Origin of the sequence: Acuticoccus sp. I52.16.1 (genome assembly GCF_022865125.1) — a bacterium.
In the GTDB taxonomy this organism is placed as follows: Bacteria; Pseudomonadota; Alphaproteobacteria; order Rhizobiales; family Amorphaceae; genus Acuticoccus.
In genome coordinates this window covers 4,559,778-4,675,120 of the sequence record NZ_CP094828.1, presented here as the reverse complement: position 1 = coordinate 4,675,120, position 115,343 = coordinate 4,559,778, and the positions used below count along the sequence as shown (strand labels likewise).

General features: G+C 70.2%; 94 protein-coding genes and 1 tRNA gene (2 of these 95 cut by a window edge). 34 read left to right on the top strand and 61 right to left on the bottom strand.

Annotation, left to right across the window (positions count from 1 at the left end; genetic code table 11):
- Positions 1 to 583: the beginning of a hypothetical protein gene (locus MRB58_RS21030; protein ID WP_244779035.1), read on the bottom strand. It extends 716 nt beyond the left edge of the window; the window shows 583 of its 1,299 coding nt (coding positions 1–583); the start codon lies at positions 581 to 583; its stop codon lies beyond the left edge, outside the window.
- Between the two features lie 113 nt (positions 584 to 696).
- On the opposite strand from MRB58_RS21030, the gene MRB58_RS21025 reads away from it, so the two are divergent.
- The gene (locus tag MRB58_RS21025; RefSeq protein ID WP_244779034.1) at positions 697 to 1,263 is read left to right on the top strand and encodes a dTDP-4-dehydrorhamnose 3,5-epimerase family protein; all 567 of its coding nucleotides are present in this window, start codon (positions 697 to 699) and stop codon (positions 1,261 to 1,263) included.
- Here the strand turns inward: MRB58_RS21025 and MRB58_RS21020 are convergent.
- The 4 genes from MRB58_RS21020 to MRB58_RS21005 form a co-directional block, all read right to left on the bottom strand.
- Positions 1,260 to 2,026 (bottom strand): IS5 family transposase gene (locus tag MRB58_RS21020; protein WP_244779033.1). Its coding sequence is split into 2 segments (ribosomal slippage): positions 1,260 to 1,717 and positions 1,717 to 2,026, totalling 768 coding nucleotides; the frame shifts between segments, so codons are not numbered across the junction. The two genes, MRB58_RS21025 and MRB58_RS21020, sit on opposite strands and share 4 nt — an antisense overlap.
- A gap of 75 nt (positions 2,027 to 2,101) precedes the next feature.
- Complete coding sequence (locus MRB58_RS21015) at positions 2,102 to 3,187, bottom strand: glycosyltransferase family A protein (RefSeq protein WP_244779032.1); 1,086 nt, start codon at positions 3,185 to 3,187, stop codon at positions 2,102 to 2,104.
- A 5-nt stretch (positions 3,188 to 3,192) separates the two neighbouring features.
- Positions 3,193 to 3,954 (bottom strand): ABC transporter permease, encoded by a 762-nt coding sequence (locus MRB58_RS21010; RefSeq protein WP_244779031.1) that lies wholly within the window; start codon positions 3,952 to 3,954, stop codon positions 3,193 to 3,195.
- Positions 3,951 to 4,901 carry an ABC transporter ATP-binding protein gene (locus MRB58_RS21005; RefSeq protein WP_244779030.1) on the bottom strand — a complete coding sequence of 317 codons (951 nt, stop codon included), beginning with the start codon at positions 4,899 to 4,901 and terminating at the stop codon, positions 3,951 to 3,953. Before MRB58_RS21005 ends, MRB58_RS21010 begins: the two co-directional genes overlap by 4 nt.
- 219 nt (positions 4,902 to 5,120) lie before the next feature.
- Between MRB58_RS21005 and msrA the strand changes: the two genes are divergently transcribed.
- Positions 5,121 to 5,741: a peptide-methionine (S)-S-oxide reductase MsrA gene (gene msrA / locus MRB58_RS21000; protein WP_244779029.1), complete on the top strand. Its 621-nt coding sequence runs from the start codon at positions 5,121 to 5,123 to the stop codon at positions 5,739 to 5,741.
- Between the two features lie 92 nt (positions 5,742 to 5,833).
- Positions 5,834 to 6,313 (top strand): SRPBCC family protein, encoded by a 480-nt coding sequence (locus MRB58_RS20995; protein WP_244779028.1) that lies wholly within the window; start codon positions 5,834 to 5,836, stop codon positions 6,311 to 6,313.
- Positions 6,314 to 6,377: 64 nt separating this feature from the next.
- On the opposite strand, the gene gatA is transcribed toward MRB58_RS20995, so the two are convergent.
- Both gatA and gatC read right to left on the bottom strand, forming a co-directional pair.
- Positions 6,378 to 7,835, bottom strand: coding sequence for an Asp-tRNA(Asn)/Glu-tRNA(Gln) amidotransferase subunit GatA (gatA, locus tag MRB58_RS20990; protein ID WP_244779027.1), 1,458 nt, complete (start codon positions 7,833 to 7,835; stop codon positions 6,378 to 6,380).
- Positions 7,832 to 8,119: an Asp-tRNA(Asn)/Glu-tRNA(Gln) amidotransferase subunit GatC gene (gatC, locus tag MRB58_RS20985; protein WP_244779026.1), complete on the bottom strand. Its 288-nt coding sequence runs from the start codon at positions 8,117 to 8,119 to the stop codon at positions 7,832 to 7,834. The genes gatA and gatC overlap by 4 nt, the downstream gene beginning before the upstream one ends.
- Before the next feature lie 210 nt (positions 8,120 to 8,329).
- Between gatC and MRB58_RS20980 the strand changes: the two genes are divergently transcribed.
- Entirely contained in the window at positions 8,330 to 8,863 is a 534-nt protein-coding gene (locus MRB58_RS20980; RefSeq protein ID WP_244779025.1) for a cupin domain-containing protein, read from the top strand.
- A gap of 3 nt (positions 8,864 to 8,866) precedes the next feature.
- Here MRB58_RS20980 and MRB58_RS20975 read toward each other — a convergent pair whose 3' ends face one another.
- The 7 genes from MRB58_RS20975 to MRB58_RS20945 form a co-directional block, all read right to left on the bottom strand.
- On the bottom strand, positions 8,867 to 10,060 hold the full coding sequence (locus MRB58_RS20975; protein ID WP_244779024.1) for an ABC transporter permease: 1,194 nt from the start codon (positions 10,058 to 10,060) through the stop codon (positions 8,867 to 8,869).
- Positions 10,057 to 11,082, bottom strand: coding sequence for an ABC transporter permease (locus tag MRB58_RS20970; protein WP_244779023.1), 1,026 nt, complete (start codon positions 11,080 to 11,082; stop codon positions 10,057 to 10,059). The genes MRB58_RS20975 and MRB58_RS20970 overlap by 4 nt, the downstream gene beginning before the upstream one ends.
- 38 nt (positions 11,083 to 11,120) lie before the next feature.
- Entirely contained in the window at positions 11,121 to 13,010 is a 1,890-nt protein-coding gene (locus MRB58_RS20965; RefSeq protein ID WP_244779022.1) for an ABC transporter substrate-binding protein, read from the bottom strand.
- Positions 13,007 to 14,866, bottom strand: a complete 1,860-nt coding sequence (locus MRB58_RS20960) for an ABC transporter ATP-binding protein (protein ID WP_244779021.1) — start codon at positions 14,864 to 14,866, stop codon at positions 13,007 to 13,009. The genes MRB58_RS20965 and MRB58_RS20960 overlap by 4 nt, the downstream gene beginning before the upstream one ends.
- A gap of 297 nt (positions 14,867 to 15,163) precedes the next feature.
- The gene (locus MRB58_RS20955) at positions 15,164 to 15,763 is read right to left on the bottom strand and encodes a GNAT family N-acetyltransferase (protein ID WP_244779020.1); all 600 of its coding nucleotides are present in this window, start codon (positions 15,761 to 15,763) and stop codon (positions 15,164 to 15,166) included.
- 179 nt (positions 15,764 to 15,942) lie between these two features.
- On the bottom strand, positions 15,943 to 17,580 hold the full coding sequence (locus tag MRB58_RS20950) for a CAP domain-containing protein (protein ID WP_244779019.1): 1,638 nt from the start codon (positions 17,578 to 17,580) through the stop codon (positions 15,943 to 15,945).
- A 181-nt stretch (positions 17,581 to 17,761) separates the two neighbouring features.
- Positions 17,762 to 18,976, bottom strand: a complete 1,215-nt coding sequence (locus tag MRB58_RS20945; RefSeq protein WP_244779018.1) for a lytic murein transglycosylase — start codon at positions 18,974 to 18,976, stop codon at positions 17,762 to 17,764.
- A gap of 152 nt (positions 18,977 to 19,128) precedes the next feature.
- Here MRB58_RS20945 and MRB58_RS20940 point away from each other — a divergent pair, with 152 nt between their 5' ends.
- Positions 19,129 to 20,127, top strand: coding sequence for an SIS domain-containing protein (locus MRB58_RS20940; RefSeq protein ID WP_244779017.1), 999 nt, complete (start codon positions 19,129 to 19,131; stop codon positions 20,125 to 20,127).
- A 323-nt stretch (positions 20,128 to 20,450) separates the two neighbouring features.
- Here MRB58_RS20940 and MRB58_RS20935 read toward each other — a convergent pair whose 3' ends face one another.
- A complete protein-coding gene (locus MRB58_RS20935; RefSeq protein ID WP_244779016.1) occupies positions 20,451 to 21,668 on the bottom strand; it encodes an acyl-CoA dehydrogenase in 1,218 nt (405 codons plus the stop codon).
- A gap of 190 nt (positions 21,669 to 21,858) precedes the next feature.
- Here MRB58_RS20935 and pepN point away from each other — a divergent pair, with 190 nt between their 5' ends.
- Entirely contained in the window at positions 21,859 to 24,429 is a 2,571-nt protein-coding gene (gene pepN, locus MRB58_RS20930) for an aminopeptidase N (protein WP_244779015.1), read from the top strand.
- Positions 24,430 to 24,754: 325 nt separating this feature from the next.
- The gene (locus MRB58_RS20925) at positions 24,755 to 27,193 is read left to right on the top strand and encodes a PAS domain-containing sensor histidine kinase (RefSeq protein ID WP_244779014.1); all 2,439 of its coding nucleotides are present in this window, start codon (positions 24,755 to 24,757) and stop codon (positions 27,191 to 27,193) included.
- Positions 27,194 to 27,301: 108 nt separating this feature from the next.
- Here MRB58_RS20925 and MRB58_RS20920 read toward each other — a convergent pair whose 3' ends face one another.
- The 11 genes from MRB58_RS20920 to MRB58_RS24900 form a co-directional block, all read right to left on the bottom strand.
- Positions 27,302 to 28,066 (bottom strand): HpcH/HpaI aldolase/citrate lyase family protein, encoded by a 765-nt coding sequence (locus MRB58_RS20920; RefSeq protein ID WP_244779013.1) that lies wholly within the window; start codon positions 28,064 to 28,066, stop codon positions 27,302 to 27,304.
- Positions 28,067 to 28,186: 120 nt separating this feature from the next.
- Positions 28,187 to 30,988 carry a bifunctional [glutamine synthetase] adenylyltransferase/[glutamine synthetase]-adenylyl-L-tyrosine phosphorylase gene (locus MRB58_RS20915; protein ID WP_244779012.1) on the bottom strand — a complete coding sequence of 934 codons (2,802 nt, stop codon included), beginning with the start codon at positions 30,986 to 30,988 and terminating at the stop codon, positions 28,187 to 28,189.
- Positions 30,978 to 32,444, bottom strand: coding sequence for a HAMP domain-containing sensor histidine kinase (locus MRB58_RS20910; RefSeq protein WP_244779011.1), 1,467 nt, complete (start codon positions 32,442 to 32,444; stop codon positions 30,978 to 30,980). The genes MRB58_RS20915 and MRB58_RS20910 overlap by 11 nt, the downstream gene beginning before the upstream one ends.
- A 97-nt stretch (positions 32,445 to 32,541) precedes the next feature.
- Positions 32,542 to 33,222 (bottom strand): response regulator transcription factor, encoded by a 681-nt coding sequence (locus MRB58_RS20905; RefSeq protein ID WP_244779010.1) that lies wholly within the window; start codon positions 33,220 to 33,222, stop codon positions 32,542 to 32,544.
- Positions 33,223 to 33,598: 376 nt separating this feature from the next.
- Positions 33,599 to 35,143, bottom strand: a complete 1,545-nt coding sequence (locus MRB58_RS20900; RefSeq protein ID WP_244779009.1) for a Do family serine endopeptidase — start codon at positions 35,141 to 35,143, stop codon at positions 33,599 to 33,601.
- A 222-nt stretch (positions 35,144 to 35,365) separates the two neighbouring features.
- Positions 35,366 to 36,583, bottom strand: coding sequence for an alpha/beta fold hydrolase (locus MRB58_RS20895; RefSeq protein WP_244779008.1), 1,218 nt, complete (start codon positions 36,581 to 36,583; stop codon positions 35,366 to 35,368).
- Between the two features lie 61 nt (positions 36,584 to 36,644).
- Positions 36,645 to 37,136 carry a cytochrome c-type biogenesis protein gene (locus tag MRB58_RS20890; protein ID WP_244779007.1) on the bottom strand — a complete coding sequence of 164 codons (492 nt, stop codon included), beginning with the start codon at positions 37,134 to 37,136 and terminating at the stop codon, positions 36,645 to 36,647.
- The gene (locus tag MRB58_RS20885) at positions 37,133 to 39,121 is read right to left on the bottom strand and encodes a heme lyase CcmF/NrfE family subunit (RefSeq protein WP_244779006.1); all 1,989 of its coding nucleotides are present in this window, start codon (positions 39,119 to 39,121) and stop codon (positions 37,133 to 37,135) included. The genes MRB58_RS20890 and MRB58_RS20885 overlap by 4 nt, the downstream gene beginning before the upstream one ends.
- Positions 39,122 to 39,128: 7 nt before the next feature.
- Positions 39,129 to 39,647 carry a cytochrome c maturation protein CcmE gene (gene ccmE, locus MRB58_RS20880; RefSeq protein ID WP_244779005.1) on the bottom strand — a complete coding sequence of 173 codons (519 nt, stop codon included), beginning with the start codon at positions 39,645 to 39,647 and terminating at the stop codon, positions 39,129 to 39,131.
- Positions 39,648 to 39,845: 198 nt separating this feature from the next.
- A complete protein-coding gene (ccmI, locus tag MRB58_RS20875; protein ID WP_244779004.1) occupies positions 39,846 to 41,009 on the bottom strand; it encodes a c-type cytochrome biogenesis protein CcmI in 1,164 nt (387 codons plus the stop codon).
- Between the two features lie 107 nt (positions 41,010 to 41,116).
- Positions 41,117 to 44,581 (bottom strand): DUF2497 domain-containing protein, encoded by a 3,465-nt coding sequence (locus tag MRB58_RS24900; protein WP_305853211.1) that lies wholly within the window; start codon positions 44,579 to 44,581, stop codon positions 41,117 to 41,119.
- Positions 44,582 to 44,734: 153 nt separating this feature from the next.
- Between MRB58_RS24900 and MRB58_RS20860 the strand changes: the two genes are divergently transcribed.
- The 11 genes from MRB58_RS20860 to MRB58_RS20810 all read left to right on the top strand — a co-directional run bounded on the left by MRB58_RS20860 (position 44,735) and on the right by MRB58_RS20810 (position 55,318).
- On the top strand, positions 44,735 to 45,610 hold the full coding sequence (locus MRB58_RS20860) for a LysR family transcriptional regulator (RefSeq protein ID WP_244779003.1): 876 nt from the start codon (positions 44,735 to 44,737) through the stop codon (positions 45,608 to 45,610).
- A gap of 73 nt (positions 45,611 to 45,683) precedes the next feature.
- Positions 45,684 to 46,547 carry a putative hydro-lyase gene (locus MRB58_RS20855; RefSeq protein ID WP_244779002.1) on the top strand — a complete coding sequence of 288 codons (864 nt, stop codon included), beginning with the start codon at positions 45,684 to 45,686 and terminating at the stop codon, positions 46,545 to 46,547.
- Between the two features lie 25 nt (positions 46,548 to 46,572).
- The gene (locus MRB58_RS20850) at positions 46,573 to 47,631 is read left to right on the top strand and encodes a TRAP transporter substrate-binding protein (protein WP_244779001.1); all 1,059 of its coding nucleotides are present in this window, start codon (positions 46,573 to 46,575) and stop codon (positions 47,629 to 47,631) included.
- 1 nt (position 47,632) lies between these two features.
- Positions 47,633 to 48,229, top strand: a complete 597-nt coding sequence (locus MRB58_RS20845) for a TRAP transporter small permease subunit (RefSeq protein ID WP_244779000.1) — start codon at positions 47,633 to 47,635, stop codon at positions 48,227 to 48,229.
- Complete coding sequence (locus MRB58_RS20840; RefSeq protein ID WP_244778999.1) at positions 48,226 to 49,500, top strand: TRAP transporter large permease; 1,275 nt, start codon at positions 48,226 to 48,228, stop codon at positions 49,498 to 49,500. The genes MRB58_RS20845 and MRB58_RS20840 overlap by 4 nt, the downstream gene beginning before the upstream one ends.
- Positions 49,501 to 49,710: 210 nt before the next feature.
- A complete protein-coding gene (locus tag MRB58_RS20835; protein ID WP_244778998.1) occupies positions 49,711 to 50,685 on the top strand; it encodes an NAD(P)-dependent oxidoreductase in 975 nt (324 codons plus the stop codon).
- Positions 50,686 to 50,787: 102 nt separating this feature from the next.
- Positions 50,788 to 51,801 carry a TRAP transporter substrate-binding protein gene (locus tag MRB58_RS20830; protein WP_244778997.1) on the top strand — a complete coding sequence of 338 codons (1,014 nt, stop codon included), beginning with the start codon at positions 50,788 to 50,790 and terminating at the stop codon, positions 51,799 to 51,801.
- 1 nt (position 51,802) lies between these two features.
- The gene (locus tag MRB58_RS20825; protein WP_244778996.1) at positions 51,803 to 52,312 is read left to right on the top strand and encodes a TRAP transporter small permease; all 510 of its coding nucleotides are present in this window, start codon (positions 51,803 to 51,805) and stop codon (positions 52,310 to 52,312) included.
- Positions 52,309 to 53,625 carry a TRAP transporter large permease gene (locus MRB58_RS20820; RefSeq protein ID WP_244778995.1) on the top strand — a complete coding sequence of 439 codons (1,317 nt, stop codon included), beginning with the start codon at positions 52,309 to 52,311 and terminating at the stop codon, positions 53,623 to 53,625. The genes MRB58_RS20825 and MRB58_RS20820 overlap by 4 nt, the downstream gene beginning before the upstream one ends.
- Complete coding sequence (locus MRB58_RS20815; RefSeq protein WP_371747210.1) at positions 53,622 to 55,052, top strand: NAD(P)-binding domain-containing protein; 1,431 nt, start codon at positions 53,622 to 53,624, stop codon at positions 55,050 to 55,052. The genes MRB58_RS20820 and MRB58_RS20815 overlap by 4 nt, the downstream gene beginning before the upstream one ends.
- A gap of 173 nt (positions 55,053 to 55,225) precedes the next feature.
- Positions 55,226 to 55,318 (top strand) — tRNA-Ser (locus tag MRB58_RS20810).
- Between the two features lie 109 nt (positions 55,319 to 55,427).
- On the opposite strand, the gene MRB58_RS20805 is transcribed toward MRB58_RS20810, so the two are convergent.
- The 5 genes from MRB58_RS20805 to MRB58_RS20785 all read right to left on the bottom strand — a co-directional run bounded on the left by MRB58_RS20805 (position 55,428) and on the right by MRB58_RS20785 (position 60,234).
- Entirely contained in the window at positions 55,428 to 56,072 is a 645-nt protein-coding gene (locus MRB58_RS20805; RefSeq protein WP_244778993.1) for a GAF domain-containing protein, read from the bottom strand.
- Between the two features lie 64 nt (positions 56,073 to 56,136).
- The gene (locus tag MRB58_RS20800) at positions 56,137 to 57,441 is read right to left on the bottom strand and encodes a TRAP transporter large permease (protein WP_244778992.1); all 1,305 of its coding nucleotides are present in this window, start codon (positions 57,439 to 57,441) and stop codon (positions 56,137 to 56,139) included.
- A gap of 10 nt (positions 57,442 to 57,451) precedes the next feature.
- The gene (locus MRB58_RS20795) at positions 57,452 to 57,991 is read right to left on the bottom strand and encodes a TRAP transporter small permease (protein ID WP_244778991.1); all 540 of its coding nucleotides are present in this window, start codon (positions 57,989 to 57,991) and stop codon (positions 57,452 to 57,454) included.
- Between the two features lie 86 nt (positions 57,992 to 58,077).
- Entirely contained in the window at positions 58,078 to 59,058 is a 981-nt protein-coding gene (locus tag MRB58_RS20790; protein ID WP_244778990.1) for a TRAP transporter substrate-binding protein, read from the bottom strand.
- Between the two features lie 465 nt (positions 59,059 to 59,523).
- A complete protein-coding gene (locus tag MRB58_RS20785) occupies positions 59,524 to 60,234 on the bottom strand; it encodes a gamma-glutamylcyclotransferase (protein ID WP_244778989.1) in 711 nt (236 codons plus the stop codon).
- Between the two features lie 343 nt (positions 60,235 to 60,577).
- Here MRB58_RS20785 and MRB58_RS20780 point away from each other — a divergent pair, with 343 nt between their 5' ends.
- Together MRB58_RS20780 and MRB58_RS20775 are read left to right on the top strand one after the other, a co-directional pair.
- A complete protein-coding gene (locus MRB58_RS20780; protein ID WP_244778988.1) occupies positions 60,578 to 61,918 on the top strand; it encodes a hypothetical protein in 1,341 nt (446 codons plus the stop codon).
- Positions 61,919 to 62,317: 399 nt separating this feature from the next.
- Positions 62,318 to 64,741, top strand: a complete 2,424-nt coding sequence (locus MRB58_RS20775; RefSeq protein WP_244778987.1) for a cellulase family glycosylhydrolase — start codon at positions 62,318 to 62,320, stop codon at positions 64,739 to 64,741.
- Between the two features lie 121 nt (positions 64,742 to 64,862).
- Here the strand turns inward: MRB58_RS20775 and MRB58_RS20770 are convergent, their stop codons facing one another.
- The 23 genes from MRB58_RS20770 to MRB58_RS20660 form a co-directional block, all read right to left on the bottom strand.
- Entirely contained in the window at positions 64,863 to 66,110 is a 1,248-nt protein-coding gene (locus tag MRB58_RS20770; protein ID WP_256461688.1) for an MFS transporter, read from the bottom strand.
- Positions 66,107 to 67,447, bottom strand: coding sequence for an FAD-dependent oxidoreductase (locus MRB58_RS20765; protein WP_244778986.1), 1,341 nt, complete (start codon positions 67,445 to 67,447; stop codon positions 66,107 to 66,109). Before MRB58_RS20765 ends, MRB58_RS20770 begins: the two co-directional genes overlap by 4 nt.
- A gap of 48 nt (positions 67,448 to 67,495) precedes the next feature.
- Entirely contained in the window at positions 67,496 to 67,816 is a 321-nt protein-coding gene (locus MRB58_RS20760) for a helix-turn-helix transcriptional regulator (protein WP_244782066.1), read from the bottom strand.
- Between the two features lie 65 nt (positions 67,817 to 67,881).
- Positions 67,882 to 69,372: an FAD-dependent oxidoreductase gene (locus MRB58_RS20755; RefSeq protein ID WP_244778985.1), complete on the bottom strand. Its 1,491-nt coding sequence runs from the start codon at positions 69,370 to 69,372 to the stop codon at positions 67,882 to 67,884.
- A 143-nt stretch (positions 69,373 to 69,515) separates the two neighbouring features.
- Entirely contained in the window at positions 69,516 to 71,327 is a 1,812-nt protein-coding gene (locus tag MRB58_RS20750; RefSeq protein ID WP_244778984.1) for an alpha/beta hydrolase, read from the bottom strand.
- Between the two features lie 390 nt (positions 71,328 to 71,717).
- Entirely contained in the window at positions 71,718 to 72,407 is a 690-nt protein-coding gene (gene gph / locus MRB58_RS20745) for a phosphoglycolate phosphatase (protein ID WP_244778983.1), read from the bottom strand.
- A complete protein-coding gene (rpe, locus tag MRB58_RS20740; protein WP_244778982.1) occupies positions 72,397 to 73,098 on the bottom strand; it encodes a ribulose-phosphate 3-epimerase in 702 nt (233 codons plus the stop codon). The genes gph and rpe overlap by 11 nt, the downstream gene beginning before the upstream one ends.
- 164 nt (positions 73,099 to 73,262) lie before the next feature.
- Positions 73,263 to 74,051 carry an alpha/beta fold hydrolase gene (locus MRB58_RS20735; RefSeq protein ID WP_244778981.1) on the bottom strand — a complete coding sequence of 263 codons (789 nt, stop codon included), beginning with the start codon at positions 74,049 to 74,051 and terminating at the stop codon, positions 73,263 to 73,265.
- Positions 74,052 to 74,065: 14 nt separating this feature from the next.
- Positions 74,066 to 74,812, bottom strand: coding sequence for an isochorismatase family cysteine hydrolase (locus MRB58_RS20730; protein ID WP_244778980.1), 747 nt, complete (start codon positions 74,810 to 74,812; stop codon positions 74,066 to 74,068).
- 2 nt (positions 74,813 to 74,814) lie between these two features.
- Positions 74,815 to 75,636, bottom strand: coding sequence for an ABC transporter permease (locus MRB58_RS20725; protein WP_244778979.1), 822 nt, complete (start codon positions 75,634 to 75,636; stop codon positions 74,815 to 74,817).
- A gap of 25 nt (positions 75,637 to 75,661) precedes the next feature.
- Entirely contained in the window at positions 75,662 to 76,462 is an 801-nt protein-coding gene (locus tag MRB58_RS20720; RefSeq protein WP_244778978.1) for an ABC transporter ATP-binding protein, read from the bottom strand.
- Complete coding sequence (locus tag MRB58_RS20715) at positions 76,459 to 77,580, bottom strand: ABC transporter substrate-binding protein (protein WP_244778977.1); 1,122 nt, start codon at positions 77,578 to 77,580, stop codon at positions 76,459 to 76,461. Before MRB58_RS20715 ends, MRB58_RS20720 begins: the two co-directional genes overlap by 4 nt.
- Positions 77,581 to 77,734: 154 nt before the next feature.
- Positions 77,735 to 78,022, bottom strand: coding sequence for a DUF1467 family protein (locus MRB58_RS20710; protein ID WP_244778976.1), 288 nt, complete (start codon positions 78,020 to 78,022; stop codon positions 77,735 to 77,737).
- Positions 78,022 to 78,420: a methylmalonyl-CoA epimerase gene (gene mce / locus MRB58_RS20705; protein ID WP_244778975.1), complete on the bottom strand. Its 399-nt coding sequence runs from the start codon at positions 78,418 to 78,420 to the stop codon at positions 78,022 to 78,024. The genes MRB58_RS20710 and mce overlap by 1 nt, the downstream gene beginning before the upstream one ends.
- A gap of 93 nt (positions 78,421 to 78,513) precedes the next feature.
- A complete protein-coding gene (locus tag MRB58_RS20700) occupies positions 78,514 to 80,193 on the bottom strand; it encodes a ribonuclease J (RefSeq protein WP_244778974.1) in 1,680 nt (559 codons plus the stop codon).
- A complete protein-coding gene (locus MRB58_RS20695) occupies positions 80,190 to 80,876 on the bottom strand; it encodes a biotin--[acetyl-CoA-carboxylase] ligase (RefSeq protein WP_256461748.1) in 687 nt (228 codons plus the stop codon). Before MRB58_RS20695 ends, MRB58_RS20700 begins: the two co-directional genes overlap by 4 nt.
- 50 nt (positions 80,877 to 80,926) lie before the next feature.
- Positions 80,927 to 82,369 carry an NADH-quinone oxidoreductase subunit NuoN gene (gene nuoN, locus MRB58_RS20690; protein WP_244778972.1) on the bottom strand — a complete coding sequence of 481 codons (1,443 nt, stop codon included), beginning with the start codon at positions 82,367 to 82,369 and terminating at the stop codon, positions 80,927 to 80,929.
- Positions 82,366 to 84,087, bottom strand: a complete 1,722-nt coding sequence (locus MRB58_RS20685) for an NADH-quinone oxidoreductase subunit M (protein ID WP_244778971.1) — start codon at positions 84,085 to 84,087, stop codon at positions 82,366 to 82,368. The genes nuoN and MRB58_RS20685 overlap by 4 nt, the downstream gene beginning before the upstream one ends.
- 37 nt (positions 84,088 to 84,124) lie before the next feature.
- Positions 84,125 to 86,062 carry an NADH-quinone oxidoreductase subunit L gene (nuoL, locus tag MRB58_RS20680; RefSeq protein WP_244778970.1) on the bottom strand — a complete coding sequence of 646 codons (1,938 nt, stop codon included), beginning with the start codon at positions 86,060 to 86,062 and terminating at the stop codon, positions 84,125 to 84,127.
- Positions 86,063 to 86,066: 4 nt separating this feature from the next.
- Positions 86,067 to 86,372, bottom strand: a complete 306-nt coding sequence (gene nuoK / locus MRB58_RS20675; protein WP_244778969.1) for an NADH-quinone oxidoreductase subunit NuoK — start codon at positions 86,370 to 86,372, stop codon at positions 86,067 to 86,069.
- Positions 86,369 to 86,989, bottom strand: coding sequence for an NADH-quinone oxidoreductase subunit J (locus MRB58_RS20670; protein WP_244778968.1), 621 nt, complete (start codon positions 86,987 to 86,989; stop codon positions 86,369 to 86,371). Before MRB58_RS20670 ends, nuoK begins: the two co-directional genes overlap by 4 nt.
- A 133-nt stretch (positions 86,990 to 87,122) precedes the next feature.
- On the bottom strand, positions 87,123 to 88,244 hold the full coding sequence (locus MRB58_RS20665) for a S1C family serine protease (protein WP_244778967.1): 1,122 nt from the start codon (positions 88,242 to 88,244) through the stop codon (positions 87,123 to 87,125).
- 133 nt (positions 88,245 to 88,377) lie between these two features.
- Positions 88,378 to 89,112, bottom strand: coding sequence for an ion transporter (locus MRB58_RS20660; RefSeq protein WP_244778966.1), 735 nt, complete (start codon positions 89,110 to 89,112; stop codon positions 88,378 to 88,380).
- A gap of 492 nt (positions 89,113 to 89,604) precedes the next feature.
- Between MRB58_RS20660 and MRB58_RS20655 the strand changes: the two genes are divergently transcribed.
- Entirely contained in the window at positions 89,605 to 90,618 is a 1,014-nt protein-coding gene (locus MRB58_RS20655; protein ID WP_244778965.1) for a Tim44 domain-containing protein, read from the top strand.
- Positions 90,619 to 90,912: 294 nt separating this feature from the next.
- On the top strand, positions 90,913 to 91,116 hold the full coding sequence (locus tag MRB58_RS20650; RefSeq protein WP_244778964.1) for a hypothetical protein: 204 nt from the start codon (positions 90,913 to 90,915) through the stop codon (positions 91,114 to 91,116).
- Between the two features lie 124 nt (positions 91,117 to 91,240).
- On the opposite strand, the gene MRB58_RS20645 is transcribed toward MRB58_RS20650, so the two are convergent.
- Together MRB58_RS20645 and purB are read right to left on the bottom strand one after the other, a co-directional pair.
- Positions 91,241 to 91,549 carry a hypothetical protein gene (locus MRB58_RS20645; protein WP_244778963.1) on the bottom strand — a complete coding sequence of 103 codons (309 nt, stop codon included), beginning with the start codon at positions 91,547 to 91,549 and terminating at the stop codon, positions 91,241 to 91,243.
- 98 nt (positions 91,550 to 91,647) lie between these two features.
- The gene (gene purB / locus MRB58_RS20640; RefSeq protein WP_244778962.1) at positions 91,648 to 92,952 is read right to left on the bottom strand and encodes an adenylosuccinate lyase; all 1,305 of its coding nucleotides are present in this window, start codon (positions 92,950 to 92,952) and stop codon (positions 91,648 to 91,650) included.
- 472 nt (positions 92,953 to 93,424) lie between these two features.
- Here purB and MRB58_RS20635 point away from each other — a divergent pair, with 472 nt between their 5' ends.
- The 6 genes from MRB58_RS20635 (at position 93,425) to MRB58_RS20610 (ending at position 101,469) form a co-directional block, all read left to right on the top strand.
- On the top strand, positions 93,425 to 93,775 hold the full coding sequence (locus MRB58_RS20635) for a helix-turn-helix domain-containing protein (protein WP_244778961.1): 351 nt from the start codon (positions 93,425 to 93,427) through the stop codon (positions 93,773 to 93,775).
- Positions 93,776 to 93,932: 157 nt separating this feature from the next.
- On the top strand, positions 93,933 to 95,078 hold the full coding sequence (locus MRB58_RS20630; protein WP_244778960.1) for an acyltransferase: 1,146 nt from the start codon (positions 93,933 to 93,935) through the stop codon (positions 95,076 to 95,078).
- 197 nt (positions 95,079 to 95,275) lie between these two features.
- Positions 95,276 to 96,025 carry a hypothetical protein gene (locus MRB58_RS20625; RefSeq protein ID WP_244778959.1) on the top strand — a complete coding sequence of 250 codons (750 nt, stop codon included), beginning with the start codon at positions 95,276 to 95,278 and terminating at the stop codon, positions 96,023 to 96,025.
- On the top strand, positions 96,022 to 97,002 hold the full coding sequence (locus MRB58_RS20620) for an ELM1/GtrOC1 family putative glycosyltransferase (protein ID WP_244782065.1): 981 nt from the start codon (positions 96,022 to 96,024) through the stop codon (positions 97,000 to 97,002). The genes MRB58_RS20625 and MRB58_RS20620 overlap by 4 nt, the downstream gene beginning before the upstream one ends.
- Before the next feature lie 187 nt (positions 97,003 to 97,189).
- Positions 97,190 to 98,374: an efflux RND transporter periplasmic adaptor subunit gene (locus MRB58_RS20615; RefSeq protein WP_244778958.1), complete on the top strand. Its 1,185-nt coding sequence runs from the start codon at positions 97,190 to 97,192 to the stop codon at positions 98,372 to 98,374.
- Positions 98,374 to 101,469, top strand: coding sequence for an efflux RND transporter permease subunit (locus MRB58_RS20610; RefSeq protein WP_244778957.1), 3,096 nt, complete (start codon positions 98,374 to 98,376; stop codon positions 101,467 to 101,469). Before MRB58_RS20615 ends, MRB58_RS20610 begins: the two co-directional genes overlap by 1 nt.
- Before the next feature lie 4 nt (positions 101,470 to 101,473).
- Here MRB58_RS20610 and MRB58_RS20605 read toward each other — a convergent pair whose 3' ends face one another.
- A complete protein-coding gene (locus tag MRB58_RS20605) occupies positions 101,474 to 102,076 on the bottom strand; it encodes a hypothetical protein (protein ID WP_244778956.1) in 603 nt (200 codons plus the stop codon).
- Positions 102,077 to 102,367: 291 nt separating this feature from the next.
- Between MRB58_RS20605 and MRB58_RS20600 the strand changes: the two genes are divergently transcribed.
- Positions 102,368 to 102,991: a FecR family protein gene (locus MRB58_RS20600; protein WP_244778955.1), complete on the top strand. Its 624-nt coding sequence runs from the start codon at positions 102,368 to 102,370 to the stop codon at positions 102,989 to 102,991.
- An 11-nt stretch (positions 102,992 to 103,002) separates the two neighbouring features.
- Here the strand turns inward: MRB58_RS20600 and MRB58_RS20595 are convergent, their stop codons facing one another.
- Positions 103,003 to 105,090: an adenylate/guanylate cyclase domain-containing protein gene (locus tag MRB58_RS20595; RefSeq protein ID WP_244778954.1), complete on the bottom strand. Its 2,088-nt coding sequence runs from the start codon at positions 105,088 to 105,090 to the stop codon at positions 103,003 to 103,005.
- Between the two features lie 10 nt (positions 105,091 to 105,100).
- A complete protein-coding gene (locus MRB58_RS20590) occupies positions 105,101 to 105,802 on the bottom strand; it encodes a Crp/Fnr family transcriptional regulator (RefSeq protein WP_244778953.1) in 702 nt (233 codons plus the stop codon).
- Positions 105,803 to 106,120: 318 nt separating this feature from the next.
- Between MRB58_RS20590 and MRB58_RS20585 the strand changes: the two genes are divergently transcribed.
- Positions 106,121 to 107,713, top strand: a complete 1,593-nt coding sequence (locus MRB58_RS20585; protein WP_244778952.1) for a hypothetical protein — start codon at positions 106,121 to 106,123, stop codon at positions 107,711 to 107,713.
- Positions 107,714 to 107,770: 57 nt separating this feature from the next.
- On the opposite strand, the gene MRB58_RS20580 is transcribed toward MRB58_RS20585, so the two are convergent.
- A complete protein-coding gene (locus MRB58_RS20580; protein WP_244778951.1) occupies positions 107,771 to 109,441 on the bottom strand; it encodes a hypothetical protein in 1,671 nt (556 codons plus the stop codon).
- Between the two features lie 278 nt (positions 109,442 to 109,719).
- Between MRB58_RS20580 and MRB58_RS20575 the strand changes: the two genes are divergently transcribed.
- From MRB58_RS20575 to MRB58_RS20560, 4 genes are read left to right on the top strand one after another with little or no spacing between them, the layout of a single operon-like run.
- On the top strand, positions 109,720 to 111,027 hold the full coding sequence (locus tag MRB58_RS20575; RefSeq protein WP_244778950.1) for a hypothetical protein: 1,308 nt from the start codon (positions 109,720 to 109,722) through the stop codon (positions 111,025 to 111,027).
- Entirely contained in the window at positions 111,017 to 111,976 is a 960-nt protein-coding gene (locus tag MRB58_RS20570; protein WP_244778949.1) for a glycosyltransferase family 2 protein, read from the top strand. The genes MRB58_RS20575 and MRB58_RS20570 overlap by 11 nt, the downstream gene beginning before the upstream one ends.
- The gene (locus MRB58_RS20565) at positions 111,973 to 113,244 is read left to right on the top strand and encodes a glycosyltransferase (RefSeq protein ID WP_244778948.1); all 1,272 of its coding nucleotides are present in this window, start codon (positions 111,973 to 111,975) and stop codon (positions 113,242 to 113,244) included. Before MRB58_RS20570 ends, MRB58_RS20565 begins: the two co-directional genes overlap by 4 nt.
- Entirely contained in the window at positions 113,241 to 113,906 is a 666-nt protein-coding gene (locus MRB58_RS20560) for a hypothetical protein (RefSeq protein ID WP_244778947.1), read from the top strand. Before MRB58_RS20565 ends, MRB58_RS20560 begins: the two co-directional genes overlap by 4 nt.
- Positions 113,907 to 113,978: 72 nt before the next feature.
- On the opposite strand, the gene MRB58_RS20555 is transcribed toward MRB58_RS20560, so the two are convergent.
- Positions 113,979 to 115,343, bottom strand: the 3' portion of a protein-coding gene (locus MRB58_RS20555) for an NAD(+) synthase (protein WP_244782064.1). 663 nt of this gene lie beyond the right edge of the window; the window shows 1,365 of its 2,028 coding nt (coding positions 664–2,028); its start codon lies off the right edge, out of view; its stop codon occupies positions 113,979 to 113,981.

The window sequence follows — 115,343 nt, the reverse complement described above, 5'->3', positions numbered from 1 at the left end:
TCGCCGTCAGGCGGCCGTCGCGCAGCCCGCGTGGGACGTGGCGGTAGGTCAACCCGGAACGGGCGGCGAGATCGGCGGTGAGGTAGGCCATGGAGGTGTGGTCCGCCTCCGTCGCCATCACGACGACGCTCAAGGGGTAGCCGAGCCGGGTGAGGTAGGCGCCGACGATGGCGTTGCCGCTCGCCGTCATGCGCACCACGTCCCCCTCACGCGCGGCGGCGGCGTGGAAGCCGATGGAGCCGCCGTCCTGCCATACCCGCTCCACCCCCGCGATCCAGATCAGCGCGCACGCCGAGGTGCAGTGCGCGCCGGACGCGACGGAGGTCAAATCTTCGCGCTCGCGCACCTGATCGCCGATCGCCAGCGCGTCGAGCAGCTTACCGCCGGGGCCGTCGAGGTCGACAATGGCGGGCGGAAGGTCGCGCACGGCGTTGCGGAAGCGGTCTGCGTCGCCCAGCGCGATCTCGCCGGCGATGACGACGTGCGGCCGGTCGCCCTCGCCGAGGACCACGCGGATCTCGGCCGCCTGCGCCGCGCCGATCGTCAGACCGAGGAACGCCAGAAGCTGCAAGGCGACGCGCATCCGAGCCCTCGCGATTGACGACGCGGTTAGACTGCTGTCATTGCCGAGCGAACTCAAGCCCTTCGGGCAAGGCACACGATGACACAATCTCGAAACAGCGCGAGGCCGACGCCATGATCGTCGAGCCGACCGCAATCGCCGGCTGCCTCCTCGTCCGCACCAAGGTGCTGGAGGACGAGCGCGGCTTCTTCCTCGAAAGCTACAAGCAGTCCGCCATCACCCGCACGCTCGGCCGCCCGCATCGCTTCGGCCAGGGCAACCACTCGCGTTCCAAGGCGGGCGTGCTGCGCGGCTTCCACGCCGAGCCGTGGGACAAGCTGATCAGCGTGGTGCATGGAAGGGCGCTCATCGTCGTCGCCGACCCGCGTCCGGAGAGCCCCACCTTCGGCGCCCACGTGATGTTCGAGCTGGGCGACGCGCCGGGCACGCGCGATCGCGTGTTCGTCGCCAACGGCCTCGGCAACGCGTTCTACTGCTTCACCGAAGTGGACTACTGGAACGACGTGTCCGACGAGTTCGACCCTGCCAATCGCGGCGGGTTCGCCTGGAACGATCCGTTCCTGGGCATCGACTGGCCGACCGAGGCGCCGATCCTCTCTCCCAAGGACCAGGGCCTGACCGGCCTGTCGGACCAGCACGCCGACCACCCGGCGGTGCGGCGCTGGCGCGAAGGCGCCTAGGCCGTGGACTCATGGTGTCGTAGCCATAGGCGGGTCGATGCCAAGGCGACGGCGGCCATGAAGTTTCGGGCGAGTTTGTCGAATCGGGTGGCAATGCGGCGGAAGTGCTTCAGCTTGTTGAAGTACCGCTCGACGAGGTTGCGCAGCCGATAGAGCGGTGGCGCAACGGTGCGCATAACACGAACGTTGCGCTGGCTCGGGATGTGGGCGGTGGCGCCTCTGGCCGCACACCATTCGATCAGCGCCTTGGCGCTGTAGCCGCGGTCGGCCACGATGTCCGGTGCGAGTGGGAGCCCGTCGAGGAGGATCGGCGCTGTTGTCTTGTCGGAGGCCTGACCAGCCGTGATTACGAAGCGGATCGGCAGGCCCCGCTCGTTGACGACGGCGTGGAGTTTGGTCGTCAGTCCTCCACGAGAACGGCCAATGGCGTGATCCGGGCCCCCTTTTTTCCGCCGGCTGCGTGCTGGTGAGCCTTCACGATGGAGCTGTCGATGAGCTGGAGCGCGGCCGGCTCTTCTCGAGCAAGTGCCTCGAACACCGCCAGCCATACGCCGCGCCTGGCCCATCTGTTGAAGCGATTGTAGACCGTCGTCGATGGGCCATAGCGCGCCGGCAAGTCGCGCCACGGTGACCCGGTCCGCAACACCCAGAAGATGCCGTTGAGGACACGCCGGTCGTCCACACGCTGCTTTCCGGGCGGCGCCGGCGGCAGCAGCGGCTCGATGATCGACCATTCCACTTCGCTCAGATCGTAACGTGCCACACCGCAACTCCTGACTGACAGGAGATTGAATCATGGGCGCGACCATTTGAGAATCCCGGACCATGAGTTCACGACCTAGCCGGCTCCCAGCCGCTGCGCGCGCTCCGGGAACGGGGGGGCGAGGCCGGCAAGGTCCCGCAGGGCGCGGCGGGCGAGCTTGGGATTGTCGGCCGCGAACTCCTTCCAGCGCGCGGTCGGCCCCTCGTCCTCGACCGACGCGGCCTTCACGGCGAGGAAGGCACAGCGGCCTTGACGGCGCTGCTTGCGGGACAGCGGAACATCCAGCATCGCGCCGTCGACGGCCACGTTGCAGGGCTCGCCCGGATCCACCATCCTGAGGCCGCAGTGCTCCATCGCGGCCTCGAATTTTCCCACGCCCTCGATCTCGCTGTAGGCGAAGAGCGTCACCAGGCCCCGCAGCACGTCCGCCTTGTCGAGCCGTAGCGTGGCGGTGGCCGGGTCGTTGAGGCAAGCCAGCCAGGGGCCGAGCGCCACGGCGCGCTCCGTCGGCGTCAGCTCCGCGCGCTTGCCGCGGCTGGGCATGCGCAGCACCGTCGCCTCGGCGCAGGAGGCGATCCGCATCCCCTCCGCACGGAAGAACTTCGCCCACATGAAGAGGTCCGACGGGCCCGGTGCCGGCGCCGCCGTCCACCCCTCGGGGAGTGCCATGTAGGCCTCGCGCCGGTAGGCCACGTTGTTGATGCCCGGCGCGATGGGTCGCATCGCCACCCCCGCCCGGCGCGCCACCGCGCCTCCGACGTTGGCGAAGCGCCAGCGCAGATCCTCCGCCGCCGCCGGCAACCATGCGACGCCCTGCCGCCCCCAGTCCGCCTCGGCGAGCAGACGGTGCATCGCCGCCAGATGGCCGGAGCGCCACAGGTCGTCGTCCGAGAGGTGGCAGACGAACTCCTCCGCCGCCTCGCGCAGCACGAGGTCGCGATAGGCTTCGCCGTAGCGCTCGCCTTTGGGGAAGACGCGGTGCTCGATGCGGGGGTCGTCCGCCTCGATCGCCTGCAAGATCTCGACGGTGCGGGCGGGCGCCCCGTCGCAGATCACCACCATGCGCCAGTCCGTCTCGTTCTGCGCGCGCACGCTGGCGATCGACATCATCAGCGCGTCGGCGTGGTCGTGCGTGGGGCACAGGATGAGGGTGCGTGCCATCGCGGTCAGGCGCGCAGGCGGTAGCCGGTCCGGAACATCCAGCGGATGATCAGGAGGCAGACGGCCGCGAACAGAGCGATCATGAAGAAGGAGAACGCCAGGTTCACGTCGCTCTCCCCCAGGAAGCTCCAGCGGAACACCGACACGAGGTAGACGACCGGATTGAAGAGCGTCACCGTCTGCCACGGCTGCGGCAGCATCGAGATCGAGTAGAAGCTGCCGCCGAGGAACACCAGCGGGGTGATGATGAGGAGGGGCACCAGCTGCAACTGCTCGAAGTTGCGCGCCCAGATGCCGACGATGAACCCGAACAGCGCGAAGACGATGCAGGTGAGCACCAGCAACAGCAGCATCGCCACCGGATGCGCAATGTCGACGTCGACGAACAGGGTCGCCGTGGCCAGGATGATGAGGCCGATCAGCACCGACTTGGTCGCCGCCGCGCCGACGAAGCCGATCGTCAGCTCGTAGAACGAGATCGGCGCCGAGAGATACTCGTAGATCGAGCCGATGAACTTGGGAAAGAAGATCCCGAAGGCGGCGTTGGTGACCGATTGTGTCAGCACTGTCAACATGATGAGGCCGGGCACGATGAACGACGCGTAGGAGACGCCGTCGACCTCCTGGATGCGCGAGCCGATCGCCCCGCCGAAGACGACGAAGTAGAGCGAGGTGGTGATCACCGGCGCGACCAGCGATTGCAGCGTGGTGCGGATCGCGCGCGCCATCTCGTGGCGATAGATGGCCCAGACGGCATAGGTGTTCATTCGGCCGCCTCCCGCGCCGGGTGGCTGGACGCATCGCCCGAGACCAGCTCCACGAAGATGTCTTCCAGCGAGCGCTGCGCGGTCGCCACGTCCGCCACCGTCAGCCCCGCCGCGGCCGCGTCAGCCATGAGGGCGGCGACCGGGACGTCGCCCCCGCACTGGCCCCATACCACGGACCGACCGTCCGCGCCGAGGGCGAGGTCGTAGCGGGCGAGACTGTCGGGGATGCGGGCGAGCGGTTCGGCGAGGCTCAACGTCAGCTCCCGGCGACCCATGCGGCTCATCAGCTGGTCCTTCTCCTCGACCAGCAGCAATTCGCCACCCGAGATGATGCCGACGCGCTCGGCGATCGCCTCGGCCTCTTCGATGTAATGGGTGGTGAGGATGATGGTCACGCCCTGGCGCTGCAACTCGCGCACGGTCGCCCACATGTCCTTGCGCAGCTCGACGTCGACGCCCGCGGTCGGCTCGTCGAGGAAGAGGATGCGCGGCTCGTGGGCGAGCGCCTTGGCGATGAGCACGCGCCGCTTCATGCCGCCCGAGAGCTGCATGATCGGCGACTTGCGCTTGTCCCACAGCGACAGCGTGCGCAGGAGCTTCTCCAGGTAGGCCGGGTCGTTCGCCTTGCCGAAGAGCCCGCGGGAGAAGGCGACGTCGTGCTCCACCTTCTCGAACGGCTCGAGCGCCACCTCCTGCGGCACCAGGCCGATGAGGGAGCGGGCCTTGCGGTAGTCGGCGATGATGTCCGCCCCGTCGACGGTGACGCGGCCGGCGGTCGGCGTGACGAGCCCGCAGATGACGGAGATCAGCGTCGTCTTGCCCGCGCCGTTGGGTCCGAGAAGGGCGAGGATTTCGCCGCGGCGAATATCGAGAGACACGTTTTTCAACGCGGTTTGGCCGGAGGCGTAGGTCTTGCTCAGCCCCTCGACCGAGAGGATCGTGTCCATGGTCGGCTCCGTTGGACCGTTGGGCGGTCCGTCCGTGGTGGCGCCTACATGGCGACAATTGCCGGCCGAGACCAGACCCCAATGCGTGCACGCCCACCCATTCGCCGGCGAGCCCGCGGCGCGCCGGCGAGGAAGGCGGGGCGGGTAACATTTGCGTCACACCCCGTAGGGGCGCGGCGCCGTGATGCTTAACTCAAGGCGCAAACCGAGGGGGCGAATATGACGAAACTCGCGCGTGCCTGGGTGACGGCACTGGCCCTGGCCACGGGGCTCACGGTCGGCATCCTGTCTGTCGCCGACGCCAAGGCCGACACCGCGACCGCGATCTTCGCGGGCGGCTGCTTCTGGTGCGTGGAGGCCGATTTCGACAAGGTCGACGGCGTCGTCGGCACCGTCTCCGGCTATACCGGCGGCACGCTCGACAATCCGACCTACGAGGCGGTGAGCCACGAGGATACCGGTCACTACGAGGCCGTCGAGATCAGCTACGACCCGGCCAAGGTGAATTACGCGGCCCTGGTGGCGTACTTCTTCCGGCACGTCGACCCGGTGGACGCCGGCGGCCAGTTTTGCGACCGCGGGCCCAGCTACCGCACCGCGATCTTCGTACGAGACGACGCGCAGCGCCGAGCGGCGGAAGACGCCAAGGCCGAAGCGGCCCGCATTCTCGGCCACACGATCGCGACACCGATCCTGACGGCGGACACCTTCTATCCCGCCGAGGGCTACCACCAGGACTATTACGAGAAGAACCCGCTGAAATATAAGTACTATCGCTGGCGCTGCGGGCGGGACGCCCGCGTCGAGGAGCTGTGGGGCGAGGCTCGGACGCCCTCCTAAAGCGGGGGTTGCGCCGCCGCCGGTTTCGGCAACCCTCCTCCCATCAACGACCGCGCGGCCAACCCGGACCGCCGGCAGCGATGGGAGGACCTATGACCCGCACCACCACCCTCACCCTGGCGCTCGCAGTGTGCCTGGCGGCGCCCGCCGCCCTTGCCGCGGACGCCGCCCGCACGATCAAGACCGCCGCGGTTCCCGAGGCGACGTGGGAGGCGGTGGGCGACTTCTGCGCCATCGCCGCCTGGCACCCGGCCGTCACCAAGTGCGAGCTGAGCGACAACGGCGGCACCCCGCGCCGGACGCTGACGCTGGACGGCGGCGGCACCATCGTCGAGGACCTCGTCGGCCGTGACGACGACGCGATGAGCTACACCTACCGGATCATCGAGAGCCCCCTCCCCGTCGCCGGCTACGAGTCGACGATCAAGGTCAGTGCCGAGGGCGAAGGCTCGCGGGTGGACTGGAACGGCAGCTTCGAGCCCTCCGGCGCCAGCGAGGACGAGGCCTTGACGGTGATCGAGGGGATCTACGACGCCGGCCTGGACGGCATCAAGACGACCGCCGAGCAGTAAGGTCGAGCCGTGATCGACGGACCCGGCGCCGCTGGGCGCCGGGAGCCGACCACGCCGGGGCTCGTCAGGCCGCCTGGGCGGGGGCGAAGGTGCCGGCGGCCTCCTCCAGGGTGCGCGCGAGCGGCATCAGGCCCGCCTCGTCGAACGGTCGGCCGATGAGCTGAAGGCCGAACGGCAGCCCGTCCGCCAACCCCGCCGGAACCGAGATGCCCGGCAGGCCGGCCATGTTCACCGGCACGGTGAAGATGTCGTTGAGGTACATCTCGACCGGGTCCGGCTTGCCGCCGATCTCGAATGCCGGGCCCGGCGCCGTCGGCGTCAGCAGTGCGTCCACCCCCTGGTGGAATACGTTCTCGAAATCGCGCTTGATCAGCGTGCGGACCTTCTGCGCGCGCAAATAGTAAGCGTCGTAGTAGCCGGCCGACAGCACGTAGGTGCCGATCAGGATGCGCCGCTTCACCTCGTCGCCGAAGCCCGCCGCACGCGTCGCCTCGTACATGTCGATGATGTCCTCGCCCTGCACGCGGGTGCCGTAGCGCACGCCGTCGTACCGCGCCAGATTGGAGGACGCCTCCGCGGGGGCGACGATATAGTAGGCCGCCAGCGCGTACTTGGTGTGCGGCAGCGAGACGTGGACGATCTCCGCCCCCGCCGCGCGCAGCCACTCCTCACCGCGCTGCCAGAAGGCGGCGAGCGCGTCGGGCATCGGGTCGATCGAATATTCCTTCGGAATGCCGATCTTCTTGCCCTTCACCGAGCCTTCGAGCGCCGCCTCGTAGTCGGCGACCGGCAGGTCCACCGAGGTGGAGTCCTTGTCGTCGATGGAGGCCATGTGGCGCAGCATGATCGCCGCGTCGCGCACGTTGCGGGTGATCGGCCCGGCCTGGTCGAGCGAGGACGCGAACGCCACGATGCCCCAGCGCGAGCAGCGCCCGTAGGTCGGCTTCAGGCCGACGGTGCCGGTCAGCGCGGCCGGCTGGCGGATGGAGCCGCCGGTGTCCGTCGCGGTCGCCGCTGCGCACAGATGCGCCGCGACCGCCGCGGCCGACCCGCCCGACGAGCCCCCCGGCACCAGGCGCCGGTTGTCGCTCCCCCAGGGGTTCATCACGGGGCCGAAGGCGCTGGTCTCGTTGGAGGAGCCCATGGCGAACTCGTCGAGGTTCAGCTTGCCCAGGCATACCGCGCCCGCGTCCCACAGGTTCCGCGTCACCGTCGATTCGTAGGGCGGCACGAACTCGCCGAGGATCTTGGACGCGGCGGTGGTGCGCACCCCCTCGGTGCAGAAGAGGTCCTTGATCCCGAGCGGCACCCCCTCCAGCGGGCGCCCCTCGCCCGCCGCCAGCTTCGCGTCCGACGCCTTGGCCATCTCGCGCGCCTTCTCCGGCGTCGGCAGCACGTAGGCGTTCAGCGAGCGGGCCGCCTCGATCGCGTCGACATAGGCGTCGGTCAGCTCGGTGGCGCGGATCTCCTTGGCGGCGAGCTTGTCGCGCGCCTCGGCCAGCGTCAGATCGGTCAGGCTCATTCCACCACCCTCGGCACCAGGAAGAAGCCGTCCGCAGACTCCGGCGCATTGGCGAGCACGCGCTGCGGGTACCCACCGTCGGTCACCACGTCCTCGCGCCGTTTCAACGATGCGTCGACGACGGAGGTCATCGGCTCGACACCCTCCACGTCCACCTCGGCGAGTTGCTCGACGAAGCCGAGGATGGTGTTCATGTCGCCCTTGAGGCGCTCCAGCTCTTCGTCGCCCATCTTCAGGCGTGCGAGATGCGCCACGCGGCGCACGGTGTCGGTATCGACGGACATGGCGGCTCCAGAAATCCGCCGGTCCCGTACCACCCCTTTCGCAGGCCGCGCAACGGCGGTGGACGGCGCGAGACCCGCAATCGCGCTCGTGCGGACGCCCGGCGCCGCCGGCACGCGGCCATCGGGGGCTTGGCCGGGGCGGATCCTGGCGCCACCTGTGGCCCAGACCCTGCGCCCGCGCGCGCGGCGGCGCAAACCAAGGAGACGGCGATGAAGGTTCGCCCCCTCGATGAAATCGAAGTCTTCACCCATCGCTTCGAGGCGGCCGATGGGGTCCCCAACAACCCGACCCTGCCGCTGGTGGCGATGCGGGGCGCGCTCGGCGCGGACACTGGACCGATCGAGCTGAAACGCATCCTCGGCGGGAACGGCTGGGGCGGGATGTGGCAGTGGAAGATCTTCCCCTACCACCACTATCACCCCAACGCGCACGAGGTGCTGGCGTGCGTCTCGGGGGCGGCGGAGGTGATGCTGGGCGGCCCCGCCGGACGGCGCTTCTCGGTGATGAAGCGGGACGTTCTTATCCTCCCCGCCGGCCTCGGCCACTGCCAGATCGAAGCCTCGCCCGACTTCAGCGTCTGCGGCGCCTACCCGCACGGCCAGGAACGCTACATCACCCTGCGCGCCGAGGAGATCCCGCTCGACGAGGCGGCCGACCGCATCGCCTGCGTGGAGGCCCCCGCGTCAGACCCGATCTACGGCGCGTCCGGCCCGCTGGTGGGCGCCTGGGGCCTGGGGATCTGAGGTTCAGTGCTTGTAGGGGTCGGCCGCGTCGCGCAGACCGTCGCCGAGGAAGTTGAAGGCGAGCACCACGATGATGATCGGCACCACCGGCGCCATCAGCCACGGGTAGATCGTCACAACCGTGATGTTCTGCGCCTCGTTGAGGAGCACGCCCCACGAGATCGCCGGACGTTGCAGGCCGAGGTTCAGGAACGACAGCGCGGTTTCGCCCAGGATCATCGTCGGGATCGACAGCGTCGCGGAGGCGATGAGGTGACTGGAGAAGCCGGGCAGCAGGTGGCGGCCGATGATGCGCGTCGGGCTCGCCCCCATCAGCACCGCCGCTTTGGCGTAATCCTCCTCCCGCAGCGACAGGAGCTTGGAGCGCACCGCACGCGCCAGGCCCGGCCAGTCGAGCAGGCCGAGGATGATGGTGATGCCGAAGTAGATCCACAGCGGCGGCCACGTCACCGGCAGCGCGGCCGAGAGCGCCATCCACAGCGGCAGCTCCGGCAACGAGCGCAGGATCTCGATCAACCGCATGATCGCACTGTCGACGATGCCGCCGAAGTAGCCCGCGATGCCGCCGAAGAACATGCCGAACACGATGGAGATGGTGATCCCCACGAGCCCCACCGTCAACGAGATGCGGGCGCCGTGGACGAGGCCGGAGTAGACGTCGCGCCCGAGCCGGTCGGTGCCGGCGAAAAACATCGTCCCCCCCTCCGGCGGACATATCAGGTGGAAGCGGCCGGGGACGACGCCCCACATCGTATATTCGCCCGACAGGCACAGGAAGCGGATCGACTGTGGGTTGGCGCGGTCCTCCTTGTACTCCCAGCGCAGCGTGTCGAGGTCGAGCTCGGCCGTCAGAGGGTAGACGAACGGCAGACGCAGCGCCCCGTCGTGGACGATTCGGGGCGGCTGCGGCGGCGCGTAGAGGTGCTGCGCGTGGCGGGCGTTGGGGTCGTAGGGCGCGATGGGCTCGGCGAAGGGGACGCTCAGATAGAAGAGGCCGAGCACCACCAGCGACCACACCGCCAGCTTGTGCCGCCGGAAGCGCCACCAGATGATGCGCCATTGCGAGGCCTGGAAGAAGCGTTCCTGCTCGGGCGTCAGCGCCTCGGCGTCGCTGGGGTCGAACGGGAGACGGTCGACGTACCGGGCGGGCAGATCGTCGGGATGGCGCACGGGGTCGACGCGCTGGCGCTCTCTCACGACGTGGCCTCCTGCCCGAGCCGGATCCTGGGGTCCAGCAGCGCCAGCAGGACGTCCGACACCAGCATGCCGATCAGCGTCAGCACCGCCACGAAGAGGAGGATGAATCCGGCGAGATATTGATCCTGCGACTGTAGCGCCCCCAGGAGCACCGGCCCCACCGTCGGCAGATTGAGCACCACCGAGACGATGACCGAGCCCGACACCAGCGATGGGATGAGGTTGCCGATGTCGGAAATGAAGGGGTTCAGCGCCATGCGCAGCGGGTATTTCAGCACCGTCCTGGCTTCCGAAAGGCCCTTGGCGCGGGCGGTCGTCACATACTGACGGTGCAACTCGTCGAGGAGGTTGGCGCGCAGGCGGCGGATCATCGCCGCGGTGCCGGCGGTACCGATGACGATGGTCGGCACCACGAGGTGCGCCAGGACCGACAGGAACTGGTCGACGCTGAGAGGCTTGCCCACGAATTGTGGCGCCATCAACCCGCCGATCGACACCCCGAACCACTCGTTCATGAAGAACAGGAGGATCAGCCCGAGGAGGAAGTTGGGCGTCGCGAGGCCGATATAGCCGAGGAAGGTGAAGCCGTAGTCACCCCAGGAGTACTGGCGCGTCGCCGAGTAGATGCCGATGGGGAAGGACACGATGTAGACGAAGAGGACGGTGGCGAAGTTGAGGATGACGGTCAGCAAGAGCGTGCCCGACACCACCTGATCCACCGGTTTGGAATACTCGAACGACCAGCCGTAGTTGCCTTGGAGGATACCGTCGAACCCGCTGGGGCCGGGCCACAGGCCGATCCATACGCCGTAGCGCTCCCAGAACGGAGCGTCGAGGGCGAACTCCTTGCGCAGGAACTCGAGCTGCGCGATCGACGCCGACTCGCCCTGCGCCCGCAGCTGCTCGATCTGGTTCGACAGGTAGTCGCCCGGCGGCAGCTCGATGATGAAGAAGATCAGCACCGAGATGATCAGCAGCGTCGGGATCATGCCCGCCAGGCGGCGTAGAAGGTAGGCGAGCATGGTCGTCCCCTAGTTCCGTCTCGCGTCGCCGCGCCGACTTATTGGCCGGTGGCGAAGAAGAACTCGTCCGGTCGGTAGATGCCAAATTGCGCGCCCGGATCCCACCCGTAAGTTCCTTTCATCGGCACGTTTTTCAGATCGTTCGAGATCACCACCGGCTGGACCACGCCCTGCACCGTCCCCAAGGTCAGCACTTCTTCGCCGTGGATGCGCAGAATATCCATCCAGGCCGCCTCGCGTTCGGCCGCGGTCTCCGAGGTCATCCACGCATCGTACAGCGCCAACAGCTCGACGACCGGAGGATAATCCGGCTTCTCGCCGCTCTGGCCGCCGCTGGTGACGTAGGCGCCCCAGGCCGGGCCGGTGAGAAACTGCTCGGACACCGGGACCCGCTCGTCCGGCGGCATCGCCTCGGAAGGGATGCCGTTGTCGTAGCCGAACCATACGCCCATCGCGAGGTCGCCCGAGAAGGCGCGGTTGCGCAGAACGTCACGCTGCGAGGGTCGCGGGAACAGCGCGATGCCGATCTCGCGCCAGCCGTCGGTGATCAGCTCCAGCGCGTCGATCTGGATGGACTCCTCGCCCGCGGTCTCGACGATCAGCTCCAGCGGACGCCCGTCCGGCAGGAGGCGCAGACCGTCGCCGTTCCTCTCCGTCAGGCCGATCTCGTCGAGCAGCGCGTTCGCCTTCTCGGTGTCGAAGGGCGGCGCGGCTGCCACGGCCTCGGAGTAGAGCGGGCTGTCGGCGAGCACGATGTTGGCCGACGGCTGGCCGAGGCCGAAATAGAGAACGCGGTTGAGCAGCTCCCGGTCGATCGCGAGCGAAAGGGCCTGGCGGAAACGCTGGTCGCGGAAGAGCTTGCGCAGCTCCGGGTCGGTGACCGTGAGATTGGGATAGATCGCCATCGCCGAGGCGTTCGCCTGCGGCCACAGCGCCGCCTTGTAGCCGCGCGCTTCCTCGCCCCGCTTCAGGACCGGCAGATCCGAGAAGGCGAGGCCGCGTGCCTGCAGGTCCGCGTCGCCCGCCTGCACCTTGGTGGCGATCAGCCCGCCGTCGACCACGGTCATGATCACGCGGTCGATATATGGGAGCTGCTGGCCCGTGGAGGTGACGCGGTGGAAGTAGGGATTGCGGACCATGACGGCGCGCCGGTCGCTCGTCTCCGGCGACAGCACCCAGGGCTGCAGGGACGGCAGATCCGGGTTGGTCGCGTCGTACATTTCGTCCTTGATGTTGTGCAGCGGGGCCCAGGAGCGCACCCGCGCCTCGTCCGCCATTTTGGCGATCGCGTCGGCGTCGCCGTATTTCGGGTTGAACTGCTTCAGGTAATGCGCGGGACGATACATGAAGGGCGGCCGCGCCTGTGCCAGCGTCGGCAGGAAGACCGGGTTCGGATCCTCCCAGGTGAACCGCACGGTGGTCTCGTCCAGCACCTCGAACTGCGGCAGCTTGCCGCCGGCGAGCATGAAGGGGCTCGGCGTCGGCGTCAGGTCCGTGTTGGTGAGAACGTCCTCGAACCAGTAGCGGAAGTCCTCGGAGGTGAAGGGCTCACCGTCGGACCACTTGTGCCCCTGGCGCAGGTGAAACGTGAAGATGCGTCCGTCTTCCTCGTCGACCGCCTTCAGGATGTCCGGCTGCAGCTCGTAGTGCTCGTCGTAGCCCACCAGCCGCGCATAGCCCCACACGTTGATCAGCCGCACGTCCTTGGAACGGCCGATCATGGTGGAGAGGTCGCCGCCGTGCTTGCCGACCGCCCGGCCCTTGGCCTCGAGATCGACCACGTAGGGGTCCGCCGGGACACGCTCGGCGACCGGCGGCAGGTCGGTGTGCGTGCGCGACAGCGTCTCGGTCTCCACCAGGGTGGGCCCGGCGGCGAACGCTGGCAGCGCGCCGAATACGAGGCCGATGGCAACGACGAAACGGATCATGCAGCTTCCTTCACACTCGGCGCCTCCCCCGGCGCACAGACGAAATGACCCGGCGCTCGCTCGATCATGACCGGCACCGCGCCCGGCTCCAAGCGGAACGGCTCGGGCCAGGCGGCCGGGTTCGACGCCCGCTCGGCCGATAAACGCGCGAAGTCGAGCGGTCGATCCAGGTTCGCGTCGGGGACCGCGGTCAGCAGCGCCTGGGTGTAGGGGTGCAGCGGGTTGTCGATCACGTCGCGCGTCGCGCCCAGCTCCACGAGCCGGCCGTGGCACATCACCGCGATCCGCGTCGCCAGATAGTCGACCACGGCGAGGTTGTGGCTGACGAAGAGGTAGGTGAGGTTCAATTCGCGCCGCAGGTCCGTCAGCAGATTGAGCACCTGCGCCTGGACGGAGACGTCGAGCGCCGAGACCGGCTCGTCGCACACCAGGAGGTCCGGCCGCAGCGCCAGGGCGCGGGCGATGCCGACACGCTGCCGCTGCCCGCCGGACAGAGAGTGCGGATAACGCCGCAGCATCTTCGGATCGAGGCCCACGAGGCCCATCAGCTCGCGCACCTTGGCCGACCGCTCCTCCTTGGTGCCGACGTCGTGGATCACCATCGGCTCGCGGATGATCTCGTTCACCGACATGCGCGGATTGAGCGAGGAGAATGGATCCTGGAAGACGAGCTGCACGCGCTTGCGGTAGGCGGCGAGGTCGGCCCCCTTGAGGGAGGCGAGGTCGCGCCAGGCATCGCCGGTCTGCACGCGGACGTGGCCGGAGGTGGGGGCGAAGGCGCGCATGATCGCCATCGCCATGGTGGTCTTGCCGGACCCCGATTCGCCCACCAGCCCCAGGCACTCGCCGGTGTTGATGGTGAACGAGACCTGGTCGATGGCGCGAAGCGTGCGCGCCGGCGCGAAGAGCCCCCCCTTCTTGAGGCGGAAGCTCTTGACCACGTTGTCGACCTCGATGAGCGGCGTTCCGGGCACGCCGCCGCACTTCTCGCCGAACGCGTCGAGCTTGGGCTCGATCGGGCGAATCGGCGACAGGCGCTCCGTCATCGCGAAGGTCGGCACCGCGTGGAGCAGCGCCTTGAGGTAGGGATGCTCGGGCTGGGTGAAGATCTCACGCGCCGAGCCGCGCTCCACCACGCGGCCGTGGTACACGACGACGATGTCGTCGGCCATGTTCGCCACCACGCCGAAGTCGTGGGTGATGAGAAGGATGGACATGCCCAGCTCGCCCTGCACGTCGCGCAGGAGCTTCAGGATCTCGGCCTGGATCGTGACGTCGAGCGCGGTGGTCGGCTCGTCGGCGATGAGGAGCGCGGGGCGGCACATCATCGCCATCGCGATCATCGCCCGTTGGCGCAACCCGCCCGACAGCTCGAACGGGTAGGCGTCGACCGCGCGGTCGGGATCGGGGAAACGGACCAGGCGGAGCATGTCCTTGGTCGCCTCGCGCGCCGCGCCCGCGTCCATCCCGCGATGCAGCCGGCCCGCCTCGCCGATCTGGTCGCCGATGGTGTGGAGCGGCGACAGGCTCGTCATCGGCTCCTGGAAGATCATCGCGATACGGTTGCCGCGTATGTCGCGCATCGCGGCGCCGTTGCGCGGCAGCGTGGCGAGGTCGATCGGCTTGCCGTCCGCCTCGCGCGTGTCGTGAAAGAGAATGCTGCCGCCGCTCACCTTGGCGGCCGGAGGCAGCAGCCCCATCACCGCCTGGCTGATGGTGGACTTGCCCGACCCGGACTCGCCGACCACCGCGAGGGTCTTCCCCTCGCCGATGGAAAAGGACACGCCGTCGACCGCCCGCACGACACCGTCGGCATGGTACTCCACGACCAAATCACGTACGTCGAGGACAGTCACGGGGCCTCTCGTCGAACCACTGCGGCCACACCTGTGGCGACGCATGATCACAGCGTGACGACATTGGCCGCAAAATTCAAACCGGTGCAAAGGTTTTATCGGGACCGCCGCGGACACGGTCCCGTGTGCCGCACCGCGAGCCGGGCCTACAGGGGCGAAATCCCAGCGATATCAAGGAAATTCTGTTTCGGCGGCCCCGCCTGCCGCCCCTCGGCCTTTCTCCGTCCGGTACCGGCGGGGGATGTGGATGAGCCGGACGCGGCCATGCCGCGCCGCGCCGCCGGCCCTCAGGCGCGTTCAGATCGCGCGGCGGCGGGTCAGCCCGGTCACGTCGTAGCGCGCCCACCAGTCGAGCGTCGCGGAGGCGGCACCCGCCATCTCGGCGACACCCTCGCGGGCCATCGAGAACACCGTCGCCGGTTCTTCGGTGAGGGTCCCCTGCATCTCGCCCGGCCAGCGCACCAGCGCCCCGCCCAGCCGGCGCGCCAGCTTCTGCATCGCGCGGTTTTCCGGCAGACAGGCCATCGAAAGGGTATGGATGCCGTTGTTGCGCGCCCGCAGGACCAGCCGCTCGAACAGCCGCGCCCCGAGGCCGCGCTGCTGGAACGCCCGCTCGACGCTGAAGGCGGCCTCGGCGTGCCCGCGATACTCGCCCCCCAGCGGCCGCAGCTCGGCGATCCCGCGCAGCATCCCGTCGACGAAGACGCCTTCGATGTGGCCTGGCCGGTATTTCTCGCCCATGACGTAGCTCGTCAGATAGGCGTCGTTGACGGGGCGGCAGAAGCGCCGGCGGCGGCTCTCATCGTCGAGGCGAAGGAAATGGTCGACCACCAGCGGCAGCTCCGAGCGCCGCAACCGGCGCACCACCACCATCGGCACGTTCGTACGCATACTCATCGGCACCATCTGCGCCCACCCTCCATCACTGATCGTGATATATGATCCACCGGTCGGCCCTGCGCCAGACGAGCTTGCGCAGGGCTGCCCCGATGGAACCTTTTTAAGCCACTGGAATATAACGGTTATGCCGATTCGTCCGTGGCCGGGTCGCTCGCCGAAGGGCCGTGTTCGGGCCCTCAGAGGATAAAATCGTCGCTGCCGAAGCCGCCGGCCGGCGCGCTGTCGAAGATGATGCCATGCTGGTTGGGTAGATCCAAATAGACCCGCCCGTCCGCCAGCGTGACCATCTGGTCGGCCACGTCGTCGGCATAGGAATCGAAGCGGAAGATCGACAGATCGACCCTGTCGCCCGACCCCGGACCGCCGTCGCCGTGGCGGAAGGCGATCGTATCCACCCCGCCGTCGAAGACGTAGAGGTCGGCGCCGCCGTTGCCGTCGAGCGTGTCGTCGCCCGCGCCGCCGACCAGGGTGTCCCGCCCGCGCCCGCCGGTGATCACGTCGTCGCCCTGGTGGCCGTAGAGCGTGTCGTCGCCGCCGCCCCCGTCGACCGTGTCGGCCCCGGCCTGGCCATACACCACGTCGTCGCCGCGATCTCCGACCACGAAGTCGTTGCCGCCGCCACCAGCGACCTCGTCCGCGCCGCGACTGCCGTTGACGGTGTCGGCGCCGCGCCCGCCCTGCAGCGTGTCCGCGTCGGGGCCGCCGTTGAGGCGGTCGTTGCCCGCCCCGCCGTCGATCTCGTCGCGACCCACCTTGCCCAGCAGGATGTCGTTGCCGCCCAGGCCCCGGATGCCGTCGTTCGTCGCCGCGCCGACGAGGCGGTTCGCCTCCCGGTCGCCGACGATGTCGGTATCGAGGACGACGACGCCCGGCACCGCCGGCGTATCGGTCGCCGGATCGCCGGGCGTCGAGGGCGTGCTCGGCGTCCCGTCGGTCGTCGGTTGAGACGGGGTGTCGGGATTGGCGGGGGTATCGGGGGTCGACGGGTTGCCGGGGCCGGGCGTCGACGGCGGCGTGGGGGTCGGCGTGGGCGCCGCGAAGGCGTCGAGCTTTACGTTTTCGTCGCCGACATGCACCGTCTCGGTCTGCGCCCCGCCGAGGCCGTTGCCGGTGAAGGTGACCGTGTAGGTCCCCGTCCCCGGCACCGCGACGGAATAGCCGCCGCCGCCATACGTCGTCGTCGAGGCCGAGAAGCCGGTTCCGGAGACGCTGACCGCGATCCCTCCCAGCCCCTCGCCGACGTCGTAGAAGTCGTCGCCGTCCTCGTCGTCCAGCACGACGCCGGTGATGTAGGTGCGCCCGCCGTCGGCGAAGTTCTCGGTCACGTACGACACGTACCCGGTCACTTCGTAGACGCCGATCGCCTGCCCGACGCCCAGCTCGCTGAAGTTCGGCGACAGGATGTTCTCCCGGTGCCCCGGCGACAGGAAAAGCCCCTCGTGGTGCGACTCGATCGTGCCGGCGTCCGCGGTGGCCGGATAGCGCGAGCGATACGAGATGTTCTCGCCCCAGGCGTAGCCGGAGCCCGGCGCCTCGCTCCAACCCGCGGCGAAGATGCGGTCGCCCGGCGACGAACCGTTGAGGCCGGTGTGGGCGAAGTAGTCGTTCGCCAGCATGTCGGCCGAATGGGCGTCGGCGGCGTCGGACAAGGTCGGGACGACGGCGAGCGGCTCGAGCGGATCGGGCGACAGGGTGCCGGGCGCGAGGCCCTGGTTCAGGGATATGCCGTAGCGGCCGGCCTCTGCCGACGGGTCACTGCGGGCTCGATTGATCAGCTCCACCAGCAGTTGCTCGAAGGACGTCACGGTCGCCATCATCGTCTCCTTTTAGCTGCACGCGAAGGTGCTCTCCCTGACCGTGCCTCACGGTCGAGACGATATATAGGCAATTTCGGCGAGTGAAGGGCATCCCCCCGAGGTCCCGAACACCAATCTGTGTCCGTGGATCACAAAGCGGACGATCGCCCCTGCGACAGCTATGCGCAGGGGCCCCCGCTCAGCGCCGCTGGAGATCCTGGAGCAGCTGGGTCGAGGCGTAGCCGTCCGGCACCTTGCCGCCGGAGGACTGGAAGGCGCGAATGGCATCGCGCGTATTGGGGCCCATCACCCCGTCGACCCCGCCGGTGGAGAAGCCGCGCCGCGTCAGCAGCGACTGCACCTCCTTGAGCTGGGAGCGGGTCAGCGGGCGCTCGTCCTTCGGCCAGTTCTGCGCGAAGTCGCCGCCGCCGATGATCCGGTCCGCCAGATGGCCGACGGCGAGCGCGTAGGCGTCGGCGTTGTTGTAGCGCTTGATGACATCGAAATTCTTCAACATCAGGAACGCCGGCCCCTTCGCCCCCGCCGGATAGAGCAGGTACGCCTGGTCCCCGGGCCTCGGCCAGTCCCGCCCGCCCGGACGCGTGATCCCCAGCCGGCTCCACTCCGCCAGCGAGCGCTTTTGCTTCCCGTCGGCGGCCTTGTGGTTGAAGTTGCGCGGGACGACCACCTCGTAGCCCCAGGTCTCCTGGTATTGCCACCCGGACTTGGCGAGGTAGTTGGCGGTGGAGGCGAAGGCGTCGGGCACCGAGCGCCAGATGTCGCGCTTGCCGTCGCCGTCGAAATCGGCCGCGTAGGCCTGCCAGCTCGTCGGGATGAACTGGGTGTGCCCCATTGCCGCACCCCACGAGGAGTTCATCTGGTCGAGCGGCACGTGACCGTCCTGCGCGATCTTGATCGCCGCCGCGAACTGCTTGGACCAGAAGTCGGACCGGCGACTGCCGTTGCAGGCGAGCGTCGCCGCCGCACGCACCGCGTTGTGGTCGCCCATATAGGAGCCGTAGCTGGTCTCCATCCCCCAGATCGCCACCACGACCTCGGGATCGACCCGGTAGGTCGCCGCGATCTTGTTCAGCGTGTCGCGATACCGGGCGAAGGCCGCCCGGCCCTCCTTGACCCGCTTATCGGAGACCGCCGTGTCGAGGTACTCCCAGATCGGCTTGACGAATTCCGACTGGTTGTTCGAGAGCCGCACCGTATCCGGGTCGGGCCGCAGCCCGCGCGTCGCCGCGTCGAAGTTGGCACGGGTGACGCCGGCGGCCCGCGCATACGACCACTTCGAGGCGATGCACGACGAGAAAGCGTCGGCGTATGCCTGCACGGGCAGCATGAATGTCGCGGCCAGGAGCGCGGCGGCGGCCAGCACGCGATTGTGGGCAATGTCTCCTGAAATCATAAGGCGCACTCCAAACTTTCCAGAGAAAGGCGCATATCCGACGATCGCTGGCAAACCGTTAAGGCCATCCTCACCTTGTCTGGCAAGCCTCGTCCGCCTAAGGCCACGGGGCTGCGCGTAGTGTTGCATTTCATTGAACGAAGGAAGTGACGATGACCGTCGTCGAGTTGAGGGCGAGCCCGAACGAGGCTGACGTCAAGGCCTCCGCCGAGCGCACCATCCGGACCGAGATCGCCGCCATGGCACTGCTCGCGGACGCGCTGAAAGGGCCCCTCGGCCGCGATGTCGCCCGCGCGGTCGACATGATGGCCGAATGTGCCGGCCGCGTGATCGTCACCGGCATGGGCAAATCGGGACATATCGCCGCGAAGGCCGCCGCCACCCTCGCCTCAACCGGCACGCCCGCCCAGTTCGTCCACCCCGCCGAGGCCAGTCACGGCGACCTCGGCATGATCACCCGGGCCGACGTCATCCTCGCCCTCTCGTGGTCCGGCGAGACGAAAGAGCTGGCCTCGATCCTGTCGTACGCCAAGCGCTTCCGCGTCACCGTGGTCGCGATCACCTCCCGCGCCGCCTCCACGCTCGGTCATGCGGCGGACGTGCCCCTCGTCCTGCCGATCGGCGAGGAGGCCTGCCCGCTCGGCCTGGCGCCGACATCGTCCGCCGTCGCCCAGCTCGCCATGGCCGACGCGCTGGCGGTCGCCCTCCTGGAGCGCCGCGGCTTCACCCCGACGGACTTCCACACCTTCCACCCCGGTGGCCGCCTCGGCGCCCGCCTGCAATTCGTCGGCGATCTGATGCACCGCGGTCAGGACGTGCCGCTGGTCCCCCTCGGCACGCCCATGCGCGAGGCGATCATCGCCATGTCCGCCAAGGGGTTCGGGACGGTCGGCATCGTCGACGCCGGCGGGACCCTCCGCGGCGTGATCACCGACGGTGACCTGCGACGCCACCTCGACAGCGACATCCTGCGCCAACCGGTCGAGAACGTGATGAGCAAGGCGCCCAAGACGATCGAGAGGGACGTCCTCGCGGGGGCAGCCCTCGAGGCCATGAACACGGCCAAGATCTCGACCCTCTTCGTCACCGAGGAGGGGCGCCTCGTCGGCATCCTGCACATGCACGACCTGTTGCGCGCCGGCGTCGCCTGAGTGGTAAGGGGCCCGCTGCACGGTGGGGAGTTTCTGGGGCGGCCGCGGCCTCCGGCGGGCTCGGGTCCCACCCACGATCAGGGCCCGCCCGACCGCCGGAGCCGCCGTCGCGCTCTCCCCCTGGCAGCGGCCGAGGTGCGGCGCAAGGGCGAGCGGCTTCGCCGGCCTTCGGCCCCTTGCGCCGCACCTCGGCCGCCGCTGATCAGGGGGCGCGACGGCGGCTCCGACGATCAGGCTCCGGGGCACCGCGTGTGGGCGCCGTGCCCGGGGCACCGCCGGTGGATGGAACGGCGGCGCCGGTGCGGCGCCACCGTCGGGATTGGTTAGAAGAAGGCCTGGATGCCGGTCTGCGCGCGGCCCAGGATGAGCGCGTGCACGTCGTGCGTGCCCTCGTAGGTGTTCACGGTCTCCAGGTTCACCATGTGGCGGATCACATGGTACTCCTCGGAGATGCCGTTGCCGCCGTGCATGTCACGCGCCTCGCGGGCGATGGCCAGCGCCTTGCCGCAATTGTTGCGCTTCACGATCGAGATCATCTCCGGCGCCATCTCGCCTTCGTCGAACAGCCGGCCGACCCGGAGCGAGCCCTGCAGGCCCAGCGAGATCTCGGTCATCATGTCGGCGAGCTTCTTCTGCACCAGTTGTGTGGCCGCCAGCGGCTTGCCGAACTGCTTGCGGTCCAGCGTGTACTGCCGCGCCGCGTGCCAGCAGAACTCCGCCGCGCCCATCGCCCCCCAGGAGATGCCGTAGCGGGCGCGGTTGAGGCAGCCGAACGGCCCCTTCAGGCCCGAGACGTTCGGCAGGAGGTTCTCCTCCGGCACGAACACGTCGTCCATCATGATCATGCCGGTGACGGACGCACGCAGCGAGATCTTGCCCTCGATCTTGGGGGCCTCCAGGCCCTTCATGCCCTTCTCCAGCACGAAGCCGCGGATGGCCCCGTCGTGCGCCTCGCTCTTGGCCCACACCACGAAGACGTCGGCGATCGGCGAATTGGAGATCCACGTCTTGGCGCCGGAGACCTTGTAGCCGCCGTCGACCTTGACCGCCCGCGTCTTCATGCCGCCGGGGTCCGACCCCGCGTCCGGCTCGGTCAGGCCGAAGCAGCCGACGAACTCGCCCGAGGCCAGCTTGGGGAGCCACTTCTTGCGCTGCGCCTCGTCGCCGTAGGCGTAGATGGGATACATCACCAGCGAGGACTGCACGCTCATCATCGAGCGGTAGCCCGAATCGACCCGCTCCACCTCCCGCGCCACGAGGCCGTAGGATACGTAACCCGCGCCCACGCCGCCATATTCCTCCGGGACGGTCACGCCCAGCAGGCCCAGCTCGCCCATCTCGTTGAAGATCTCGCGGTCGGTATGCTCGTTGCGCCACGCCTCCATCACGCGCGGCTGCAGCTTCTCCTGCGAGTAGGCGTGCGCCGTCTCGCGGATCAGCCGCTCGTCCTCGGTGAGCTGCCCGTCCAGGACAAACGGGTCGTCCCACTGGAAGGCGGCCTTCTTGTCATGGGATTTGTGAACTTCCGCGGCGGCTGACATAGCACTCTCACCTGGTTGGCGACGTTGAATTCGGCGCCAACATAGGCGATCACGCGCATCTCGCCAAAACAATGGGCGCGCCGGGGAGAACCGGCGCACCCGAGGTACGTCACGGCGTCAGGGCGAGCGCCGGTCGCGACACACCAAGCGCCAGGCGCAGGCACCGCCCGCACGGGCAGAAGGGACCACCATGCGAACCGACACCGGCCAGACAGTCTACCTCCAGGACTACGCGCCGACGCCCTATCGCGCGCCGCACACCTCCCTCATGTTCGCCCTCCACCCGACCCGCACCGTCGTACGCGCGACAACGCTCTACGAGCCCGTCGGCACCGGCCCGCTGGAGCTGGCCGGCGACGGGCTGGAGCTCGTCGCCGTCGAGCTCGACGGAGAGGCGCTCGACGAGAGCGCCTACGAGGCGGGTCCGGACCGGTTCGTCCTCAAGGCGCCGCCCGAGTGGCCCTTCGCGCTCACCCTCGTCACCGTCGTCTCGCCCGACGACAACACCGAGTTGATGGGCCTCTACCGCTCCAACGGCGTCTACTGCACCCAGTGCGAGGCGGAAGGCTACCGGCGCATCACCTACGCCTACGACCGGCCGGACGTGCTGACCGTCTACGACGTCTTCATCGTCGCGGACGGCGACGGCGAGCAGGTGCTGCTCTCCAACGGCAACCTGGTGGAGCGGGCGGTGAAGGACGGCCGCCTCAGCGCCCACTGGCACGATCCCTTCCCCAAGCCGACCTACCTCTTCGCCCTGGTCGCCGGCGACCTCGGTGCGGTGACGGACACGTTCACCACCATGTCCGGCCGCAAGGTGGAGCTGAACATCTACGTCGAGCGGGGCAAGGAACCGCGCGCCACCTACGCCATGGACGCGCTGAAGCGCTCGATGGCCTGGGACGAGACGCGCTTCGGCCGCGAGTACGACCTCGACATCTTCAACATCGTCGCCGTCAGCGACTTCAACATGGGGGCGATGGAGAACAAGGGTCTCAACGTCTTCAACGACCGCTATGTGCTGGCCGATCCGGCGGTCGCCACGGATCAGGACTACTCCGGCATCGAGACCGTGATCGCGCACGAGTACTTCCACAACTGGACCGGCAACCGCATCACCTGCCGCGATTGGTTCCAGCTGTGCCTGAAGGAAGGGCTCACGGTGTTCCGCGACCAGGAGTTCACCTCCGACGAGCGCTCGCGCGGGGTCAAGCGCATCGCCGACGTGCGCCGGTTGCGCGCCGCGCAGTTCCCCGAGGACGCCTCGCCGCTGCGCCACTGCGTGCGCCCCTCGAAGTACGACGAGATTTCCAACCTCTACACCGCGACCGTCTACGACAAGGGCGCCGAGCTGATCCGCATGATCCACACCATGATCGGTGAGGCGGCCTTCCGCGCCGGCATGGACGACTATTTCGCCAGGTTCGACGGGACGGCCGCCACGGTGGAGGACTTCGTCTCCTGCTTCCCCCTCGCCGACCCCGGCGCGTTCATGCGCTGGTACGAGGAGCCCGGCACGCCGACGGTAAAGGTGGACGAGCGCTACGAGAACGGCCGCTACACGCTGGAGCTGACCCAGGTTCCGGCCGAGGGCGCGTCGATCAAGCCGATCCCCGTGCGCCTGGCCCTCCTCAGCGACACCGGCGCCGTCGACCCCGCCAAGGCGACCGTGCACGGCGGTGAGATCGGCCCCGGCCACATCGTCCTGAAGGACCGCGTGAAGGTGACCGTGGACCGGCTCAACGCCGCGCCCATCGCTTCGGTCATGCGCGGCTTCTCGGCCCCGGTGACGATCGAGCGCACCGCCGACGAGGCGCGCGACCTCACGCTGATCGCCAAGGACGACGACCCGTTCACCGTGTGGGACGCGGTGCAGCGTCTCGCCGTCGGCGCGATGCGCGCCCGTTACGACGGGGCGCCGGGGGACGAGAGCGCCCTCGCCGCCGCCCTCGCGACCCTCGCCGCCAACGACGGACACGAGCCGACCTTCCGCGCCCTCGCCCTCATCGTGCCGACCCGCCAGACTTTGATCGAGGCGATCGGCAGCGACGTCGACCCCGACAAGGTCAACGCCGCGCACCAGGGCTTCAGCGCCGCACTGGGCGCCAAGATGCAGGACGTGCTCGCCCGGCTCTACAGCGCCCCGGTGCCGCCGGCGGACGACGTGTCGGCCGAGGCGGCGGGTCACCGCGCGCTGCGCAACGCCGCGATGCACCTGCTCGCCGCCGCCGGCGAGACCGACCGGGCCGCCACCCAGGCGACGAGCGCCACCACCATGACAGACCGCCTCGCCGCGCTCGGCGCCCTCGCCTTCACCGACGCACCGGGGGCCGACGACGCGCTCGCCGCCTTCGCCGCCGCCAACGAGCATGAGCCGCTGGTGCTGGACAAGTACTTCGCCATGGAGGCGATGCGCCCCGACGACGGCGCGCTGGAGCGGGTGCGCGGGCTGATGGAGCATCCCAAGTTCAGCCTCAAGACGCCCAACCGCGTGCGCAGCCTGATCGGCGCCTTCGCGCAGAACGTCGCCGCCTTCCACCGCGCCGACGGCGAGGGCTACCGCCTCGTGGCGGACGTGGCCAAGGCGCTCGACAAGTCGAATCCGCAGGTGGCGGCACGACTTTTGACGTCGTTCTCGGATGTGCGACGTTTCGATTCGCCCAGACGCGAGGCCGCCGCAGACGTATTGGCCGATGTGCTCCAGACGGCGACGTCGTCGGACGTCGTCGACATTGCGCGGCGGCTGACGGCCAAAGGATAAGGCGGGAGAGGCGAGAACGAAGCCTTAACACGACTTGGAGAAGCTGCCTGCGGCGCCTAAACTGCGCTGAGTCGGATCAAGACATCGGGGCACAATGTTGACGCGGCCGCACCACAGCGATGGCGGGCAACGGACGGTCGTCACGCCGGCCGCCGGCGCGGCCGCGGACGCCGCTGCCGTGCGCCAGCCGGTGCGCGATGCCGCACGGGGGGCGGCGCCGGTCCGGCCGCGTCCGGCCGCCGCGCCGCGTACCGCCAAGCCGCGCAGCGGGGCCCGCCCGTCGGACCCCGCCCGCCTCGCCGAAGAGGCCCGCGCCGAGGATGCCATGGCAGACGCCGGCGACGACGCGAGACCGCCGCGCCAGCCGAAGGACGCGCGCGGCGAGCCGCCGCGAGCCGAGGTGCGCTCCGAACCGCCGGTCGAGCCCAACCGCCCCGAGGCGGGTCGCCCCGAGCCCAACCGCCCCGAGCCTGTCCGCCCTGCCCCCAAGCGCCGCCCCGAGGCGGCCCGCGCCGCCCGCCGGCCGGAGATGAACGGCCACGTCCGCCTCATCGCCACGCCGACCTACGGCCAGCTCCTCGCCCGCGAGCCGCTGCTGCGCAAGGCGATCCCGTTTCTGACGGTGGTGTTCATCCTGGTGATCGCCGCCTACCGCATCGCCATCACGGTCGACCATCGCACCCGCGACGAGGCGCAGGCCCAGGGCGAGCTGACGCTGGTCGCCTCCGCCCTCGCCTCCGAAATGGGCCGCCGGGCCGCCCAGAGCGCCGACCCGCTGCCGGACGCCTTCGCCTTCAGCCTGCCGGACCGGGCCACCCAGGGGGGCCGCATGGTCGCCTTGCTGGAGAATGGCCGCATCAGCGCCACATCGCCCTTCCGCAGCGAGCTGATCGGCGAGCCGGCCTCGATGATCCTGGGCGAGAACCAGCCGATGACGACCTTCGGCGCACGCGCCGGCGTCATGCAGGTGGAGACCCCGCTCGGCACCCAGTTCGCCACCGTCCACCATATCGAGGGGAACGACGCGTCCGTCGCCGTCACCCAGTCCAAGCGGCGGGTGCTGACGGCCTGGCGCGACGAGATGAGCACCAACGCCGTCCTCTTCATGACGACGGCGGGGGTCATCATCGTGGTGGTCTACGCGTTCTATGCGCAGTCCGCCCGCGCCCGCTCGGCCGACCACATCTACGGCGCCACCACCGAACGGATCGACACCGCGCTCACCCGCGGCCGCTGCGGTCTGTTCGACTGGGACGTCGCCCGGGGCCGCATGTTCTGGACCCAGTCGATGTTCGAGGTCCTCGGCATGCCCCCGCGCGACGAGCTGATGGGTTTCCGCGAGGTGGCGGCCCTCGTCCACCCCGACGACGGCGGCCTCTACGAGATCGCCGAGCGGCAACTCAACTCCAACGGCAAGGTGCTCGACCGGACGCTGCGGATGCGCCACGCCGACGGCCGCTGGATCTGGCTGCGTTTCCGCGCCGAGCTGGTGCACGACGAGGAGACCGGCCGCCCCCATCTCATCGGCGTCGCGCTCGACACCACGGAGCAGAAGCGGCTGCAGGAGATGTCCGCCACGGCCGACATGCGCCTGCGCGACGCGATCGAGACCGTCTCCGAGGCGTTCGTGCTGTGGGACGCGCACAATCGCCTGGTGATGTGCAACACCAAGTACCAGGAGATGCACAATCTCCCGGACGAGGCGGTGCAGCCCGGCACCCCCTACAACGTCGTCATCAACGCCGCGCGCCAGCCGGTGGTCTCCTCGCACATGCTCTCCCGGTCCGACGGACCCGACACCGAGCGCTCCTACGAGGCCGAGCTGGCCGGCGGGCGCTGGCTGCAGATCAACGAACGCCGCACCAAGGACGGCGGCTTCGTCTCGGTCGGAACCGACATCACCGCGCTCAAGACCCATGAAGAGCGCCTGATGGAATCGGAAAAGCGCCTCAAGGCCAACGTCGTGGAGCTGAAGAGCGCCCGGCGCACCGCCGAGAACCAGACCCGCCAGCTCGCCGAACTCGCCGAAAAGTACGCCGAGGAGAAGAACCGCGCCGAGGATGCCAACAAGGCCAAGTCCGAGTTCCTCGCCAACATGTCCCACGAGCTGAGAACCCCGCTGAACGCGATCATCGGCTTCTCGGAGATCATGAAGGGCGAGATGTTCGGTGCCCTGGGGTCGTCGAAGTACTCGGAGTACACCGCGGACATCCATCACTCGGGCTCCTACCTCCTGGGCGTCATCAACGACATCCTGGACATGAGCCGCATCGAGGCCGGTCAGGTCGACCTGTCGATGGAGACGGTGGACCTGTCGGAGCTGTTCAACGAGGCGACGCGGATCATGACGCCGATCGCGGCGGAAAAGTCGATCGAGCTGAAGTCGGAGATCTCCGAGGGGACGCGCATCGTGGTGGACCGCCGCGCGATGAAGCAGATCCTGCTCAACCTCATGTCCAACGCGGTCAAGTTCACGCCCAACGAAGGCTGCGTCACGACACGCGCCAAGCTGGAGAAGGACGCCGTGGTCGTGGCGGTGGAGGACAACGGCATCGGCATCCCCAAGCGCGAGCTGGACCGCCTCGGCCAGCCGTTCGTGCAGGTGGAGACGCAGCTCACCAAGACCTACCAGGGCTCGGGCCTGGGGCTTGCCATCGCCCGCTCGCTGACCGAGCTGCACCGCGGCAAGATGGTGATCGAATCGGAAGTCGGAGAAGGCACGACGGTCACCGTGCGCCTCCCCCGCGGCACCGCCGCCTCCTGACCCTCCCGACGGCGCCGCCCCCGCACGCCGCCTTATTCGGCGGCATCTCGAGACCGTCCACTCCCGCCCCCGCCCCTTCGGGTGAAGCCCTGGCCCGGCCCAGCCGCCTCATCCCTTCCAGTGCGTCACCAGCCGCAGCGCGCCCTGGCGCAGCACATGGCAGTCGATGCCGACGGCGACGAACGTGGCACCCGCCTCGACGATCTCCTCGGCGTAGGCGGTGTCGGGGCTGAGGAAGCCGGCGGGCTTACCGGCGGCGCGGATGCGGCGCACGGCGTCCTTGACCGCGGCGCGCACCTCCGGGTGGCCGGGCTGGCCCAGATAGCCGAGCGAGGCGGCGAGGTCGGCCGGGCCGACGAACACCGCGTCGACGCCCGGAGTGGCGCAGATCTCGTCCAACTCGGCGACCGCCGAGAGCGTCTCGATCTGCACGACGAGGCAGATCTCGTCCCGCGCGCGTGTGACGTAATCCGGCACGGCGCCATATTTCGACGCGCGCGTCAGGCCGGCGACGCCGCGGATCCCGGTCGGCGGGTAGGCGACGGCGGCGGCGGCCAATCGCGCCTCCTCGGCATTCTGCACGTAGGGCACGAGCAGCGTCTGCACGCCCTGGTCCAGCAGCTTCTTCATCTCCACCGGGTTCACCGAGCCCGGTCGCACCACGGTGGAGACCGGGAAGGCCTCCACCGCGTGGAGCAGCGGCAGGATGGAGACGGCGTCGGTCGGCGAGTGCTCGGTGTCGATCATCAGCCAGTCGAACCCGGCGGCGGCGAGCATCTCCATGCCGCCCGGATCGGTCATCTGGCACCAGAAGCCGATCTGCCGCTCACCCTTCAGGATGGCGGACTTGAAGGCGTTGCGCCGGTGTTCCATGGTCGTCCCTCGAACCGTTTCTTGGCCGGCCGGGGCGGCGCATGGGCGCACGCCGGTCGCGGCTTTGGGGCGACAATGGTCGCCCGGCGGCGGGCCGCGCAAGCCTTTTTGCGCGCCGCTTCAGCGGGGCAGCGGCGCCACCAGGCGCTCGAACAGCGCGCGCACGGCCTCCTGCCGCTCGGCGAGGTCGGCGACGAGGAAGGGGATGTCCGGCGCGTCCCCGGCGCGGGTGAGGATCCGCTGCAACGCGGGCGGCGCCTCCTCCAGCTTCAACACATTCTCCGAGGCGATGGAGAGGATCTGCGACAGGCGCTGATAGAGCGCGTGGGCCGAGAGCAGCACCTCCGCATCGTCGCCCGCGATCACCTCCGCCTCCCGCGCCCGGGCCAGCGCTGAGGCGGTGGAGGTGTCGTCACCGACCGCCGCGAGGCCGTGACGCAGCTGCAGATACTGCGCGACGAAGTCGATGTCGACCTGCCCGCCCGGCATGTGCTTCAGCCCGGCGCCATGCTCGGCGGCCATGCGCGCGCGCATCGCGGCGACGTCCTCGGCGAGGGTCTCGCGCGCCGGGTCGACCTCGAGCGCGGTGCGGATGATCGTCAACGCCTCCTCGCCGAGCGCCTCGTCCCCCGCGACGACCCGTGCGCGGGTCAGCGCCATGTGCTCCCACACCCACGAACTCTCGGCGTGGTAGGCGGCGAAGGAGCGGATCTGCGTGGCGATCGGCCCGGCCCGCCCGTCCGGCCGCAGACGCAGGTCCACCTCGTAGAGCGTGCCGCGCGCGGTCGGCGCCGACAGGGCCGCGATCAGCCGCTGCGCGAGGCGCGTGTAATAGTGGCCCGGCGTCAGGCTGCGGCGGCCGTCGGAGCCGCCGGCATCGTCGGCGCAATCGTAGAGGAAGACGAGGTCGAGGTCGCTGGTCGCCGTCATCTCGGCGCTGCCGAACTTGCCCAGCGCCACCAGCGCCACGCGCCCGCCCGGCAAGCCGCCATGCTGGGTGGCAAACTCCTCGGCCGCGATCCTGAGCGCGTGGCGCGTCAGCATCTCGGCGAGGAGGCTGAGCGCGTGCGAGGCCTCGGTGCCGATCAGCGAGCCGGTGAGGATGCGCACGTCGATCAGCAGGGCCTGCTCCTGACCGAAGGTGCGCATGGAATCGAGCTTGCGCTCGTAGTCCGGCTCGGCATCGAGCACGGCGGCGAGCTGCGTGTCGAGTTCCTCCTGGTTGGGCAGGCGCCCGAAGAAGGTGGGGTCGATCAGGACGTCGAGGAGGTGCGAGCGGCGTGCCAGCTCGCCGGAGAGGCGCGGCGCCGCGGCAACGATCAGCACCAGGACCGGGATCAGCTCGCGGTGCGATTCGAGCCGCGCCAGCAACTCCACCCCCCGCGGCAGGCGGGCGAGGAAGGCGTCGAACTCCTCGATGGCGTGTTCGGGGTCGGTGGTGGAGCCGAGGGCGGCCAGCAGCGACGGAGCGAGCGTCGCCAGATGCTTGCGCGCCAGATCGCTGCGCAGCGCGGTGTAGCGGTCGGAGGTCCAGGTCTCCATCGCCGCCTCGAACTTGTCCGAGACGGTCTTCGGCAGCTCCGGCTGGCCGACCATGCCGCGCAGCATCGGGTTGATCTGCCCGATGGTGCCCGAGAGCGCACCGAAGTGCCGGTGCACGGTGCCGAAGGTCTCGGTCAGCTCCCCGATGAGGTCGTCGGTGCGCATCATGCGGGCGATGGCGGGCAGCTTCTCCTCGCTGGGCAGGTCGTGGGTCTGCTCGTCAGCGACCATCTGGATGCGATGCTCGACCCGGCGCAGCACCTCGTAGGCGTCGGTCAGGTCGCGGCAGGCGTCCTGCGAGAGCCAGCCGGAGCGGGCGAGGACGGCGAGCATGGCGACCGTCGAGCGCCCGCGCAGGCGCCGGTCGCGCGCCCCGGCGATGCGTTGCAGGCTCTGCACCACGAACTCGATCTCGCGGATGCCGCCGCGGCCGAGCTTCACGTTGTGGCCGGGGATCGTCAGCATTCCCGCCCCGCGAACGGCGGCGATCTGCTCGCGCATCGCCATCGTGTCGTTGATGATGGTGAAGTCGTAGGCGGCGCGCCAGATGGACGGCATGATCGCGGCGAGGTAGGCGGTCCCCGCAGCACGGTCGCCCGTCACCTGGCGGGCCTTGATCATCGCCTGCCGCTCCCACGAGCGCGCGCGCTGCTGGTAGTAGGCGATGGCGGCCCAGGTGGAGACCGCCACCGGCGTCGCGCCCGGGTCGGGCCGCAGCCGCAGATCCACCCGGAAGACGTAACCCTCGGCGGTGCGCTCTTGCAGAAGGCGCGTCATCGCCTGCACCAGGCGCACCGCGCGCTTGGGCTCGATCCCGGCCGGCTCGGAACGGTCCGGGTCGGTCAAGACGACGAGGTCGACGTCGCTGGAATAGTTCAGCTCCCCACCGCCGAGCTTGCCCATGGCGAGGACGATGATGCCGCAGGTGTCCGGATCCGGCGCGACGCCCCGCGGCGCCGCCTCCAGGAGGACGCTGCGCAGCGCGACGTCGATCGCCGCGTCCGCGGTGCGGCTGAGCGCGCCGGTGACGGTCGCGACGTCGGCCCCGGCGAGGAGATCGGCGAGCGCGACCGCGAGCGACACCCGCCGCTTGGCGACGCGCATCGCGACCCCCACCGCGGCGAGATCGGCGGACGGCTCCAGCGCACTCTGGGTGACGGTCGCGTCCAGTGTCTGCTCCAGCACCGCGACGAGGCCGGGCTGGTCGGTCAACATCAAGTGCTTGAGGAAGGGGGAAACCGAGGCGACGGTCGACAGCGCGGCGCGCACGCCCTCCGAAAGGCTCGCCGCGGCGCCGGTGGTGATCGCATCGTCGAACTGGGCGTCGCCGGGGCCCGGCAGCGGCGTCAGCTGCGTGCCGAGCGGGGCCTCAGCGCGCATCGGCCGACGCCAGCGGCAGGGCGATGCGCACGGCCAGACCAGGTGCCGCATCGTCGAGCGTCAGCGTGCCGCCGTGGTGGCCGACGATCGCCTTCACCATCGAGAGGCCGAGCCCCGCGCCGGGCTTGGAGCGGGCCGCATCCATCCGCACGAAGCGGTCGGTCAGGCGGGCGCGGTCGCGCTCGGCGACGCCGGGGCCGTGGTCGCGCACGGTGAGGATCGCGTCCTCCCCCGCCCGCTGCAGCCGAAGCTCGACGATGTTCGTCTCGCTGGCGCCGTATTTCATAGCATTGTCGAGGAGGTTCGCGATCATGGTGCGCAGTAATGTGGGCTCGCCGGGGATGGCAAGACCGGGTGCCACGTCTACGACCAATTGCATACCCGCATCCTCGGCCGCGGGCTCGTAGAACTCGCCCATGTCGCCCACGACGGCGGACAGGTCGATCGGCTCCAGCTCCACCGCGGCGGCGTGACTCTCGACCCGCGCGATGGTCAGCAGCGCGTCGAAGGTGCGGATGAGCTGGTCGCACTCCTCGATCGTGGCGGTCAGCGTCGCTTCACGCTCGGCGCCCTCCGGCTCCAGGCGCAGCATTTCGTCGAGGCGGTTGCGCACGCGCGTCAGCGGCGTCTTCAGGTCGTGGGCGATGTTCTGCGAGACCTCCTGCAGGCCCGCGTGCAGCCGCTCGATCTCGTCCAGCATCCGATTGACGCTGGTGGCGAGGCGGTCGAACTCGTCGCCCGAGCCGTCCGTCGGCAGGCGGCGCGCCAGGTCGCCGGCGACGATGCGCCGCGTCGAGGCGCCGACCGCGTCGACCTTGCGCAGCACCACGCGCGAGATGAACGCCCACGACAGCAGCGCCAGCACCGCCACCACCACCATCGCCCCCCGGATGGAGCGGCTGATGATCGCCGAGAACTCGATCCGATCCTCGACGTCGCGGCCGACGAGCAGGCGGTAGTTGCCGCCGATGACCGACAGGCGGGCCAGCGCCCGGTGCGTCTTGCGCTCGGCGTTCTCGGCCGGGACGAGGCGGATGTAACGCACCGGAAAGGCCTCGCCCACACGCGCCTCGGCCGGGTCGTAGATCAGCTCGGCGACGTTCCCGGCGATCGGATTGCCGGAGAAGTCGGTGATCAGGTAGAGGTTGGCGTCGGGCCGCATGGAGCGCCGCTCGATGGTGTTCATCAGGCGGAACAGACCGGTGCGGCGGTACTCGTTGACGAGTTCGGCGCTCTCCCCCTCGATCGCCGCCTCGAGCTGCCGGTCGATGATGTCCTTGGTGGTGTTGGAGATGTAGGCGATGAGCCCGAGCGCCAACCCGCCGAAGACGAGCAGGTAGACGATCGTCAGCTTGAAGGCGGTCGTGCGCATCAGCCGCGCGCGACGCACCGCTCGGGGGGCCGCGCGACGACGGCGCGGCTTGGAGGCGGCCTGTTCGGCCGTCGTGTCGGTCACAGTGCCTCCCCGTGCGCACTCGCGCACTCGCGATATCCGCTCCGGCCGCGCGCGGCCGGAGCGTCGACGCGGCGCCGGCCCGCGCCGGCGGCCCGTCTTACTCCGCGTCCGCCCGGATCACATAGCCGGCGCCCCGGACGGTATGCACCAGCGGGCTCTTGAACGACTTGTCGATCTTGCCGCGAAGTCGCGAGATGTGCACGTCGATGACGTTGGTCTGCGGGTCGAAATGGTAGTCCCAGACGTTCTCCAGCAGCATCGTGCGCGTAACCACCTGGCCGGCGTGGCGCATCAGGTACTCCAGCAGGCGGAACTCGCGCGGCTGCAGGACGATGGTCTTGCCCTCGCGCGTCACCGTGTGGGACAGCCGGTCGAGTTCGAGATCGCCGACACGGTAGACCGCCTCGAACTCGGCGGTCTGCTTGCGCCGCGCCAGCGCCTCGATGCGCGCCAGCAGCTCGGTGAAGGCGTAGGGCTTGGTGAGGTAATCGTCCCCGCCCGCCCGCAGCCCCTTCACCCGATCGTCGACCTGCGCCAGCGCCGACAGGACGAGGATCGGCACATGCTTGTCCTTGTCGCGCAGCGTCTGGATCAGCGACAGGCCGTCCCGCTTGGGCAACATGCGGTCGACGATCAGAACATCGTAGTCCGAGGCGAGCGCCATCTCGAGACCGTCCTCACCGTCGCCGGCGGTGTCGCAGGCATGGCCGGCTTCGGTCAGGCCGCGGGCGAGATAGCGCGCGGCTTCGGCATCATCCTCGACGATCAGTACCTTCATCGAATGTGTTTCACTCCGAATGGGCGGCACATCGGCCGCTCTTGTCTGGGTCAAATTCAACGTCATCCGACCAATGCCTCGCAACAATATGGTGCCCGCGCCGGCGGCATCGATGCCGCAGCGGGACCCGCTGCCCCCTCGGTGCACCGGCGGAGACGGCCGCCGGGCGCGAGGGTGCCGTGGATGGGACGGAGGGAGGCGAGGCGCTGATCCGCCCCGTCGGCTCCGACGAGAACTGCTGAATACTGGGAAGCACGTGGCGTCACCGGTCGGGTCGGGCGTGACCCCGGGAGCCACGCGTACAAATGGTCGAGGAGCCGGACGCCGGGCCCGGCTCCCCCATTCTACGCGTTAGTTAGTGGAGCGCGGCTTTTTGTTAACCGCGCTCTTCATCGACGGGCACCGCGACGTAGCGGGCATTCTGGCCGGACTGGATGCGCAGGAACACGTTGCTGCGTCCCTCGCTGCGGGCCATGTCCATGCCGCTCTCGAAGTCGGACTGGTCGGCGACGTCTTCGCCGCTGGCCTGCAGAATGATGTCGCCCGAGCGGATGCCCGCCTCGGCCGCCGCGCTGCCCGGCTCGACGCTGATGACGGCGAGGCCGTCGCTGTCGAGGCCGGTCTGGCGTGCCGGGACCAGCGTCATGCCCAGAAGCTCGGACGTCTCCTGCTGGTCGTTGCCCTGGCCGCGGTCGTCGCCGCGGTCACGGTCGGCCGTCTCCGTGTCGCCCAGCGTGCCGAGGACGACGTCGACCTTCTGCTCCTTGCCGTCGCGCCACACGGTGATCGCCACCGTCGAACCCGGTTCCTTGGCCGAGATCGTGCGGGCGAGGCCGCGCGGGCTGTCGACCGTCTCGCCGTCGACCGCGACGATGGCGTCGCCCGGCTCGATGCCGGCGGTCATGGCGGGGCTGCCGTCCTGCGGCTCGGTCACCAGCGCGCCGGCGACGGAGTTGCGGCCGATGCTCTCGGCCAGCTCCGGCGTGATCGTCTGGATCTGCACGCCGAGCCAGCCGCGCGTGACGTTGCCGTCGTCCCGCAGGTCCGCGATCACGTCCTCGACGATCGAGGCGGGGATGGCGAAGCCGATGCCGACCGAGCCGCCGGAGGGCGAGTAGATGGCCGTGTTCACACCCACCACGTTGCCGGCGAGGTTGAAGGTCGGACCGCCGGAGTTGCCGCGGTTGATCGGCGCGTCGATCTGCAGGAAGTCGTCGTAGGGGCCGGCGCCGATCTCACGGCCGCGCGCGGAGACGATGCCCGCGGTGACCGAGCCGCCGAGGCCGAACGGGTTGCCGACCGCCATCACCCAGTCGCCGACCCGCGTTTCCTGCGTGGCGAAGGAGACGAACGGGAAGTCGTGCTTGCCCTCGATCTTGACGAGCGCGAGGTCGGTCTTCTCGTCGACGCCGATCACCTCGGCCTCGTGCGTCTCACCGTCGTTGAGGATGACGGTGACTTCCTCGGCATCGTCGACGACGTGGCCGTTGGTGACGACGTAGCCGTCGGCCGAGATCAGGAAGCCGGAACCCTGCCCCATCGAGAACTGGCGGCCGCCGCGGCGGTCCGGACGCTGACCGAAGCGGCGGTCGTTGTCGCGGTCACCGCGACCGAAGCGCTCCTCGAACTGCTCGAAGAAGTCGAACGGGGAGCCTTCGAAGCCGCGGAAATTGGAGAGCCGCGGGTTGGCCCGGCTCTTGACCTGGATCGACACGACCGCGGGGCTGACGCGGTCGACGATATCGGCGAAGCTCGGCGCGTTGTTCTGCACCGCGCTCGGAACCTGCTCGGAGAGGTTCTGGGCCAGGGCCGGCGTGGTGCCCGCACCGTCCATCACCGCGGCGCCGGCCGCGCCCATCAGGAACGTCCCGGCGAGAAGCGCGGCGGTGCGACGCTTACCGGTGGCGATGTTCAATCCCATGCATTGTCTCCTGTCGGAAGGGGATCCGTCCTTGTCGTCGCCCAACCTAGGAAGTGGCAGATTACGTCGCACTGTCCGCGGTGTGACAATTTCGTAAGGGACGCCGAATTCCACGGAACGCCGCGGGTGTCGCAGCGGCAGGCGCGGCCGGGGGTGCTTCACGGGCGCCTCCGGGCGTGGCGAGATAGTGCCGGGTCGAACCGCCCCGGTCCGACGTCGCCGTCATTCGCTGCGCGTCACGATGGCGGCGCCGCGCTCCAGCGTGAGATGCACCGGGCACCGGTCGGCGATCTCGACGAGCCGGTCGCGGTTCGCCGTCTCGGTGCCGGGGCCGAACCGGATGACCCGCTCGAAGCGGTCGATCCTGCCGTCCTTGCCCGCCTCCTTTCCCACGCACGCCTCGCAGTCGTCGCGGTGGACCTTGCCGTGGGTGACGTCGACGGTGGCATCCACCACCCAGCCCTTGCGCGCACCGTAGAGGCGCATCGTCATCAGCGTGCAGCTCGCGAGGGCGACGCCGAGGTAGTCGTAGGGGGTCGGGCCGCTTCCTTCGCCGCCCACCTCTGCCGGCTCGTCCGCCGTCAGCGGAAAGCCCGCCGCGTCGAGCGCCGTGCGGAAGGCGCCGTCCAGCACGCTCGCGCGCACGCCGCCTTCGACCGCCGCCGGCGTTCCGCGTGCGGGGAGCGCGTCGAGGGCGAACCGGCTCGCCCATGCGGCGATCACGTCCGCCGCATAGCGTGCGTCGGCGGGGTCGCTGAGCAGGTGGTCCGCATCGCCCAGCGACACGAAGCTCTTCGGATGCTTGGCGGCGACGAAGATCCGCGTCGCGTTGTCGATGCCGACATGATCGTCGAGCGGGGCGTGCATCACCATCAGCGCCGCGTCCAGCGTGCGCGCCGCGTCCGTCACCCGGTGACGCCGCAGGTCGTCGACGAACTCGCGGCGAATGGTGAAGCGGCGGCCGGACAGCTCGACCGGCGCCGCGCCCTCCTCCTCGATCCGGTCCAGCTGAGCGGCGAAGGTGCGCGTGACGTGTTCGGCGTCGGCGGGCGCGGCGATCGTCGCCACTGCGCGCACCTCCGGGATCTGCGCGGCGGCGACCAGCACCGCCGCGCCGCCGAGCGAGTGGCCGATCAAGAGTCGCGGCGCGCCGATCGTTTCGCGCAGCGCATCGGCCATCTTCACGAGGTCGCCGACATTGGAGGAGAAATGGGTGGAGGCGAACTCGCCGTCCGACCCGCCGAGGCCGGTGAAGTCGAAGCGGACGGTGGCGACCCCCTGGTCTGCCAGGCGGCGGGCGATCTCGCGCGCGGCGCGGATGTCCTTGCCGCAGGTGAAGCAGTGGGCGAACAGCGCGACGGCGCGGATGGGGCCGGCGGGTCGGTCGACCCGTGCGGCAAGCTCTGCGCCGAGCGCCCCTTCGACCTTGAACGCGTCCATTCGTTCCCCCTACGGCCAGCACCATCCGCTGTAGCAGGGGGGCGTGCGGGTCGGAAGGGTGTTACGGCTCGCGCTTGCGTCGCTCGGCCAGCACCGCCTCCAGCGCGGCCTCCTCGTCGGGCGTGAGCGCGGCCTCGGCGGGCTGGGCGCTCGGGCGACGGCGCAGGTAGACGATCGCCGCCGCCATCGCCAGGAAGAGCACCAGCACCGGCAACGACCACAGCGCCACCGTCGCGGCATTGAGCGGCGGGCGCAGGCGCACGAAGTCGCCATAGCGGTCGGTGAGGTAGGCCATGACTTGCGCGTCGGTGTCGCCGGCGGTCAACCGCTCGCGCACCAGGATGCGCAGGTCCTTGGCGATGGCGGCGTCCGAATCGTCGATCGTCTGGTTCTGGCACACCACACAGCGCAGCTCGCGCGACAGCTCGCGGGCGCGCGCCTCCAGCGCCGGGTCGGCGAGCTGCTCGTCCGGGTTGACCGCGAGCGCCGGTCCGGCCCCGATCGCCCACCCCACCGCCAGCAGCAACGCCATCAGCAACGCGAGCGTCCTCATGCGCCCGCCTCCGCCGCGCCGCCCGCGTCCCGCCGCCGCCGCGCGGGCGCCGGCAGGCCGATGCGCAGCTTGCGATCCGCGAGCGACAGCACGCCGCCCGCCGCCGCGACCACCGCGCCGATCCAGATGAGCAGCACCAGAGGCTTGTGGAAGAGGCGAACCACGACCTTTCCGTCCGCCACCTCCCCCAGCGTCACGTAGAGCTGAGAGGCGCCGACCGTGCGGATCGCCGCCTCGGTGGTGGGCATGTTGCGGGCCGGATAGTGCCGCTTGGCCGGCCGCAGCTCGGCCACCGCCCGGCCCCCGCGCCGCACCTCGAAGACGGCCACCGTGTCGGTATAATTGGGGCCCTCGACGCGCTCCGGGCGGACGAAGTAGACCTCGGTGCCGGCAATGGTGGCACTGTCGCCGGGGGCCATGTCGCGGATGACCTCGGTCTCGAACGCCGACAGGGCGGCGATGCCCAGCACCGTGACACCGACGCCGAGGTGCCCCAGCGCGGTCCCCCAGGTCGAGCGCGGCAGCCGCGTCAGCCGCCCCAGCCGTGCGGCGATGGATTGCCGCCCGGTGCGCAACCACAGCTCCGCCACGCTGCCGACGACGAGGTAGAGCCCCAGCGCCACCCCGAAGGCCGCCGTCAGCGCCGTCTCCTCCCCCGCCAGCCAGGCCGACACGGCCGCGCCGACCACCGCGACGGCCGCCGCGGGGATCAGCCGCTGCGCCGCCGCGGCGGCATCGCCCCGCTTCCACGCCAGCAGCGGGCCGAAGGGGAGCACCGCGAAGAGCGGCACCATCAGCGGGATGAAGGTGAGATTGAAGTACGGCGGGCCGACGGAGATCTTCCCTCCCGTCAGCGTCTCCAGCACCAGCGGGTAGAGGGTGCCGACGAGGACCGTGGCACACGCCGTCGTCAGGAAGACGTTGTTGAAGACGAGCGCGCCCTCGCGGCTCATGGGCGCGAACGCTCCGCCCGCCTTCAGCGCCCCCGCCCGCAGCGCGAAGAGCAGGAAGGCGCCGCCGATGAACGCGGCGAGGATCATCAGGATGAAGAGCCCGCGCGTCGGATCCGAGGCGAACGCATGAACCGAAGTCAGCACGCCGGAGCGGACCAGGAAGGTCCCCAGCAGCGACAACGAGAAGGTGATGATGGCCAGCAGCACCGTCCACACCTTGAGCGCGTCGCGCTTCTCCATCACGGCAGCCGAGTGCAGCAGCGCGGTGCCCGCCAGCCAGGGCATGAACGACGCGTTCTCCACCGGGTCCCAGAACCACCAGCCCCCCCAGCCGAGCTCGTAGTAGGCCCAGTAGGAGCCCATCGCGATGCCGAGAGTGAGGAAGATCCATGAGATCAGCACCCAGGGCCGCACCCAGCGCGCCCACGCCGCGTCGATCCGCCCCTCGATCAGCGCCGCGACGGCGAAGGCGAAGACGATCGAGAAGCCGACATAGCCTACGTAGAGGAGCGGCGGATGGATCGCGAGGCCGATGTCCTGCAGCAGCGGGTTGAGGTCCTGCCCCTCCAGCGGCGCGGGGAAGAGGCGCTCGAACGGATTGGAGGTGGCGAGGATGAAGGCGAGGAAAGCGGTCGACACCCAGCCCTGCACCGCGACCACCGTCGCCCGCAGCGAGAGCGGCATGTTTCGCCCCAGGGTCGCCGCCAGCAGGCCGAACAGCGCCAATACCAGCACCCACAGGAGCATCGACCCTTCGTGGTTCCCCCAAACGCCGGAGATCTTGTAGATCAACGGCTTGGCCGAATGCGAGTTCTCGAACACGTTGGCGAGCGAGAAGTCGGACCGTATGTAGGCCGCCGCCAGCGCGACGAACGCGAAGCCGATGAGGGCGAAGACCGCCCCCGCACAGGGCGCCGCCGTCGCCATCAGCCGCGCGTCGCCGGTGCGCGCACCGACGATCGGCAGGATGGACTGCACCAGCGCGATGGTCAGCGCCAGGACGAGCGCGAAATGGCCGACCTCGTTCAGCATCGCGGCGTCACTCCTTCGGGATGGCCTGGTCCGGGTCGATCGTGGCGGTCCGGGCGCGGCCCTCCATGCCGGTACGCGCCGCCTCGCCCTCCTTCCAGCGCCCTTGCGCCTTCAGCGAATCGACGACTTCCTTGGGCATGTAGTTCTCGTCGTGTCGGGCGAGCACGGTGTCCGCCTCGAGGATGCCGGACGGGTTCATCATCCCTTCGGTGACGACCCCCTGCCCCTCGCGGAAAAGGTCCGGAAGGAGACCGGTATAGGTGACCGAGACATGATTGACGGTGTCGGTCACCGCGAAGGTCACCTCCCCGTCGGTGCCGCGCACCAGCGAGCCGTCCTCGACCAGGCCGCCGAGGCGGATGCGCGCGCCGGCGGGGTGGACAGCCTCCTTCAGCTCGGTCGGCGTGGCGGCGTAGGTGATGCGGTCGCCCAGCCCGTAGAGGACGAGCGCGGCGGCGCCGGCGATGGCGAGCCCCGCGACCGCCACCAGCGCGAGGCGCCGCGCCTTGCGGCCGCGCCGCGTCATGCCGTCACTCCGAGGGTGGCGGATCCGCGGCGGCGACCGCCGAAAGGACCCGTGGGACGGCACCCGGTCGGTGCCTTCGCACCGCACCGCGGTGGGTGGAGATGGCCGCAACCGTGGCCGCAGGATGCGGCGCATGCTGCGCGCGATGCGGGCGCGGCGGCGCGACTCGATATGGCGTGGACTGTGCTCATCATGGCCTCACCGGGGACCCGAAACGGGATCGACGGCGCCGTCGACCGTGGCGGCGAACGCCTCGCGCTCGGGGCCGTCGAGCGCGGCGAGCGCGGCGGCGACGGCCGTCTCGGCGTCCGCCTCGCGGCCCATGACGCGGTAGGACCGGACCAGCCGCGCCCATTCCTCGGCCGTGCCGCCGTCCGTCTCCAGGCGTGCGGCGAGGCTCGCCACCATGCCCTCGATCTGCGCCGCGCGCTCGCCGGCCGGCAGCGCAGCGATCGCGGCGGCGGCGGGGGGCGCGGCGACGGCGGGGGCGGCGGCGGTGGGAGCGGCGGCGGATGGCCCCCGCGCGGCCGCCTGCGGGGTGCGGGCGGCGGCGTCGGCCTGCTTGAGGGCGGCGACCTCGGAGCGGGCGATCGGGAGCCAGCTCTCACTGCCGTCGCTGGCTTCCAGCAGGGTGCGCCAGCGCGCCGCCGCATCGCTCAGGTCCCCGCGCTGGCGAGCGGCCACCGCGAGGAAGACACGCGGCGCCACCGCCTCCGGCTCGGCGGCCGAGGCCTGCCGGAACAGCTCCAGCGCGGCGTCCGTCACGGTGCCGCCGGCGGCGAACATCAGCGCCTGGCCGCGCCCGGTGAGGCGGGCCGGCGACGGGCCGAGCAGCTCGGCGGCGCGGGCGTAGGCATCGGCGGCATCGGCGAAGCGGCGCATGCGCAGGTACATCGGCGCCAGCGCCTCCCACCCCGCGCCTTCGTCCGGCCGTGCGGCGAGCCGCGCCTCGGCGCGAGCGACGAGCTGGGCGAAGTCGCTCTCGTTCGTCGTCTGGCGGGCGGCGAGCGGGCGGTCGCCATAACCGGGCATGCCGAGGGTGAGGTAGGCGCCGACCGCGGCCGCGGGCACCAGCACCGCGAGCAGCGCAGCCGCGCCCCAACGCCGCCGGCCGCTCCGCGCCGTGTCGCCCCCCTCGCGGTGGGCCCGCAGCAGGCGGCGGGCGACCTCGGTTCGGGCGGCCTTGGCCTCCTCCTCGCCGATCGTGCCGCGCGTGCAGTCGGCCTCGATCTCCTCGAGCTGGGCGGCGTAGACCACCTCGTCCGACCCGCCCATGGCCGGGGCCCCGCTCGCCAAGAGCGGTCGACACACCAGCGCGAGCGTTGAGACCGCCAGTCCGGCGAACACGATCCAGAGCACCATGTCGCCTTAGTGATCGCCGCCGGACGCTATTGCAAGGTTGGATCGCCTCCGCGCACTCGGCAAATTGTCGCCGAGCGCGGCGGGGTCTGGCACGAAAGACCGCAGTTTCAGCGGCGTCCGGTCATCCGCTCGATCTCCTCGCGGACCAGACGTTCGACGATGGTGTTGAGGTGGGTGTCGATCCATTCGCGCAGGATCGGGCGCATGGCCTCCTTGGCGAGCGCCTCGATGGCGGAGGCGCGGTCGGCCGGCGCCGGTTCGTCCGCGGGATGCATCGAGTGGGCGAGTTCCTCGAACGCGGCGGTGGCGGCGAGCCGCGTCGCCTGACTCACCAGCGTGTCGAGCGGCGGAGCGGCGGCGGGACCGGCTGCGGGACCGGCCGGGGCCGGCGCCGGATCGGGCGTGCGGGGGCCGGAGCCCGCTGGATCGACGTAGCGGTCGACAAAGGTCACGGTCGTCGCCTCCTCGCGCTCGTCGGGGGCGCTGCGCGGCCGGGTGGACCATGCGGCCGGGGCCGACGCGCCGGGTGCCGGCCGGGTCGACGCGCCGGCGCTTCGACGCGCGGCCATCTCCTCGAAGGTGTAGCGTTGTGCCGCCTCGCGGGCGCGGGTCCAGCTGTTGGGCTTGCGCGGTTCGGTGGCGCTCACCGCGGCGATGGGCTGGGGCGCGGTGGCGGCGCGCTCGGCGGCGAACCGGCGCGGCGCGGGCCGGGTGCGCTCGGCCCCTGCCGGGTCATGAACCTCATGATCGGGCCGGGTCCGCTCGGTGAGCGCATGGGGCCGCTCCGGCGCGGGCCGATCCGGGATCGCCAGCGCGCGCTCCAGTGCGCTCGCCGCCCGCTCCGGCATCGACATCCGGCGCTCCGCTTCGCTCTCCGCCGCCGCTTGCTCGGTGGCGCAAGTCCGATCGCCGCCGGTATCCCGATGCGCGGCAGACTGGATCGCCGCACGCTTGACCGGAGCGCGGACGCCCAAAGTGCGCTCGGCGGCGGTGCGGTCGGCGGCGGTGTGGGCGGGCACATCGCCGTCGGTCGTGGCGTCTTCCGTTTTCGCAAGCTCAGCCGGGCGGTGGTCGGCCGTGTCGTGGCCGGGGCCGCGCTCGGCGGCGTGTCCGGTCGTCGACCTCCCGTCCGCGCCGTGGGCCGGGGCGCACCCGGTGGCGGCGGTGCCGGAGGCGGCACGTTCTGCGCCACCAGCCTCGACGGCACCACGGTCGAACGTGGCGCGCACGGCCTCGGGGCGGTGGGCCTCGGGGCGGTCGTCGGCGGCGCTTTCTATCCGGCCGCGCTCGGTCGCGGAGCGCTCGGCATCGTCACTCGCGGGGCGGGCGGCGGGCTCGGCCTCCGCTCGGGGCTCGGCCTGGCGTCCGGACTGGACCCACCCGCTCGGCCGCGGGGCGGCCGGGCCAAGCGCGGCGGCTCCGCGGTCGAGCGGGTGGTCGCGTCCGGCGGGTGGCTCGGGGCGCGGTCTGCCGGGCGCCCGATCGTCGGCCGTGAGGTCGCGCGTCGCGCGGTCGAGCAGCCAGCGCTCATAGGGCCGGCGCTCGTTCGCCGGCTGGGCGGGTGCGCCACCGCTGCCGGCGGTGCGGTCGACCGTGGCGGGCTGCGCGGCAGGGATCCCGGCCTCGGCCTCGCCGGGCACGGTCGCGGTGGTCGGCTCGGCGGACGACGGCCCCTCCCCGGAACGGGCGTCCGAAGCGGGAGGGCACGGGGTCTGCGCTGCGCCGCCGATCGGGGGCGCCTCGCCGCGAACGGTCGGGCGTGGCGCCGGCGGGCCGAAGGCGGCAGCCGCGTGCGGTTGGATGGGCTCGGCGGCATTCTCCTCGCCAGTCGCGGACGGCGGCGGCAGCGGCCCGCCGCTGCGGGCGGGCGACGCCGGCGCACGGACCGGCGGCAGGTCCGACCAGCGATGGAAGGCGGCGCGCGCCGATGGGCTCAGCGTCTCCGGCCAGGCCGGGACGACCTTGCGCGGCGCCGGCAGCGCCATCTGCACGGCGACGGCCGGCGGCGCTTCCTCCGCCTCCTCGGGTTCCGTCGGGGATTGCGAGGACTGGGCGGCCGGCTGCTGTGCCTCGTCGGCGTCTGCGTCTGCGTCTGCGTCGGCGTCGGCGTATGCGTCGGTGTCGGCGTCTGGGGCGAGTGCGGCCGGCTGGGGCGCGTCGTCGCGCGCGGCGGCGTCGGACCCGGCCGGACCGACCGGCTCGAAGGCCGCGTGCGGTTGGGGGTCGGGCTCCGGCGTGGTCCATGCCTCGCCGCCTTGCGCCGGTTGGGACGGCGGGGCGCCCTCGGGTGCCTCGGCGGCTTGCTCGGTCGTGGGGGTCTCGGCGGCCATCGGCACGGGATCGGGCGTCGGCGGCGCCTCGGCAGCCGGTGCAGCGAGGCGGGCGGGGTCCGGGCGCACGACACGCAGCGCCGGCTTCAACGCCTGGGCCAGCCGCTTCGCCGCCAGCGATCGCTGCGTCTGCGGTTCGCTGCGCACCACGATGGGCCGGGGCGTGGGTGCACCGTCGATATCGGGTTCGGACAGGGTCGGGTCGGGTACATCGAAGCCGTCGTCGAACGAGGCCAGGCCCTCAGCGCGCCGGGCTTTTGCGAGGTGGCCCTTCGCGAGGTGGGTCTTCGCGAGGGCCTCATGCGGTGGCGCCCGTTCCTCGCCGGCGGCGTCCTCGTCGCCATCGGCCCTACCGGCGGCGGGCTCGTCCGCCTCGCTCGCATCGTCGATATCGCTGGCCTCGCCTGTCGCCTCGTCCGGCGTCTCGTCGCTCGCGGCGGCGCCGTCGATCCCCGGGTCGCTCGCCGCGTTGTCCTCGTCGGCCTCGTCCCAGAAGGATCCTGCCGCGACTTCCTCCTCCGGGTCTTCGTCGGCGAACCGCTCCAGAGCCTCGGCGAAGGCGGCGCACGGGGCGAAGGCCTCGCTATCGTCCTCGGCCTCCCCTTCCACCGCCTCGGCCGACGGCTCGGACCAGTCCTCGTACTCCTCCACGCCGAAGTTGATGGTGCGATAGGCCTCGGTCTGGTCGATCAGCTCCGGCTCGCAGATCAGCGGACGCCGGGCGCCCTCGTCGTCGCCCTCGCTGTCGTCGTCACCGTCGTCGTCCGCCTCCGCTTCGGCGAACGCGTCCTCCTCGCCGTCGAAGTCCGGCACGGGCGCGCGGCCGGCGGCGCGGTAGAACGCGGCCCCCGCATCGTCGTCGGACGGGTCGTCGTAGGCCGCATCCGGCAGTGGCATCGGCTCGTCGGCACCGCAGCGGCCGATGGCGTCGGCAAAGGCCGAGCGCGCCGCCGCCGTGGCCGCCTCGTCGGCCTCCGCCAGGGGCTCGACTGCGGGCGCATCGGGTTGCGCCGCAGGCCTCGTGGCGCTCGACTCGGCCTCCTCGGCGCTCGCCCGCTCGGCATTGGCGAGCGCGGCCTTGATCGAGCGCTCGACGATATCGGGCATCGGGTCGCGCGGGCGAATCCGCGGTTTCAGCCGCGGCGCGGGCGCCTCGTCCGCGTTCGCATCGGTCTCGCCGTCCCAGGCCTTCGGCTCGTCGTCGGCGATGATCCTGCGGATAGAAGCCAAGAGATCATCCATTGCGCTCTCTCCATCCCGCGACGCCGCAGCCGCGAATCAGGGTTGCCTGGCAATCGTAACAGTTGCGTCACCGCCTCCGGCTCGCCACACACTGTTCCCCACAGTTGCGTCCGGCCCGCGCGCCGGCCCTCTCCGCCACTTCGAAGGACCGCCATGTTCGACCTGCGTGACGCGGAGATGCTGCGCGAGATCGTCAAGGCGGGCGGCTTTCGCGCGGCCGCGGATGCGCTGGGGCTGTCGCAATCGGCCATCTCCAACCGCATCGCCGCGCTCGAGAAGCGCCTCGGCGTCCTCATATTCGACCGCTCGCGCCGGCAGGCCTCGTTGACGCTGGTCGGCCGTCGCGTCCTGGAAGAGGGCGAGCGGCTGATCGCCCTGCGCGACCAGATTGTCGAGGGGATCACCGGCGGGGCGGCCGGCGGCACGCTGCGCCTCGGCGTCGCCGAGACGATCGTTCACACGCGCCTGCCGGCGATCGTGCGAGCGCTGCGCGAGGCGGCGCCGGCGGTGCGGATCGAGCTGTCGGTGGAGGTCTCGCAGCGTCTGGCGGCGATGCTGGCGGGGGACGAGATCGACCTCGCGGTGCTGATGCGCCAGTCGGTGCCGGCGGGGGCGCTCGGCGGGCCGGTCTCGCGCTCTGAGCTGGGCTGGTACGCCTCGCCCGCGCTCGACCTCGGCGAGGCGCCGCTCAGCCTCGCCGCCCTGGTGCGCTGGCCCATCGTCACCTTCTCGCGCGGCACGCTCCCCTACCGCGAGGTCGAGCGGCTGTTCGCCCAGCCGGAGATCGAGCCCCCGATCCTGCATGGCAGCGCCTCCCTGGCGACGGTCCTCTCCTTGGTGGTCGACGGCACCGGTATCGGCACCCTGCCGCTGGAGATGGCGGCCGAGGACGCCGCGCGCGGGCGCATCGTCCCCGTGCGCGTGGCCCCGGAGCTGACGCTGTCGGCGGTGGAATTCTCCATCTGCCGCATCAAGAGCCTCGGCGCCCCGGTCGATGCCGCGATCGAGGCGATTTGCCGGCCTGACTGATCTCTTCAGAAGATCAATATTTGCGCCAATACATCCGTTGACAGCATCATTCTTCTGTCGAACGATGCTGTTCATGAACGTCGTTGCGAATGAACCTCTCATCGAGCCGCACCGGCTCTATTTCGCCGATCCGGCGGCGCTGCGCCGGGCGAGCCGCAGCGGCGCCTTCGCCGAGCAGACCGCCGGCCAGTGCCGCGGTGCGCTGCAGGCCAACCTCGTCATCCTGCCGAAGGACGCGGCGGACGAGTTCCTCGCCTTCGCCGCCAAGAACTCCAAGCCCTGCCCCCTGGTGGGCCTCTCCGAGCCCGGCTCGCCGCACCTTCCGATGGTCGCCGACGACCTCGACCTCCGGACCGACGTGCCGCGCTACCGCGTCTATCGCGACGGCGTGTGCGTCGCCGAGCCGAACGACGTCACCGACCTGTGGCGCGACGATCTCGTCGCCTTCGCGCTCGGCTGCTCGTTCTCGTTCGAGGATGCGCTGATCGCCGAGGGGCTGCCGGTGCGCCACGTGGACGCCGGGCGCAACGTGCCGATGTACGTCACCGGCCGCCCGACCGAGCCGGCGGGGCGCTTTCAGGGGCCGATGGTCGTCTCGCTGCGGGCGATGCCGCCGCAGGCCGCGGTCCGCGCCGTGGTGCTGTCCGACCGCCAGCCGCTGGCACACGGCGCGCCGGTCCACCTGGGCGACCCCTCCGCCCTCGGCATCGCCGACGTGATGAAGCCCGACTTCGGCGATCCGCCGGTGATCGAGCCGGGCGACATGCTCGTCTTCTGGGCCTGCGGGGTGACGCCGCAACGCGCGCTCCAAGCCGCCAAGGTGCCGTTCGCGATCACCCACGCCCCCGGCTACATGCTGGTCACCGACCTCCTGGCCGAGGGGCTGACCACCTTCCCCACGCGTGCCTCGCGCCGCGTGCCGCGATCCACCCCCTGAGACCAACACCCCGGAGGAGCCGATCATGTCCACGACCCGACGTCTCGCCGCGGCGCTCGCCGCCGCCACGACCCTCGCCAGCGTCCCCGCCCTGGCCCAGGACATCGAACCCGCGACGCTCGCCGTGGTCGGCTCGTGGTCGAGCCTGCCGCTCTACAAAGAGTACGAGGAGCCGTTCTGGACGAAGACGCTGCCCGAGGCGTCCGGCGGGGCGATCGACGTCGAGCTGACGACGTTCGACCAGATGGGCATCGCCGGCGGCGACGTCTACCGCCTGCTCGGGGACGGCGTGTTCGACGTCGGCTCGACCGTGTCGGACTACATCGTCGGCGATGCGCCGGAGCTGGAAGGCCTCGACGTACCGCTGGTGGCGACGACCGTGGAGGCGGCGCGCGCGATGGTCGACGCGGCGCGGCCCATGGTGGAGGAGATCGTCGAGACCCGTTTCGGCGCCAAGCTCCTGACGATCGCGCCCTATCCCCCGCAGGTCGTCTTCTGCAAGGGCGAGGTGAAAGGCCTCGCCGACCTGAAGGGCAAGAAGGTGCGCGGCTCGGGCCGCATGACGGTCAAATTTCTCGACGCTCTGGGCGCGGAGGGCGTCAACGTGGCGTTCGGCGAGGTGCCGGGGGCGCTGGAGCGCGGGGTCGTCGACTGTGCGATCACCGGCTCGGGGTCGGGCTACAGCGCCGGCTGGTGGGAATCGGCCGATCACCTGATGACCCTGCCGCTGGGCGGCTGGGACCCGGTGATCTCCGCCATCAACCTCGACAAGTGGGACGCGCTCCCCGAAGCCACGCAGACCCTGATCGCCGAGACCGCCAAGGCCGAGTTGGAAGATGCCGCCTGGGCGGGCGCGGCCGCGGCGCTGGAGGGCGACATCGCCTGCCTCACCGGCAACGGCGAGTGCCCGGGCGAGCCGGCCGCGATGACGCTGGTGGAGCCGAGCGACGAGGACATCGCCACCGCCGAGGAGGTCCTGAAGACCGTCGTCCTGCCCGAGTGGGCCGAGCGCGCCGGTCCGGACTATGCCAAGGCGTGGAACGACACCGTCGGCGCGACCGTCGGCGTGACGATCGGCGACTGAGTTGGCCGCGCGCGGTTCGCCCGGCGGAGGGGATGGCATCATCGTAGCCGTCACCCTCCTGGCGCGGGTGAACCGCGCCGTCGCCGCCGTCGTCGGCCTCTCCCTCCTCCTCACCGTCGCGCTCATCCTCGCCGAGGTGGGGCTGCGGGCAACGACCCGCGGGATGCTCGGTGGGACGGACGAGATCAGCGGCTACGTGATGGCGGGCGCCTCCGCCTGGGGGTTCGCCTTCGCGCTGCTGGAGCGGGCGCACGTGCGCATCGACCTCCTGCACCGCCGCCTGCCGACGCTCGGCCGCGCGGCGCTCGACCTGTTGGCGACGGCCTCGATCGCCGTCGTCGCCGGGCTGGTGGCGTTCCACGGCTGGAGTGTGCTCGCCAAGACCATCGCCCGCGACAGTCGCTCCAACACCGCGCTCGAAGTGCCGCTGTGGATCCCGCAGTCGATCTGGCTGGCCGGGTGGGTGTGGTTCGCCGCCTGTGCGCTGTTCCTGCTGGTCGCCGGCGCGCTGCTGGTGGCGCGCGGCGCGGCCGGCGCGGCCGAGGCGGTCATCGGCATGACCGACGAGGTGGCCGACGAGTTGGAGGGCACGGCATGATCGGCGCGGTCACCGGCGGGCTCCTGGCGCTCTTGGCACTGTCGCTGCCCGTCGGCGTGGTGCTCTTCCTCCTGGGCCTCGGGATCGACGTCTTCGGCTCGCCCTTCCCGCTCATCCGCGGGCTCGGCCAGATCGTCTGGTCGGCAATGAATTCCTCGCTCCTGATCGCGATCCCGTTCTTCGTGCTCCTGGGCGAGATCCTGGTGCGGGCCGGCATCGCCGAGCGCACCTATCGCGCGCTCGACGCGTGGCTCTCGTGGCTGCCGGGCGGACTGATCCACGCCAACATCGGCACCGCGACGATGTTCTCGGCGACGTCCGGCTCGTCGGTCGCGACCGCCGCCACGGTCGCCACCGTCGCGATGCCGCAGGCCGAGAAGCTCGGCTACGACCCGCGCCTCTTCGCCGGGTCGATCGCCGCAGGCGGCACGCTCGGCATCATGATCCCGCCGTCGATCAACCTCATCGTCTACGGCTTCCTGACCGAGACCTCTATCCCGCGCCTCTTCCTCGCCGGGCTCGTGCCGGGGCTCCTGATGGCGCTGGGGTTCGTCGTCCTCACGGCTCTCATCTGCCGCGCGCGCCCGGCGCTGGGCGGCCCCTCGCGCTCGGCCACCTGGGGCGAGCGGGTGCGCGGCCTCACCGCATTGGTGCCGATCGGCGTGCTCTTCGTTGTGGTGGTCGGCTCGATCTACGCCGGGTGGGCGACGCCGACAGAATCGGCCGCCGTCGGCGTCGCCATGGCCTTCCTCATCGCGCAGGTGCAGTCGGGCATCCGCTGGGGCTGGGTGATGGAGGCGCTCGTCGGCACGGTGCGCATCACCGCGATGCTCGTCTTCGTGATCGCGGCCGCCTCCTTCCTCAACTACTGCCTCGGCTCCGCCGGCCTCGGGCGCCAGCTCCAGGCGATGCTCGGCGGGCTCGACCTCGGCCCGCTGGCGACGCTCCTGGTGATCGTCGGCCTCTACATCCTGCTGGGCTTCTTCATCGAGACCCTGTCGCTGATGGTGGCGACGATCCCCATCGTGGTGCCGATCGTCACCGAACTCGGATACGACAAGGTATGGTTCGGCATCCTCCTGATCCTGCTGATCGAGATGGCGCTCATCACACCGCCCGTCGGGCTCAACCTCTACGTCGTCCAGGGTGCGCGCCGCAGCGGCCGGTTGTCGGAGGTGATGGTGGGGACGCTCCCCTACGTCGTCGTCATGCTGGCGATGGCGGGGCTGTTGATCGCCGCACCGTCCATCGCCCTCTGGCTGCCGGGGTGATCGTGGCGTCGCCGCGGGGCCCGAGCGTCGGCGTTGAACAGACCGAGGTGCCCTGCCCCGCCGTGACGTGTGCGCTCGAGGGCGCAGGCCGCCCCGACAGTGCCGTGCCACGGCCGCGCCGCGGGTAGCGGGTGCGCGCCGGGAGCGAGTTGACGGCGCGTCGCGCGGCCGGGAAGCTGGCCGCCCCTCTCGCCAACCGGGATTTCGTCCTTGACCACCCTCATCCTCGGCGGCGCCGGCTTCGTCGGCCTCAACATCGCCGAAGCGCTCATGGCGTCCGGCCAGTCCGTCGTCGTCTTCGACCGCGGCGCACCGCCCGCCGCCTTCACCGATCATCACGCCTCGTCCGGCCGCCTCACCGTGATCGAGGGCGACGCGACCGACCCGGCCGCCGTCGCCGCCGCCGCGAAGGGGTGCGACACGCTCGTCCACGGCGCGGCGATCACCGCGGGGGCCGCCCGCGAGGCGCGAGATCCGGCCACCATCCTCGCGGTCAACAACGGCTCCCTGGTGCCGGCTCTGCAAGCCGCCCGCGACGAGGGCATGCGCCGGGTCGTCATCCTGTCGTCCGGCTCGGCCTACGGCGAGGCCGGATACACCCACGATGCGCTGCCCGAAGAGACGCCCTGCGATCCGATCGCCCTCTATTCGATCACCAAGTTCGCCTCCGAGCGGATCGCCCGGCGCCTGGGGGAGCTTTACGCGGTGGACGTGCGCGTGGTGCGGCTCTCGGCCGTGTTCGGCGCCTGGGAGCGGGACACCGGCGTGCGCGACACGCTCAGCCCGCACTTCCGCATGATGTCCGCCCTCGCGCGGGGCGAGCCGCTGGTGCTCGACCGCGCCGCGGTGCGCGACTGGATCTACGCACCCGACGTCGGCGCCGCGATCACCGCCCTGCTTTCGCACACCGGCCCGCGACACCCGGTCTACAACATCAGCACCGGCCAGACCTGGACCGTGCTCGACTTCGCCCACGCCATCGCTGTGCTCGCCGGCACCACGGCCGCCCTCGCCCGGCCCGGCGAGACGCCCACCGTCCGCGTCGCCGAGAGCCGCGACCGTGCGCCGATGGTCATCACCCGCATGCTGGACGATCTTCCCCCCGTCGCGCACCCGGGCTGCGAGGCCGCCGCCGAGGCCTATTGGGCCTGGTGGCAGCGCTTCGGCCCGGCGGTGGCCGGCTGAGGCGGGCTCGCGGGGCGCATCGGGACCGGAACGAGGTCGGGGACGGGCGGGCGGAATGGCATGCCAATTGCAGATCGGATCGCAGCCCATTCAGGAGATCCCATGCGCAAAGCCGCCCTTCTCGCCACGGCGCTCGTCGCCTTCGCCGCCCCCGCCATGGCGCAGGAGGTGACGATCCGGCTCCACTCCTTCTCTTCGCCCACCTCGCTCGACCATACCGAGCACCTGGACCGTTGGGCCGAGACGGTGGAGGCCGAATCGGACGGGCGCATCGACGTCCAGGTCTACCCCGCGATGCAGCTCGGTGGCGCGGCCTCGGATCTGGTGCAGCAGCTCGAAGACGGTGTGGTCGACATGATCTGGACCGTCGCCGGCTTCACCCCCGGCCGTTTCACCGGCACCCAGGGCCTGGAGCTGCCGTTCATGCACACCGGCGAGTCCGCCACCATGAGCCCCGCGGCCATGGAGTTCATCGAGACCAACCTCGCCAAGGAAATGGAGGGGATCAAGGTGATCGCCGTCCACGCCACCGACGGCGCCCTCTTCCACATGGCGGGCGACTGCGTCGAGACCATGGCCGACCTCGAAGGCAAGCAGGTTCGCGTGTCGGGCAAATATATCGGCGAGGCGGTGAAGGCGCTCGGCGGCACCCCGGTCGGCATCGCGCTGCCGGGCGTCTACGAGGCGCTGGCGCGGGGCCAGGTCGACGGGATGCTCATCAACTGGGCCATCACCAAGCCGTTCAAGTTCACCGAGGTGACCGACTGCCACACCGAGCCCCCGCTCTACCAGACCATGCTGATGACGCTGATGCGCCAGGAGACCTACGACGCGATGCCGGACGACCTGAAGGCCGTCATCGACGCCAACTCGGGGTCCGAATACGCCAAGAAGATGGGCGTCGTCTGGGACAGCCAGACCAAGCCGGCGCGGGACGTCGCGGTCGAAGTGGGGGACGAGATCGTCACGCTGTCGCCCGAGGAGCTCGCCAAGTGGAAGGAGACGGTGAAACCCGTCTACCAGATGTGGGCCGACGAGATGACCTCGCGCGGCTACGACGGTGACGCCCTCCTCGCCTCGCTCCTCGAGATCACGGCGAAGTACGGACGGCAATAAGATGCGCCGCGCGCTGGCCGCCGTGTCCGAGGGGTTCGCCGTCGCCGGCGGGCTCGTCGTGGTGGTGGCGATCCTCGTGACCGTGGTCGCGGTGGTGGCGGCCCGCCTCGGCAGCCCGATCCTCGGCCACAACGAGATCGTCGAGATGCTGGTCGGCGTCGCGATCGCCTTCTTCCTGCCCTGGTGCCAGGTCCGCGGCGCCAACGTGATGGTCGACTTCTTCACCGCCCGCGCCCCAGCGAGGGTCAGAGCCGCGCTCGACTGCGTGATGGAGATCGCGTTCACGGTGGTCGTCGCCGTCCTCGCCTGGCGGCTGATCGTCGGCGGGATCGACGCGCATGCGCGCGGCCGGACCTCGATGTTCCTGCTCATTCCCCAATGGTGGGGCTACGCGCCGGCGGCGCTGGCGATGGTGCTGTGGTCGCTGGTGTGCGCGGCGAGCGCCGTCTCCGCCGCACGGGGCCCGGCGCTCCGCTCCGCCCACCAGATCGCCACCGACGAGATCCAATGAATTCATTCGATATCGGCGTCGCCATGTTCGCCGGCGCCGTGCTCCTCATCATGCTGCGGATGCCGGTGGGGGTCGCGATGTTGCTGGTCGGCGGGCTGGGCTACGCCGCGCTCGTCGGCTGGTGGCCGATGCTCAACACGCTGAAATCCCTCACCTTCAGTCGCTTCTCCAACTACACGCTCTGCGTCATCCCGTTTTTCCTGCTGATGGGGGAGCTGGCCACCAAAGGCGGCATGTCGGCCGCGCTCTTCCGGGCCGCGCGGGCGTTCGTGGGGCACAGGCGCGGTGGGCTGGGCGTCGCGACCATTCTGGGCTGCGCCGCGTTCGGAGCGATCTGCGGCTCCTCGCTCGCCACCGTCGCCACCATGACGAAGGTCGCCGAACCCGAGATGCGTGCCGGCGGCTACTCCGGCGCGCTGATGACCGGGACACTCGCCGCCGGCGGCACGCTGGGGATCCTGATCCCGCCGTCGGTCATCCTGGTGATCTATGCCATCTACACCGAGCAATCGATCGGCGCGCTGTTCTTCGCGGCGGCGATTCCGGGACTGCTGGCGGCGCTCGGCTATGTCGCGGTGATCCAGGTCTACACCCTCGTCGCGCCCGGTGCCGCGCCGCGCGCCGAGCGCGCCGGGTGGAACGATCGGCTGGCGCGCCTGCGCACGGTGTGGCCGGCGCTCGGCGTCTTTCTGCTGGTGGTGTGCGGCATCAACTTCGGCTGGTTTTCGCCCACGGAGGGCGCGGCGGTAGGCGCCGCGGCGGTGGGCGTCCTGGCGTTCGCCTCCGGGGGGCTGGGGCTGAAGGACTTTCTCGACGCGCTGCGCTCCACCGCCGAGATCACGGCGATGGTCTTCCTCATCCTGCTGGGGGCGGAGCTGTTCTCGGCGGCGCTGGCGCTGTCCCAGATGCCGCAGGAGCTGTCGCGCGAGGTGGCCGCGCTGCCGCTGCCGCCGATCGCGGTGGTCGCCATCATCATCGCCGTCTACCTCGTCCTGGGGTGCGCGATGGAATCGTTGGCGATGGTCCTCCTCACGCTTCCGGTGTTCGTGCCGGTGATTCTCACGCTGGACCTCGGCATGGACCCCTCCCAGGTCCTCGTCTGGTTCGGCATCCTAGTTCTCGTCGCAGTCGAGGTGGGCATGATATCGCCGCCCTTTGGGCTCAATCTCTTCGTCATCAACGGTCTGGCGCGCGAGGTGCCGCTCGGCGAGACCTACAAGGGCGTCGCCGGGTTCTGCATCTCCGACGCGCTGCGCCTGGTGCTCTTGGTCGCCTTTCCCGGCCTCTCCCTCTGGCTGCCGGGGCTGTGGTGATGGACACCCTCGCCCGCTTGGAAGAGGACGTGCGCCGCGATCTCGCCCGCATCGCCCACCCGCGCCAGGCGTGGCTGACGCCCCGGCGCGCGCCCGACGGCAGCGATACGCTCGACGTGCTGATCGTCGGCGCCGGCCAGGGCGGCATCGCGGCCGCCTTCGGGCTGAAGCGCGAGCGGGTCGACAACGTCTTGGTGATCGACAAGGCGCCCGAGGGGCGCGAGGGTCCGTGGCGGACCTATGCGCGCATGCCCACCCTGCGCAGCCCCAAGGACTATACCGGTCCCGACCTCGACATTCCGAGCCTCACCTACGAGGCGTGGCACACCGCCCGTTACGGCGCCGCGCACTGGGCCGCGCTCGACCTCATCGGCCGCGAGGACTGGGCCGACTACCTCGACTGGGTGCGGGCCGTGACGGGCACCCGCGTCGCCAACGGGGTGGAGCTGATCGGCATCGCCGAGGCGGGGGCGCTGCTGCGCGCCACCGTGCGCCAGGGCGGCGCCGAAAGGGACCTCTACGCCCGACGCATCGTGCTGGCGACGGGACAGGAAAGCGGCGGGCGCTGGACCCTGCCGCCCGCGGTGGACGCCCTGCCGACGGACCTGCGTGCCCACACCTGCGAAGAGATCGACTTCGCCGCCCTCGCCGGCAAGACGGTGCTGGTGCTCGGCGCCGGCGCCTCGGCGTTCGACAATGCGGCGACGGCGCTGGAGGCGGGCGCGAGGGTCCACCTCTTCACCAGACGCGACGCCGTGCAGGTGATCCAACCCTACCGCGCGATCACCTTCCGCGGCTTCTTGCGCCACCTCGCCGACCTCGACGACGCATGGCGCTGGCGGATCATGCGCCACGTCCTGTCGCTGCGCGAGGGCTTCCCCCAGCACACCTACGACCGCTGCGCCCGCCATGACAGCTTCACGCTGCATGCGGGCGCCCCCTGGCTGTCGGTCGCGGCGGAGGGTGACGGGGTCGTCATCGAGACGCCGCGCGGGCGGATGAGGGGGGACTACGTGATCGCCGGCACGGGTATCGACATGGACTTCGCCGCGCGGCCAGAACTCGCCCGGTTCGGCCACAACATCGCCACCTGGGGCGATCGCTACGCCCCCCCGCCCGAGGAGGCGGACCCGCGCCTGGGTCGCTACCCTTACCTCAGCGGCGGGTTCGCCCTCGAGGAGAAGCGCCCCGGCGAGACCCCCTGGATCAGGCGCATCCACCTCTTCGCCATCGCCTCGACGATGAGCTTCGGCCCGTCCGGCTCTTCGATCAACGCGATGACGACCGCCGTGCCGCGCCTGGTCGCCGGCGTCACCGAGGGCCTTTTCCGCGAGGACGTGCCGGCCTTCTACGAGCGGCTGCTGGCCTACGACGTCCCGCAGGCGGTGGTGCCGGAGGAGGACATCGTCCACCATGGCGGCGGCTGAGCCCGATGCCGTCCCGACTGCGAGAGGACTGTGGGCACTGCGGTGGGATGGGCGAGCGATCTTGTCTGTGGGGCACCGCCATGGTACCGACCACACTGAAAGCGGCGATTGCGCCGGACCCGGACCTTGCCGCGCCGGGACTGCCCCGTAGCAATCAACGACGTTTTCAACGCGGAGCCGTGGGTGAGTGGCTGAAACCGGCGGTTTGCTAAACCGTTAAACGGGGTCAACCCGTTTCGAGGGTTCGAATCCCTCCGGCTCCGCCAGCCTCCCCCACCCGCCATATCGTCTTCGTCCCATGCTCGGTCCGCAGCTGCGCTGCCGGGTCGTTACGGCATCGGCTCGAAGTCGCCGGGTCGTCGGCGGCGGCCGCCGTCAGCCCGTGAACGGGCCGAGTTCCGCGGCGAGGCGGGCCAACTTGTCGGGCCCGCCTTTGGCGATCCAGGCGCCGATGGCGGCGTTGGCGAACAGCACCTGCACGGCGAGGTCCGTCTCGTCGTACATGTACCGGGCCTGGGCGGCGGTATTGAACATCCCCACCACCTCGTCTCCCCAGAACACCGGCACATAGACCGAGCAACCGACCACGCCGGAGCTGAGGATCTGGCGGAAGATCGGGTCGACGTCGGTATTGGGGACCACCGCCGGGGTCTTGGTCTGCACGGCGTGGCCGGGGCGACTGTCGGTCACGCTGATGCGCGCGTGGCGCTGCGCGGCGGGGAAACCGTGATCGGCGAGGAGGATCATGCTGTCGCGCAGGGGGGTGATGAAGAAGCAGCCCGAGACGATGAATTGCGTCTCGCCCGGCTTCAGGGCGCCGGGAGCCTCCGCCGCGCCGGGCTTGCCGAGGAGCGCGCGCGTGGCTCGCGTGAAGTGCCGGACGGCATCCTCCGGGTCGCTCTCGGCGCGGCTGGCGAGGATCGCGGCGTGCAGCGCGTCGACGGCACGGGTGTGGAAGTCGGCCGGGCGGGTCGTCGCGGGGCCGGATGAGGCGGGGCTAGTCATGGCGGGGCTGGTCATGGCGGGGCGTCCAGGTGGGGCGTGAATGGTCCGCGCGGCAACATCGCCGCGCGGTCGCGGCCGGTCAGCCGGCCGACATCAACGACGGCAGCAGCGTCGCGATGCCCGGCACCGCGATCAGCAGCGCCGTCGCCAGGATCAGCAGGAGGAAGAACGGGAACGCGGCCTTGGCCACGAACAACAGGTCCCGCCCGGTCATCGATTGGAGGATGAAGAGGTTGATGCCCACCGGCGGCGTGATCTGGCTCATCTCGATGACGATGACGAGGTAGATGCCGAACCAGATGAGGTCGACCCCCGCCGCCTGCACCATGGGCATGATGACCGAGGCCGTCAGTACCACGATGGAGATGCCGTCGAGGAAGCAGCCCATCACCACGAAGAGCAGCGTCAGCGCCAGCAGAAGCTCGGTCTGGCTGAGGTCGTAGGAGCCGACCCAGGCGGCCAGCTGACGCGGGATGCCGGTGAACCCCATCGAGACCGACAGGAACGCCGCGCCCGCCAGGATGAGCGTGACCATGCAGGTGGTCTTGGTGGCGCCGGCGATGCTGTCCTTCAGCGAGGTCCACGTCAGCGATCCCGACAGGAGCGACAGCACGAGCGCGCCGATGACGCCGACCGCCGCCGCCTCGGTCGCCGTCGCGATGCCGGCGTAGATCGAGCCGATGACGCACACGATCAGGCCGAGGATCGGGATCAGTCCGGCGGTCGCTCTGATGCGCTGGCCGAGGGGCATGGTCGGCTCGGCCGGCGGCACGCGGTCCTTGTTGAGCAAGGACCAGACGACGACCCAGCCCATGAACAGCGCCACCAGCATCAGTCCCGGAACGATGCCGGCGATGAAGAGCCGCGAGATCGAGACGTCGGCGGCGACACCGTAGACGATGAGGATGATCGACGGCGGGATGAGGAAGCCGAGCGTCGCCGAACCGGCCAGGGTGCCGATGACCGCGACGGGGTCGTAGTTGCGCTTGGTCAGCTCCGGAATGGTGATGCGGCCGATGGTGGCCGTCGTCGCCGCCGACGAGCCGGACACCGCCGCGAAGAGGCCGCAGCTCGCGATGTTGACGTGGAGCAGCCGGCCCGGCAACGGCGCCAGCCAGGGCGCCAGGCCCCGGAACATCTCCGACGCCAGCTTGGAGCGGTAGAGGATCTCGCCCATCCAGATGAAGAGCGGCAGCGCCGTCAGCGCCCAGGACCAGGACTGGCCCCAGATCGTCATCGCCATGATGGCCCCCGGCGGCGCGCCGGAGAACAGCGCGATGCCGAGATAGCCGACGATCATGAGGGTGAGCGCCACCCACACGCCCAGCGCCAGGAACACCAGCATCAGGACGATCAGGAGGACGGAAACGAGAATGGGATCCATGATGGCGTCTTCAGTGCGTGTCGGCGGCGGGGTTTTCGGTACCGCGCGGGTCATGCTCGCCGGACGCGAAGACGGGGTCGCGGCCCAGCAGCGCGCGCACCAGGTCTTCGAAGACCGCCAGCGCGAAGAGGACGACGCCGACCGCCATGGCGAGCTGCGGCAGCCATAGCGGCAACGGCACCAGCCCGGCGGTAACCTCGTTGCGGGTGAAACTCTGCAACGCCATCTTCGCCGTGTGCCAGGCGAAGATCGACGTGATCGCGGTGGCGATGGCGAGGGCGAGGATCGTCAATCCCTGCCGCAGCCACCCTTTGGTGTGGTGAACGAGGAGCGTGACGCGGATGTGGCTGCCGTCGCGGAAGGCGTAGGCGAGGCCCAGGAAGGACGTCGCGGCGAGGCAGAAGCCGCCGAACTCATCCGCCGAGGGGACGATCCTGCCCATCAGGCGCGCGACGATCTGCGCGGTGACGACCACCGCGATCGCCACGAGGAATACCCCGGCGAGGGCGCCGGCGGCTCTGTAGAAGAGATCGAGCGCGCGCGTCAGCATCTCTCAACTTACTCCGAAAATGGTGTCGGCCGGCGGGGGCCGGCCGACGGTCCGAAGGGACGGCGCGCGGGGCACCGTCGACGATCCTACTTCAGCGCGTCGAGCACGGCCTTGCCGTTGTCGCCGGCTTCGGCGGCCCATTCTTCGGCCATCGTCGCGCCGATCGCGGCGAGGCCCTCGGTCAGCGCCTCGCTCGGCTTGTGGATGGTCATGTGCTCGGCGAGGATCTCGACGGCCGAATCGCTCTCCTCCTCGCTCCACTTCCAGCCGCGGGTCTCGGCCTCGGCGGCGGCTTCCATCATGGCGGCCTGCTCGTCCTCGCCGAGCGACTCGAAGGCGGACGTATTCACGAAGACGACGATCTTCGGCAGCCAGGCACGGAAGTCGTAGAAGTTGCCGGTGAAGTCCCACGCCTTGGTGCGCGCGCCGGTGGCGGCGGAGGTGACCATGCCGTCGACGATGCCGGTCGAGAAGGCCTGCGGGATCTCCACCGCCTCGACCGCGGTCGGCACCATGCCGAGAAGCTCGGCCATGCGCGAGGTGCCGGCGTTGTAGGTGCGGAAGCGCACACCCTGGAGGTCGTCGGCGCTCTCGATCTCTTCCTTCAGATAGAAGCCCTGACCCGGCCACGGCACGGCATAGAGCAGCGTCAGCCCGTCGTCCGCCAGCAGCTGCTCGACGATCGGCTTCTGCACGTCCCACACGGCCTTGGCTTCGTCGTAGGTGGTGGCGACGAAGGGCAGATTGTCGGCACCGAAGATGGGGTCCTCGTTGTAGAGGTTCGCCATCAGGATCTCGCCGCCCTGGATGAGCTGGTTCTCGACCGAGCGCTTGATCTCGGGCGACTTGAACAGCGACGAACCGGTGTGGACGGTGATGGCGACGTTCCCGTCGGTCGCCGTGGCGACGTCCTCGGCGAACTGCTTAATGTTCTTCTCGTGGAACTCGGCGTCCGGGTATGGGGTGGCCATGTCCCACTTGGTCTGCGCCACGGCCGCGCTGCCGGCGAAGGCGGCGCTCAGCGCTATGGCGGCGACGGCCGTCCCGAGCGGTGCTTTGAACATCATTGTCTTTCCTTTTCCGAGGCGCCGGTCCCGCATCCGGGCGGCCCACCATCCTAGCGATCGATCGGCGTCGACGCGCCTGCCGGCCGCACCTATCCCCTGTACCATGCCGGACCGCGAGCCGCCCGGCCGGTTCCGCCCGCCGCCGCCTCCGCGCGGACCCGGAGAGGGGCGCGCCGGTCGTCGGCGCGTCCGCACGGGTCTGTCGCACCGCAGGCGACCGGGCGGGTCGATACCGGTGGAACGGCCCACGATCACACACGATCGGAGCCGGGGAAACGATGCGCCGCAGGCGCGGCATGCACGATGTAAGTAAGCAATTACTGTGCCATAGCGCACCGGCGAGCGCGGGGTGCGACACGGTAGCGCCAGCGCGATCGGCCGCGGGGCATCGCACCGCCCGAAACGCGCGCCCCGATACGAGGGGCTCGAAACGAGGGGCTCGAAACGAGGGGCCGGAAGGGGCGCTCAGGCGGGGCGGTCGCCCATCGCCAGCAGCCGTTCGGCCACGAGCGCCTGGATGCGCCACAGATGGGGGTCGTAGACGCCCGCCCTCTCCAGCTCCTCCACCGTGTTGAGGATATACTCCGCCATCGTCCCCACCGAGCCGACGGCGCGGGCCAGGATATCGGCCAGCTCGTCCTCGTGCGGCTCCTGCGAATAGAGCGGATAGTCGGCGTCGGCGGTAAAGGCGATGGCGTCCACCGGACCGTCGCCGGTCTCGGCGACGACCCAGGTGGGCGGGACCGGCGGCTCGGTCTTCAGCAGGGCGGTCAGCGCGGCGGCGGGATCGGCCGAGGCCATGCGCAGCGCGATCCCCCAGCATTCGCCGCCTCGGTCCAGCGACAGCATCCGCCCCGGCGCCTCGGGATTGCCGCGCCGCCACAGCGTCGGCCCCAGGCAGAAGGACCGGTGCCAGCCCTTTACGAAGGCCGGGCGCGCCTCCCCCACCTCGAACCGCGGGTTCCAGATCAGCGAGCCGATGGCGAACACCCACAGCGGCGCGTTCGGACGCTTGGCGGCGAGAATGGCCGCGGCGGTGCGCTCGAAATAGGCCTCGCCGGGTCGCGGAACGGGATGCGGTGCGTCGCCGTCCACCCGGCCGGGCAGCCGCCCCACCAGTTCTCGTGTCAACGTCAGCGGCGGGATCCCGTCGCCGTCGAAGCCCCCACGGTGCATGCGCCGCTCCCTTTTTCATCATGCCCCCAGATCGACCTTTTGGGCCGATCGCACCGATTTGGCCATGCCCCGCGCCCGAGCGCGACATCCACGAGCATGCGTCGCCGGCACAGCTGCGCTGCGCCTCGGCTCGTTGACGCGCCGGCGGCTTCGTCCGATCCTGATTCGTGGCCGCGGGTTCTCCTCGCCGCGTCCCCGTCATATCCGCCGCCCGCCGCGAGGCGGCCACGCAACAATCGGCTCTCACCTGACGCAGCACCCCGCAGCACCCGCGCCCGCCAGCCCACCGGCACCCGGCGGGTGGATCGCCGTCACGCTCGGCGCCCTCCTCGTCATCCTGACCGTGTGCGTCGTCCTGGACGAGTGGGGCGGACCGGACGCGCTCAACGCGCTGGTGCCGTTGCTGATGGTCGCGGTCATCGCGCTGCTGGCGCTGGTGGTACCGAACGCGCGGCGCATGTTCGTCCTCGTCGCGGTGCTCATCACCGTGGTGCAGGCCGCCGTCCACGACGATTGGGTGGCGCAGACCGTTCACGGCCTCTTCGTGGCCGCCTTCGTCACGGCCTTCTTCTCGGCGCTGACGACGCTGCGGCATGCGGCGCAGACGTCCCCGGCGATCGCCGCCTGCGGGCGCTTCCTCGCCAACCAGCCGCCGGGGCGGCGCTATGCGGCGCTGTCGGTCGGTGGCCAGCTCTTCTCGCTGCTCCTCAACTATGGCGCCATCGCCCTCCTCGGCAGCCTCGCCGCCAGCAGCGCGCGCGAGGAGGCCGACCCCGAGATCCGCGCCATCCGGATGCGCCGAATGCTGCTGGCGGTGCAACGGGCGCTGGTGGCGACGCTGCCGTGGTCGCCGCTCTCGTTCGCCGTCGCCATCTCCACCTCGCTCTTGCCGGGGACGTCGTTGTCGGCGCTGGTGGTGCCGAGCTTCGTCTCGGGCCTCCTGCTGGTGGGGATCGGCTACGCCCTCGACACGCTGTTCAAGCCGCGCGTGCGGCGGGCGCCGCAGCGGGTGGAGAGCGACCAGGGCTGGGGGGCGCTGCGCCCGCTGGCGCTGCTCCTGGGCGCCCTCTTCGCCTTGGTGGCGACGTTGCAGATGCTGAGCGGCGTGCGCACGGTGGGCGTCGTCGCCTCGGTGGTGCCGTTCGTGTCGGCCGGGTGGGTCTATGCGCAGGGCGAGCCGGGCCGCCGCCTCGCCTACCTCAGGACGCGCGCGCTCAATTATATGCGGCGCGACCTTCTCGCCTATCGTGGCGAGATCACGCTGCTGTCGATGGCGGCCTATATCGGCACCGTCGGCTCCACGCTGGTGGCGGAGTGGCTGGCGGCGGCCGGGCTGGACCTGTCGCAGGTGCCGACCGCGGTGATCCTGGTGGGCCTCGTCTGGGTCTTCTCGTTCGCCGGGCAGATCGCGATGAACCCCATCCTGACCGCCTCGATGATCCTCCCGCTGCTGCCGGCCGCCACGGCCATGGGCGTCTCGCCGACGGCTATCCAGGTGGCGGTGACGGCCGGCTGGGCGCTGTCTGGCTCCAACTCGCCGTTCACGGCCACGACGCTGCTCACCGGCTCGTTCGCGGGCAAGAGCGCGTGGCACGTCGGCCTGCGCTGGAACGGCCTCTACACCCTGTTGTGCGGCCTCGCCCTCTCGGTCTGGGTGCTGGTCTACGCCTACCTCATCGGCTGAGACCGCACGGGCGAGCGGCCGAGCAGCCGCCCGCCACGCGCCGCGACAACATCTCGCCGGACAGATCTGTAACGCGCCGCCCCGCCGGGCGGACGCATCGTTGCGTGCCAGTGTCAGCAAAATGCAGTCGGCCGGGCCACCTCTGTCGTCGCCCGCGATCTACGCGCACAGCAACATTTCCGCCTCGTTTTTGACACGTTCAGGTCTCGTCTAGTCATTCTCATTCTTGATCGGATCGCCTTAATAGTTTTCACTTAACCGAATGCGTATTCGCGAAGGAAATCGACGAAATCTCTAATATTTAATGTGCATTGGCGGCGCCTTGGCCCTAACGTCTGACGTCATTTTCGCGGACCATCCGCGACTCCCGATATGATCTTGGACTGCAGGACGAAACCCATGGCCACCACCCCCGGAACCGTCAACGCATCTGTCGCCTCACAGTGGAACAGCGGGTTCACCAGCAACGTCACCTTCACACCGACAGCGACCGTCAGCGGATGGCGGCTCGAATTCACGTTCGAGGGCGACATCGTCAATATCTGGAACGCGCGGATCGTCAGCCACACCGGTGACACCTACGTCATCGAGAACATGAGCTACAACGCGGCGGTGACGGCCGGGAGCACGGTCCACTTCGGCTTCCAGGGCACCGGCTCGCCCGGCAGTCTCACGTTCGACGAGACCGGGGGCGAGCCGCCCGCGGCGGTCGATGTCTCCGTCGCCCCCGCCGCCGCCCTCGAAGGCGATCCGGACGATGCCACGCCGCCCGCCGGATCCGGCTCGGTGCTGGGCCCGCTCACCACCTCCGGGAACCAGATCCTCGATGCGGCGGGCGATCCGGTGCAGATCGAGGCGGTCAACTGGTTCGGCCTGGAGACGACCACGTTCGCACCCCACGGCCTGTGGACGCGCAACTGGCAAGACATGATGGACGAGATCAAGGCGGCGAGCTTCAACGCCATTCGCCTGCCCTTCTCGCTCCAGGCCGTGCTCGACCCCGGCACCCCCAACGGCATCGACTTCAGTCAAAACCCCGACCTCTCCGGCCTCACCCCGCTGCAAATCCTCGACGAGATCGTCGCCTATGCCGAAGAGATCGGCCTCGGCATCATTCTCGACAATCACCGCTCCGCCGCGGGCGACGGGCCCAATCCCAACGGCCTGTGGTACGACGGCGGCTACACCGAGGCCGACTGGATCGACGCCTGGGAGCTCCTCGCCGACCGCTATGGCGACAGTCCGGCCATCATCGGCGCCGACCTCGTCAACGAGCCGCACGGCGCGGACTGGAACAGCTGGGCGAGCGCCGCCGAGCGGGCCGGCAACGCCGTCCTCGCAGAGGCGCCGGACTGGCTGATCCTGGTCGAGGGTGTCGCCGGCTACCAGGGCGACAACTACTGGTGGGGCGGCAGCCTCAAGGGCGTCGCCGACCGTCCCATCGTCCTGTCGATGGACGACAAGCTCGTCTATTCGCCGCATGATTACCCGGCCTCGGTCTACGCCCAGCCCTGGTTCTTCGACGGCAGCGACCTCACCGAGGTCTTCCGCGACAACTGGGGCTTCATCCACGAGGAGAACATCGCACCGATCCTCGTCGGCGAATTCGGCAGCCGCCTGGAGACGGCGGTGGACCGCGCCTGGGCCGACGCGATCGTCGCCTACCTCGGTGGCGACTACGACGGTGACGGCACGATCGACCCCGGCGCCTCGGCGATGAACTTCGCCTGGTGGTCGTGGAACCCCAACTCCGGCGACACCGGCGGCATCCTGGAGAACGACTGGCGCACCCTGCGCACCGACGCGCTCGACCTCCTCGACCCCCTCCTCGAAGGGCCGGACGCCGTCGGCGGCAGCGGCAACGTGATCACCTTCGAGGTCACGCTCTCCGCCCCGGCCACCACCGCGACGCAGGTGGCCTACGCCACGCGCGACGGTTCGGCGACCGCCGGCGAGGACTACGTCGCCACCACCGGCACGCTCACCTTCGACCGCGGCGAGACGACGAAGACCGTCACCGTGTCGGTCCTGCCCGACCGCCTGGCCGAGGGCGACGAAACCGTCATCCTCGACGTGACCGGCCCCGACGGGAGCGCGCAGGCGACCGGCACCATCACCGACGACGACGACGGCACCGCCCCCCTCACCCCGCACCTCGCCGCGAGCGACGTCACCGTCGACGAGGCGGACGGCGAAGCGACGTTGACCCTCACCCTGACCGAGGCCTCCGACGCCCCGGTCGAGGTCGCCTACGCCACCGCCGAAGGCACCGCCGCCGCCGGCGCCGACTTCGTGGCCGACAGCGGCAGCATCCTGTTCGCGCCCGGCGAGACCACCGCGACGCTGACGATCGGTCTCGTCGACGACGATGTGCCGGAGCCGACCGAGACCTTCACGGCCTTCCTCACGTCGGACGACGTCCCCGTCGACACCCCGCAGGTCCGCATCACCATCACCGACGCCGACCAGCCTGAGCCCGAGCCCGAGCCCGAGCCCGAGCCCGAGCCCGAGGAAGGCGTCGTCGTGAGCGGCGCGGTCGTCAACGATTGGGGCTCCGGCGCCCAGGTCTCCATCACGCTGACCAACACCGGCGACCACATGGTCGACGGCTGGACCCTCGCCTTCAACGGCCCGTCCGCCGTCAACAATCTGTGGGGCGCCGAGATCCTGTCCCAGTCGGGCACCGCGATGACGGTCGAGGACCTCGGCTGGAACGCCCGGATCGCGCCGGACCAGTCGATCTCGATCGGCTTCATCGTCGCCCACGGCGGGATCGACGAGGCCGCATGGCTGAGCGCGGCCGATTTCGAAATCCTGCTGTAGCCCTCACCCCGCAGCCGGCGCGCCGGGGCGACCGCCGGCAGACCGCACCCTGCCGCACCCGCGCGGCCCTTGTGGGCGCTGCCGGTCTCTGCGGGTCGCGCCCCCCCCGCGCTGCGGCCGTTCAGGCGCGGAGCCGGCTCTCGGCCCCCTCGCTGGTGACGAGGCGGCCCACCAGCGCCCACAGCAGCGCCACGGCGAGGACGTTGGCCGTCGCCAGCGCCAGGAGAAGCGACAACGCGGCGTGCGCGCCCGACATTTGCATCAGCAGCGCCACCGCGGACGGGGCGAGCGCCTGGGCGATCAGGCTGGGCATCGCCAGCCGCCCCATCAGCCGCGCATATCCCTCGGACCCGAAGAGCGCCAGCGGCAGCGTCCCCCGCGCGATCGAGAAGATGCCGTTGCCGGCCCCGTAGGCGATCAGCGCCAGCGCCGGCAGAACGAAGCCGGCCCACAGGAGCCCCAGCCCCAGCGCCACCAGGACCACCGCCGCGCCCAGCGTCCAGATCGGATGATAGCGCCCGCCGCCGAGCATCTCGACCACGCGCGCGCCGACCTGCGAGGGGCCCACCAACGCCCCCAGCGCCACGGCCGCCGCAACCGTCATGCCCCGCGCCTCCAGGATGGTGATGAGGTGCACCGACCATGTCGCCGCGACGACGCCCATGGTGGTCACGATCGCCGCCATCAAGACGACGAGCCGCGTGCGCGTTGCGGCGGCCATCGCAGGCGCCGCGTCGATCCGCGGTGTCGCCACCGGCGCGGCGCGATGGCGCGGGGTCTCCGCCGGCAGCAATATCAGGTGCAGCGGCAGCGCCACGACGAGTTGGAGGCCGGCATAGATGAGACAGGTTCCTCTCCACCCCGCCATGTCGACCAGGAGGGCCGACAGCGGCCAGCACACCGTGCTGGCGAAGCCGCCCCACAACGTGAGCGTCGTGATCGCCCGCCGGCCGCCCGGCCCATAGAGCCGGCCGAGGGTGGAGAAGGCCGCGTCATAGAGGCCGGCCCCCATGCCCACGCCCAGCACCAGCCAGGCGAAGACGTAGACCGCGAGGTTCGGTGCCGCCGCGAGAATCGCCAGCCCCACCGCGAGGAAGACCGAACTCGTCGCCAGCACCGGGCGACCGCCATAGTCGTCGATCAGCCGGCCGACCCGGATCGACACCAGCCCCGACACCAGAAGCCCCAGCGACAAGCCGCCGATGACCCAGCCATAGCTCCACCCGGTCGCCGAGGCGATCGGCTGCGCCAGCACGGCCATCAGATAGTACGACGACCCCCAGGCGAGGATCTGCGTCACCCCCAACGCCGAGATGACCCGGTGACGCCCCCGCCAGAGCGCGCCCTCCTCCCAGCCCGGCTGATTCACGCAGCGGCGCCACAGCAGCGCGTCGGCGCACAACCGCAGTCCGCCACCTCGGCCGGCGCGGCGGCGGGCGCGCTGCACACGCCCGTCTCCGGCAGCACCAGGCGCACCTCGCGGGCGGCGGCATGGTCGCCGGCCAGCGCCGCCACCACGGAGCGGACCTGCTCGTACCCGGTCGCCATCAGGAATGTCGGCGCCCGGCCATAGGACTTGGCGCCGACGATGAAGAGGTCCGGCTCCGGGTGGGCCAGCGTCTCCGCCCCATGCGGCGGGACGGTGCCGCAGGAGTGCAGGTTCGGGTCGATCAGCGGGGCGAGGCGATGCGGCGCCTCCACCGCGGGGTCGAGTGCGACGCGCACCTCGCGCAGCATCGCGAGATCTGGCCGGAAGCCCGTCGCGACGATGATCCGGTCCACCTCCAGCCGCGTCGGCGCCTCCTCCAGCGTCGCATCGATCTCGAGGATCGCGGCGCCGGTTGCGATGCGCTCCGCGGCGAAGGGTGCCAGCAGGCGCACACGGCCCGCCTCGACCGCGTCCATCACCGCCAGCCCCAGCGCGCCGCGTTCGGGGAGCTGATCGTCCAACCCGCCGCCGCGCAACTTCGCCACCCCGCCGCTGCGCAGGGCCCAAAGGATCTCGCCCGCCCCGGTGTCCTGGCGCAGGCGCACGAGGTCGAGGACGAGGTTGATCGCCGAGTGCCCGCTGCCCACGACCAGCGTCCGCCGCCCCGCATAGTCGCCCCGGGCCGCACCGCATACGTCCGGCAGACCGTAGGCGATCCGCCCCGCCGCCGCGGCCTGCGCCTCGCCGGCCACCGGCAAGCCGTCGACGCCCATCGGGTTGGGCTGATCGGTCGTCCCGCTGGCATCGATCACGGCGCGCGCCGCGGTCCGGTGCGGGGCCCCGCTCGCATCGGTCCACCGCACCACCAGCGGCGCCGCCTCGCGGTCGGACGAGGCCATCTTGTCCCGCCCGCGGCGCGTCACGGCATCGACGTCGGCGCCGAGACGCAGGTGCGGTGCGATGGCGGGATGGGCGGCGAGCGGTTCCAGATACCGCGCGGTCAGCTCGGCGCCGGTAGGCAGGTCCTCCGGCTCCGGCCCGGCCCAGCCTGCCGCCTCCAAGAGCGCGCCGGCCGCCGCGTCGACGTTGTAGCGCCAGGGCGAGAACAGGCGGACGTGGCCCCACGCCCTGGGCGCCGCCGCCACAGCGGCCGACCGTTCCAGCACCAGGAACGGCAGGCCCCGCTCGACCAGCCGCGCCGCCGCCGCCAACCCGACCGGGCCGGCGCCGATCACCACGACCGGCAAGGATGAAGGGATATTCATGTGCTCGCTCATTCCGTCCTTCCGGATCGATCGAAGATCGTGACGAAAATTTTTTGGTCGCTAGCGAACCGCCTCTTCAGGCACGCGCGGGCGCACCTGGTCGGCGCAACACTCGTCAGCCAGGAAACCGAGGAGCCGGCTCATCGCCGGGTAGTGGGCGCGGCAGATCAGCGTCGTCGCCTGTCGCTCCTGCGTGATCAGACCCCGGTCCACGAGCCGCTTCAGGTGATGCGACAGGGTCGATGCAGCGAGGCCGAGGCGCTGCTGCAATTCCCCCACGGCCAGCCCGTCCGGCCCCGCCCGCACGAGGGTCCGATACAGCTCGAGGCGGGTCACGTTCCCGAGCGCGTCGAGCTGGTTTGCCGCTAATTCGATATTCATGGAAATAGCATGGACATCGTCGCCCCTCCTGTCAATCGTCATGGGTTGAAGCCTCGCCGCCGCGCTCATGCCGCCTCCAGGCGGCCGCAGCGAACGCCCGTTTCCGCCTGCACCCGGTCCAGCGCGGTGCGGCAGTGGTCCACGTACCGCGCCCCGTTGCGCTTCACGTCGATGAAGCCGAGCAGGCGCCGCGGCAGCGGGTACAGCCGGTCGAGATCGAGGCCGCAGCGGCTCATCACGCGCACCGGCAGCGCCTCGTGCGCGAGAATGGTGTTGAGGAAAGTCAGCGAGACCAGCGCCGTGTGGTAGAGCCGCCCGCCGCGCCGGCGCATCTCCTCCCCGTCGAGCGCATAGAGGCCAGCATCGCGCAGCCGCCCCGAGAAGAAGAGGTGCGGCAGCAGATAGCCGGCCATGCTGGTGAGAAAGTGCGTCATCGATCGCGGTGTGATCGAAAGGACCGCCCCCTCCGGCGACAGGAAGGGCTCGTACGGGTGACGATGGCGCATCAAGTGCCCCGTGCAGTTGACGAAGACACTCCCCTCGGACACCGGCAGCGAGCCACCGCCGCGCAGCAGGAGCCGCGTTCCCCGCTGCGCGTCGACCACGCCGTCCAGATAGTCGTTGACGATCTGATCCAGGCCGCGATCCAGCGCATCGCGCTCCGCCTGGGACATGATGCCGAAGAAGAACTGCTGGTCGCTGGGATCCAGGCTCACGCACATCGTGCGGCGGAAGAAGTCGAACACGTCGTCTTCGTTGGTGCCGTTGAAGCGCATCGCGACGTCGCGAAAGGCGGTCGAGAAGAGCCGCCCGCTCCACCAGCGCCGACGCCCACGCGGGGCCAGCAGGTCGCGATCGGCGAACACCGTGCCGCTGCCATTGAGGAGCGTGACGCGCCGGCGCGAGCGGCGGGAGACGAGCGCAAGCGCGGTGTCGAGCCCGGTCTTGCCGCCGCCGACGATGTAGACCGGGGCGTCACTGTCGAACACGCCGTCGGCGCGCAGGCGTTGCGGCGTGGTCGAGATCACGCGCGCGCTCTGGAGCGGAAGCGGCCGCGGCGCCGGTACGTCGAAGCCGATCGCCCGCACCACCCACTTGGCCCGGATCGTCCGGACACGGTCGGGGTGGCCGTTGGGGTGATGCTCGACGTGCGCCATCGTCCGCCCGTCGGCCTCCTTCACCTCCTCGCAGCGGGTGACGGTGTGGGCGAAGCGCTCTCGCAGGTCGACCCGCTCGCGCAGGCTGGCGTAGCAGCGGCCGAGGTGCGCGGCGACCTCGCGGCCGGTCGAGAGGTAGTGGTTGGGCCGTGACCAGTCCCACGCCATGTCGCCCACGGTGAAGGACGGGTGCGGCTGGTGCAGGCGCGCGTAGTCGTACACCTCGTTCCACATCCCGCCCGGCGCGTTCTTCGCGTCGACGAGGATCACCCGGTCCATCGGCCCGAAATACTGGGTGGCGACGAAGAGCGCGTTGAGCCCGGCGATCCCCGCACCGATGATGCACAACTCGCACGGCTCCATGTCCGCCGTCGCCGCTTCGCTCATGAGATGGATCACGCCCGTTCCCCTCAGATCGGCCAACCCCGGCAAGGTTGAGCACGCGGGCGTGGCACTGAGCGTGGTGCCGATCGTGGTGGCGGTCGTGGAATTCGCCGCGAGCGGCGCGACGCGGACGACAACGGTCCGGCGATGCCGCCGGCTCAGCGCCCCAGGAAGCGGCGCACGGCGGCGACGAGGTCGGCGGTGGCGGGCTCGCGGCCCAGCAGGAAATGGTTGTCGCTGTCGAGCCCGGCGAACTCGGCGTTGGGGATCTGCGCCGCCAGCGCACGGCCCGCGCCGACGGGGACGTAGATATCGTTGCGGCTGTGAAGCACCAGCGTCGCGGCGCGCACGTCCTTCAGCAGCGGGCGCACGTCGATGGTGGAGATCATGTCGAAAACGCGCATGACGTTCTCGGTGGACGTGGTGCGACGCTGCACGGCGTCGAACTCCGCGAGGTCCTCCGGCGTCGCGCTCGGCATCAGGGTCTGCGACAGGAGGTGGCGGTAGGACGGGTTGGTGCGCCCCCAGCCGCGCTCGGCCAGGACCATTACCGCCTCGCGCTCGCGCACCTCCTCGGCGGATGCGGTGTGCCGCCAGCCCGCCGCGAACCCGCCGACGAGGACCAGATGCGATACGCGCTCCGGGTGCCGCGCGGCGTAGGTGATCGCCGCCGCCGCCCCGTGGCTCATGCCCAACAGCGGGAAGCGGTCGAGCCCGGCCGCGTCGACCACCCGCTCCAGGTCGCCGACCGAGCGCGCCAGGCTGATCTCCGGCACCATCCAGTCCGACAGTCCGCAGCCGCGCTCGTCGTAGCGGATGAAGCGGAAGCTGTCGGTGAGGCTGCGGTAGAGGCCGGACCAGATCGGCGCGCCCCAGTCGAGTTCCAGGTGCGAGGGCCATGTTCCGGCCTTCAGCAGCGCCGGGTGCTCCTTGTCCCCGGCGACGGCCCAGGCGAGCGACACCCCGTCCTGCGCCTCGGTGAAGCGGATCGACTGATGCGGCACCGCCGGGCCGTCCGCCGCCTCGGGCGCAATCGACGGGCCGCTGTCGAGCGTCGCCGGCGCCACGCGGGCCGGGACGCGCGCCGCGTCGGCATGGGGCGGTCCCGCCGCAGGGCCGGTGGCCGGCGCGACCTCGAACGGGCAGATCGAGAAGTCGGGCGGCTCCAGTCCCGCGTCTCGGAAGGCGCGCTCCATCTGATCGGCGAGGGCGACGGCCTCGCGCTCGCGCCCCAACTTGCGGCGAGCGAGGACGGCGTGTTGCGCGGCCGCCGGGTCGAACGGCGCGTCGAGCCACCAGCGCTCGGCCCAGACCTCGTTCTCCTCCAGCGACAGGTCCGGCGCCTGTGCCAGCCGGCGGGCCAGTTTGACGCGCAGGCGCATGAGTTCGGTCCGCTTGTGGTCGAGCCAGGCGGAGAAGGTCGGTTGGTTGGAAAGCTCGCAGTCCTCCATCAGGACGCGGTTGGCGCATTCCCACGCCTCGGCGAGCCCGTGCGCGGTCGTATCCTCGCCCACCGCCTCCTCGCCACTGGCGACGGCGGCGATATGCTCGAAGTCGACGCGGACGGGGTCGATCTGGATCCGCACCTGCTCGCGGTCGGCGATGAGCCGGGTTTCGCCGCCCACGTTGACCAGCGGGCGCAGCTTGCTGAGCGACCAGCGCAGCGCCGCGCGCGGGTCGTCCGGCACCTCCCACAGCAACTCGCACAGCCGCTCGCGCCGCTGCGGCCGGGCGCACAGGACGAGGTAGCCGAGCAGCGCGCGCGTCTTGCGCGAGGCGGGCAGCGGCAGCGCCTCCCCGTTCCAGGAAATCGCGACGGGACCGATGGTCTGAATGCTGAGAGCGGGCTGGGCGATGGAGACGGGCTGGGCCCGCCATGGGGGGCGGCGATGCCGCTCACGGGAGCGCCGGCCGGCAAAGGCCACGCCCGGAAGATCACAATCGACGCTCGGTACGACGTGTGTATTCATGGCGTTGTTCCCTCCTGCCATGCGCACCGATCCGACATCGCCCTGCGACCGCGCCCCCCGTGCGCGGCGCAGACGGCAGGTGGTCTTTTCAGTGATGACCCACTGTTATTGTCGTTCGGCGCGCCACTGCTGCCTCCCTTGATCTGGCATTGTGCAGGATCGAACACTGTGTTCGCGAGCACTATTCTATCAATTTGCGAAAACGTGTAGCAGCTTGACCACCGGCTCGAGGCATAGACCGCCTTCAAGGCGTGCCTGAGGCGGTGTCGACGTGGACGGCCGATTGCATTTGGGCGACCCGCAAGCCGCCCCTATCGACGAAATGCCGCAGCTCGCGCGGTGTTCTCGGCGCTGCACGGCCGGGCCGCCCGTGCGCTTGCGGCGGCCCGCCTAAATTGTGGCGATCGGGCCGCGATTGATCACGATGTCGAGAACGGATGGGATATCGGCAACGAAGTAGTCCGGCTGGGCCGCCTCGGAGAACGCGAAATGGTATCCGGCCGTGTGGAGAGCGAAGGGACAGCCGGCGGCTCGAGCCGTCAAAGCGTCGATCTCGCTGTCGCCGACGAAGAGCGTACGCGCCACCGTCACGCCGAGCCCGGCGACTACCGCCTCCAGCGGCTTCGGGGACGGCTTCTTCTGTGGCAGCGTGTCCCCCGTGACGACCACGGCGAAGGCGAGGCCGAACGCGTCGAGCACGCGCCGGGTCGGCTCGTCCGGCTTGTTGGTGCACAGCCCGACCGCGACGCCGGCGCGCTCCAGCTCGCCGAGCGTCTCGACGATGCCGCCGAAGGGGACGTTGTCACCCGGCGGGGCGGCACCGTAGATCGCGATGAAACGGGGGTAGTGCGTGGCGACGGCGGCGTCGTTCGCCGGCAGCTCGCGCGCCGCCAGTGCGCGCCGCAGGAAATGCGCGGCGCCATGGCCGATGAAGGCGCGCGTCTCGTCCAGCGTCAGCGGCGCGGCTCCCTGCTCGGCGAGGAAGCGGCCCGCGATCGCCCGGATCGCCGGCGCGCTGTCGATCAGCGTGCCGTCGAGGTCGAAGACGACGGCGTCAAACGCGCGAGCCTCAGGCCGCATCGGACCTCGCCGCGGCCGTCGCCGCCTCGCGGATGGCGCGGATGTTGGCCCCGTAGGCGCCGGGCTGGGCGACCGAGCCGCCCTTGAACACCGCCGAGCCGGCCACCAGAACGTCCGCCCCAGCCGCGGTCAGGCGCGGCGCGGTCTGCGGCGTCACGCCACCGTCGATCTCGATGTGGATCGGCCGGTCGCCGATCATCTCGCGCAGGCGCGCCACCTTGGGCACGCACGCGTCGATGAAGCTCTGCCCGCCGAAGCCGGGGTTCACCGTCATCACGCAGACGAGGTCGATCCGGTCCATGACATAGGCGATCGCCTCGGCCGGGGTCGCCGGGTTCAGCGCCACGCCGGCCTTGCACCCGGCCGCGCGGATCGCCTGCAGCGTCCGGTCGAGATGGGGGCCCGCCTCGGCGTGGGCGGTGAGCACGTCCGCCCCCGCCTCGGCGAAGGCGGCGATATAGGGGTCGACCGGGGCGATCATCAGGTGCACGTCCATCACCGTCTCGATGTGCGGGCGGATGGCCTTCACCGTCTGCGGGCCGAAGGTGATGTTGGGGACGAAGTGGCCGTCCATCACGTCCACATGCACCCAGTCGGCGCCCTGGGCCTCCACCGCCTCGCATTCGGCGCCGAAGGCGGCGAAGTCGGCGGACAGGATCGACGGGGCGATCTTCGGGCGGCGGTCGAACATCTTCGGGTCTCCGATGGCGGACGGTCGGGCGAATGCCGGGCAAAGACCATCCGGAGCGACGTTTGGGAAGAGCCTGCCCCCGCTGATGCACGGCGAAACGCACGGCACCCGGCAGCGGCCGGCCGGGACCGACGACGACGCGCCCCCGTCCCGATGCGTCACATCTAGTGAGACAGCTCGTCCAATACGAGGGACAGGAACGCCTCGGGCGCGGTTTGCGAGGCGGCGTGGCCGCCCCAATCCATCACCGCCAGACGCGCGTCCGGGATGCCGGCCGCGAGTGCCTCCGAACAGTGCAACGGGGTGAGCTGATCGTCCCTCGCGCACAGGATCAGCGGCGCGGTCTCGATGTCCGCCAGTTCGGCGCGGCGGTCGAACGCGAGCAGCATGTCGATCCGGGCGAGCATCGTCTCGGTGGGCGGGCTGGCGGCGATCAGCCCGTCGACCACCGCCTGCACCGTCTGCGAATGCTCGGCCACGAAGCGCGGCGGATAGAGGAAGAGCGGCGTCGCACCGTGATAGGCCGCGACCCCGCTGTCGACGAGTTGCCGGCGGCGGACCTTGAAGCAGAGGTCGAAGAACGGGTCCCGCCCCGGCCAGCCGGCGAACAGCACCATCCGCTTTATCCGCTCCGGCGCCACCGCCCCCAGGACGAGCCCCGTCGCCGCTCCGGTCGAGTGGCCGATGAAGTGCGCCGCCTCGATGCCGAGGTGGTCGAGGAGTGCGGTCACGTCGTCCGCCAGCGCCGGCACCGTGTGCTCGGTGCGGCGCGACACCGTCTCCCCGCAGCCCATGTGGTCCATCGCGACGACGGTGAAGCGCGCGGTCAGGGCCGGCAGCAGGTTGTCCCAGTAGCGCCGCGAGCCTCCCAGGCCGCACAGGAGAAGGAGCGGCGGCCCCTCCCCGGCGATGTCGTAGACGAGGGTGCCGTCGGGGCGGTCGAAGGTCGGCATGGATGGTCTCGCGGTCAGGCCGGCTGCAGCGCGGCGACGACGCTCGCCGTGTCCGCGGTCCAGCCGAGGAAGGACCGTACATTGAAGACGCTGGCCTCAAAGATAAAGTCCGGCCCGGCCTGGAGCGTCGCGTCCGGGATCATCACCCCGAAGAATTCGCGGTGGAAGGCGTCGCGCAGCGTGCTCTCCACGCATACGTTGGTGTTGACGCCGGCCAGAAGCAGCGTGGTGATCCCGCTCGCGCGCAACATCTGCTCCAGATTGGTGCCCGCGAAGCCGGAGTAGCGCGCCTTGCGGATCACCGGCTCCCCGTCCCGCGGCGCCAGCGCGTCGACGATGGCGAAGTCCCACGTGTCGATGGTGATGAGCTTGCCGCGCATCTGCGGATGGGCGCGCATGTACTTCAGCGCGTTCGACTTGTACCAGACGGGCGATGTCGGCCCGCCCGCCTCCGCCTGGTCCGGCGAGAAGCCGTTCTGCAGGAAGATCGTCTTCAGTCCCGCCGCGCGCGCGGCCGCCAGCAGCGCCGCCGTCCGCTCGATCACCGGCGGCGAATCGGACACGTCGAACCCCACACGGTCCAGGTAGCCGTCCTTCGACAGATAGGCGTTCTGCATGTCGACGATGACGAGCGCGGTCGTCGCCAGCGAGATCGCGACCGGCTCCGGCAGGGCGGCGACGACGATGTCGGCGCCGGGCGCGGTCGGCACGGCGGCGATGCCGGTCTGCGGCTGCGCATTGCCGAGCGGCTGATCGTTCATGGCTATTCTCCGTAGCGGCGCAGGACCAGCGCCTCGGCCGCGACGATGATCGCGTAGAGCAGAAGGCCGATGACGCACAGCAGCGTGATGGAGGCGAAGATCAGCGTCATGTCCGCCTGCGACGCGCCGAACAGGATCATGTAGCCGAGCCCGGCCTGGGCCGTGATGAACTCGCCGACGATCACGCCGATCATCGCGAAGGTGATGGCGATCTTCAGCCCGGCGAAGATGTGCGGGATGGCGACCGGAAAGCGCACCTGCGTGTACACCTTCCACCGGCTCGCCCCGACCGCGCGGCACAGGCGCAGCAGATCGCGGTCGACCGAACCGAGCCCCGTCAACGTCGCCACCACCACCGGGAAAAAACAGATGAACACCGCAAAGGTAACGCGCGAGGGCGAATCGATCCCCAGCCAGACGATGAAGAGCGGCGCCAGAGCGATCTTGGGGATGAGCTGGAAGAAGACGATATTGGGGTAGATCGCCTCGCGCACGAACCGCGACGCGCTGATGAGGACGGCCAGCGCGATCCCCAGAACGGTCGCGATGGCGAACCCGGCGATGGTCTCCAGCGTCGTCGGCACCGCCTGTTTCAAGAGGAAGGGCAACACCACCGACAGCCGCGTCGCGATCTCGGACGGTGCCGGCAAGAGCGCGTTGGAGATGTCGTAGGCATCGACGATCAGCTCCCACGCGGCGAACACGGCGAGCGCGGTGAGGATGGGCAGCACCACCACCCGCACCCGCGTCCCCACCCCCGCGAGGCGCTTGCGGCGGCGGGTCGCCACGCGGGCGGCGGTGGCTTCGATCTCGGTAACGGTCATCGGGTCCGTGGTTCGTCGGCGCGGCTCATGCGGCGCTCGTCTTGTGGATCTCGCCTTTCAGGTGCAGGCACAGCTCGTTGAAGGCGGGATCGGCCTCCATCGCCGGGTCGCGCGGGCGCGGGAACGGCACGCGAATGTCCTCCACGATGCGCGACGGCCGCCGGCCCATGACGAGGATCCGGTCCGACAGGAACACCGCCTCGCGGATCGAGTGGGTGATGAAGATCGCGGTCTTGTGCGTGGTGTCCCAGATGCGACCCAGCGCCAGGCCCATCTCGTCGCGGGTGATGGCGTCGAGTGCCGAAAACGGCTCGTCCATCAACAGGATGCGCGGATTGGTAACGAGCGCGCGGGCGAGTGCCACGCGCTGGCGCATGCCGCCCGACAGCTCGCGCGGCCGCTTGGCGCGGAAGGCCCACAGGTCCACCACCTTGAGAAGCCGCTCGGCCTCGGCCCGGTCCGCCGCCGTCACCGGCCGCACCATGGAGATCGGAAACAGCACATTGTCGATCACGCTGCGCCAGGGAAGCAGCGTGGGGTCCTGAAACATGATGCCGGTGTCGGTCTGCGGTCCCGCCACCGCCGCGCCGTCCAGCGTGATGGTGCCGGAGGTGGCAGGCTCCAGGCCCGCCACCATCAGCATCAACGTGCTCTTGCCGCAACCGGACGGACCGAGGATCGACACGAAGTCGCCGCGGGCGATCTCGAACGACACCTCGGCGACGGCCTCGACGTCGCCCGAGGGCGTCTCGTAGACCTTGCGCGCCCGGTCGGCGGTGATCGCCTGGAACGGGACGTCCGGCACGGTTTCGGCAGCGACTTTCATCCGAGGATCTTGGCGTACTCGTCGAGGCCGGACTTGATACTGGCCCACTCGTCGGCCGACAGCTTGCCGGCTTCGCTCACCACGTCGTTGGTGTAGAGGGCCGCCGGGTCCGGGCGGGTGGCATCGGCCGGCGCGCCAAATTCCATCACCATGTCGACCATTTCGCCCACCTTCTCCATGTCGGTGTAGCCGATGGCGTGCTCCTCGGCCTCCGTCGAGACCACCGTATAGTGCATCAGCCCCTGCGACAGGCGTGCGTTCTCGCGCCCGTTCGCGGCGATGCCGATCTCGGGCACCTCCTCGACGAAGATGTCGACGCCGGCCTGCGGATCCTTCAGCGCGTAGACGAGACCTTCCGTCAGCGCCTCGGTCACGGCGGCGCACAGCTCCGGATCGCTCTCATAGGTCGCCGCCTGGGTGGCCACCTGGCCGGCATAGAGCGACACGCCATACTTCGACCACAGCATGAAGCGCGTCGGCTGGTCGAGCGACATCATCACCGGCACCGAAGACGTGGCGATCGCCGTCACCGAGGCGACCTGGTCGTTGATGACGGACTGCTCCAGCACGCGGTTGTCCATCTGCACGATGGTGACGCCGGAGGTGTCGATGCCGGTCTTGCGGGCGAACGCGGGCCAGTACGGCGCCTCGGCCGAGGTCGGCACCATGCCGATCTTCTTGCCCTCGAAGTCCTTCGGCTCGGTGATTTCGCTGTCGGCCTTCAAGAGCATGCCCATGGTGGCGTCGTAGCCCAGCGTGGCGAGGCCCTTCAGCGGCAGCCCGCGCGCCGCACCCAGGATGATGCCGCCGGCGAACACGAAGCCGAAGTCGAACTCGCCCGCCCCCAGCGCCTGTGCCGCCGCGACCGAGCCGTAGCCGCGCGAAATCTCGACGTCGAGGCCCTTGTCCTTGAAGAAGCCCTGGTTCTTGGCGACGTACGTGAACAGCGTGGACCCGTTGGCCAGCCACGGCAGGGTGAACTTGATCGTCTTGGTCTGGGCGATCGCCGGCGTCGGGAAGCGCATGCCCGCACCGAGCGCGAGGCCGGCCGCGCCGGCCCCCTTCAGCAGCGTGCGGCGCGAGACGGCGGTTTTGGCCCGGAAGGTGTTGTCCTGCATGGTCAGCGGATCCTATGTGAAGGATAAGCACGAGTTGCTTATTGTCGTGAATTCGCTGCCAGTTTTGTGCCACGATCCCATGTCGGTTGCCCGCGTTTACGGCACCAGGGTTGCGCACGGGTGATTCCGCTGGCGCGCGACCGACCGCGGCCCGCTATCGCGCGTTCTCGTATTCGGGAACCGGCGGCGGCTTGGGAAAGGGCAGATCGTCCAAGGTCAGCCCGCTGTTAAGCGCCAGGTAGACCGCGCCGAACACGACGACGGCGATGACGGTGGTGATCGTCACTCGCCGCTTCAGGTGGGTGCGCGCGGGCGCACCGGGCTCGGTGCCGGGTACGCGGTCGGCCGCGGCGTCCGAGCGCCGGTCGCCGAAGGTCAGCACCGGGAAGAAGACCAGCCACCAGATGATGAAAAAGATGGCAACGGCGCTGATCGGGTCCATCAGACCTGCTCGAGTTCCGTCAGCACGCCGGAGACGTCCTTCGGGTGGATGAACACCACCGGCTTGCCGTGCGCGCCAATCTTCGGCGGCCCCAGCACCCGCGCCCCGCCCGCGGCCACCTGCGCGGCCGCCGCCTCGATGTCCTCCACCTCGTAGCAGACGTGATGCAGCCCGCCCGAGGGGTTCTTTTCCAGGAAGGCGGCGATCGGCGAGCCTTCGCCCAACGGCTCCAGCAGCTCGATCTTGGTGTTCGGCAGCTCGACGAAGACGACCCGCACCCCGTGCTCGGGCAGGTCCTGCGGCTCGGTCACCGTGGCCCCCATCGCGCCGCGGTAGACCTGCGATGCCGCCGCGACGTCGCGCGTCGCGATCGCCACATGGTTCAGCCGACCGATCATTGCTCGCTCCCGTTCATGCGTATCGGTGATAGGGGCAACGCCGGCAAACCTAAAGGGGGAGCGGGCGTGGCCGAACGGCCCGGCCGCGGACGCCTACGGCGCGTTCACCACGAAGACGTGGCACAGCGGCTTCTTGCCCCACCGCTGCGACATGTGCGAGCGGATCGCCCGCCGCGCCGCCTGGATGACCGTGTCCCGGTCGCGCCGGCGGTGCCGCGGGATCGACTCGATCGCCCCGGCGATCTCGTCGACGAGCTGCTCGCGGAAGGTCTCGCCCTCGTCGTCGCGCACCGGTACGCCCATGAGGACGACCATCGGGTCGTCGTCCAGCTCGTAGCGGTCGTCGAGCGTGACCACGGCCGTCACCACGCCAGCGAACGCCAGCGCGCGACGCTCGCGCACATTGGACTGATCGGGCGTGCGCAGCAGCTTGCCGTCCATCAACAAGATATCCGGCTCCACCTCGTCCACCACGGCGGCGGGCCCCGGATCGAGCCGGACCATCTTGCCGTTGCTGATGCGCACGACATGATCGATGCCGTTGGCTTTGGCGAGCCGCTCGTGCGCGGCGAGATGCATCGGTTCGCCGTGCACCGGGATCAACACCTTCGGCTTCAGCCAGGAGTACAGCTCGACCAGCTCGTCACGCCGCGGGTGGCCGGAGGTGTGCACCAGGCCCTGCGCGTCGGTGACGACCTCGATCCCCTGTAGAGCCAGCCCGTTCATCACCTCGCCGACCGCCTTCTCGTTGCCCGGGATGGTGCGCGAGGAGAAGATCACGCGGTCGCCCTCGGACAACGCGACGCGGGGGTGGCTGTCGCCGGCGATGCGGGCCAGCGCGGCCCGTTCCTCGCCCTGGCTGCCGGTGAGCAGCACCAGCACCTTGTCCCGCGGCAGGTGGCCGACATCGTCTTCGGACAGGAACCTCGGCAGCCCGTCCATGAAGCCGCATTCGGTCGCGACCTCGATCACCCGGCGCATGGCCCGGCCCATGACGACCACGTGCCGGTCGGTCGCCGCCGCCACCTCGCACACGGCGCGGATGCGCGCCACGTTGGACGAGAAGGCCGTGACCGCCACGCGGTGCGGCGCCGTCTCCACGAACGCCTTCAGCCCCGCCGCGACGTCGAGCTCGGACGGCGAGCGGCCGGGGCGCTGCGAGTTGGTGCTGTCGCACATCAGCGCGACCACGCCCTCCTCGCCCAATTCGCGCAACCGGTCGATGCCGATGGGCGCGCCGACGCCGGGGTCGAGATCGATCTTCCAGTCGCCCGTGTGGACGACCAGGCCATGGTCGGCGGTGCGGATCGCCAGCGCGTTCGGCTCGGGAATCGAGTGCGACATCGGCACGAACTCGACCTTGAACGGGTCGAGGTCCAGCGTCTCGCCCTGCTTGACCACCGTCACGTCGGGGGTGACGAGCTTGCCGTTCTCGGTGGCCTTGGCCTTCAGCAGGCCGGCGGTGAACTGTGTGGCGTAGACCGGCACCTGCAGCTTCGGCCACAGGTCGAGCAGCGCGCCGTAGTGGTCCTCGTGGGCGTGGGTGATGACGATGCCGACAAGATCCTGCCGCTCCTCCTCGATGAAGGAAATGTCCGGCAGGATGAGGTCGACACCGGGGAACCAGCGCGCCTCGGCGAAGGTGACGCCGCAGTCGACCATCAGCCACTTGCGCGCGTGGGGCGGACCGACCCCGTACAGCGCGAGGTTCATGCCGATTTCGCCGACGCCGCCGAGCGGCAGGAAGACGAGTTCCGAACCGCGCGCGCTCATGATGCCGTCCTGATGAAGACGTCGCCGGCGTAGATCCGGTCCGTCGTGTTGTCGGGCCGGCGCAGGATGAGGCGACCGCCGTCGTCCAGGCCCTCGAAAATTCCGGAGCGCGTCTCGCTCTCCAGGCGAACGTCGATCGGGCCGCCGACACCGGCCGCCTTGTCGAGCCAGCGTCGTCGCACGGTGGCGACGCCGTCCGCCGTGCCGAGCACGCGTGCGACGTCGGCGAACGCCGGCAGCAGCGCGCCGCGAACGGCCGCGACGTCGACGGACGGCTCATGTTCGGCCAGATGCGTCGCCGGAGCGTCGGCCGGGTGGTGCGCCACGTTCACCCCGTATCCGACCACCGCACGTCGCTCGGCCCCTACCCATTCACTCTCGATCAAGATCCCGCACACCTTCAGGCCGCCGACAAGGACATCGTTCGGCCATTTCACACGCGCGCCGACCCCGAGCGAACCCACTGCATCGGCCAGTGCCACGGCGGCCGCCAGCGGCAACAGGCCGAACGCGGCCTCGGTCCATGTGGGTTGAAACGCGAATGACGCATAAAGGTTGCCCGGTTCGGACACCCATGGCCGACCGCGGCGCCCGCGCCCCGCCAGTTGCCGCTCCGCCGTGACCCAGACGGGCGCCCCGGTGGCGCGCAGCCGCGCCATCGCTTCGTCGTTCGTCGAGCCCACGTCACCCAGGGTGACGACCGGCGCGGACGCCGGGTCGACATCCCCCACGGTCAAAAGAGACTCTGCGCCGCCGCCGTCGCGGCCGATAGGATCGGCGTCCAGACCAGGAAGAAGAAGATCGAGAAGGCACCGGATACGGCCAGCACCGCACGCAACTCGCCGGCCATCGGCTCGAACCGATCACGCGGATCGTCGAACATCATGATCTTGATGATGCGCAGATAGTAGAAGGCCGCCACCGCCGAGGACAGGACGCCGATGATCGCCAGCGGCATCAGCCCCGCCTTCACCGCCGCCAGGAAGACGTAGAACTTGGCGAAGAAGCCCACCAGCGGCGGGATACCGGCCAGCGAGAACAGCAGCAGCGTGAACGCCGCCGCCATCCACGGCTTGGTGCGGACCAGGCCGGCGAGGTCGGAGATATCCTCCACCATGCCCTCGTCCGCACGGCGCATCCCCAGAATGCACGCGAAGGTGCCGAGCGTCGTGACCATGTAGATGGTCATGTAGACGACCACGCCGACGATGCCCTCCTGCGAGCCGGACGCCAGGCCGATCAGCGCATAGCCGATGTGACCGATGGACGAATAGGCCATCAGCCGCTTGATGTTGGTCTGCCCGATCGCCGCGAAGGCGCCCAGCACCATCGACATGATCGACAGGAAGATCAGGATCTGCTGCCACTCGATGAAGGCCGGGCCGAAGGCGCTCATCACCACGCGGGTGAAGAGCGCCATCGCGGCGACCTTCGGTGCGGCGGCGAGAAAGGCCGTCACCGGGCTCGGCGCGCCTTCGTAGACGTCCGGCGTCCACATGTGGAACGGCACGGCCGACACCTTGAAGGCGAGACCCGCCAGCACGAACACCAGGCCGAAGATCACGCCCAGCGACGTCCCCTCCTCGCCCAGCACCGCGGCGATGTCGGGGAAGACGGTGGCGCCGGTAAAGCCGTAGATCAGGCTGATGCCGTAGAGCAGCATGCCGGACGACAACGCGCCGAGGACGAAATATTTGAGGCCCGCCTCGGTGGACCGCGTGGAGTCGCGGTTGATGGCGACGACGCAGTAGATCGCCAGCGACTGCAACTCGAGGCCGAGATAGACGCCGATCATGTCGTTGGCCGAAATCATCAGCATCATGCCGACGGTCGACAGCAGGATCAGCACCGGGAACTCGAAGCGGCTGAAGGACTGGTGACGCGCATAACCGAGCGTCATCGCAATGCACACCGCCGCCGCGATGAGCGTCAATATCTTGAGATAGCGCGCGAACCCGTCGACCACGAAGGCGCCGTGGAAGGTCACCGTGCCGGTCGACGTCAGGCAGATGGCGATGATGCCGAAGATCATGAAGACGATCGTCATGATCGAGATGGTCGGCGCGGCGTCTTCGTCGGAGAAGGCGCCGGCCATCAGGAGCACGATCGCCGACACCGCCAGGATGATCTCTGGCAGCAGCGGGGCGAGCGCGGGAAGATCGATCTGGTTCATCATTCGCTCGCTTCGGTCTCGTGCGTCTCGCTCGTTGCGGCACCGTGACCCTCGGCGGCGCCTTCTTCGCCATGGTCGCCGGCCTCGCCGTGCGCGTCGGCGGTGCCGTGCGTTTCGGCCTCGCCGTGGCCTCCCCCCTCGGTCGCCATGCCGGCGGCCTCCAGACCGCGCGCGACCGCGTCGGCGGACGAGCCCGTCGCCAGAGTGAACTGCGAGGCGTCGATCTTGGGGCCGGCCGGGGCGCCGTTGGCCTCGGCGACGTGGCCCACCAACTCGTTGATGGACGCCTCGGTCACGTTCAGCACCGGGTTCGGCCAGACGCCGAACAGGATGGTGAGGAACACGAGCGGCACCATGATGAACTTCTCGCGCAGGTCGAGATCCAGCATGCGGCGCATGGATTCCTTTTCGAGCGGCCCCAGCACCACGCGGCGGTAGAGGTAGAGCGCGTACGCGGCCGACAGGATGACGCCGGTGGTGGCGACGACGGCCGTCACGACCGAGGTCTTGTAGGTGCCGATCATCGCCAGGAATTCACCCACGAAGCCCGACGTGCCCGGCAGGCCGACGTTGGCCATGGTGAATACCATGAACGCGGTCGCGTACAACGGCATGCGCTGGATGAGGCCGCCGTAGGCCGAGATCTCGCGCGTATGGGCCCGGTCGTACACAACGCCGACACACAGGAAGAGCGCGGCCGAGACGATGCCGTGCGACAGCATCAGGTAGACCGCGCCCTGGATACCCTGCGTGTTCATGGCGAAGATGCCCATGGTCACGAAGCCCATGTGGGCGACCGACGAGTAGGCGATCAGCTTCTTCATGTCCTTCTGCACCAGCGCCGTCAGCGAGGTGACGATGATGGCGATGCAGGAGAGCGTGAAGACCAGCCACGCGAGCTCGGCCGAGGCGATCGGGAACATCGGCAACGAGAAGCGCAGGAACCCGTACCCGCCCATCTTCAGGAGGATACCCGCCAGCAGCACCGAACCCGCGGTCGGCGCTTCGACGTGCGCGTCGGGGAGCCAGGTGTGCACCGGCCACATCGGCATCTTCACCGCGAACGAGGCGAAGAAGGCGAGCCACAGCCACGTCTGCATCCCGGCCGGGAAGTCGTGGAGCATCAGGTCGGGGATCGAGGTCGTGCCGGCGTCCCAGTACATCGCGATGATGGCCAGCAGCATGAGCAGCGAGCCGGTCAGCGTGTAGAGGAAGAACTTGAAGGAGGCGTAGATCTTCCGCGGACCGCCCCACACACCGATGATGATGAACATCGGGATGAGGCCACCTTCGAAGAAGATGTAGAAGATGACGATGTCGAGCGCGCAGAACACGCCGATCATCAGCATCTCGAGGATCAGGAACGCGACCATGTACTCGCGCACGCGGTCGGTGATCGCCTTCCACGAGGCCAGGATGCAGAACGGCATCAGGAACGCCGTCAGCACCACGAACGGCATCGAGATACCGTCCACGCCGAGGTGGTAGGAGATCAGGCCCGGGATCCAGTCCGCCTTCTCGACGAACTGCATGCCGCCGTCGGTGGGGTCGAAGGCGAACCACAGCCCCAGCGACAGGACGAAGTTGAAGATCGTCGTGATCAGCGCGACGCGGCGGATGTTCTCGAGCGCCGGCGCATCGTCCCCCCGCACGGCGAGGATGAAGACCACGCCCACCAGCGGCAGGAAGATGAGGATCGAGAGGAGCGGCCAGTCAGTCATCGGTCAGCCTCGGCCAGAACGAGAGGCGACGGGCGGATCATAGGTAGCCCCTGTCGAAAGCGATCATCACGGTCACGAACACGGCGATCCCGGTCAGCATGACGAAGGCGTAGTGGTAGAGGTAGCCGGTCTGGAAGCGGTGGGCGAGGACCGAGATGTCCTTCACCCGCGCGGCGATGCCGTCCGGACCGAACCCGTCGATCACGCGCGTGTCGTTCTGCCAGAAGATCCGACCCAGCCAGCGCACGGGCCGCACGAAGATGCGGTCGTACAGCTCGTCGATGTACCACTTGTTCAGGAAGAACTGGTGGAAGCCGGGCGCGGCCTCGACGAACCGCTTCGGCCATGTCGGCTTGAGGACGTAGAAGACCAGCGCGATCAGGAAGCCCAGCACCATCGCGACCGACGGCGAGAACACCACCCAGGCGGCCACCTCGTGCATCGCGTGCAGGACGTGGTTGCCGGCGGAGGCGAAGATCGCCCCGTTCCAGAAGTCGCCCGTCGGCACCGACTTGAAAGAGTCGGCGAAGACGTAGCCGGCGAGGAGCGCGCCGACCGACAGCACCGCCAGCGGGATCAGCATGACGAGACCCGATTCGTGGGCGTGCTTGAACGTGTCCGCCGAGGCCCGGGTCTGACCGTGAAAGGTCATGAAGAGGAGGCGCCAGGAGTAGAACGAGGTGAGCAGCGCCGCCCCGACCAGCATCCAGAAGCCGTACATGGCGAAGACGTTCTCGCCCACGAACGAGGCCTCGATGATGGCGTCCTTGGAGAAGTATCCGGCCGTCAGCGGGAAGCCGGTCAGCGCCAGGGAGCCGATCAGCATGGCGGCGTAGGTGTAGGGGATCTTCCGCCACAGGCCGCCCATGTTCCGCATGTCCTGCTCGTCGTGCATCGCGTGGATGACCGAGCCGGCGCCGAGGAACAGGAGCGCCTTGAAGAAGGCGTGCGTGAAGAGATGGAAGATGGCGATGCCGTAGGCCCCCACCCCCAGCGCGACGAACATGTAGCCGAGCTGCGAGCAGGTCGAGTAGGCGATGACGCGCTTGATGTCGTTCTGGGCGCAGCCGACGGTGGCGGCGAACATCGCCGTGGTCGCGCCGATGAAGGTCACGAAGCCGAGCGCGTGGGGCGCGAACTCGTAGAGCGGCGACATGCGCGCGACCATGAAGACGCCGGCCGTCACCATGGTGGCGGCGTGGATCAGCGCGGAGACCGGGGTCGGACCTTCCATCGCGTCCGGCAGCCAGGTGTGCAGGCCGAACTGAGCCGATTTGCCCATCGCGCCGACGAACAGGAGGAAGCAGGCGAGTTCCAGCGCGTTCAGCTCCATGCCGAGGAAGTCGAACGTCGTCTGGCTCATCGCCGGGCCGGCGCTGAACACGGCGTCGAGCTGCACCACGCCCGACAGCGCGAAGATGGTGAAGATGCCGAGGAGGAAGCCGAAATCGCCGACGCGGTTGACCACGAAGGCCTTGATCGCCGCCGCGTTGGCCGACGGCCGGTCCGACCAGAAGCCGATGAGAAGATAGGACGCGAGGCCCACGCCCTCCCAGCCGAAGAACATCTGCAAGAGGTTGTCGGCCGTCACGAGCATCAGCATCGCGAAGGTGAACAGCGACAGGTAGGCGAAGAACTTCGCCTTGGCCGGGTCGTGGCTCATGTAGCCGAAGGAGTAGAGGTGGACGAGCGCGGAGACCGTGCAGACCACCACCAGCATGACCGCGGTCAGCGTGTCGACGCGCAGCGCCCAGGCGATGTCGAGATCGCCAGAGATGATCCACTCCATCAGCATGATGCGCTCGGTCGGCGAGTCGCCGAAGCCCCAGGCGATGAAGATGATCCAGGCCAATACGGCCGAGACGAACAGGAACCCGGTGGTGACCACCTGAGCTGCGAGCGCCCCGACCTTGCGGCCGAACAGGAAGGCGAAGAGGAAGCCGAAGAGCGGCAGGAAGACGAGAAGTTGGACCACCGGGTCAGCCCTTCAGCGTGTCGATGTCTTCAACCGCGATGGAGCCACGGTTGCGGAAGAAGGCGACGAGGATGGCGAGGCCGATCGCGGCCTCCGCCGCCGCCACCGTGAGGACGAAGAGGGCGAACACCTGGCCGACCAGATCGTTGAGCTCCGCCGAAAAGGCGACGAAGTTGATGTTCACCGCCAGCAGGATCAGCTCGATCGACATCAAAATGACGATGACATTCTTTCTATTCAGAAAAATGCCAAACACTCCGATGACAAAAAGGATCGCCGAGACGGTCAGGTAATGTGAAATGTCTATCACAGTTGCAGCCCCCTGCCGGATGCGACGTCGCGCACCTCGATCGCCTCTTCGCGGGTCCGGTGGACCTGCTTGCCGATGTCCTGGCGCTTGGCGATCGCCTGGTGACGCAGGGTCAGGACGATGGCGCCCACCATCGCGACCAGCAGGATGAGCCCGCACACCTGGAAGTAGAACGCATAGCGCGTGTACAGCACGAGGCCGAGCGCCTCGGTGTTCGACACTTCGGAGGGGGGCGGGATCGGCAGGACGACCTGAGCGGCGACCGTGGGAGCCAGCGTGTAGGCGCCCAGGACGAAGATCAGCTCGACCAACAGAACCACGCCCACCAGCGCCCCGACGGGGAGGTACTGCATGAACCCCTGCCGCAGTTCGGCAAAGTCCACGTCGAGCATCATCACCACGAAGAGGAACAGGACGAGCACCGCGCCGACGTAGACGACCACGAGGATCAGCGCGAGGAATTCGGCCCCGGTCATCATGAAGATACCGGCACCATTGAGGAACGCGAGGATCAGGAACAGGACAGAGTGAACCGGATTTCGCGACGAGATGACCATCAAGGCCGAGGCCACCATGACCGCGGCAAAGAGGTAAAAAAACAGCGCAGCAATTGTCATGCAGTCTCTCGCGCGGCGCGGACGTGTCGAAGTGCGGCTCCAAGGGGAGCAGCAACCCCAAGCGGATATGCCCTCTTAGACCCTACTCGGTAGCGCGTCCACCGCCCCCGTCATGCCGATCCCATCTTCGCCGTCATCCCGCCGCCGCCAGAGTTACCTCAACCTCTGCGGGTGCCCCCTCGCGCAAAAGGCCCAGCCGCACCCGATCCCCCGCGCGGCGCCGATCGAGCGCGGCCCGCAGTGCCTCGGTTCCGCCCAACGTCTCCCCGTCGAGCGCCACGATGACGTCCCCCGGAACGATCTCGCCGCCGCGGGTCTGGCGCACAGGCCTCAGCCCAGCCTCGGCCGCCGGCGTCCCCGGATCGACCGACAGGATCAAGACGCCTTGCACGCCCTGGCGCGCCAGCAGCGCATCCGCCCGCGGATCGGAGACGACGCCCAGGACCGGCGGACGGTAGAGGCCGGAGGCGAGGATCTGCGGCACGACCCGGTTCACCGCATCGACCGGGACCGCGAAGCCGATGCCCGCGCTCGACCCGGAGGGGCTGAAAATCGCTGTGTTGACGCCGATCAGCCGGCCGGCACTGTCGATCAGCGGGCCTCCGGAGTTGCCGGGATTGATCGCCGCGTCGGTCTGGATGAGGCCGCGAATCACCCCGCCTTCGTCGTTCGGCAGCTCGCGGTCGAGCGCGGAGATGATCCCGGTCGTCAGCGTCCAGTCGAGTCCGAACGGGTTGCCGATGGCCAGCACCGACTGCCCCACCTTCAGGTCCGCGCTGGTGCCGATCGCCAGCGCCGGCAGGTCCGCCTCGCGCACGTCGATCTCGAGGACGGCGATGTCGTGCGTCGGATCGGTCCCCACCAGCGAAGCGTCGAACACGCGCCCGTCCGCCAGCCGCACCGAGGCCGACGAGGCGCCCTGGATGACGTGGTTGTTGGTGACGATGTGCCCCGCCTTGTCCCACACGAAGCCCGACCCGGTGCCGCGCGGCACGTCGTGGGCGTTGCGCGTCCAATAGTCGACCACGCGGCGCGAGGTGGAGATGGAGACGACACTGTCGCGCGCACGCTCGAAGACGGCGATCGTGCTGTTCTCCGCCGGGGCCAGCTCGCCGCGCGGCGTGACGATGCGCGGCTCGGCCACCGGTGCCCGCAGCGCCTGGCGCAAGGCCGGCCCCGCCTCATAGGCGAGGATCAGGAGTGCGGCCGCCAGCGCGAGGGCGAGCACACGGCGGCTGAAGGGATCATGGGGCATGGGTCGAGGTCAGCGGGTTGGTCGTCGCCTTGCAAGTGGGACCGCTCCGCCGCTTTGTCGACGGCGCCGCGGCGCCGCCCGCCAGCCCCGCGCCGGCTGCATGGCGGCGCCTCGCCACTGGCGCGACGCGGCGTCAGCCACCCTCCCCGCGCGGCCGTTCGCCGTCACGGCGGTCCCCGTCCCGGCGATCGTCGTGCCCGTGGTCCTCGGAATGCGCCCTCTCGCGCTTCACGTGGACCTCCTCCGACAGCGCCGTCGCGACCAGCCCCGTCGGCACCGCGATGACGCCGAGCGCCAGGATCAGCACCATCCCGGTGAAGATCCGCCCGCCGACGGTCACGGGATAGACGTCGCCGTAGCCGACCGTCGTCAGCGTCACGATCGCCCACCACAACGCATGTGGGATCGAGGCGAAGGCCTCCGGCTGGGCGTCATGCTCGAAATGGTAGATCGCCGTGGCGCACAGATAGAGGACGATGAGCGCGACGCCGGCGAACACCACCAGCTCGTCCGCCACCCGTCCCACCGCCCGCGCCAGCCGGTCGAACGCCCGCACATACCGCATCAGCTTGAAGAGCCGCAGGATGCGCAGCGCCCGCAGGGCCCGCAGCGAGCGCACGTCGTAGCCCAGCAGCAGCAGCGTCGGCAGCACCGACATGAGGTCGATCAGCCCCATGAAGGAGAAGACGTAGCGCAGCGGCCGCGGCGCCGACCACACGCGCAACACGTACTCGGCGCTGAAGAACAGGACGACCACCCACTCTTCGACGACGAGCGCCCTCGCCAGCCAACCCGGCAGGTCGGGCATCGTGGCGATGGCGATCGAGACGACCGACACGACGATCATCGCCTGGATCGCGAACGCCACCGTCCGGCCGAACGTCGGATCGTAGCCGTCGAGGATCGCCTGCGTGCGCCGGCGTGCCAGCTCGTGGCGACTGCGCGGCCGCTCGCCCTGCGCGCCGGGCGCCGGATGGCTGGGCCGCTCACCGCCCGGTGGCGCCGGCTGGAGCGCCGCCTCGTCCGCCGCGGGATCTGCGCGCGCCGCGGTCGCCCCGCGCGTCGGGCTCTCCCCGCGTGTCTCCGGGTCCGGTGGTGCCGTCAGTGCTGCCTCCCGCCGCTGCGTGCGTCGCCCGGTCGCAGCGGCGCCCCGGCCGCACGGGGCCGTCCCGCCGATCTATGGCCCACCATGCACGAATTGTGATGTCACAGGCCAGGAAAGGACGCGTGAACCGGGCCGTCGCCGTCCCGGCGGGGGGCCCTCCCCCTGCGACCGATGCGCCGCAGGGCAATTGCGCAATTTGTGTGCGGCCCCCTCCACCCCCATATGAAGCCAAAATGACCCCTCATCGAGGTGACAATGCGCTTCTTCCATTCCCTGAAGGCCGTCCTGGCCCTGGCCGTAATCGCCCTGAGCGTCTCGTTCGTGGCCGTCGATTACGCCGACGCCCGGCGCGGTGGCTCGTTCGGCAGCCGTGGTGCGCGCACCTACAGCCGCCCCGCGCCGACCACCACCGCTCCGTCGACGACGAGCCCCATCAATCGCTCGATGACCCCGCGCACCCAGGCGAGTCCCTCTTCGCAAGCCGCCCGCGGCGCCGCTCAGCAGGGCCGTCGCGGCATGTTCGGCGGTCTCGCCGGCGGCCTCCTGGGCGGTTTGATGCTCGGCGGCCTCATCGGCATGCTGATGGGCAACGGCCTGGGGGGAATGGCGGGCTTCCTCGGGCTGATCCTGCAGGTCGGCATCGCGATCCTGGTCGTCTCGCTCATCATGCGCTGGTTCCGTAGCCGCCAGCAGCCGTCCTTCGCCGGTTCCGGCGGCGGGACCCCGCGCGCCAGCGCCCCGCCCGAGCCCGACATGTCCCGCAACGCCTACGAGAGCGCCCCGATGGGCGCCTCAGCCGGCGCCGGGATGGGCAGCGGGACGGGCCACGACATGGGCACCGCCCCCACGGCTGCGGCCGGAGGCGACGAACTCGGCCTCACCGCCGAGGATTACGACGCGTTCGAGCAGCTCCTCGTCGAGGTGCAAGCCGCCTTCACCCGCGAGGACTATGCGGGCCTGCGCGAGCGCTGCACCCCGGAGATCGTGTCGTACCTTTCCGAAGAGTTGAGCCAGAATGCGGTCAGCGGCGTGAAGAACGACGTCGTCGACGTGAAGCTCCTGGAGGGCGACCTCGCCGAGTCCTGGCGCGAGGACGGCCGCGATTACGCCACCGTCGCCATGCGCTACGAGAGCATCGACGTGATGCGCGACCGCCAGACCGGAGAGATCCGCGAGGGCGATTCGGGCCCCACCGAGACCACCGAGATCTGGACGTTCGTGCGTCCGGCCGGGGGCCGCTGGCAGCTTTCGGCGATCCAGCAGCCGTAACTCCCGCCCCGTCTGCGGGGATCACATGGACGACAAATCGACGAAAGCGGCGCTCCGGCGCCGCTTTTTTTGTGCCCGCGTCTCGCCATGGCCGCCTCTTTGCAACAGTTTCATGACATATCGCGCCGGAAAAGGTGCACACCGTGCGGACACGAGAATGCCATTGCGCAATGAGTGCGCCTTTGCTATATAGATCGAACGTCGCGGGATGGTCCCGAGACGGAGTTGCGGTCGCCGCGACGCGCCGGCTCTACGCCGCCCCGCTGCGACCCCTGGTGATTGATGGAGGGCCTCATGTGGAAGTACTTGTTCCTCGCGAACTACGAGGGCCGCCTCGACCGGAGTTATGCCGACAACGGTTTCGAAGGCGCACGTCGCGCCAACCGCGCGCGTGAAGACGACGAACGGCGCGCCCACGCGTTCCGCAGCAACGGCGGCGGCCGCGCGGCTCACCCCCGCGCGCTGCACCTGGTGCGCGGGCCGGACGAGCTGCGCTGAAAGGGCGATGACGGGACGCGGGTCGCGCCGGCGCCGAACCGGCCGCCCCATCCCCCTTCGCAGGTGACACGGTCGGCCCGCGCGGCAGCGATGCCCGCGGGCCGTCTCGTCTTTGCCGCCGGCTTCAGCGCTTGCGGCAGCTGTACTGGATGATGGTCGTCGTGATCACCGAGCTGGTGCGCGTCTTCCAGGTCTCGCACTCGCCCTCGTTCGGGAAGCAGCCGACGAACGAGACCGGGATCGTGTTGCCCGCGATCCCTTCCGAATCGCCCGACACCCGCCCGATCCAGGGATAGTCCGGATGCGAGCGGCAGTCGGGTGCGCTGTCGCGAATGCGTTGGATGTCGGCGGGCGACAGCGCTTCCTGCGCCGCCGCCGGCCCCCAGATCATCAGCCCCGCCGCCAGGGCGAGGGCGACACGTCGTGCCGTCATGGCGGTTCCTCCCATCGATCGATGTGCCGTTCGGCAGATGCTCATGGGACCCCGTGTCGCGCGCCAGCTCAAGCCGGTGCGCAACACAATAAAATCATCTACGCCCCGAACACCCGCGCGAAGACGGTGTCGACATGGCGCAGATGCGCCGTCTCGTCGAAGGCGTGGGCCAGCGCTTCGCCCGACAGCGTCCCGGCGATGTCGGCGTCCGCCTCCACCAGCGCGCGGAAGGTCCCCTCGCCGGCGTGGGCCCGCATCGCGTTGCGCTGGACCCAGCGGTAGGCCTCCTCGCGCGCCACGCCCGCGACGGTGAGCGCGAGCAGCACCTGCTGCGAGTGGAAGAGCCCGCCCAGCTGCGCCAGGTTCTGCGCCATGCGGTCGGTCTTCACCACCAGCCCGTCGACCACGCCGGTCAGCCGCGCCAGCGCGAAGTCGAGCGTCACGGTCGCGTCCGGGCCGATCATCCGCTCCACCGAGGAATGGGAGATGTCCCGCTCGTGCCACAGCGCGACGTTCTCCATCGCGGGGAGCGCATAGGCGCGCACCATGCGGGCGAGGCCGGTGAGGTTCTCGGTCAGCACCGGGTTCTTCTTGTGCGGCATCGCCGAGGAGCCCTTCTGCCCCTTGCCGAAGGCCTCCTCCGCCTCGCCCACTTCGGTGCGCTGGAGGTGGCGGATCTCCGTCGCCAGCCGCTCCACCGAGGACGCCACCACGCCGAGCGTCGCGAAGAATGCCGCGTGCCGGTCGCGCGGGATCACCTGCGTCGAGATCGGCTCGACGGCGAGGCCCAGCTTGGCGGCGACGTGCGCCTCCACGCGCGGGTCGATGTGCGCGAAGGTGCCGACGGCGCCGGAGATGGCGCAGGTGGCGATCTCGGCGCGGGCGGCGACCAGGCGGGCGTGGTTGCGCTCGAACTCGGCGTAGGCCTGGGCGAGCTTGAGGCCGAAGGTGGTCGGTTCGGCATGGATGCCGTGGCTGCGGCCGATCGTGGGGGTGAGCTTGTGCTCGAGGGCGCGGCGCTCGAGGGCCGCCAGCAGCGCCTCGACATCGCTGATGAGGAGGTCGCTGGCGCGCATCAGTTGGACGGCGAGCGTCGTGTCGAGCACGTCCGAGGAGGTCATCCCCTGGTGCACGAAGCGCGCCTCCGGGCCGACGATCTCGGCCAGATGGGTCAGGAAGGCGATGACGTCGTGGCGCGTCTCGCGCTCGATCTCGTCGATCCGGTCGACGTCGAACGTGGCCGCGCCGCCGCGCTCGCGGATGATGCGCGCGGCCTCGGCGGGGATGGCGCCCAGCTCGGCCATCGCCTCGGCGGCCGCCGCCTCGATCTCGAACCAGATGCGGAATTTCGATTCCGGCGACCAGATGTTCGCCATCTCGGGGCGGCTATATCTCGGGATCATGGGTACTCCTTGTCCGCCCCCTGGCGGTGCGCAGCGATTTTGCCACCAAAAAGAGGGAATGCGCGCCGAGGACAAGGGCGTCGAGGGCATGGGCGCCAACTAACTGCACCGGGGCCGCCCCGGAATCTCCGGCCGCGGCACTTGCGCGCGGCCCCGCCCCCCGGCGCCACCGCGCGCATCGGCCGAAATCGGTCGCCTAAAAGAAATATCGGCCGACCCGCGCCCGGCCGAGCCGCAGGGATCGAGCGCCGCCACGCGGGTTTGCCGACAGGAATATGCCGCGTTCGACAATCTCTTGCGGCCCGATACTTCAGACCTGTAACGCGAACTTCGGCAGCATAATGCAGCTTCGGCGCCAGGTTGCCTGGAAATTTGCCTATGTTAAGATTTTGCCGCCGGTTTTTTCACGTTAGAGGCTTTCGTTCCCTTGCGCCGATGGCACAATGGTCGAACCGATGGCGAGGACGTAGATTTGCAACACCAGATCAGCCCTGTGGAAATTAACGACTGGCGATCGCGCCTACGCAGCTGTCTGACGGCCAGCGGCAAGACGCGCTCGCAGGTTTGTAGCGAAGCCGGCCTCAACCCGGCCTATCTCACGCAAATTCTGGAGCAAAAGGGCGCCACCCCGCGCATCGACAATCTCCAGAAGCTCGCCAATGTCCTGCAAACGACCGTCACCTACTTGGTCGATGGCGTGGACATGGGCCCCGAAGCGACCGAATGCCTGTCCCTCTATACGGCCATGACGCCGGAGCGGCGCAGCGCCGTGATGTGCATCATGCGAGACCTCGCCGCGCGCTCGACCGCGCTGGACGCCTAGCCCGCGCGCGTTGCGCCCCCTCTCGACCCGACCTCGCCACATGGTGAGGCCGGGGGCGCGAGCCGCAACGCCTTGACCGAATCCTCCCGGAGCGTGCATTCCCCTTGCGGAGGTCGGGACACGTCCGGTCCGATCGCAATGCAAAGGTTGGGTTGGCGTGGCAGGAGCGACTCTGGCAGAGACCCCCCTCGGCGCCGGTGTGATCCCCGCCAGGGCCGGCTTCGGATACATCCCTGGACTCGACGGGATTCGCGCCTTCTCGGTGCTCCTCGTGATCGTGGCCCACATGGGCGCCGGCGACCGCATCCCGGGCGGCTTCGGTGTGACGGTCTTCTTCTTCATCTCGGGCTTCCTGATCACCCGCCTTCTGCTCGCCGAGCGCGCGGCCACTCAGCGGATCCACCTGTGGCGCTTCTACGTCCGCCGCTTCCTGCGGTTGATGCCGGCCATGTGGTTGATGCTCGCCGGCTCCGCCATCGTCTACGCGCTCGTCCTGTCGACCTACCCGCGCTGGATCGACGTGTTCGCCGCCGTCACCTACTGGCAGAACTACCTCAACATCTACTACCAGGCCCACCACATCCCGGAGAACCTCAACTGGGGCCACCTGTGGTCCCTGGCGGTGGAAGAACACTTCTATCTCATCTTCCCGGCGATGCTGGCGGCGTTCGGCTTCGACTTGCGGCGTTTCATCATCGGCTGCCTCGTCGTCTGCGGCCTGTCCCTGCTCTGGCGCCTGACGACGTTCTACATCTTGGACTTCTTCCCGAAGTGGAACTACTACACGACCGACGCCCGCATCGAATCCATCCTCTGGGGCTGCCTCCTCTCGCTCATCCTCTTCGTCAGCCCGGAGCGGTTGCGCCGGCTGATCGGGGCGCTGCCGGTGGCGCTGGCCCTCGCCGTCCTCCTGGTCGGCTTCCTGTACCGGGACGAGGGCTTCCGCGAGACTCTGCGGTACACCTTGCAGGGCGGCGCGCTGTTCGTGCTCTTCCTCAATCTCTTCTTCTGGCCACGGCTGCGCTTCGCGGTGTCCATCCTCGAGATCTCGGTGTTGGCGTGGCTCGGCCGGATCAGCTACGGGCTCTACCTGTGGCACTGGCCGGCGATCGATGTCGTGGAGAAGCTCGGCCACCAGCCGGGCGAGCCGGCCCACATCATCGGCTCCATCGTCCTCACCTTGGTGCCGACGGTCCTCTCGTTCTACTTCGTCGAGAAGCCGATCCTGAGACTGCGCCGGCACTTCGGCAGTCACGCCACCCGCACGGCTCCCCCCACCCCATCGACGACGCCGGCGACGTGACCGCGCCCCCGCACGGCGGGCCCGCCGGCGCACCGAATGGCGTCGCCCGGCGGAAAGTTTCCGGCGCCGGCCTGTCGACGTCGGTGCGCCGGGGCATTATCGAATAGTCCGGGTGGCCGAATCGGTCACCCACTCAAGGCGGCGGTGCGGACCGGTCCGCAGGGCCTCGCCCACCACTTCGACGGAGACGCTTGGCTATGGACGCCGCCGCGCCACAAACGGTCGTGTGCATGAAGTGGGGCACCGTCTACGGGTCCGACTATGCCAACACGCTCTTCAACATGGTGCGGCGCCACACCGCGCGGCCCCTGCGCTTCGTCTGCTTCACCGACGATAGCACCGGCCTCGACCCCTCGATCGAGGCCATGCCGCTGCCGCCCATCGACCTGCCGCCCAGCCACATCAACAAGGCCTGGCGCAAGATCGCGCTGACGCAGGCCGGCGTCGGCGGCCTCGCCGGGCGCTTCCTCTTCCTCGACCTCGACGTCGTCATCACCGGCTCGATCGACGACTTCTTCGACTTCGCGCCGGAGGCCACCTACTGCGTGATCGAGAATTGGACGCAAAAGGGTTCGGGGATCGGCAACACCTCGGTCTTCCGGCTCACCGTCGGCGCCCACACTGAGGTCTACGAGACGCTGATGGCCGACCCTGCCGGGACCGTCGCGCGGCACCCCAACAGCCAGACCTTCAAGTCGCGCACCATCTCGTCGAAGACCTTCTGGCCCGCGCCCTGGTGCGTCTCCTTCAAGCACACGCTGATGCCGCCCTTTCCGCTCAACTACCTGCGCACGGCCCGCCTCAGCGCCGGCGCCAAGGTGGTCTGCTTCACCGGCTACCCCAACCCCGACCATGCGCGCGACGGGGTCTGGCCGGAGAAGACCTGGTACAAGCGCCTCCACAAGCACGTGCGCCCGGTGCCATGGATCGCTCAGCATTGGCAGTGACCCGCGTCATCGTCCTGACCGACGGGGTCGCCGGCCATGACCGCACCTCGGCCGGCATCCTCGCCGCGCTGGAGCACCACCACACGCTCGAGGCGCGCTGGATCCCGATGCGCGAGAAGCGGCCGATGTCGCGCCGGCTGCATCGTCTGGCGGCGGCCTTGCGCGCGCCCAAGCCGTGGATCGCCCGCAACGTCGACCTCGCCGAGCCGCTGCCCGAAAGCGCCGACATCGTCGTCTCGACCGGACCGTCGACGGCGGCCACCAACATCGCGGTCGCGCGGGCGATCGGCGCGCGCAACATCTACTGCGGCTTTCCCAAGCGCCCGCAGCTCGGTGTCACGGCGCTCTTGACCCCGGTGCCGACCAAGGCGCGCTGCGCCGTCTTCGCCCCGCGCCCGACCGATATCGACGCCGCCACGTTGCGCAGGCCCGTGCCCCTGCGCGAGCCGGGGCCGCACCGGATCGCGCTGCTGATGGGCGGCGATTCCAAGCACTACGCCTATACCGAGCGGGACATGCTGACCCTGGCGCGCGCGTTGGGCGAGATCCTCGCCGGGGAGCCCGAGTGGACGCTGGTCGCCTACGATTCGCGCCGCACCTCGACCAAACTGTTCGAGACCTTCGCCGACGCCCTGGGTGACGTCGGGGGCCGGGTGAAGATCGTGCGCTACGCCGAGGCCGGTCTCGCCTCCAACGCCGGAGCCTTCGAGTGCGACCTCATCCTCGTCACCGCCGACAGCCTGTCGATGGTGACGGAGGCGGTGGCCTCGGCCCGCCCGACCCTCGTCATCGCGCCGGACCTCTACACCGGTCCCCGCCGCGACATGAACGAGATCGAGGCGTTGCGGGCGCAGCGCCTCGTCGCGCGCGCATGCTTCGGGGAGCTGAGCGCGCGGGCGTTGCAGACCCCGCCCTCGCCGCCGGCACAATCGCGCCCCGCCGCCCTCAGCGCGCTGCTCCGGGCCCGCGGCCTCTGAGGGGGTCGCCACCGCGACGCACGGCGCCGACCGCAAGGCTGGGCCCGGCCTTGCCGGCGCCGCGATTGAGATTTCGTTCGGCTGCGCGGCGAATGCTCACACACCGTTGCGGCAGGAATAATCTGGCGCAATAGTCCACCGACCGTACGCCCTGGCGGTCGTGCCGAGCCCCGGCCTGGAGACACGCATGAGCGTTTCACGACAACTGATTCTGCTGCTGTTCCTCGCCGTCGCCGGTGGGCTGGGTTACATGATCTACCTCGAGCGTCCGAGCGGGACGGACAGCGCCGAGGGGGACGCCGCGCCGCGCCCCATCCGCGCCGCCGCCTCGGTCGAGGTCACGACCGCCGCGACCCGCGTCCTGGAACGCTCGGTCGAGGCTGTCGGCACCACCCAGGCCGTCCAGTCGGTCGACATCGTGCCGCTGACCTCCGGGCGCATCGTCGAGCTGAACATCGTCCCCGGCGCCGAAGTCGAGAAGGGCGACGTCATCGCCCGTCTCGACCCCGGCATCGAAGAGGCGACGCTCGCCGAGGCCGAGGCGACGCTCGCCGAACGCACCGCGGCGCTCGACCGCTCCAACACGCTGCGCCGCTCCAACGCGTCGACGGTCAGCCAGGCGACCCTCGAGACCCTGAAGGCCGAGCTTGCCGTCGCCGAGGCCGCCGTCCAGCGCGCCCGCCACTCCCTGCGCGACCGCACGATCGTCGCGCCCTTCTCCGGCGTTCTGGGGATCGGCGCGGTGGACCTCGGCGCCCGCGTCGAGACGTCCAACGTCTTGACCACGCTGGACGACCTCTCCCAGGTCGAGATCGAGTTCCGCCTGCCGGAGACGGTGTACGGCCAGATCCGCCCCGGCCAGCGCGTCGACGCGCAGAGCGCCGCCTTCCCCGGCCGCGTCTTCACCGGCCGCGTGGGCGCGATCGACAGCCGCATCGATCCGGTCAGCCGCGCCTTCCGGGTCGAGGCGACGCTCCCCAACGACGACCGCGTCCTGCCCGCCGGCATGTTCATGCGCCTCGACCTCGCGCTCGACGATCGCCACGCCGTGGTTGTCCCCGAGGAGGCGCTCCTCGTCCAGGGCGGCAACACCGAGATCTATGTGCTGAACGAGGACGTCGCTGAGCTGCGGCGCATCACCACCGGCCTGCGCCGCAACGGCATCGTCGAGGTGCTGGACGGCGTCTCGGCCGGCGAGGTGGTCGTCGCGCGCGGCATCCAGTCGGTGCGTGACGGCGGGGCGGTGAAGATCCTCGGCGAGCTGCCGATGCCTGGCAACTCCTCCGCCGTCGAGGCGCCGACCTCCCCCGCCGCCGCCGTCGCGCCGGACATACCCGCCCCCGCCGCCGTCACCGCGGGGAGCCCCACCTGATGCTCTCGGACCTCGCCATTCGCCGCCCGGTGTTGGCGGCGGTCGTCAGCCTCCTCATCATCGTCTTCGGCATCGGCGCCCTCACCGGCCTGCCGATCCGCGAACTGCCCGATATCGACACCGCCATCGTCACCGTGCGCACCAACTATACCGGCGGCGCGCCCGAGATCATCGACACCGACATCACCGAGATCCTGGAAGCCTCGATCTCGGGCATCTCCGGCATCAAGACGCTGTCCTCGCAGTCGCGCCGCGGCCGCTCCTCGATCACGGTCGAGTTCGAAGTCGGCCGCAACATCGACGAAGCCGCCAACGACGTGCGCGACGCCGTCGCCCGCGTGCGCGGCGACCTGCCGGACGACGTCGACGAGCCGCAGGTGGTCAAGTCCGACGCCGACGGCGACCCGGTGATGCGCCTCGCCGTCACCTCGACCCGCATGACGCCGGCCGAGATCACTGACTATGTCGACCGCTACGTCGTCGATCGGCTCGCCACCGTGCCCGGCGTCGCCTCGATCGACCTCTACGGCGACCGGCCGTTCGCGGTGCGAATCTGGCTCGACCGGCGGGCGATGGCCGCGCGCAACCTGACCGTGGCGGACGTGACGCAGGCGCTGCAACGGGCCAACGTGGAGCTACCCGCCGGCGAGATCGAATCGTCCGCCCGCCAGCTCATGGTCCGCCTCAACTCGCGCCTTCCGAGCGTCGAGGCGTTCGCCAACGTCACCGTCGACCGGGTCGAGGGCTACCCGATCCGCCTGTCCGACGTCGCGCGCGTGATCCCCGGCGTGTCGGACGATTCGACCATCGTGCGCTCCGACGGGCGGCCCGCCGTCGGTCTCTCGGTGATCCGCCAGAGCCAGTCCAACACGCTGGCGATCAGCCAGGGCATCCGCGCCGAAATCGACGCGTTGCAGGTGTCGCTGCCACGCGGCATGGAGATCTCCGTCGGATCCGACGACGCGATCTTCGTCGGCGCCTCGATCACCGAGGTGGTGACCGCGCTGGGCATCTCGCTCCTTCTGGTGGTGGCGGTGATCCTGGCCTTCCTGCGGTCCTGGCGGGCGACGCTGGTGCCGGCGATCACCATCCCCATCGCCCTCATCGGCACCTTCGTCCTCATCGGCGCGATGGGCTTTTCCATCAACGTCTTGACCCTCTTGGCGCTGCTCCTCGCCATCGGTCTCGTCGTCGACGATGCGATTGTGGTGCTGGAGAATATCCAGCGCCGGATCGACGACGGCGAATCGGTCCTCGTCGCCTCGGTGCTGGGCTCGCGGCAGGTAACGTTCGCGGTCATCGCCACGTCGCTCACGCTGATCGCGGTGTTCGTGCCGATCTCCTTCCTCGGCGGCCAGGTCGGCCGGCTCTTCACCGAGTTCGGCTTCGTCATGGCGAGCGCGGTGATGATCTCCACCTTCGTGGCGCTGACGGCGTGCCCGGCGCTCGCCTCCAAGGTGCTGCGGCGCGATTCGGGGTCCGGCTCCGGCGCCGGCGAGGGCCGCGTGTTGCGGACCTTCCGCCGCATCGTCAGCGCCGCCCTCGCCGCACCGCTCATCGTCTTGGCGATCGCGGTGGGCATCGCCGGCGTCGGCGCGGTGGTCTACGGCACCATCCCCTCCGAGTTGACCCCGCGGGAAGATCGCGGCGTCGCCTTCGTCCCGCTGACCGCCCCCGAGGGCGCCACCGTCACCTTCACCGACGAGGCCGCCCAGCAGGTCGAGACGATCGCCGAGCCGTTGCGCCAGTCCGGCGAGGTGGAGACGATCTTCACCTTCTCCGGCTCGTGGGGCCGCTCCAATCGCTCCTTCGTGGTCCTGCGCCTCGCCGACTGGGGCGAGCGCGACCTCTCCGCGCAAGAGATCGCGGCCAAGCTGCGCCCCGGAATGAGCCGCGTCACGGCGGCCAAGGGCTTCCCCATCACCCCGTCGGGCCTCGGCCTCAGGGGCAACCGCACGCCGCTGCAGGTCGTCGTCTCCGGGCCGGACTTCGAGAGCGTGAAGCAATGGGCGGCCAAGCTGCTGGAGGCGGCGCAGGCCAACCCGGACCTGCAGAACATGGAGATGGATTACGAGGAGAACCAGCCGCAGCTCTACATCTCCGTGGACCGCAAGCGCGCCGACGACCTCGGCGTCTCGGTCGAGACCATCGCCTCCTCGTTGCAGACCCTCCTCGCCTCGCGCGAGGTGACCAACTTCGTCGACCGTGGGCGCGAATACCCGGTCCTCCTCCAGGCGGAGCGGTCCGACCGTTCCTCCCCCTCCGACATCGACTTCATCTTCCTGCGCGCGGGCGACGGGACAAGCCTGGTGCCCCTGTCCAGTCTCGTCACCATCAAGGAAGGCTCCGCCGCCTCGGAGCTGCGCCGGTTCGACCGGCTGCCGTCGATCACCATCGAGGGCTCGGTGGGCGACGACTACACGCTGGGCGAGGCGATCGCCTACATGAAGGCCGAGGCCGCGCGGCTCCTGCCGCCGGAGGCGCGGATCAGCCTGTCCGGCCAGTCGCAGCAGTTCGAGGAGACTTCGTCGGGCGCGGCCTTCACCTTCGGCCTGGCGCTGCTCATCGTCTTCCTCGTCCTCGCCGCACAGTTCGAGAGCTTCGTCCACCCGCTGACGATCATGCTGACCGTGCCGCTGGGCGTCGCGGGGGCGGTCTTCTCGATGGCGATCGCGGGGCTGACGTTCAACATCTACAGCCAGATCGGCATCATCCTGCTCATCGGGCTGATGGCCAAGAACGGCATTCTCATCGTCGAGTTCGCCAACCAGCTGCGGGACGAGGGCATGTCGATCCGCCAGGCGGTGCTGGAGGCGACCGTGCTGCGCCTGCGCCCGATCGTCATGACGATCGTGTCCACGGTGCTGGGTGCGGTGCCGCTGGTGCTGGCATCCGGCGCGGGGGCGGAGAGCCGCATCGCCATCGGCACCGTGATCGTCGGCGGCCTCGTCGTCTCCGGCTTGCTGACCCTGGTGGTGACGCCGGTGCTCTACGATCTCCTCGCCCGCCTCACGACGCCGCGCTCGGCCGTGGAGCGCACGCTGGAGGCCGAGCTCGCCCACATCAAAAAGCCCGCCGAGCTGCCGGCCGAGTAGCCCGTCAGCCGGCGCGCCTGGCTTGCCACTTGGCGCGGTGGTGGACGACCTGGGCCTTGGCGAGCTTGGCGCCGGCGGCGATCCACTCCCCGGGCGGCGAGCGGTAGGTCTTGAAGCCGCAGCGGTTCTTGCGCCACACCGGGATCGCCTCGGCGACGCCGAACGCCCGGCCGATCGCCTCGCCCCACCACGGACCCGGCTGGATCGTGGTGTGCGCGTTGCGCCCATCCGGCAGGATCGCCCGCGCCGGCGCCGTGGTGACGATGAAGAGCGCCTTGTCGGTCAGCCGCGCGACGTCGGCCAGAACGCCGTCCACCTCGTCCGGCTCCAGGTGCTCCAGCACGTCGATGCTGATGACATAATCGTAGCGTTCGCGCGTCAGCGTCGCGATCTCGGGGATGGCGGGGTCATAGAGGTGGCGCTCTTCGAGGGTCGGAACGTCGATCACGGCGCCGAAGCGGCCCTGCCCGGCGCCATAGTCCAGCAACGTGCGCGGCCGCGCGAGCTGCACCCACGGCTCGATGTAGCGGCGCATGCGGTGCGCCGTGGTGCCGTACGACTGCGTGCGGTGCATCTGCGCGTACGCAGCAACGTTGCGGGTATCCATCGGTCTCCCCAAACACTCGCGCGCGGGAGGGCGGCGATCCGTCGCCCCGCGCGGCTCCACCCGCAGATGGCGTAGCGGACGGGCCGGGACAACCGTGCACGGCGTCGCGCCCGCCCGCCTCTTGCCCGCCCGCCTCCTCCGCCGTCCCCCACGCGGAAGCGCGCCATGGCGGGCAATTGCGCCGAGGGTTATGCTCGTCGGCACAGCGGGCCCTCGGCTGTGCGACTAGTTCAGCGGCCGGATCCCGCCCCCGCGGCGGGCGGGGCCGATCGAGCATAGGAGTCAGAAGTCATGCGCAATCAGGCGAGTGGGTGGTCGGCGCTCTCCATCGTCCTCGCAGCCGGCATCCTCACATTGGGGCTGGCGGCGTCCGGCGCCCGCGCGGCCGACCCCGCGGGAGCCGTCTCGGCGGTGACCGGCGAGGCGACCGCCACGGCAGCCGGCGCGCAAGCCCGGACGCTGAAGGTGAAGGACCCGGTGCACGTCGCAGAGACGGTCCGCACCGGAGCCGAGGCGCGCGCCGTCCTGGGCCTGGGCGAACGCACCACGCTGCGCCTCGGCGCCGAGACCGAGGTGCGGCTCGACCGCTACATCATCGACGCGGGCGGCGAGTTGACGCTCGGCGGCGGCGCGATCCTGTTCGACCGCGAGCCCCCGAAGGCCGATGAGGATCTCACCATCAGTTCCGACTACGGGCTGATCGTGGTGCGCGGCACCACCTTCTTCGCCGGTCCCAGTCGCGGCGTCTTCGGCGTCTTCGTCGAAACCGGGCGGGTGGACGTCACCGGCGGCGGCAAGACGGTGTCGGTCGGGGCCGGCGAAGGCACCAACATCGCCGAGCCGGGCGCCGAGCCGACCGACCCGGTCGCGTGGGGCGCGGGGCGCATCGAGGAGGCGCTCGCCAGCGTCCGGTGACGGGAGGCGGTCTATAGGGCGTCCGCCGGCGAGCGGTCGCCCTGCGCCGCGAGCAGTGCCGCATAGCGTGCGGGCTTCAAGTCGTCGAGCACCAGCGGCTCGGCCGACAGGGCCGCCACCGCGCGGCGGACGGTCTCCTTCTCCGCCTCTCCCATCGCGTCGTCCCACAGGGTGAAGAGGGCCAACGGCTCGGGGAAGCCGCGCACGACGAAGCGGCCGAGCGGGCGGAGGTCCATCTCCAGCGCCGCCGCCGTCCCCGGCCCGATGACGATCTGCGTCCCCAGGAACTTGTTCGCCTGCTCGAAGCGCGAGGCCGCGTTCACCGCCGCGCCGTGCGCCGTATAGTCGAGCTTGCGCGAGCCGCCGACGTCGCCGACGATCGCCCGCCCGGTGTCGAGGCCGATGCGGGTGCGGCCGAGCCCCAGCGCCCGAGCCTCCGGCGTCGCCTCGAAGCGGGCGCTCGCTTCGGCCAGCGCGACGGCGCACTCCAGCGCGCGGCGCGGATGGTCGGCGAGGTCGACCGGGACGTTGAACAGCGCGTTCATCGAATCGCCGATCAGCTTGGCGACCATCCCCTCGTGCGCCACCGCGACATTGGTGATGACGTCGTAGTAGGCGTCGAGCAGGCCGATCAGCGCCTCCGGCTCGGCCGCCGCGGTCATCGACGAGAAGCCCTCGATATCGGTGAACAGAGCGGTCACCACGCGCGCCTCGCCTTTGAGGCGCACCGCGTCGGGGCTCGCGGCGATGCGGCGGACCACGGCGGGCGACAGGTGCTGCTCGAAGGCGGCCTGCACGCGCCGCGCCTGCCGCCGCGCCCGCGCCGCGACCAGGAGCGAGCCCAGTGCGAAGGTGAGCGCGGTGCCGGCCGCCGGCAGGATCGGGTCGAAGAGGTGGAGGTAGGCGCTGGCGCTCGCAGCTCCCGCCGCCCACATCACCACCGCGATCCCCACCGCGACCGTCCCGCTCGCCGGCGTCAAGAAGCGCGCCGCCAGGAGACCCAGCACCGCGCCGAGCGCGATCGCCACGCGCTCCACCGTCAGCGCCGCGTCGGCACGCAGCGGGTAGGCGCCGGCACCGATCTGTGCGTAGGCGTCGGCCTGGAGGTCGACGCTGGGGACGAGCGTGCCGTCCGCGCCGGTGCGCAGCCCGCCCAGCTCCGGCGCCGAACTTCCCAGGAAGACGGCCGCACCGGCCAGCCGTGCCAGCGCCGCCGGATCACCGTCCAGCACCGCGGCGGCGTCGACATGGCGGGCCTGGCGCGCCGCCCGCGCGACCGGGACGAGGCGCATGAGCCCGCTCGTCCCCATCGCGACGGTCCGCTCTCCCACCTGCATCACCCGCGCCGCGGGATCGATCAGGATCGGCGGCCCGCCTCGAACCACGCGGTGCAGTTCCACCGCGAGGCCCGTCACCGGTTGCCGCCCGGCGATCGCCAGCAGCGGCACCCGGCGCACCGAACCGTCGACGCTGCCGGGGAGCGACAACGCGCCGAAGCCCGCCGCCGACGCCTTCAGCGCCGGGATCGGCCCGGCGATGCCGCCAGTGACCCAAAGCCCGTCCGCCACGAAGGTGCCACGCACGATCACCGGCGGCGGGCGAACGCTTTCCCCCTCCTGCGGCGCCAGGCCGACGCCGAGCACGGTGGGCAGCGATGCGAACGCGGCGGCGAGGCGCTGGTCGCCGTCCTCGAGGCTCGCCGCGTCCACCGGCAGCGGCACGCCGGCGGCGGCGAGGCGGCGGGCGAGCGCCGCGGGCGAGCGATCGTCCGGTTCGTCGAGCAGGATATCCACCGCGAGGGCGCCGGCACCGGCCGCGGCGATCGCCTCCACCAGGGCGGCGAGGTCGGCCCGGCCCCACGGCCAGCGCCCGACCCGAGCCAGCGCCGCACGGTCGATGTCGACCACGACGGGTTGGGCCTCGGGGGGGAGCGTGACGGTCGCGGTCAGGGTGTCGAAGGTGCGTTCGCGCAAGGTGGAGCCGGCGTCGGTGCCGCTGAAGGCGACCAGCAGCAGCGTCACCAGCGCCGCGATCGCGACGAGGCCGGCCTCGGTGGCCGCGCGGCCCCTGGCGCGGCCGATGCGCCGCCAGACCTTCACGCGGCCGTCGTCACTCGTCCGCCAGGCGCGCGACCGCCGGCTCGTCGAGGACGACCAGCGTCGCCCCCTCCGCCCGCAGCACGCCCGAGCGGGACAGCTTGGCGATCTGCCGGCTTGCGTTCTCGCGCGAGAGGCCGAGATAGGCGCCAAGATCGGTCTGGTTGGCGGAGAGGTCGATCACGATGCCGGCCGCGGTGCGCCGCCCGTAGGCCTGGCACAGTCGCATCAGCCCGGCGGCGAACCGCGCGTCCAGCTTGCGCATGTTGGTCTCGACGATGTCGGACGTGGCACGCAGCTTTTCGCACAGGATCGCCACCAGCTCGAGCAGGGCGTCGGGCGATTCGCGCAGCGCCGGCATCAGGTCGCGCCGGCCGATACGGAAGATCTCCCCCGCCTCGATCATCGACGCCGATGCCGTGCGCGGGCCCCCGTCGAGCACCGCGATCTCGCCCACGAGGTCGCCCGAGCGAAGGAAGTTCAGCACCACGTCGCGCCCTTCGCTGGTGGTGTTGTGCACCTTCACCGTGCCGCTGATGACGATATGCAGCGCGTCGCCCATGTCCTCGCGCTGGAACAGCCGGTCACCCTTGGCGTAGCGGATGGCGCGGCCGTGCATCACCACACGGTCCACCGCGGCATCCTCCATGGCGCCGACGAAGGTGTTCGCCACCAGGAAAGCGCGGACGGGGCTGGAGCGGACGGCCGTCGACATTCTAAGCTTCTCCGCGAAATGACGAATATGAATACGCGAACACCGGCAATGACGCCAACGCCCCCGCTAGAAGGCGCCTCCGTGCCCAACCGATGCCACCCCGACCGGGCGATCACAAGGCGCCGCCGCGTGCACCGGGTGCGAAATCGGCCCCTCCGGGCTTGCCCCGGCGGCGTGCCTCGCTCAAACACGACGCGCAACACTTCCGGGCGCAACCTGCCGGTGGAGCGCCCCCGGCGCCCCGGCTCATGACGTCGAGGCGATCCTTGCTGCACCTGCCCGGCCGACCGACCCCCTCTCGCGGACGCGGCGTCGGCGATGTTTGAGAGCGCCCTCGCGTCCGCGCCCCCGCAGATGGTGCTTCTCGCCGCGCCGCCCTGGTACGACTGCGGCGCCGCGCTCGCCCGGCTGACCCGGCTGCTCGAGGGCGCGGTCGCCAGTGTCGAGCCGATCGCCCCCACCCAGCTCGACGCGCGCCTGTGGGGCGCATCGGCCGCGCACGCCCTGCTGCTGCATCCCTCGGCCGAGGACTTCGCCACCGCCGCCGTGCGGGACGGCGCCGCCATCCACGAGGCGATCGCCGCCTGGACGCGCCACAGCGCCACTCTGGTGCTGCAATGCCGGCGCCTGGGCACGCGCTGCACCCTCCTCGACCCCCACGCCACGATCGACGACGATGCGCTCGCCGCGACGCTGGGCGCCCATCTCGGCCTCCCCCTCGCCGGCGACGCCGACGCGCCGCACCGCTCGCGGCAGGAGAGCGCCGCCGCGAGCGTAGTGCGTTTCCTGTGCCGCCTCGCCGCGCTGGAGGAGCCGGCCGTCGAAAGCCTCGCCGCGGCGCTTCGCCCGTCCGCACTCCCCCTCTGGAGCGCGCCGATCCGCACCAGCCTGGACGAGGCCCTCGCCGCCCTCGCCGCGCCCCGCACCCCGACCGATGCCGGCCCCACCGCGGCCGACCGGGCGGAGCTTGCCGCCACCCGCGCCCGGCTCGCCGAGGTCGAGGGGCAGAACGCACAGCTCCACGAGCAGATCGCGCTGCTGCAAGAGGCCGTCGGCGTCACCAACTTCGACGGGACGACCCCGCAGCACCAGACGATCTACGCCGACGAGAGCCTGACCCATCCCGCCTTCTACCCGCCAGAACGGCGCCCCTCCGACGGCCTGTCGCTGCGCTGGATCGGCAACGAGGACGACGCCGTCCTGCCGACCGAGATCGGCCGCACCCGCGCGCTGCGGGTCGACGTGCAGATCGCCGTCATCATCAACATGGCCGCCCTCGACGGCTTCTCGGTCACGTGCGACGGGCTGACGGCGGTGGAGGTGGTGCGCACCAAGATGGACGACGGCGGCTGGCTGCATTCCAGCACCTTCGCCGCGCCGGCGAACCCCGACCCGCTCGCCCTGGTGCGCCTCGGCCTTCACGTCACCTCGAAGCTGGACCTGACCGACAAAGGCGACCCGCGGTTCCTCTCCGTCGGCATCCACCGGGTCGACCTGTGGCAGCTCGACGAGGCGCCGATCGCCGACGGCACGCTCGACCTCGGCGTCGACGCCTTCCCCGCCCCCGCCTTCGCCGCCGCCGAGAGCCTGCCTACCGGCGAGCGTGTCCGCCGGCTGGGTGGCGACGCGGTGGTCGACCTATCGGTCGAGATCGCCGGACCTTTGCGGGTGGAGGTCTTCCTGCCGCGGGTCGCGGAGCGTCGGCAGGTCGAGGGGCTGCGGATCGCCCTGGGCGAAGCAATCCCCGAGCGGACCGAGATCACCCCGCTGGGCGACCACGGCGCCGTCAAGACGGCGCTGTTCGAGAGCGCGGCCGGCCCTCGCGGCCCGCTGACGCTGATGCCTGACACGGCCGTGACGTCCGAGACACCCGGCCTCGCCGTCGCACGGATCCTCGTGCGGCCGGCCTGAGCCGTCGCCGGCCCGCTCTCGCCCTCGCCCTCGCCCAGGCCGGGGACCGGCGTCGGGTCAGACCTGCCGCACCACCAGCTTGTGCAGCCCGACGGCGAGGACGCGGCTGTCGCCATGGTCCGAGACGTCCACCCGGTGCCGCGCCCGCAGCAGCACCTGGACGGGCTCCGCGGCGGTGCCGGACGGCTCGACAGGGTCGAATACCGCCACCTTGACCAGCATGTCGTCGACCGTGGTCACCTCGGTCGCGGCGGGGCTCTCGTGGTCGAATTCGATCTCGAGCCCCGCGACCGCCTCGTCGTCGATCACCATGGCGAGATGGGCTTCGACCCGCACCGGACGGTCGAGCGGGACGGTCACGGTGAAGGCCTGTTCCTCGCGCCGGCCGAGCCAGGCGAAGGCGAGGCCGTCGGGCCGGCGCTCCACCGGGTGGAAGGCGGCTTCGTCGAACGCGGTGTCGACCGGGATGACGATGGTGGCCAGCGAATGTCCCCCGGCACCGGCGGTCGCGGCGGGAAGGCCCGGCGCACCGCGGGCCGGTGGGGGCACGGGGGCCGGCTCGGGGTCGCCGGGGAGGATGTCCTCCGGTCCGGCCGGGGTCGGCACCTTGCCGGCGTTGGCGGCGGCAGGCACCGGCACCAGCGTGATCGCGGCGATGCCGCAGCCCAACGTGCGCGGGTCGCCGGCATCCGTCCGGTCGACGGCGTGGCCTTGACGCAGGGTGACGGCGACCATGTCCTCGTCCGCCGGCAGCGCGGTGAACACGGCCGACTTGGTGAGCTGCCCGTTGGGGAGCGCGCGCGTCTCGTAGCGTTGGGCGTAGCGGCCGCCGACGCCGATCTCGAACCCGGCCAGCGCCTCCCCGTCGATCACCAGCTCGAAGGTGACGACCACCTTGACCCCTTCGTTGGCGGCGACGGGGACCGGGATGGTCGCCTCGCTCCGCCGCCCCATCCACCGGAACAGGCGTCCGCTGGCGCCGCGCTCCAAGTCGTAGAACGCGGGGTGGGAGAAGGTCGGTCCGAGGCTGATCGTCGTGCTCTCGGCATGTCCGGTGCGGCCGGCGAGCGCGGCGCGCAGGCTCGCGGTCTCGGCGCGCAGCCGGTCCCGCTCGGCCGACACGTCGCCGAGCGCGCTGGCGGCCAGCTCCGCCGCAGCCGGGTCGCGCCGGTGCAGGATGCCGGTGTAGTAGAGGAAGGCGGTATCGGCCTGGGGAGCGGCGTCAGCCGGGGCGAGCAGCGAACCGGCGACGAGGTCCTGGTTCAGCTTGCGCGCCTTGGGCATCTCGGCGACGGCGGTGCGGGCGAGCGCGCGCAACACCGGGTCGCCGGTGGCCACCCGCCGGCCCCGCGCCGGGCCGTTATCCTGCTCCGCCGCGACCAGCCGGTCGACGATGGCGCCGCTGTTCAGCTCCAGATCCGCGACGTCGACCAGCGTGGTCCCCGCACCGCGCGCCGCCTTGGCCTGCAGGATCGACGTCGCCTCCTTCACCCAAGGGCCGATCGGGCCGGAAGGCTGGGCGCCGCGGGTCATCGCCTCGATGACCACCGCCTCCAGCCCGCGGTAGAGGAAGACCACCTGCGCCCCGTGCGGTGCGGCGTCCGCATGCTCGAGGTTCGCCACCGTGGTCTCGCACCCCCGCTGGCGCAGAAGATCGACGAGTGTCTTGATGGGTCGGGAGCCGTCGATCCCCGGCGGGGGGACGACGACGACATGTCGTTGAGCCATGGTGAGCTGATAGGCCCTGGCCCCCGGTCCGTCCACACCTTCGATCGGCGCACCGCCGGGCCGGTCGCCCCCGCCCATGCGACGGCATGCCGACCCGCGGGCTGACGTACGCGGCCGTGAGGCGACATTCGCGGCCGCGGGGTGACATTCGGGGCCGCGGGGTGACATTCGGGGCCATCGGGCCGTGCGCGGTGACGGCCGCGCCTTGCATCCGGCGGCCATTGCGTCGAAACCTAGCCCGATCGGGTAGAGGGGGCGGCGACTTGAGTGGGGACGAGGTGAGTGAGACAGCGGCGCCGGGCGTGCGCCGGCCGATCGTCGTCACCTCGCTGAACCCGTTCGCCAAGTTCGCCCGGCAACGCCGCTGCTGGGACGCATGGGCCGGCCTGGGGCTGACGGTACGGACCGCCAACGTCGCCGCCGAGGCGGAGCGGCTGATTGCCGCCGGCATCGCCCGCGAGACGATCCTGGAGGTCGCCGAGGCGGACAGCGGGCGCGCCCTCTTCGGCAAGCCCACACCGCGCATCGCACCGCTCCTCGCCCACCTCGCCGACGCGCTGCCGGAGCGCGACATCCTCCTCACCAACTCCGACATCTTCCCCGCCACCCGCAGCGCCGACGTCACCGACATCTACCTGTCGCAGGCCCCCCTTGCCGCGCTGGTGCGCGAGGAGACGGCGACCTACGAAGCGAGCGCCTTCGCGGCCCGCGCCCCCTACCGCGGCGGGCTCGACACCTTCCTCATCGGTGCCGCGCGCCTCCCGGCGGTGAACGCGGCGCTCGCGCAGACGCCGGGTGCGGAGCGCATGTGCTTCGGTATCCCGGGGTGGGACTACCTCGTCGGCGCGCTGATGCTGTCGCTCGGCGGGATTATCATGGACGCGGGCGTCCTCCTGCACGAGAGCCACGAGACCACCTACGCCAACGTCGACGAGTTCCTCGCCTACGTGCCGGCGATGCAGGCGCTCGGCGCGGCGAAGGGGCCGAGCGCGGCGGAGGCCGCCTTCCAGTTCTTCCAGCGGATCGACCACGAGTGCCGCATGACGGGGGCCGCATCGCGTCTCGCGCGGCTGAAATATTACCGCCAGCCGACCGCCGTCACCACCGACGGCGCCCGCGCTGCCACCGCCCGCTTCCTCGCCGCGTGCCCCTTCATCGCGCCGACCGTCAACTTCGCGGTCCTCGCCGCCCTCGCCGACGACCTCGCCGCCGAGGCCGACATGGAGCGGGCCATCAACGTCTTCACCACCGGCGCCGGCGCACAGGCCGACTTTCGCGCCGCGCTCGCCGCCACCGTGTTCGCGCTTCTGTGCCGCGGCGAGGCGCCGCCGCGCGCGCCCAAGCCCGGCGACAAGCGCCATACCCAGAAGGCGGCGGCCCTCACCCAGGTCGACTCGCGCGACGACTGGGCCGAGCGCCGGGCCGTCGCACGGTTCTACGCGGCGGAGCGCGTCACGCACGGCATTCACAACCGCGCCGTCTACGACTACCTCATCCTGGCCGCCGAGAATGATGCCGAACGCGCGCTCGTCGCCATGCTGAACCCGATGACCCCCGTGGCCGAGGCCCTCCCCGATGCTGCCTGAGCCACTCGACATCACCGCCGAACTCCCGTTCGAGACCGGCTTTCGCATGGAGCGCGCGGCGGCGGACCTGCCGGGTGTCTCCATCGTCATCCCGGTCTACAATGCCGGCCCGTTCCTGGAGCGGACCATCCGCAGCCTCTTGATGAACGACCTCGCCGGCTGCGAGCTGATCCTGATGGACGGCGGCAGCACCGACGGGACGATGGACGTCGTCGGCTACTACCGCGACCATTTCGCGGTGGTGGTCTCGGAGCGCGACTCGGGCCAGTCGGACGCGATCAACAAGGGCATGGCGCGCGCCAAGAAGCCGATCCTCACCTGGCTGAACGGCGACGACCTCATCCTGCCCAACCGGCTGAACGTGGTGCGCGAGGCCTTTCGCGACCGGCCCGGGACCAAAGTCGTCGTCGGCAACGCCTATCTGACCGACCTCGACCTGACGCCGATCCACCGATTCAATTTCGCGCCCGAGCGGCTGACCTTCGGGCGGCTCTTGAATTACTCGATGAACCACCTCGTACAGCCGAGCGTCTTTTTCGCGCGCGAGGCGTGGCGGGCGTGCGGGCCGGTCAAGGAAGACCTCCACTACGCGATGGACGCGGACCTCTTCCTCGCGATGGCCGGGCGCTACACGTTCGAGCACGTGCCGGTGGACGTGGCCTACAGCGTCTACCATTCCGAGTGCAAGACGCTGAAAAAGCGGGGTGAATCGCTGGCCGAGCTGGCGATGGTGCAGGCCCGCCACGGCGGTTTCAAGGAGGCCGAGATCACTCTCGGCCAGCTCGTCGCGCTCTACAACGGCGCCAAGGCCCGCGCCGAGACGCTGGAGGAGACGGCGGGGCCAGGCAGCGACGTCGCGCTCCTGCACCGGCGTCTCAACGCGATGGCCCGCGAGCGCCGCCGCGCCCGCGACCAGCTCCTCGCCGCCACCACGGACTCCGGCGCATGAGGGACCGTGCCCCCTCCGTCGCCGTCCTCTCCAGCGCGCCGAGCGGGGGCGCCGGGATCGCGGCGAAACGGCTGGCGGAGGCGCTCGCCGGTCACGGCGTGGCCTGCGATTTCATCGACATCGCCGCCCTGGGCGAGAACGTGCCGGAGGATGCCCGCCCCTCGCGCTCGTTCAGCAACCGCACGGTGACCGACACGCACTTCACCGTCGAGCATCCCGGTTTCTGCCGCGGCTGGCTGGTCGAGATGCTGGCCGCCTACGACATCGTCAACGTGCATTGGGCGCTGGGATTGATCGCGCTGGAGGAGATGGCCGCCCTCGCCCGCCGCGGCGTGACGCTGGTGCTGACGCTGCACGACTTCCACTATGTCAGCGGCGGCTGCCACTACCCGGCCGGGTGCGGGGGCATGGCCGTCGGCTGCCACGCCTGCCCGCAGATCGACCGGTCGCTGGCGAGCCTGACGGTGCCGCCGCGCGCGCGGCGCTTCAAGGAGGCACTGTTCGCCCATGCCGGTGTCCATCTGACGGCGCCGAGCCACTACGTGCGCGACGGTGCGGTGGCGACCCGCATCGTCCCGCCGGGCCGCGCCCACGTGATCCGCAATGCCTATCAGCCGCTGAGCCCCGCACCGGCAGCGCGCGAGGGCGGAGCGGTACGGCTGATGTTGATCGCCGATTCGCTGGCGGAGCGGCGCAAGAACATGCGCCTCGCCCTCGAAGCGCTGGCGCTGCTGGCGGCCCGCCTCGCCGCCCGCGAGGACGCCCCGGAGGTCGTGCTCGACCTCGTCGGCGCTTCGGACGCGGAGGTCACGGGGCTGGTGCACGAGACCGGCCTTCCCGCGACGCAACACGGCCGCATCGCCGAACACGCCGCGATCACCGAGATCTACCGCCGTGCCGACCTGCTGCTGACACCCTCGCTGGAAGACAATTGGCCCAACATCCTCGTCGAGGCGGGGGTCTACGGCGTCCTGCCGGTGGCGGGGCCGGGTCACGGCTGCGAGGAGTTCATCCGCAGCTTCGACTTCGGCGTCGTGGCCGGGGCCTACACGGTGGATGCCTTCGCCGATGCGCTGGAGCGCGCGGTGGACCGCCTCGCCCCCGGCGGCGCGGCGCACGAGCGGCTCGCCGGGCCGCGGGCGGAGGCCGCCCGTGCCATCCGCATCGCCCACGCGCCGGACCGCATCGCCGGCCGTTTCCTTCGCCGCCTCGCGCCGCCCGCCGGCGCGAGCGTCCCCGCCGCACCGCTGACCGAGCCTGCCCTTTGACCTCGACCGACACCGACGCACTGCGCGCCTCCCTCATGGAGACGCACCCCAGTCACCCCATCTGTACGCCCGACACCGAGCTTCTCGTCGAGGGATATCCGCGCAGCTCCAACACGTTCACGATCGACATGCTGAACGTCCTCGCTGAGCGAAGCGGCGGGCACCGCCGCACCGCCCACCACACCCACAGCCGCCGCCACGTCGACCTGGCGCTCGGCTACGGCGTGCCGACGGTGATCCTGGTGCGCCGGCCGCTGGATGCGATCGTCTCCTACCAGGTCTATTCGCGCCGCACCGTCGAAGCGTGCGTCGCGGACTATGTCGCCTTCTATGACGGGCTGGCCGCTCGCGACGGCTACATCGTCGGCACGTTCGACGAGATCGTCGGCGATTTCAACGCCTTCCTTGCCCGCCTCAACCCGCTTCTGACCCGCCCGCTGCCGCTCTCGAACGATCTCGCGGCCGACGCCGCGACCGCCCACCAGCGCGACCTGGCGCGCGCGGAGAGGACCCACGGCGAGCACGCGATGCGGCGCGTCGGCGTTCCCGATGCGCGCCGCGACCCGCTGAAAGCCGAGGTGCGTGAGGCCGTCGCCCAGGCATTGGCCGCCGACCCCGCGCCGGACCGCCTCTACGCCGAGATGCTCGCCAAGCGCGGCTGACCCGGCCCGCCGCTCGTGCATCCGGCGTTCTATCGAACGCCGGATGCGGAAATCATCCGATATCGCGCCGTGCTAGCGCGGCAGCGCGCGCCGCAGCTCCTCCAGCCACACCGTGGCGGAAGCGTCGGACGGCGCCCGCCAGTCGCCGCGCGGCGACAGTGCCCCGCCGGGCGAGACCTTCGGTCCGTTGGGGATCGCCGAGCGCTTGAACTGGCTGAATGCGAAGAAGCGCCGGATGAACGTCTCCAGCCACTTGGCGATGGTGGCGAGATCGTATTGGTGCCGCGCCTCGGCGGGAAAGTCGATCGGCCACGAACCGGCCGAGACGTCCCGCCACGCGTGCCAGGCCATGAACGCCACCTTGGACGGCGGGTGGCCGTAGCGCATCGTGTGGAAGAGGAAGAAATCGTGCAGCTCGTAGGGGCCGATCTTCGCCTCGGTGTCCTGGATCTCCTCCGTCTCGCCGGCGGGCACCAGCTCGGGCGAGAATTTGGTCGCCAGAATGTCGGTCAGGACGGCGTTGGTCTCGGCGTCGAACTGGCGGGTGCGCACGGTCCAGCGGATCAGGTACTGGATCAGCGTCTTGGGCACGCCGGTGTTCACGGCATAGTGGCTCATCTGGTCGCCGACGCCGTAGGTGCACCACCCCAGCGCCATCTCCGAGAGGTCCCCGGTGCCGATGACGAAGCCCTTGCGCTGATTGGCGAGGCGGAAGAGGTAGTCCGTGCGCAGGCCCGCCTGCACATTCTCGAAGGTGATGTCGTACACCGGCTCACCGTCCGAGAACGGATGGTCCATGTCGGCCAGCATCTGCCGGGCGGCGGGGCGGATGTCGATCTCGTCGGCGGTGATGCCGAGCGAGCGCATCAGCCGCCACGCGTTCTCTTTGGTGCCGTCGCTGGTGGCGAACCCCGGCATGGTGAAGCCCAGAATGTTGCTGCGCGGCACGCCCAGCCGGTCGCACACCTTGGCGGCGACGATCAGCGCGTGGGTCGAATCGAGGCCGCCCGACACACCGATCACCATGGTGCCGCTGCCCGTCGCCACGTAGCGCTGACGCAGCCCCTCGACCTGGATGTTGAAGGCCTCGTAGCAGTCCTGATCGAGGTGGCTCTCGCGGTCGGGCACGTACGGGAAGCGGCGGATGGGGCGAACGAGGCCGATGTCCGCGAACGCCGGCCGGTGCGCGAACCGGACCCAGCGGAACGTCTCGCCGGGGCCGAGCGCATGGTCCGCCCCGTCCCCGAAGGTCGGCGTCGAGGTGCGCTCGGACAGGATGCGGCCGGTATCGACGTCGGCGATGCAGAGCTGCGGTTCCAGGCTGAAGCGCTCCGCCTCGGCCAGCATCTCTCCCAGCTCGTAGATCGCGCCCTGCCCGTCCCAGGCGACATCGGTCGTGCTCTCGCCGGGGCCGGCGGCCGAATAGGCGTAGGCGGC

Excerpts from the sequence above, each read along its gene's own strand:
- MRB58_RS20590 (WP_244778953.1), bottom strand. The coding sequence starts at position 105,802 with ATGTCGACGGCCGTCCGCTCCAGCCCCGTCCGCGCTTTCCTGGTGGCG.
- MRB58_RS20785 (WP_244778989.1), bottom strand. The coding sequence starts at position 60,234 with ATGCACCGTGGGGGCTTCGACGGCGACGGGATCCCGCCGCTGACGTTG.
- MRB58_RS20650 (WP_244778964.1), top strand. The coding sequence starts at position 90,913 with ATGTGGAAGTACTTGTTCCTCGCGAACTACGAGGGCCGCCTCGACCGG.
- MRB58_RS20795 (WP_244778991.1), bottom strand. The coding sequence starts at position 57,991 with ATGCTGACGCGCGCGCTCGATCTCTTCTACAGAGCCGCCGGCGCCCTC.
- MRB58_RS20950 (WP_244779019.1), bottom strand. The coding sequence starts at position 17,580 with ATGGCGACCGTGACGTCCTTCGAGCAACTGCTGGTGGAGCTGATCAAT.
- MRB58_RS20655 (WP_244778965.1), top strand. The coding sequence starts at position 89,605 with ATGCGCTTCTTCCATTCCCTGAAGGCCGTCCTGGCCCTGGCCGTAATC.
- MRB58_RS20710 (WP_244778976.1), bottom strand. The coding sequence starts at position 78,022 with ATGGACCCGATCAGCGCCGTTGCCATCTTTTTCATCATCTGGTGGCTG.
- MRB58_RS20855 (WP_244779002.1), top strand. The coding sequence starts at position 45,684 with ATGAACGTCGTTGCGAATGAACCTCTCATCGAGCCGCACCGGCTCTAT.
- rpe (WP_244778982.1), bottom strand. The coding sequence starts at position 73,098 with ATGTTCGACCGCCGCCCGAAGATCGCCCCGTCGATCCTGTCCGCCGAC.
- MRB58_RS20890 (WP_244779007.1), bottom strand. The coding sequence starts at position 37,136 with ATGAGGACGCTCGCGTTGCTGATGGCGTTGCTGCTGGCGGTGGGGTGG.
- MRB58_RS20775 (WP_244778987.1), top strand. The coding sequence starts at position 62,318 with ATGGCCACCACCCCCGGAACCGTCAACGCATCTGTCGCCTCACAGTGG.
- ccmI (WP_244779004.1), bottom strand. The coding sequence starts at position 41,009 with ATGGTGCTCTGGATCGTGTTCGCCGGACTGGCGGTCTCAACGCTCGCG.
- MRB58_RS20955 (WP_244779020.1), bottom strand. The coding sequence starts at position 15,763 with ATGAGTATGCGTACGAACGTGCCGATGGTGGTGGTGCGCCGGTTGCGG.
- MRB58_RS20850 (WP_244779001.1), top strand. The coding sequence starts at position 46,573 with ATGTCCACGACCCGACGTCTCGCCGCGGCGCTCGCCGCCGCCACGACC.
- nuoN (WP_244778972.1), bottom strand. The coding sequence starts at position 82,369 with ATGATGAACCAGATCGATCTTCCCGCGCTCGCCCCGCTGCTGCCAGAG.
- pepN (WP_244779015.1), top strand. The coding sequence starts at position 21,859 with ATGCGAACCGACACCGGCCAGACAGTCTACCTCCAGGACTACGCGCCG.
- MRB58_RS20685 (WP_244778971.1), bottom strand. The coding sequence starts at position 84,087 with ATGACTGACTGGCCGCTCCTCTCGATCCTCATCTTCCTGCCGCTGGTG.
- MRB58_RS20925 (WP_244779014.1), top strand. The coding sequence starts at position 24,755 with ATGGCAGACGCCGGCGACGACGCGAGACCGCCGCGCCAGCCGAAGGAC.
- MRB58_RS20790 (WP_244778990.1), bottom strand. The coding sequence starts at position 59,058 with ATGATGTTCAAAGCACCGCTCGGGACGGCCGTCGCCGCCATAGCGCTG.
- MRB58_RS20670 (WP_244778968.1), bottom strand. The coding sequence starts at position 86,989 with ATGACAATTGCTGCGCTGTTTTTTTACCTCTTTGCCGCGGTCATGGTG.
- MRB58_RS20700 (WP_244778974.1), bottom strand. The coding sequence starts at position 80,193 with ATGAGCGCGCGCGGTTCGGAACTCGTCTTCCTGCCGCTCGGCGGCGTC.
- MRB58_RS20980 (WP_244779025.1), top strand. The coding sequence starts at position 8,330 with ATGAAGGTTCGCCCCCTCGATGAAATCGAAGTCTTCACCCATCGCTTC.
- MRB58_RS20905 (WP_244779010.1), bottom strand. The coding sequence starts at position 33,222 with ATGAAGGTACTGATCGTCGAGGATGATGCCGAAGCCGCGCGCTATCTC.
- MRB58_RS20565 (WP_244778948.1), top strand. The coding sequence starts at position 111,973 with ATGAGGGACCGTGCCCCCTCCGTCGCCGTCCTCTCCAGCGCGCCGAGC.
- MRB58_RS20730 (WP_244778980.1), bottom strand. The coding sequence starts at position 74,812 with ATGAACGATCAGCCGCTCGGCAATGCGCAGCCGCAGACCGGCATCGCC.
- MRB58_RS20715 (WP_244778977.1), bottom strand. The coding sequence starts at position 77,580 with ATGCAGGACAACACCTTCCGGGCCAAAACCGCCGTCTCGCGCCGCACG.
- MRB58_RS20800 (WP_244778992.1), bottom strand. The coding sequence starts at position 57,441 with ATGGATCCCATTCTCGTTTCCGTCCTCCTGATCGTCCTGATGCTGGTG.
- MRB58_RS20920 (WP_244779013.1), bottom strand. The coding sequence starts at position 28,066 with ATGGAACACCGGCGCAACGCCTTCAAGTCCGCCATCCTGAAGGGTGAG.
- MRB58_RS20615 (WP_244778958.1), top strand. The coding sequence starts at position 97,190 with ATGAGCGTTTCACGACAACTGATTCTGCTGCTGTTCCTCGCCGTCGCC.
- purB (WP_244778962.1), bottom strand. The coding sequence starts at position 92,952 with ATGATCCCGAGATATAGCCGCCCCGAGATGGCGAACATCTGGTCGCCG.
- MRB58_RS20665 (WP_244778967.1), bottom strand. The coding sequence starts at position 88,244 with ATGCCCCATGATCCCTTCAGCCGCCGTGTGCTCGCCCTCGCGCTGGCG.
- MRB58_RS21005 (WP_244779030.1), bottom strand. The coding sequence starts at position 4,901 with ATGGACACGATCCTCTCGGTCGAGGGGCTGAGCAAGACCTACGCCTCC.
- MRB58_RS20625 (WP_244778959.1), top strand. The coding sequence starts at position 95,276 with ATGGACGCCGCCGCGCCACAAACGGTCGTGTGCATGAAGTGGGGCACC.
- MRB58_RS20860 (WP_244779003.1), top strand. The coding sequence starts at position 44,735 with ATGTTCGACCTGCGTGACGCGGAGATGCTGCGCGAGATCGTCAAGGCG.
- MRB58_RS20735 (WP_244778981.1), bottom strand. The coding sequence starts at position 74,051 with ATGCCGACCTTCGACCGCCCCGACGGCACCCTCGTCTACGACATCGCC.
- MRB58_RS24900 (WP_305853211.1), bottom strand. The coding sequence starts at position 44,581 with ATGGATGATCTCTTGGCTTCTATCCGCAGGATCATCGCCGACGACGAG.
- MRB58_RS20945 (WP_244779018.1), bottom strand. The coding sequence starts at position 18,976 with ATGATTTCAGGAGACATTGCCCACAATCGCGTGCTGGCCGCCGCCGCG.
- MRB58_RS20895 (WP_244779008.1), bottom strand. The coding sequence starts at position 36,583 with ATGGACGCGTTCAAGGTCGAAGGGGCGCTCGGCGCAGAGCTTGCCGCA.
- gatA (WP_244779027.1), bottom strand. The coding sequence starts at position 7,835 with ATGAGCCTGACCGATCTGACGCTGGCCGAGGCGCGCGACAAGCTCGCC.
- MRB58_RS20805 (WP_244778993.1), bottom strand. The coding sequence starts at position 56,072 with ATGACCAGCCCCGCCATGACTAGCCCCGCCTCATCCGGCCCCGCGACG.
- MRB58_RS20600 (WP_244778955.1), top strand. The coding sequence starts at position 102,368 with ATGCGCAATCAGGCGAGTGGGTGGTCGGCGCTCTCCATCGTCCTCGCA.
- MRB58_RS20940 (WP_244779017.1), top strand. The coding sequence starts at position 19,129 with ATGACCGTCGTCGAGTTGAGGGCGAGCCCGAACGAGGCTGACGTCAAG.
- MRB58_RS20570 (WP_244778949.1), top strand. The coding sequence starts at position 111,017 with ATGCTGCCTGAGCCACTCGACATCACCGCCGAACTCCCGTTCGAGACC.
- MRB58_RS20580 (WP_244778951.1), bottom strand. The coding sequence starts at position 109,441 with ATGGCTCAACGACATGTCGTCGTCGTCCCCCCGCCGGGGATCGACGGC.
- MRB58_RS20915 (WP_244779012.1), bottom strand. The coding sequence starts at position 30,988 with ATGCGCGCTGAGGCCCCGCTCGGCACGCAGCTGACGCCGCTGCCGGGC.
- ccmE (WP_244779005.1), bottom strand. The coding sequence starts at position 39,647 with ATGACGCGGCGCGGCCGCAAGGCGCGGCGCCTCGCGCTGGTGGCGGTC.
- MRB58_RS21010 (WP_244779031.1), bottom strand. The coding sequence starts at position 3,954 with ATGAACACCTATGCCGTCTGGGCCATCTATCGCCACGAGATGGCGCGC.
- mce (WP_244778975.1), bottom strand. The coding sequence starts at position 78,420 with ATGATCGGTCGGCTGAACCATGTGGCGATCGCGACGCGCGACGTCGCG.
- gph (WP_244778983.1), bottom strand. The coding sequence starts at position 72,407 with ATGCGGCCTGAGGCTCGCGCGTTTGACGCCGTCGTCTTCGACCTCGAC.
- MRB58_RS20995 (WP_244779028.1), top strand. The coding sequence starts at position 5,834 with ATGACCCGCACCACCACCCTCACCCTGGCGCTCGCAGTGTGCCTGGCG.
- MRB58_RS20720 (WP_244778978.1), bottom strand. The coding sequence starts at position 76,462 with ATGAAAGTCGCTGCCGAAACCGTGCCGGACGTCCCGTTCCAGGCGATC.
- msrA (WP_244779029.1), top strand. The coding sequence starts at position 5,121 with ATGACGAAACTCGCGCGTGCCTGGGTGACGGCACTGGCCCTGGCCACG.
- MRB58_RS20725 (WP_244778979.1), bottom strand. The coding sequence starts at position 75,636 with ATGACCGTTACCGAGATCGAAGCCACCGCCGCCCGCGTGGCGACCCGC.
- MRB58_RS20645 (WP_244778963.1), bottom strand. The coding sequence starts at position 91,549 with ATGACGGCACGACGTGTCGCCCTCGCCCTGGCGGCGGGGCTGATGATC.
- MRB58_RS20605 (WP_244778956.1), bottom strand. The coding sequence starts at position 102,076 with ATGGATACCCGCAACGTTGCTGCGTACGCGCAGATGCACCGCACGCAG.
- MRB58_RS20765 (WP_244778986.1), bottom strand. The coding sequence starts at position 67,447 with ATGAGCGAGCACATGAATATCCCTTCATCCTTGCCGGTCGTGGTGATC.
- MRB58_RS20830 (WP_244778997.1), top strand. The coding sequence starts at position 50,788 with ATGCGCAAAGCCGCCCTTCTCGCCACGGCGCTCGTCGCCTTCGCCGCC.
- MRB58_RS20760 (WP_244782066.1), bottom strand. The coding sequence starts at position 67,816 with ATGAATATCGAATTAGCGGCAAACCAGCTCGACGCGCTCGGGAACGTG.
- MRB58_RS20610 (WP_244778957.1), top strand. The coding sequence starts at position 98,374 with ATGCTCTCGGACCTCGCCATTCGCCGCCCGGTGTTGGCGGCGGTCGTC.
- MRB58_RS20750 (WP_244778984.1), bottom strand. The coding sequence starts at position 71,327 with ATGAATACACACGTCGTACCGAGCGTCGATTGTGATCTTCCGGGCGTG.
- MRB58_RS21015 (WP_244779032.1), bottom strand. The coding sequence starts at position 3,187 with ATGGCACGCACCCTCATCCTGTGCCCCACGCACGACCACGCCGACGCG.
- MRB58_RS20825 (WP_244778996.1), top strand. The coding sequence starts at position 51,803 with ATGCGCCGCGCGCTGGCCGCCGTGTCCGAGGGGTTCGCCGTCGCCGGC.
- MRB58_RS20965 (WP_244779022.1), bottom strand. The coding sequence starts at position 13,010 with ATGATCCGTTTCGTCGTTGCCATCGGCCTCGTATTCGGCGCGCTGCCA.
- MRB58_RS20820 (WP_244778995.1), top strand. The coding sequence starts at position 52,309 with ATGAATTCATTCGATATCGGCGTCGCCATGTTCGCCGGCGCCGTGCTC.
- MRB58_RS20885 (WP_244779006.1), bottom strand. The coding sequence starts at position 39,121 with ATGCTGAACGAGGTCGGCCATTTCGCGCTCGTCCTGGCGCTGACCATC.
- MRB58_RS20900 (WP_244779009.1), bottom strand. The coding sequence starts at position 35,143 with ATGGGATTGAACATCGCCACCGGTAAGCGTCGCACCGCCGCGCTTCTC.
- MRB58_RS20585 (WP_244778952.1), top strand. The coding sequence starts at position 106,121 with ATGTTTGAGAGCGCCCTCGCGTCCGCGCCCCCGCAGATGGTGCTTCTC.
- gatC (WP_244779026.1), bottom strand. The coding sequence starts at position 8,119 with ATGTCCGTCGATACCGACACCGTGCGCCGCGTGGCGCATCTCGCACGC.
- MRB58_RS21025 (WP_244779034.1), top strand. The coding sequence starts at position 697 with ATGATCGTCGAGCCGACCGCAATCGCCGGCTGCCTCCTCGTCCGCACC.
- MRB58_RS20935 (WP_244779016.1), bottom strand. The coding sequence starts at position 21,668 with ATGTCAGCCGCCGCGGAAGTTCACAAATCCCATGACAAGAAGGCCGCC.
- MRB58_RS20970 (WP_244779023.1), bottom strand. The coding sequence starts at position 11,082 with ATGCTCGCCTACCTTCTACGCCGCCTGGCGGGCATGATCCCGACGCTG.
- MRB58_RS20840 (WP_244778999.1), top strand. The coding sequence starts at position 48,226 with ATGATCGGCGCGGTCACCGGCGGGCTCCTGGCGCTCTTGGCACTGTCG.